Origin of the sequence: Paenibacillus sp. FSL R10-2748 (assembly GCF_038005565.1) — a bacterium.
GTDB classification, from domain to species: domain Bacteria; phylum Bacillota; class Bacilli; order Paenibacillales; family Paenibacillaceae; genus Paenibacillus; species Paenibacillus polymyxa_B.
The window spans coordinates 519,045-634,387 of the sequence record NZ_JBBOTK010000003.1; the positions used below are offsets into that span (position 1 = coordinate 519,045).

Sequence of the window (115,343 nt, forward strand, 5' to 3'; positions counted from 1 at the left end):
CCACAGCCAGCACGGTTACAGCCCAGGCGAGTGCAGAATCCGCATGCTTCAAACCCGATACCCATACGACCTCAATCAGGCCGCCAACAAAAACGTAAATCCAACTGCGATTCATGATGAATGTTCTCCTCAAAAATAGATTTTATAAGTTCGACGGCTTCACGCTTCATGAGGTGAGGTTAACGTAATCCCACGCCAAAAAATAGGCCATGCAGCGTTCAGTCTTCGGTGGTAGTTGATGCTTCCACTGTACAGTAGCTCCACCATGATTCCGTCCACCAGTGTCATGAAGGCTAAAGCCACATCCACTGGCTCCATATGCCCAAAGGGTTCCCGATCCCGTGTATTCCGGAGGCGGCGAGTTAATTTTCGCTCCATTTTATCCAGAAAAGGATTAACAATATCCAGCACCTCGTGATACAACGATACAGGCGGAAAGAAGGAAAAGCGAAGCATAAACTTGGCTGAGTCGTTGCTCTCATATTCCTGTCCCATCCAAAACAAGAAGTCATGCAGGGTATGCTTAAGCGGCTGATCTTTACGTTCCGTAAAGTATTCGAAAATACGTAAATTCTGCTCTTGAAAAGCGTACCTCGCCACCTGTAGAAACAGATCCTCCTTGCCTTGGAAATGCGCGTATATAGACGGTTTTCGGATACCGACCTCAGCGGCAATACTGCTCAAGGAGGCTCCCTCATACCCATTGGTGGCAAACTGAAAAAGAGCGGCCTTTCGAATCTCTTCCATCCCCATTATTTTCACCTACCTAACGTTCGTTAGTTTATTTTTACACGAAAAAAAGTAAGTGTCAACCCAGCATCATTGCGTTTTGTATAAAGCTTTTCTTTGGATTTTTTTATCAACATTTTAATAAAAAAGTGGGAAGAAATAAGGGGCTCATGTACAATATAATGAAGAATACCTGTCAAATGCAGTCCACTGGAAGTGAGGTTAGTTATGAGGCGAAGCTTACTGGCCGTATTGATCGCGGCTATGGTGTTTATTATTTATTATTTTGGCTTGTTTAATTACATCGGCAAAAATGAAGGAACTGTCATCAGTATTTTTTCCACTCTGACAGTGATCTCCATCAGTCTGATTATTTTTACGGAGAATCGTAATCCCTCCACCACGATGTCCTGGATTTTGCTGCTGGCATTGCTGCCAGTCGTTGGACTTCCTCTTTATTTTTTGTTTGGGCAAAATGTATTCAAGCGTCGCAAGTATGACAAAAAGGCATTGCGTGACCAACAGGCTTACGACCGCATTGAAAAGGATGCTTTGCGAGTCAAACGGGATCTGACCTGCTTTACAGATGAGCAGCAGCAGTTGATGCGTTTGGCCCGCAGACTGGCCCGCTCCCCGATTTATTTTGCGACAGAAACTCAAATTCTGAACAATGGAGATGAAACCTTCTCCACTTTGCTGGAAGAACTGCGCAAGGCGCAGCATCATATCCATATGGAATATTACATTTTCCGGTCGGATGATATCGGTACCAGCATTCAGAAGATTTTGATCGAAAAGGCCAAAGCGGGTATTAAGGTTCGGTTTATGTACGATGCGGTGGGCAGTATTCAGTTGTCGAAGTCATTTTTGAAGGAAATGAGAGATGCAGGAGTAGAGGTTGTTGCGTACGGCGGCGCTCGGATCTTGTTCTTCTCCAGTCGGGTAAACTATCGTAATCACCGTAAAATTGTAGTCATCGACGGTAATATCGGATTAATTGGTGGACTAAATGTAGGGGATGAGTATCTCAGCCGCAACAAAGCCTACGGCTTTTGGCGTGATACGCATATGATTGTGAAGGGCGAAGCTGTGCGGACGTTGCAGCTTATATTTTTACAGGATTGGCTTCACATGACGGGCGAGTCGGTGCTCGATAGCGAATATCTGTCTCCCAATATTGAACCCATTACGGATGGAGGCGTGCAGATTATTGCCAGCGGCCCGGATAATGAGCGGAGAGTACTTAAAAATCTCTTTTTCTCCATGATCACATCTGCCCGAAAATCAGTCTGGATTGCCACTCCTTATTTTATCCCGGATGAAGATATCCTGACTGCCTTACGGATGGCTGCCTTGTCCGGGTTGGACGTGCGTATTCTGTTTCCCGCAAAACCGGATAAATGGCTACCGTTTCTCGCGTCTCATTCGTACTTCCAGTCGTTGCTGGAGGTTGGAGTCAAGGTATATGAATATGAAAAAGGGTTCCTCCACTCCAAGCTCCTCATCATTGACGGGGAAGTTGCGACCATCGGGACAGCCAATATGGATATGCGTAGCTTTCATTTGAATTTTGAAGTTAACGCTCTGTTAATTCAAACGCACAGTGTGCAGCAGATGGTAACAGACTACGAACGAGATTTGCACTCTGCCAGTCTGATCGTACGCGAAGAATTCATGAAAAAACGTCTGTTCAAACGTTTGATGGAATCACTCGCGCGGCTGCTTTCACCGCTGCTGTAACATAAACGAATTCGCTACAGCAGTATCCCGTAGTTAAAATGTAGTAAAGCCTAAAATATCCTGTAGACGGTATATAATATCTTTCCAAAATGTTGAATGATCCTCGTAAGCTGTTAGATCCAAACTGTATTCAGCCCCCTGATTATTCCATAGCTTATCAAAATAGGCCGCAACCTGTCGGGTCAGCTTGCTGTCCGCCGGAGCGGCCACCCACAATTCATTTTCCAGATTCAAATCATCCAGATTACGGGGGGTCAGATTGGTAGAGCCACCCCAAATGATATGCTCTCCTTGTGCCTTGGCGATATAAATCAGTTTGGTATGGAACTGCTCATGGGTGGTATGATACCAGCGAATTTGAATGTTCCCGCCCGATTTATCGGACAACTCCTGGGCAACCGGACGATTGGGGATGCCGATTTTTTCCTGACCAAACGCGTTTTCATTGGGGTCCAGCAGCAATTGGATGTTTACACCGCGCGCAGAGGCATCCAGCAGGCTGTTCAATACTTTGCGGTCAGCCAAATAAAACATGCCCATATGAATGCTGTCACCTTTTTTCGTCTGCGCAATGCCATCCAGAACTGAGGTGTACACCTTGCCCTCAGTTAGATATTTGATCCGGTAGCTGTCCTTACTCGATGGAACTTTGGGTTCGGCTTGTGGTGTATAGGCAGGAAGCTGCCCACCGCCCGAAAAGTCCAACACCGCCTGCTCTGTTTGTAAAATGTCTCCGATGATAGGCCCCTTCACCTCCAGCGCTACATTGGAGTGATAGGCGCTCGCGTCGTGCACGTTGCCTGTAGAAATGAGCGCTGTCTGTTCGTTGGCAACCAATTTTCGGTGATTGGCCTTGACGTTTAACAGCTTAAGATAGGAGCGAGCCGTTACATCAGGTCCGTCACTGGCCATCAGGTTGGGAATCCAGCCTGTGCCCTGCTGCCCGAACCATTGGAAAAAGGTACGCCACACTGCCGAATATATGGGGGTGGAGTCCCGCAACGGGTCTACATCGGTCTGCACCACTTGAATCCCTGCTCGCTTCATATTCTCCAACAAAGGATTGGGGGCAGAATTATAGTTGGTATTGACTTCATCTGTAATGAAAAAGATAGGCATATCCGGATGAGCTTTCTTTTTGGCAATAAGATGCTCGGTCATTTGTGCGCTGACTTGGGGGAAGTGCTGACCTTTATGCTTATAGTCATTGAACAGAAACAGGTCGATGACGATAAATTGTTGGGCTTCATCAATGATCCCGAGCATACGATTCAAAATTTGTCCTTCATGCTGTGCAGTGCTTCCATCCCCGGTCGGATAGGTCAAATCCGTCCAGAAGTTTACCTCATGGGTTGAATACTCCTGACTCTCATAAGAGACGAACGGAGGCAATGGTTTATGGGTCTGATACAGCATGACGGCAATCAGCCAGAGGATAAGTACCAGAATGGCGATTTTAAGAGTACGGCCCTTTTTCCCGGTTTTTCTTTGATATTCCGGCACAGAATGCAGCGGATCACGTGTAGTCATATGACGATCAACTCCTCAATTGAATACTGCATTCCATTTTATCGTGCCGGAACATGCAGTTTTATGATGGGATACTGTCAAGTTATTAACGCAAGTGTGCAGGATTGACGCGGATACTGAATGGAATGAAATGGAGTATGTTTTACTATTCATTGAGGACATATGTCCTTTATAGAGAGTCTGCCCTATACTTTAATATATAGAAAAGTCATTTACATGGGGAGAATAACGATTTATGAGAGGAATCTTGTTTGCTTTTCTGGGAGGAGCTTGTATTACGCTACAGGGGGTAGCGAATACACGGATTAGTCAGGATATCGGTACATGGCCGGCGGCCACTGTTACTCAGCTAATAGGCTTTATTTTGGCAGCATTAGTCTGGATGTTTACAAGGGATGGTAATGTAGCTGAAATGAAACAGGTAAAGCCAATGTATCTTTGGGGCGGTGCCTTTGCAGCTATTATTATATTTAGTGAAGTCACGGCAATCCAACATATTGGGGTTACGTTCACGATCTCGGCGTTGTTGATTGCGCAGTTGTGTTTAACCTTCTTGGTAGATATCAAGGGATGGTTCGGTATAGTGAAGCAAAAGATGAAACTGCCACAATTTATAGGTATTGGTATGATGATCGCGGGTGTAATTATTCTGAAGCTCTAAAATAGAATTTTAACTTGTAAAGAAAGCTTAGTATGTAGAAATTGAAGGTGAGCTTAGGAATGAGAGAAATTCAGGATCAAGAGCAGCTAAAATATTTTTTGCAGCTGCATGAGTTGGAATCCATACTCTACGAGCCACTACATCCTTATTTGTCGTTGCATCGTTTGGAGCAAGGGGAAAGGCTCTGTTCACAGGGAGACTCCATCGAACATCTATATATACTGGTGCAGGGCAAGGTCAAGATTTATACCAGTTCTACAGAAGGGAAGACCCTGATCCTTTGCTTCAAAACACCGATCGAGGTCATAGGAGATGTTGAATATATTCGGAGTAGTCACGTTATCAACACAGTAGAGGCAGTGTCTCCGATCTATGTGATCGGTATTCACCACCAATGGATGAACAAATACGGCAGAGACTATGCTCCTTTGCTGCAATTTCTATTGGATATTGTCACGCGAAAGTTTTGCCTGGACTCCGACTTTTCCAGTTTCAATCTCATGTATCCGGTGGAAGTCAGGCTGGCGAGCTACCTGCTATCGGTTTCTTTTGACGAATCGAATACGGCTTTTCATGAGGAATTACGTGCATCTAGTCTGGTAGATGTGGCGAATTTGATCGGAACCAGCTATAGACATCTCAACCGTGTCATTCGCAAAATGATTGAAGATGGATGGGTTGAACGGACCAAAGGTTACATTGTCATTCGGGACAGAAAAGGTTTGAGTGAACTGGCAGGACATAATATTTATGAATCATTGTAATAGGAGCATTTAGGATAAAGGCAGAAGAATATCAGGGATCATCAAGGGAGAGTTAAAATATGTTATTAGGAATTGTATTGGCGATTATCGCAGGTGCCTTGGTCAGTCTGCAAACGATATTCAATAATAAGGTGAATGAACGGACAGGATCGTGGGCCACAACAACATTGGTGCTGGGAACAGGGTTCTTGGCTTCCTTACTCGGGAGTCTTATTTTTGAAGGGAAAAATACATTTGCTTTACAGCATATGCAGCCGTGGTACTGGTTCAGTGGCATGATTGGTGTCGGTGTTGTGTTCTGTCTGGTACAAGGAATGAAGCGACTTGGCCCGACCTATGCGATCTCCATTGTATTGACGGCGCAATTAGGTACCGCCCTGTTGTGGGATTCGTTAGGATGGCTGGGATTAGAAAAGATTCCGTTTACCTTTAATAAGTTGATCGGAGTATTGGTCATTATCGGTGGTATTCTCGTATTCAAATTTGGACATGGGCGTACGAAGGAGCAAGCAGAAAGCATTTCATCTGTACCTGATTCGATGAAGGGATAAAGGAGATTGTAAAGACCTTTATCTTGCTGGGATAGGGATTGTCCTTTCGAATAGGCATTTTGCAGAAAAGCGGCAGCTCAATTAGGAGCGGCTTTTCTGTAGAGTTTCCGAAAGAAAAAATGTTCACGATCGTGTATATGTTTTTCCATCCATGATACAATGAAAGTATCTTAAAATAGCCACATTAAGGGCTACGATATTTGATATAAGAGACGATAAATAGATCGGTTACCGTGTTCGGGAACGGTCTTATTTGTGCTTCTTGAACTTGATACAATAAACAGAGTGACTTTGGATGAGGTGGAACATAAATGAGTAGTACAGAAAATGAAAAAGGAGCACCTGACGGTTTTAATAGATCCGGCTCTTTGTTACCTGCCGCACGGACAGGCGAACGGAAGATTGAGCACGTCCGCCTTTGTTTGCAAGAAGATGTGGCCGGACAAGGCATCACCAGCGGGCTAGAGCGATATGCCTTTAAGCACTGCGCTCTGCCGGAGTTGCATTTTGACGAGGTTCGTCTGGATACTACCTTTTTAGGACAGGCTGTACGAACACCGCTACTTATTAGCTCCATGACAGGCGGCAGCGCCGAGACAGGAGCGATTAATGAGCGATTAGCAGAGACAGCGGAGAGACGCGGCTGGGCGCTGGGCGTCGGTTCGGTACGGGCTGCGGTGGAAAGGGAAGAATTAGCTTCAACCTTTGCGGTTCGCCGTCTAGCACCCAGCATCCCGGTCCTTGCCAATCTGGGCGCGGTGCAGCTGAACTACGGATTTGGCGTGGACGATTGTCGCCGTGCAGTGGAAATTGCCGGAGCAGATATGTTGGTGCTGCATTTGAACGGATTGCAGGAGATTTTCCAGCCCGAAGGGAATTTGGATTTTAGCGGCCTGCTTCAGCGCATCGAGGAGTTGTGTCGTCAGCTTTCAGTGCCTGTAGGAGTGAAGGAAGTAGGCTGGGGCATAGATGGCGAGACGGCATCGAGACTGTATGATGCGGGTGCTGCCTTTATTGATGTCGCTGGCGCAGGTGGGACAAGCTGGAGCCAAGTGGAGAAATTTCGTAATCCTGATCCTGTGCGTCGTGCCGCAGCGGAGGCGTTTGCGGATTGGGGAAATTCAACCGCTGATTGTATCGTGGAAGTTAGAGCTGCTCAGCCACATGGTGCTCTGATCGGTAGCGGTGGACTGAGAGACGGTGTCGATGCAGCGAAGGCGCTCGCTCTGGGGGCTGACATGGCAGGCTTCGGGCGTTCTTTGCTCGGTTCGGCGGTTGCCTCCAGCGAAGCACTGGAAGCACGCCTGGAGCAGGTGGAGCTGGAACTCCGAACGGTCATGTTTGGGATTGGGGTAGATGGAATAGAAGGGCTTAAAGACACGACTCGACTAAGAAAGAAGGTAAACGGATGAGCGGACTTATTACATTGGTTCCGATGAATGCGGAGCAATATGATCGATTTGAACAACGCTCGCTTGCCGACTATGCGGATGAGAAAATCCAAGCAGGTACATGGACGGTAGAAGAAGCACCAGAACGTGCGGCAGAAAGTTTTGCTCGATACCTGCCACAGAGGCTAGACACACCTCATGCTCACCTGTATATGTTGATGTTTTCCGATGCCGGGGGGCAGAGTCAGGAGGAAGCTGGCTATATCTGGTTCAATATTACGGACGGCGCGCAAGGAAAAGAAGCTTTTCTACTGGATATTCTTGTATACGATTCATACCAGGGGAGAGGTCTAGGTACGCTGGCGATGGAGGCTTTGGAAAAGGAGGCTCGCAGACTGGGAGCTGTCCGCATCGGTTTGCATGTATTTGGGCATAATGAGCGAGCTTTGCATGTATATCGCAAATCGGGATACCGGGTTACGGATATCCAGATGAGCAAAGAAATCTAAATAGGGATATAGCAAAATCCTGAATTTCATAACCGTATGCTTGCCGCGTGTATAGGTTCTCATATATAATGTGGGTTGGTAAACTAACGGATGGCATAACGCATATTTTATATAAACGGGAGTTGTTCTGATTATGGCTTTAAAAGCGGGGATTGTGGGCTTGCCGAACGTGGGCAAATCAACACTGTTTAACGCAATAACGCAGGCGGGTGCGGAATCCGCAAACTATCCATTTTGTACGATTGACCCCAATGTAGGCGTTGTTGAAGTACCAGACGAACGGCTGGATAAGCTGACCGAACTGGTTGTGCCGAATAAAACGGTGCCAACGGCATTTGAATTTGTTGATATTGCAGGACTTGTGCGCGGTGCGAGCAAGGGCGAGGGTCTGGGTAACAAGTTTCTGGCTCATATTCGTGAAGTGGATGCGATTGTACATGTGGTACGTTGCTTTGAAGATGAGAACATTACCCATGTGGACGGCAAAATTGACCCGATCAGCGACATTCAGACCATTAATCTGGAACTGATTCTGGCGGATATCGAAAGCGTAGACAAGCGTATTGAACGTTCCCGCAAAAACATGAAGGGTGGCAACAAGCAGTACACCCAAGAGGTTGAAGTGCTGGAGCGGATCAAGGAATCGCTGTATGCTGATAAACCGGCGCGTAGCTTAGAATTGTCGGATGAAGAACGGTTGATTGTACGCGATCTTCATTTGCTTACGATGAAGCCTGTATTGTACGCAGCTAATGTCAGCGAAGATGGCGTAACGGAAGCTGACAGCAATCCATATGTGCAAAAGGTACGCGATTTTGCCATAGATGAAAATGCAGAAGTGGTGCCGATCAGCGCCAAGGTAGAATCTGAAATTGCTGAGCTGGAAGGCGAAGACAAGGCGATGTTCCTTGAGGAGCTGGGATTAGCTGAATCCGGATTGAACCGTCTGATTAAAGCAGCTTATCGCTTGCTGGGCCTGTATACGTATTTCACAGCAGGTGTGCAGGAAGTACGCGCTTGGACTATTCACAAAGGAACGAAAGCACCGGGTGCTGCGGGCGTAATTCATACGGATTTTGAACGCGGATTTATCCGTGCCGAGGTTGTATCCTACAACGATTTGGTCGCTGCTGGTTCGATGAACGGGGCTAAGGAACGTGGTCAGCTTCGTCTGGAAGGTAAGGAATATGTAGTGCAGGACGGAGACGTTATGCATTTCCGTTTTAATGTTTAATATATAATTTCCAGAGTACAATACTCGATTCGGATATATAAAAGACGATGATTCAATGTATGTGTGTTCTGAAATGTGCTAGATTATGTGGTCGCTGCCTATATTAGGGCGGCGACTTTTTATTGTATTGCATGTTGTGTGGATTTTTGCAAAATCCTAAATTAGTCAGTATTTCTTGTAGCTAATTCATGAATTAGTTGGTATAATAAAGAGCTGTAGCCAGTGAAATTGAAGCTGGTTTCATATTAATTTAACTGAAGAGGTGAATCGCTTGTTGGACCGATTGCAATCATTGGCGGACCGCTACGATAAACTGAGCGAACTGCTCTGCGATCCGGATGTAGCGAACGATAGCAAAAAACTTAGAGATTATTCCAAAGAACAGTCTGATTTACAGCCTGCTTATGAAGCATATACCGAATATAAAAATGTCGTTGAAGAGCTGGAAGCTGCAAAAACCATGCAGGGTGAAAAGCTGGACGACGAGATGCGTGAAATGGTCAAAATGGAGATTGATGAACTTAGTGTTCGCAAGCGGGAGCTGGATGAAAAAATCCGTATTTTGCTGCTGCCGAAGGACCCGAATGATGATAAGAACGTTATTATTGAGATTCGTGGTGCAGCGGGTGGTGACGAAGCGGCACTCTTCGCAGCTGACTTGTATCGGATGTATACTCGTTATGCCGATACCCAAGGCTGGCGTGTAGAGCTGATGGACGCGAACATGAATGATCTCGGGGGCTTTAAAGAGGTTATTTTCATGATTAACGGCCGTGGTGCATACAGCAAAATGAAATTCGAAAGCGGCGCACACCGCGTGCAGCGGATTCCGACAACAGAATCAGGTGGACGTATTCATACGTCGACATCTACAGTATCCGTTATGCCTGAGGCAGAAGAAGTGGATATTGAAATTTCCGACAAGGATATTCGCGTGGATACGTTCTGCTCCAGCGGTGCAGGCGGGCAGTCCGTTAATACGACCAAGTCGGCGGTGCGTGTGACACATATGCCTACAGGTATTATGGCAACCTGTCAGGACGGCAAATCCCAGAACTCCAATAAGGAGAAGGCGCTGCAAGTTTTGCGTGCCCGTATTTCGGATATGTTGCGTCAGGAAGAGGAAGCCAAATATGCAGGCGAGCGTAAGAGCAAAGTAGGTACTGGAGACCGCAGTGAGCGTATCCGGACCTACAACTTCCCGCAAAGCCGTGTAACGGATCATCGTATTGGCCTAACTATGCATAAGCTGGACCAGGTGATGAACGGGGAGATCGAAGAAATCGTATCAGCGCTCACGATTGCAGAGCAGGCTGATTTGATGGAACAAGAGGTTTAAGTTTTGGGGAACGAACGCGATTGTGTGTATCGGATGTCGCCGGAACGGAACATGAGTGTCAGAGAAGCCTTAGTTGAGGCTTCTTCTTTTTTAGGAAGCTGTGGTGTTCTGGAGCCGCAGCACAATGCCCGCTTACTGCTGGAGCATGTGCTCGGGTTGGAAGGCACGGCGTTTTACGCTGCTCTGGGTGATTCGTTCCCTTCCTCCGTCAAGGAGGCGTGGGAACGGATTATAGCCCGCAAAGCTGCGGGTGAACCGGCGCAGTATATTATCGGACGGCAGGAATTTTATGGCCGCCCGTTCGCGGTTTCGCCGTCGGTGCTGATTCCGCGCCCCGAGACAGAACTGCTCGTCGAGGCGATACTCCAGCACGGCGATCGGCTGTGGCCAAGCGGCGCTCCGCAGGCGCTCGACATCGGCGCAGGCAGCGGTGCGATTGCCGTGACGCTGGCGGCTGAGCGACCGAGCTGGCGCGTGGCGGCAGGGGATATTTCGGCTGCCGCGTTAAAAGTAGCGACTCATAATGCTGCTGCGAACGGCGCAGCCGTAGAATTCCGCGAGGGCGATCTGCTGGCGCCGTTCGTGGGAACGGCGGTGGACATTCTCGTGTCCAACCCGCCGTACATCCCGGCTGCTGACATCGCTGGCTTACAGCCAGAGGTACGCGACCATGAGCCGCGGATGGCGTTGGATGGTGGTCCTGACGGGCTCGGTCCGTATCGGGCAATGCTGGAACAGCTCGGACTCCTTCAGGCTCCGCCGCGGCTAATCGGGTTTGAGCTGGGGATGGGACAGGCCAGAGACGTGGCTGGTCTGCTGGCACAGGCAGGTCATTGGAAGAACATTATAATCGTTCCTGACCTTGCAGGGATCGAGCGACATGTCCTAGGTGTCTCGGAGTAGTGGTGCATTTTCTTTTTGCGAGTCTTTCCTTTAGAATAAGAGGAGTATGACCGAGAAACGGCTCAGGGGGAAATCATGCTTCAGAAATTGAAAAAAATTGACGGTCCGGTTATCTTTATTCTGGTTTTGCTCATGGCGATTAGTATCATAACGGTATACAGCGCAGGTAGGGGCCCTACGAACTTGGCAGAGCACGGCAATGACTACCAGAAGATGATCGGGTATTATATATTGGGTTTTGTGGCGATCTTGGGTTTAGCGATGGTCGATTTTCGGATATTCATTAAAAAAGCCCTGTATGTATATGGAGGCGGAATATTCTTGTTGGGTCTCGGATTTTTTGGCGGGACGGTTAACAACTCTCAGGGCTTTTTGAAAATTGGTGGCTTGAACCTTCAGCCTGCTGAGGTATTCAAGCTGGTCCTTATCGTTTTTCTGACTTATATGCTGGTCAAGAAGCGCAAGAGCAAGCTGTATTTTATTCAGGATGTTCTTCCAGTCGCTCTGGTGAGCTTTGTCCCGTTTGCCATGGTTATGGCACAAAATGACTTGGGTAATGCGCTCGGTTACATTGTCATCGTCATCGGTATGCTATGGATTGGTAATGTGAAGGCATCCCATGCGTTAATCGGATTCATCGTATTTGCAGTCGCTGTTGGCGGCGGGATTAAAGCTTATATTTCGTTTCACGATGAGATTGACTCCTTTATGAAGGGGATTGGCCGTAGTCACTGGGTTGAGCGTTTGGACCCTTGGTTGGTACCGGAAGAGGCAACCGCGAAGGCGTCTTATCATACCAAAAATGCCAAGCTGGCGATAGCCTCTGGCGGGATGATGGGCAAGGGCTTTTTGCAAGGAACCTCGGTACAGTCCGGGCGTGTTCCTTATACGTACGCGGATTCTATTTTTGTGGTCGTAGCGGAGGAATTTGGCTTTGTAGGCTCTTCAGTGCTGCTATTGTTATATTTTATTTTGATTCACCGCATGATCCTGATTTCGCTGGAATGCCGGGATCGCGCCGGACCGTATATTATTGTCGGGATTGTGTCCATGTTGCTGTACCAGATTTTTGAGAATATTGGTGCGTTTCTGGGCATTATGCCGCTTACGGGGATTACGCTCCCGTTCATAAGTTATGGTGGTACCTCGTTGCTTATTAACATGGCTAGTATCGGCTTGGTTATGAGTATTAAGGTGCACGGCCAAGAGCTGGAGGATGATCTGCCACAGCCTTCCAGACTAAGCTTGACGAAGGCGAAATAAGCCTAGTACAGGTGGAATGTGGCTAGATAATGATTGGTATTTGTGTGAGTTGAAACGGTGCAACGAGAGAGTCCAGATTGTGAAATCTGGGCTTTTTCATATTCCTCGGTGAGGGTCAGAAGCTTGGTGTAGCATGATTTGAGGGTATTTTTGAAAAAAATCTGTAAAGTGGTCCTGAATCTTTTACAAGAATCATAGGTTTAGACTCTCCCAAACCGGACAGACTGATAGACATGATAGAGTTTGGGTTTGGGGGGACGAAAATGAGAAGTTGGGTAAAGCAAGCCGCAATGATACTATTTTGTATTTCGATATTAATGATGTCTTGGGAAGGTCAAAAGACGGATGCTGCTATGACCACTGGAACAAGAGGAACCTTAGCATCAGGAGTGGCAACAGCAGGGCTGAAAGTGATTCCACATGATTCCATTCGACTGCGTATTTTGGCCAATTCGGATCGCCCGGAGGATCAGTTGGTTAAACGCGAAATACGGGACGCTATTGTACAGCAGATGAATGCCTGGGTGGGTGAGCTGGAAAACCCGCAAAGCTTAGACCAAGCGAGATCATTGATTGATGCTCATTTACCTGAAATTGACCGTTTGGTAGGTATGGAACTGGCTCGTCGCGGCATTGCGTATGATCATCAGGTGGAACTGGCGAGCGTACCTTTCCCAACGAAAATGTACGGTGGTCTTGTCTACCCGGCAGGGAATTATGAGGCACTTCGGGTTACGCTGGGGCAAGGAAAAGGTCAAAATTGGTGGTGCGTGCTGTTTCCTCCGCTATGTTTTATTGATGCAGGCAGTGGGGAAGCAACGGCACAAACGGTATCAGCAAAAACGAATCACGGAGATAGTCGGACGAATGCTACTGACAAGGAGCCGGAAGTACGTTTTTTTCTGTGGGATGCACTTACGGGACTGTGTAACTGGGTGAGTGGTTTGTTTGCCTAAACGTTGAGGAGTGTAAGTTTCCCCATATGCTATAATGGAGCTTACGATAGATATACACATGGCAGAGCCAAATGAACTGATCTTTCAAAGTAGCTTTATGGGGATCAAACGAAATCACTGGCCTGTATGACAATAAGATATGGGATGATCTGATATGAGCGATAAATCGAATCAAATGCAAGACTTGCGCGGAGAATTTGTGCAAAAGGAAAAACCTGAGCAAAAGCTAGATGAACAGGGAATTCGCGAGCTGAAGCAGGCATTGAAGTCTTCCCATACACAATGGTGGGATGTAAGATGTTTGGTTCCTTTGAGCAACACTGACGGGGATGTTTCTGACGAAATTTGGGATGAACAGACTCGGATCACGGCGGAAAAGGGCATACGCGAGGCCGCCTTACTCCTCCAAGCTGGAGAGACGGTAGCCTTTCCTACGGAGACCGTGTACGGCCTGGGGGCCGATGCGCGTAGTACAAAAGCGGTGGAGGCGGTATTTGCTGCCAAAGGACGCCCTTCCGATAACCCGCTCATTGTACATATTTCTGATGTTGATCAATTAGAGGGTATGGTAGCAGAAATAAACGATACAGCCCGAGCGCTGATGAATATGTTCTGGCCGGGACCACTGACTCTCGTATTGCCGGTAGTGCCGCAGGCACTGTCATCGCGTGTGACAGCCGGGCTGGACACGGTTGGTGTGCGCATGCCGGATCATCCGATAGCGCTTCGTTTGATCGCTGAAGCGGGTTGTCCACTGGCTGCGCCAAGCGCCAACCGGTCGGGAAGACCCAGTCCCACCCTTGCACAGCATGTGCGGGAGGATCTGGAGGGCCGCATCGGCGGCATTTTGGACGGAGGTCCCACGGGGGTGGGACTGGAGTCCACGGTAGTGCAGGCGGGTGACGACGGAACCGTCACCATCCTGCGCCCCGGCGGCGTGACGGCTGAGCAGCTCGCTGCGGTTGCTCGCGCTGTCGTGCTGGACCCGGCGTTGGCCGCTACGCCCGGGGAAGACGCGGACAGCCCGGCGCCGCGCTCGCCAGGCATGAAGTACACGCACTACGCGCCCCGAGGCCGCTTGAGCGTGGTACAAGGCCCGTCGTCCGTTGAGGTGACGGGCTGGATTCGCGCCGCGCTGGCGGAGGCTTCCGCGCGCGGGGAGCGCACGGCAGTGCTCGCGTTCGACGAGCATGCCGCCGGCTACGCCGGAGAGCGCGTCTACACGTTAGGCAAGCTGGACGCGCTCCATGAGGCAGCGCAGCGCCTGTACGGCGTGCTGCGCCGCTGCGACGAGGACGGCGTCACCTACATTTTGTCGGAATCCTGTCCGCCGAAAGGATTGGGAGACGCCGTCATGAACCGCCTGCTTAAAGCGGCAGGTCACCGAATCGTCCGCTTGTAGCTTCTGTCGAATCAGAGCCTCTTATATTAAATTTCTCCTCTCCTCGTCTTGGTATTGGGCACTTTCAGTGTATGCTTGTACTGATTTGCCCCTTGTCCGCATAACGTGTACAAGAACAGACGGATAATGGAGGGATGGAGTATGCTGGCAGCCTCTGCCCATGCCGGGCAGGTTGTAACGATTCTGATCATGGCGGTAGCGCTAGGAATGGATGCGTTATCGCTGGGCGTAGGGATCGGCATGAAGGGGATACGCCTGCGAGACGTGCTGCGCATCAGTACTGTTATTGGCTTTTTTCACATTCTGATGCCATTGCTGGGAATGTTCACAGGCCATTATATGAGTTCTTTATTAGGTCATGTGACGGCCTACTTCGCAGGGGGGTTACTCATCCTTTTGGGCGGGCATATGGTGTATAATTCCTTTAAAGGGGACGGCGTACAGGTATTGGATCATCGTTCGCCTTTAGGCCTTTTGCTGTTTGCACTTGGGGTGAGCGTTGACTCATTTTCTGTAGGAGTGTCACTGGGTATGTTCCAGAGTGATCTGGTGCTGTCCGTTCTGGCGTTTGGTTTTTGCGGGGGAGCAATGGCGATGTTGGGTCTGCTGTTAGGTCGCAAGGTCAGCCGCAATCTAGGAGATTATGGAGAAGCAGTGGGCGGTGCCATTTTGCTGGCATTCGGCTTTATGTTTATGTTTTGATTTTAGCGTAGACAGTGTAAAATAAATGCAGGATTATAGTAAGGGATTAAAACTATAGTAATCCTCTGTTTATATATTTTTTTAACATACGGGGGGTGAAAACCGTTGAAGAATATCTTATTCGTATGCACAGGGAATACCTGTCGCAGTCCAATGGCTGAAGGGATGCTGCGTAAGTTGGCTGCTGAGCATGGGCTAGAACTGGAAGTACGTTCTGCGGGAGTAGCCGCGATGGAAGGCACGCCGATATCCCGACATGCAGAGGCGGTTCTACGTGATCATGATATATCCGATCAGATCACTTCAACCCCTTTGAGCGACGGGCTTGCCGGGTGGGCGCATCTGATCTTAACCTTGACGCAAGGACATAAACAGCACTTAATTCAGCGCTTTCCCCAAACGGCGGGCAAAGTATTTACGCTTAAGGAATATGTGGAGAACCGGGATGCGGTGTTGAATGATGTACAGGAGTTGGATAGTTTATATGCTTCACAGCAGTTGATGGCTTCACTCGGACAAGAGCTATCGGCGCAGGAGCGTGAACGAATGATTGAATTACACCAACGGATTCCGGGCTTTGATATTTCTGATCCGTTTGGCGGTTCGCGAGAAGATTACGATGTCACAGCTGCGGAAATCCGTACGGCACTGCATAAGCTGCTGGACAAGCTAAAGGCATCTTCCGAATAAAATTGGTATTACTCATCTGTTTTGTACGGAATCTGTTGATTTTCGGCGGTTAATCCGTTAAGATAAGGTGGAAAAATGAGAATCCGATGTAACTGGCGACAAAAGTGGGATTAACCACGATGGAGCATCGGATATACGGCCGGTCGCCTGGGCAAAAGAGCAATTCCACATAGGTGTGGACTGCTCTTTTTTTCATATACAAGTTATGCCAGATTTTTAGCTGAGAGTTGATTCCATTAAAGATTCTTCCATTTTTTCTGCTCGAAATCTGAAACATCGGCTATAATATAGTCAGATTGTGATCAGGAGAGAGTGTGTTGAACTTGGGGCATGAGACCGTGCCTAGTCTCTGAGAGGCTGTTCAACCAAAGGAGGTTCCAATGGTGGAACAATTAGATCATGAGATTCCGCTGGAAGCACAGACCACTTCTGTCGTGCGGGAAATCGCAGAAGCAGCCAGTCTCAAGGCTGGTCGCCTGCTGGTTATCGGCGTTAGCACAAGTGAAGTGGCTGGAAGTCGGATTGGTACGGCGGGAGCGCTCGATGTGGCTCAGCAACTGTTGTCTGGAGTAGAGTCTGTTCGCAGGGAGTATGGCTTTGATGTGGCGTTTCAATGCTGTGAGCATTTGAACCGAGCGCTGGTCGTTGAACGGGCTGTGCTGGAGCGATTGGGACTGATGGAGGTTGCAGCTGTTCCTGTTCGTACAGCAGGAGGCTCTATGGCTACCGTCGCCTATCGTTCTATGAGCGACGCGTGTTTGGCGGCGAACGTGCAGGCTCATGCCGGGATAGACATCGGCGAAACGCTGATTGGCATGCATCTGCGACCCATTGCTGTTCCGTTTCGCCCAAGCCTTCGCTGGATTGGCGAAGCACGTGTGACAGCAGCGTTCACCCGTCCTCCACTTATTGGCGGACAACGGGCGGTGTACAGTCTGGAGCAAGAAGTCGGCGGAAACTGCGATTAGCATTTGGCATGGCGGCATGTTTGTACTAATCTTTTTTGCATTGATGATGAGGTACCCAACAGAGGAGCAGGCGTTTGCTTGTATACCCAACAATTGACTATGGAGAGGGAGTAATCAATCATGATGGAACACCTGCGTAAAAGTGACCCGGCAGTGATGGAAGCAATGGGACTTGAACTGAAACGACAACGCCACAATATCGAGCTAATCGCATCCGAGAACATTGTCAGTGAAGCAGTAATGGAAGCCATGGGCTCCGTGCTGACGAATAAATATGCTGAAGGTTATCCGAACAAACGCTACTATGGTGGCTGTGAGCATGTAGATATCGTTGAAGACATCGCACGTGACCGCGCGAAAGAACTGTTCGGCGCCGAGCATGCTAACGTGCAGCCTCACTCTGGAGCACAAGCCAACATGGCGGTGTATCTGGCAGCTCTCAAACCTGGAGATACTGTACTGGGTATGAATCTGGCGCATGGTGGCCACTTAACACACGGAAGTCCGGTTAACGCTTCCGGCTTGTTGTATAACTTTGCTGCCTATGGTGTACGCGAAGACAACTTCCGCATCGACTACGATGAAGTGCGTAAGGCAGCCTTCAAGCACCGTCCTCGTCTGATTGTAGCTGGCGCGAGTGCATATCCGCGTACTATTGATTTTGAAGCTTTTGCTTCCATTGCCAATGATGTAGGTGCTTTGTTCATGGTGGATATGGCACATATCGCAGGTCTTGTGGCAGCGGGAATTCACCCAAGTCCAGTTCCGCATGCCCAATTTGTAACAACAACGACACACAAAACGCTGCGTGGTCCGCGTGGGGGTCTGATTCTGACTCGCAAAGCATGGGCGCAAGCGATTGATAAAGCTATTTTCCCTGGTACTCAAGGGGGGCCACTGATGCATGTGATCGCGTCCAAAGCGGTTGCTTTGGGTGAAGCGCTCCAGCCATCGTTCAAAACCTATGCGCAAAACGTAGTCCGCAACGCACAGGTTCTGGCTGAAACATTGTTGGCTGAAGGGATTAACATTGTATCCGGTGGTACGGATAACCATCTGATGCTGTTGGATACGCGCAATTTGAATATCACAGGTAAAGAAGCGGAGCATGTATTGGATTCCGTGGGCATCACGGTCAATAAAAATGCGATTCCTTTTGACCCGACCAGTCCATTCGTAACAAGCGGAATTCGTATTGGTACACCTGCTGCAACATCTCGTGGTATGGATGAAGAGGCTATGGTCAAAATCGGTAAAATCATTGCTGAAACCCTTAAAAACTCGAAAGATGATACTGTATTGTCCAAGGCAAGCCAAGCGGTTGGCGAGTTGACAGACAAGTTCCCGATCTATCCAGGAACTCAATACTAATTCATCAACATTCATAATCTTTATGTTATAGGCTGTTTTCCTTCCGTAAGCCGAAGGAGAACAGCCTTTTTTTTGCTTCCGAACGACTCGAAACTTACATTTTTGGGTAATAAGCGATTATAGTAAGGGTTTATGCGCGCTATCCTTCATGATCTACGACAAAGGAGTGATTGCATTGAGTCAAAGAAAATCCGCGCAATTATTGCAGCAACTCGTATTTGTGGGACCGATGGCGTTGTTTTTCGTCTTGATTATGGTCATTCCGTTCCTGCTGGGTCTGTATTATTCCATGACGAACTGGGATGGAGTATCTGAAAACATCCGATGGCTCGGACTAGGAAATTATATTCATATTTTTAGGGATGATCCAGATTTCCGTAATGCGTTCTGGTTTACGGTCCGGTTTACTGTATGTGGTGTCATTCTGACAAACCTGATTGGCTTTTTCCTAGCCTATGCACTTACCAAACCGTTGCGTACCCGTAATGCACTGCGAACTGTATTTTTTATGCCCAATATGATTGGCGGCTTGCTGCTCGGCTTTATCTGGCAATTTATATTTGTACGCGGCTTTTCTGCGGTAGGGGAGGCGACAGGGCTTTCCTTTTTTAAACTGCCGTGGCTGGGTGATGGGCCAACTGCTTTTTGGGGAACTGTCATTGTGTTTGTATGGCAATATGCAGGTTATCTCATGGTTATTTACATATCCTCGTTAAATAATGTCCCGCATGCCCTTATTGAATCGGCCCAAATCGACGGTGCAAGCCGAAGACAGATTTTGCGTCATATCGTAGTGCCACTTATTATGCCAGCGGTGACCGTCTGCTTGTTCCTGGCGATATCCTGGTCCTTTAAAGTATTTGAGTTGAATTTGGCTCTCACGAAGGGGGGACCTTTCAAGTCGACAGAGTCTGTAGCGTTGGACATATATAATGAAGCGTTTACAAATAATCGACTTGGATTAGGGACTGCCAAAGCTATGATTTTCTTTGTGGTCGTTGCGATCATTACCAGCATTCAGGTGCGTCTCACGAAGAAAAAGGAGGTCGAAATGTAATGGGAAAAACGTCAAACTATCGTTTGGGCACATGGGCTGCTGAATTATTGCTTATTGTGATCGGGTTAATCTTTCTGGTTCCGTTCTATTTTTTGCTCGTAAACTCCGTTAAATCCTTTGGCGACATTTTGGCCCATTCCGCTTCGTGGCCGACAACCTTCCGTTTTGAAAACTATGCTAACGCCTGGAATAAAATAAACTTTCCCACAGCACTGGGGAATTCACTGATTGTCACGATCGTCAGTAATGCGCTTTTGCTGCTAATCAGCTCAATGGCCGCTTACCAGATGGTTCGGCATGACACTCTTTTTAATCGTTGCCTATTCGGTTTGCTTGTGGCTGCGATGGTAGTCCCTTTTCAATCAATTATGTTGCCGCTTATGGAAGTGTCCAACGTATTGAGCTTGAACAACAGTATACCGGGACTGATCTTATGTTATCTGGGTTTTGGAGCGCCTTTGTCCGTTTTTCTTTTTCATGGCTTTATTAAAACGGTACCTATTGAGATCGAGCAGGCGGCAAGGGTGGACGGTTCATCCCGGTACGGGGTGTTCTTTCGCATCGTTTGTCCACTGCTGCTGCCTATGTTCGTAACCGTACTTATTTTGAACACCTTATGGATCTGGAATGACTATCTGTTGCCTTCACTCATTTTGAATGATCCTGAGCTGCGCACCATTCCGATTGCAACCTATATGTTGTTTGGTCAGTACACCAAGCAATGGGACTTGGCGCTGCCAGCACTGGTATTGGGGATCGCGCCAGTTGTTGTGTTTTTTCTGGTGATGCAAAAATACATCGTTTCTGGCATTGCAGCCGGTGCGGTCAAAGGCTGATGGGAGGGATAACCGATGAAAAAAACAGCGTTACTTGTCATCTCCTTGATGGTGCTGCTCGCATGTACACTTGCAGGTTGTGGAAATACGAAGGCTCAACAGAGTGAGACGAAAACGATACACATTTATCAATTCAAAGTAGAAATTTCGGAACCGTTAAACAAGCTGAAGGCTGAATATGAAAAGACCCACCCTGGCATCAAGCTGGATATCCAATCTGTCGGTGGTGGTACGGACTATGGTGCTTCGTTGAAGGCTAAATTCGCATCAGGCGATCAGCCGGACATTTTTACAAATGAGGGCTACCAGGACCGCGATACGTGGCTGGAGTACTTGGAGGATTTGTCGGATCAGCCATGGGTGAAGGACCTGGACGATTTTGCTCGTAAGCCGATGACGGTTAACGGTAAGATTTATGGACAGCCTATGAATCTAGAAGGATTTGGCTTTGTTTATAACAAGGATTTGTTCAAAAAAGCGGGCATAACCAAACTGCCTCAGACGATAGATGAACTGGAAGAAGCAGCCAAGCGACTGAAAGCGGCAGGGATTATACCTTTTGCTAACGGGTATGCGGAATGGTGGGTTCTGGGGAACCATTTTATCAATATCCCGTTTGCCAGACAGCCGAACCCGGAAAGTTATGTTGCGGATTTAAACAAAGGAACGGCTCGCATCCCCGGTAACCCCGTGTTCGATCAGTGGGTGAAGTTGCTTGACCTGACTATAAAATATGGAAACCGCAATCCGCTCACGACGGATTACAATACACAAGTGACACTGTTTTCGACAGGTAAGGCTGCTATGATGCACCAGGGGAACTGGACGCAACCGCAAATGGATGGAATTAATCCTAACTTGAATTTGGGTATTCTGCCTGCGCCTATAGACAATGATCCCTCCACAGGAGGTAGACTCGCTGTCGGAGTAGCCTCGAACTGGGTGGTCAACAAAAATTCGCCTGTGAAGCAGGAGGCAAAAGAATTCCTCAATTGGTTGGTCACATCAGAAACAGGCAAGCATTATATCACCAAGGAATTTAAGTTTGTTCCCGCCTTCAAAAGTATCACGTCCAGTGACGAGACGACAGGCGATCTAGGTGCAGAAATATCTCGGCACGTGAGGGAAGGCAAGATATGGAGCTGGAACTTCCAACGCTTCCCGAAGGGGCTGAATCAGGATTTAAGCAGTAGTATGCAAGCCTATATTGCAGGGGTTATCACGAAGGATGAAATGCTTCAGCAATTTCAGGGAGCATGGGACAATTTGAAGTATAGATAAAAGAATAGCGCTGCATGAGGATGCAAAGGGGATAGGTCGGGCAGGAAGCTTAAAGTCCACAGGCTTTGACGGTCAAGTGCCGTCAGGGCCTTTTTGATGTGTTTTTATGTGACGAAAGTCACACGTGAAGTGGTCTTAATAAGTATTTTACATGTCATATCTTTCCCTTGACAAAAGGTTGCGGTGGCAGGTGTTAAATCAATCAAGGGAATGTTATAATAAACAGGATTTACAGGCACGCATTGCATCTGTGCTTATTTGGTTTGTACAAATAGGTTACATAGATCCTTTCGACTCAGGATAGTTCGATATGCTGGCGCGAAAGAACGTGACGATAATACCGGAGGGAATATATTATGGCGAAACTGGTGGTTTGCGATCACCCTTTGATCCAACACAAACTTACATTTATCCGCGATGTGCGGACAAACACCAAGGATTTCCGCGAGCTGGTGGATGAAGTAGCAACATTGATGGCTTATGAAATTACACGGGATATCCCGCTGGAAAGCATTACGGTGCAGACACCGGTTGCTGAGACAGAAGGTAAAGTGATTTCAGGACGTATGCTGGGTCTTATTCCGATTCTGCGTGCAGGCTTGGGTATGCTGGATGGCGTAGTAAAGCTGCTGCCTGCAGCAAAGGTAGGCCATGTGGGACTGTTCCGCGATCCTGAGACGCTGCAACCCGTAGAATACTATACGAAGCTGCCTACAGATGTAACTGAGCGTGAATTGATCGTGATTGATCCGATGCTTGCAACGGGGGGCTCGGCAATTGCGGCGATTGATGTGTTGAAAAAGAGAGGTTGCACTCAAATTAAAATGATGAATCTGATTGCTGCTCCTGAAGGAGTCAAAGCTGTGCAGGATGCGCATCCTGATGTAGACATCTACGTCGCTGCATTGGACGAGCGTCTGGATGATCATGGATACATCATTCCAGGTCTTGGTGACGCGGGAGACCGCTTGTACGGAACCAAGTAGACTGCCTTTGGCGGTTCGGCAAAATCTATGGACGTTATGACAGGTCGTTTTTCTGAATAAGGAAGATCTGTGAAGCGGACATTTATTATGAAAAGGGGTTCAACAGAAAATGTCCAAAATCAAAGTGATGACAATTTTTGGTGTGCGTCCGGAAGCGATTAAGATGGCTCCTCTTATTTTGGAGCTTCAGCGTCACCCGGAGCATATCGAGTCCGTGGTATGCGTTACGGCTCAACATCGCCAGATGCTTGATCAGGTTCTGGAAGTTTTCAATATTCACCCTGACTATGATCTGGACGTAATGAAGGATCGCCAGACACTTAATGAAATCTCCATGCGGGTACTTCAAGGTCTGGAACCTGTATTGCGTGAGGCCAAGCCCGATATCGTGTTGGTTCACGGCGATACGCTGACCACTTTCCTCGCCAGCTATGCAGCCTTTATGCAGCAGATTGAAGTAGGGCATGTGGAAGCAGGCTTGCGGACGTGGAACAAGCTTTCTCCATATCCTGAAGAAATGAACCGTCAGCTCACAGGCGTGCTGTCTGATCTGCATTTCTCGCCTACTTCTTTATCGGCTGGAAATTTGCGGAAGGAAAATAAGCCTGAATCGCGAATATATGTTACAGGCAATACAGTAACTGACGTATTTCAGTATACGGTTCGCCAGGATTACGAGCACCCCGTACTGGACTGGGCTCAGGGCAAACGCCTGATTCTTATGACAGCACATCGCCGGGAATCCCAAGGGGAACCGCATCGTCAGATTTTTAATGCGGTTAAGCGAATTGCGGATGAGTTTGAGGATATCGCTATTGTTTACCCGGTTCATCCGAGCCCGGCTGTGAAGGAACCTGCATTTGAGATTTTAGGCAACCATCCGCGTATTAAGCTGATTGATCCGCTGGATGTTGTGGATCTGCACAATTTTTACCCACATACACATCTGATCCTTACGGATTCCGGTGGGCTTCAGGAAGAAGCGCCTTCGTTCGGAGTACCTGTTCTGGTGCTGCGTGATACGACTGAAAGACCGGAAGGAATTGAAGCGGGCACCTTGGAACTGGTGGGTACGAGTGAAGAGAACGTGTACAATCGGACCAAGGCACTTTTGACAGATTCCGCGTTGTACGAATCTATGAGCCAAGCAGCGAATCCTTACGGCGATGGCCAAGCATCAGTAAGAATTGTCAATGCGATTTTGCACCATTATGGTGTTCAATCCGAACGCCCTGAAGAATTTCACACAATGTTCACAAAAGGTGTTCGTCCGATATAATTATTCTTTACAAGGCAAGCATACAGTTAAACTGTACGGTTACCAAGGGATACAGCAATTTAAGATGCTTTGTCGTTTGATTTTATACTTTAGGGCACTAAAATATCTCAATTGACAAAGTATCTTATATTTAAGTAAAATGGACTGGAATTGCAGGGGTGACATGGAAAAGTGGTCAAACCTTCCAAGCAAAACAACAACCGAAATAACACCGGAAATGCCTTTAAGGCTATAGGACTGGTGAGCGCGATCGGCATTGATTTGGCGATATGCACACTGGGTGGTTTCTATGCAGGAAAATGGCTTGATGCCAAACTTGGTGGCTCCGGAATTTGGATTGGCGTAAGCGTTCTCGCAGGCTTGGTTGTAGGCGCATTAAGTATTGCCCTTGTGATCGGAAAGGTACTGAGGGATAACCATGAATGAGATGACCCGTATGCAAAAAATGTTATGGATCGTAGCGCTTGGTATTATGGCTCTGTGTTTCCTGGTCTCCGCCTTCATGCCCCAACATCGTGACATTGCTCACGGAATCATTCTGGGAACGGGAGTAAGCTGTCTAAATGTGCTGTATATGGCCTACAAAATTCGACAGGTTGCGAGTGCGGCCGCCGGTGAAAGAAAGAAGAGAGTGTTTGGTATTGGCTTTGGCGTTCGATTAGGGACCTCAATTTTGGCAGTGGTGCTGGCGATAGAATTTCCGGCCTATTTCCATGAGATCGCTGTAATGGCAAGCCTGGTGACTGGGCAATTTCTTCTGTTAATTATAGGCATCATATTCGCGCTTCAGGAAAAATGATGGCTCAACTGAGAAAGGGGTGAGAAAACATGTTGCATGAATCACCGATTATCCAATTGGGCGGGTTTAACATTGACTTGTCCGTCATTATTATGCTTATTGTGACTTGTGCGATTGTATTTGGACTGGCATTTGCTGCAACGCGCAATTTGTCTGTGGACAATCCAAGCAAGTTGCAAAATTTTATGGAATGGGTCGTAGAATTCGTTCAAGGACTGATTACCAGCACGATGGATTTGAAAAAAGGGAAGCCATTCCTCTCCTTGGGGATGACGCTGATCATGTTCATTTTCGTGGGGAATATGCTGGGCTTACCGTTCGGGATTGTGACCGAATTCGATAATGCGCAAAGTGCCCAAGTATTTGGACATGAAATCATTCCAGTCAAAGAAGCATTAGAACAAGCACAGGCGTCTCACCCAGGCGAAGCTGCCCATGTAGGCATCAGCTGGTGGAAATCACCTACTGCAGATGCAGGGGTATCTATTGGACTCGCTTTAATGATCTTTGTCCTGGTTCATTTCCTGGGAATCTTCCGCAATACCAAAGCTTACTTCAAGCATTACGTTCAGCCATTTCCATTCTTTTTGCCAATTAACTTGATTGAGCAGTTCTCAAAACTATTGACACATGGTATGCGTCTATTCGGTAATATTTTTGCCGGCGAAGTTTTGATCAGTGTTCTGCTGAAATTGACAGCACTTGGTGTAGGAGGCTGGATTGCTTCCGTATTGGGACTCGTTGTTTGGCAAGGATTTAGTATCTTTGTCGGCAGTATTCAAGCGTTCGTCTTCACGATTCTGACGTTTGTATACATTTCGCAGTCCATTGACACGCATGAAGAAGAGCATTAGACAAGCTCGTTTTCCGGTTTTTAGTTAAGTTCAGGAGTACGCTTCGCTCTTAACTGCAAATACATGTACAATATAAATACACATCACTAAGGAGGATTTTTAAAATGGGAGTTTGGGCATATATCGCAGCTGCAATCGCAGTAGGTTTGGGCGCTTTGGGCGCAGGTATTGGTAACGGTCTGATCGTAAGTAAAACAGTTGAAGGTATCGCTCGTCAGCCTGAAGCAAAAGCAACGTTGCAAACGGTAATGTTTATCGGTGTAGGTCTGGTCGAAGCCCTGCCAATCATCGGGGTCGTTCTGGCATTCATTTTCTATGCAGGTGCTTAATTGAATGGAAGCAAGGTTTGGCGGGGAAGGCACAGCCATCCGCGCCTTCTTTGTTCGTTTGAACATGAAAGATCCAGAACCGACGTTCACCGGAAAGGAGTGACTTCAATTGAGTTTAAATTGGACAAGTATCGTTTTCACAATCATTGCATTTTTGATCTTGTACTGGTTACTGACGCGTTATGCATTCGGCCCTCTCTTTTCCGTTATGGAGAAGCGGCGTCAGCTTGTATTACAGCAAATGAATGAAGCGGCACAGACGCGTGAACAGGCTACTGCTTATGTTGAGGAGCAAAAGCAGGCTCTCCAGCAGGCACGTAAGGAAGCGTACGACATTATCGAGCAGTCAAAACAAACAGGTAACAAACAAGCGGAGCAAATTATTGTTCAGGCTAAAGACGAAGCTGTCCGCCTGAAAGACGAAGCTGTTCGTGAAATCACAAGCGAGCGTAATAAGGCGGTTGCCGAACTGCGCAGCGAAGTGGGTAAAGCTTCGGTACAAATTGCTTCCAAACTGATTCAAAAGGAAATCAAGGAAGACCAAGTCCAGGGAGAGCTTGTCGACCAATACCTTAAAGAGGTAGGAGGCAAAGCATGAGCCGGGATACGGTAGTAGCCAAACGGTATGCGAAAGCTTTGTTTGAAGTGGCAGAGCAGGAACAGACCATTATGGAAACCGAGCAGGAGCTACGTGCTTTTGTAGAGGCTGTATCGGGGGATGCTGAAATCCGTAAATTCATTAATTCTCCTAACATTACGGAAGCGGTCAAGCTTCAAGTTCTGGCTAACAGTTTTGAAGGCAAGCTTTCTGCCTCGCTAATTAACACGATCAAGCTGTTGATTCAGCGTAGTAGAGCAGATTTGTTCGAATCTCTCCTTGCCGGATACCTCGATATTCAGGAATACAAGCTGGGAATTGCTCATGCAAAGGTGTATTCGACTTATGCTTTAAGTGATCAGGAAAAAACAGCGGTAGCCGAGGAATTCGGAGCCCGTGAACATAAAACAATCCGTGTGGAAAATATAGTGGACCCGAGTCTACTGGGCGGATTGAAAGTGGTTATCGGCGATACACTGTACGACGGCAGTCTGGCCGGCAAGCTGGATCGTCTCGAGAAATCCTTTAACAGACGAGTATAGAAGATAGGGGTGAACACACTTGAGTATCAAACCTGAGGAAATCAGTTCATTGATTAAAAGTCAGATTGAACAATATAAAAATGATATCGAGGTCGTTGAAGTCGGCACTGTTGTTGAAGTCGGCGACGGTATTGCCCGCGTCTACGGACTGGAAAAAGTTATGGCCGGTGAATTGGTTGAATTCGACACTGGCGTATTGGGCTTGGCGCTCAACGTGGAAGAAAGCAATGTCGGTGTTGTTATTTTGGGTCAATTCTCCGACATTCGTGAAGGCGGTCAAGTAAAACGTACAGGTCAAATCATGCAGGTCCCTGTAGGGGAAGCATTGATCGGACGTGTAGTTAACCCACTGGGACAACCAGTAGACGGTAAAGGACCGATTGCTACAACAGAATTCCGTCCGGTTGAAAGTCAGGCTCCAGGCGTTATGGCCCGTAAATCGGTACATGAGCCTATGCAGACGGGGATTAAAGCTATTGATGCGATGGTTCCGATTGGTCGTGGTCAACGTGAGTTGATCATCGGTGACCGTCAAACAGGTAAAACTTCTATCGCAATTGATGCAATTTTGAACCAAAAAGGTAACGGCATGAAATGTATTTATGTCGCTATTGGTCAAAAACAATCCACGGTAGCTCAAGTTGTTGAAACATTGCGTCGTCACGGTGCGCTGGAATACACGATTGTCGTTACGGCATCTGCTTCCGAACCATCACCATTGCTGTACATTGCTCCTTACTCTGGCTGCGCCATGGGTGAGTATTTCATGTACAAAGGCGAGCATGTCCTTGTAGTTTATGATGACTTGACTAAACAAGCATCAGCTTACCGGGAACTGTCCCTGTTGCTGCGTCGTCCACCGGGTCGTGAAGCATATCCGGGTGACGTTTTCTATCTTCACTCTCGTTTGCTGGAACGTGCAGCGAAGCTAAATGATGAGTTGGGCGGCGGATCACTTACCGCATTGCCGTTCATCGAGACACAGGCTTCCGACGTTTCTGCATATATTCCAACCAACGTTATTTCCATCACGGATGGACAGATCTTCTTGGAAGCTGACTTGTTCTATGCAGGGCAACGTCCGGCGATCAACGTAGGTATTTCTGTATCCCGTGTAGGTGGTTCAGCTCAGATTAAAGCGATGAAAAAGGTAGCAGGTTCCCTGCGTCTGGATCTTGCTCAATATCGTGAGCTTCAAGCGTTCTCCCAATTCGGGTCCGACTTGGATAAATCCACAAAAGCCCGTCTGGATCGCGGCGCACGCATGATGGAAATTTTGAAACAAGGTGTTAACCAACCGCTTGCTGTAGAGCAACAAGTAGTGAGCTTGTATACTGCTGTAAAAGGCTTCCTTGATGATATCCCTGTAGCGGATGTAAAACGTTTTGAAAAAGACTTCCTGTCTTTCATGGTGTCTGACCATCAAGACGTGCTTCAATCTATCCGCGACACGAAAGACCTGGTTGCTGATAACGAAGCGGCTTTGAAGGCGGCTATCGAGAAATTCAAAAAATCATTCGCCACGTCGGTTTAATACATTGGAATTTGCCTGTTTATGATGAAAGATGTACTAAGGAAGCGTGCCCTCCGGGTTTTGGCTTCCTTGGCATGTTTTACCCTCAATAACAGGCCCTTTAACATATGTCCGGCTGGATTTGAATCTTACGAAGTGCTTGGACTTGGCCCAAGCTAAGGGATTGCTTACGAAGTTAGCTTTGGCTTTGCTGGAGCTTAAAGGTGGTGAAATCATGGCAAAAGGTATGCGCGAGATTAAACGTCAGATTAAAAGTGTGCAGAGTACGAAGCAGATCACGAAAGCGATGGAAATGGTCGCTGCATCCAAGCTGAGAAAAGCTCAGGAGAAAGCGGAGTCGGCTCGTCCTTACTCGGAAAAGCTTAAGGAAGTTGTGAGTAGTATTGCTTCTGGAGCGAATAACATCAAGCATCCAATGCTGGAAACGCGTCCGGTTAAAAAGACTGCTTATCTCATCATTACATCTGATCGTGGTCTGGCTGGTGGTTATAACGCCAATATTTTACGACAGGTTACGCAGACGATTTCTGAACGTCACCGTTCACAGGATGAATTTGTGATTTTCATCATTGGACGAAAAGGACGGGATTATTTCAGACGTCGTGAATTTCCTATCGCTGAATCGGTAACAGATCTGTCGGATACACCTGCTTTTGCAGATATCAAAACAATTGCAAGCAAGGCTGTACAAGGCTTTGAACTTAAAGAATTTGATGAGCTTTATCTATGCTATAACCGCTTTGTCAACGCATTGACTCAAATTCCAACAGTTGACCGTCTGTTACCAATGGCAACACCGGATTCAGCTACAGCTTCATCCTCAATTAACTATGAGTATGAGCCTTCACCAGAAGGAGTGCTGGAAGTATTGCTGCCGCGTTACGCGGAAACGCTCATTTACGGCGCTTTGCTGGATGGTAAAGCTAGTGAACTGGGAGCGAAGATGACGGCGATGGGATCTGCTACGAAGAATGCTTCCAAGCTAATTGGTGAGCTTTCCTTGACCTATAACCGTGCTCGTCAAGCGGCTATTACCCAGGAAATTACGGAAATCGTTGCAGGGGCAAGCGCTCAGTCTTAATCAGGCTTGTTGCGACTGTTTTATAACAGGGTCTACACTATTATGATAAATTGCGGGCGCAAAACAAATCAGAGTGGTTCGGATTTGCGGCTGTGCAAGCTTGTAGGAGGGAAACCAAAAGATGAACAAAGGACGCGTAGTGAGCATCATGGGTCCGGTTGTCGACGTTGAGTTCGAACGTGGACAACTTCCGGAAATCCTGAATGCCATTCATATTGGGACTGTGCTGGAGAGCGGAGTCAAAATTGATCTGACGCTCGAAGCTTCAAAACATCTAGGTGACAACCGTGTGCGTTGTATTGCCATGTCTTCCACAGATGGTTTGGTTCGTGGGGCTGAAGCCATAGATCTGGGAGCACCTATTTCAGTACCTGTCGGCGAAGCTACTCTTGGACGCGTATTTAACGTGCTTGGAACGCCAATTGATAATGGTGCTGATATGAGTGAAACGGCTAGAAATCCGATTCACCGTCAAGCTCCTTCTTTCGATGAGCTGACAACTCAAGCAGAGATGCTCGAAACCGGTATTAAAGTTATCGACTTGCTGGCTCCTTATGCTAAGGGTGGTAAAGTCGGATTGTTTGGTGGTGCTGGTGTAGGTAAAACCGTAACCATTCAAGAATTGATTAACAATATCGCTCAGGAGCATGGTGGTATTTCTGTATTTGCGGGTGTAGGTGAACGCACACGTGAAGGAAATGACTTGTACCATGAAATGAGAGATTCCGGCGTTATCAACAAAACAGCGATGGTGTTCGGACAAATGAACGAGCCTCCGGGTGCACGTTTGCGTGTAGCTCTCACAGGTCTGACGATGGCGGAATACTTCCGTGACCAAGAAGGCCGTGACGTGTTGCTCTTTATTGATAACATTTTCCGCTTTACTCAAGCAGGTTCTGAGGTTTCGGCCCTGTTGGGACGTATGCCTTCAGCAGTAGGTTACCAGCCTACGCTGGCTACTGAGATGGGTCAATTGCAAGAACGGATTACTTCTACTAAAAAAGGTTCTGTTACTTCCATTCAGGCGATCTATGTGCCTGCGGATGACTACACTGACCCGGCTCCTGCTACAACGTTTGCCCATTTGGATGCTACAACGAATCTGGAACGTAAAATTTCCGAAATGGGTATTTACCCGGCGGTTGATCCACTCGCATCAAGCTCCCGTATTTTGGCTCCAGACGTTGTGGGTGAAGAGCATTACAATGTAGCACAAGGGGTAAAACAAATTTTGGCCCGCTACAATGAGCTTCAGGATATCATTGCCATCCTGGGTATGGACGAGCTGAGTGAAGAAGATAAAATGTTGGTGGCACGTGCACGTAAAATCCAGCGTTTCCTTTCTCAACCTTTCCACGTTGCCGAAGCATTTAACGGCTTCCCAGGTAAATATGTGCCGGTTAAAGAAACTGTACGAAGCTTCAAAGAAATTTTGGAAGGCAAGTATGACCATCTTCCAGAAGCGGCTTTCCTTTTTGTAGGAGCCATCGAAGAAGCAGTTGAAAAAGCTAAAACGTTGTAAACAACAGGCAAAGAATAGCCGAGCCTTACGAAGTGAGCTGTCTGCGGACAGCTTCCAGGAGGGATTCAAGTGAGCACGTATTTACTAGAGATTGTGACGCCGGAGCGCCTGGTTTATACAGAACAGGTAAACAGCATCAGTGTTCGCGGCTCGGAAGGCGATCTTGGGATTTTACCTGGACACCTTCCCTTGGTCACTCCCTTGAAGATTGCACCGATACGCATTAAAATCGGTGGTCAAACCGAAGTGATCGCGGTCAATGGGGGCTTTCTTGAAGTCCGCAAGGATAAAGTGGTCATTTTGGCTGAGAGTGCGGAACGTTCCGAAGAAATTGATGTGGAGCGTGCCCGTGCGGCAAGGGAGCGGGCAGAACTGCGGCTCCAGAGCAAGCAGGAACAGATAGATCATCATCGGGCGGAAGTAGCTCTGCAACGGGCGCTTAACCGTTTAAATGCTACAAGCATCAGAACCAATAAGAATTAATATTGGATTTTAAGTGGAATTTTAAAAGGGTTCGGCATAGTATACGGATGGAACGACAAGGAGACCACTTCATAATTTCTGCCAAAGAATGTCCGGTAGAAGGTGAGGGAGAACCTTGCTTCCTTCGATCACTGTGATCGGGCCCTTTTTTAGCTGTTATTACCAAATGTACAGTCCTATTTCTTGCCCGGCTGCTAGGTATTTAGTACCTTTTAAATTCACGAAACAGAAGTGATTAATCACATTTTGTCGAAATAAATGTCCTGAAAACAGAAATAGCACTGGCATATTAGGCGTTCGCCGAGTATTATAAAGAAGTCTGTGACGCAGATGGGAGGAATTATGGTTGAACGGGAAACAGCAATTGGCTGAACAGCTAAGTCAATCGGCGAGTATGACCGCGCTGATCTCCATGATCGTGTCGCTCATCTGTATAGCGTTAGCTTGGTGGGCTTTACAGAGTTTTAAGCTGGATTTGTTAATCCGGCAACCCAAAGGACCGCAAGGCAGATTGCTACACTTGTTTCTTGCTATAATTTTGGGACAGTTGGTTTCTGGGTTCCTGTTGAGCTACATTTCTTGGAGTCAGATGCTCTAGAATTTGTTTTAACATGAAGTGGGCGGGTTATATGACCTTATGACTGTGTCTCTGCGGGAATTGTCGAATAACATCGCGTCATATTGTTAACAATGGTAAACAAAAGAACCATACATGTATAGCTGGCTGAATCAGTCAGAGTACAATGGTCGTCAAGTACAAAAAACGCTTGTATACTTGTTTTAATCAGTGGTATGATGGCAGTTAGGGTATTAGTAAAATCTTGTTTTTTTATGTAATGAAAAAGCAAGGCATGAAAATAGCGGAATATGTTCTTTTTTTCCAGAATGGAAAAGGGAAATGACGCGCGGAGGGAACCATAGATGAGCAAATTTATCGTCCGCGGTGGCAACAGATTGACCGGGAGTGTCAAAGTCAGCGGAGCCAAAAACTCAGTTCTGCCGATCATCGCCGCTTCTCTGCTAGGAGAAGAAGGAGAAAGTGTTATTATTGATGCACCTCCTCTAGACGATGTGATGACCATTAACAAAGTGCTGGAGTCCTTAGGAGCAGGCGTTACATACCAAGATGAGGTCATTCGTGTTGACGCGCGGAAGATAATTTCCTGTGAAGCCCCTTACGAGTGGGTTAGGAAAATGCGCGCATCATTCTTGGTTATGGGGCCGCTGCTTACACGTTTGGGACGTACAAGGATCTCGCTTCCAGGCGGATGCGCAATCGGAACGCGACCAATTGATCAGCATTTGAAGGGTTTTGAGGCATTGGGCGCGGAGATTAGCCTGGGCCAAGGTTTTATTGAAGCTAAAAGTAACGGGCGTCTGCGTGGAGCTAAAGTTTATTTGGATGTAGCCAGCGTAGGAGCAACCGAGAATATTATGATGGCCGCTACTCTTGCTGAGGGCGTAACTACCATCGAGAATGCTGCTAAGGAACCTGAGATTGTTGATCTCGCAAATTTCCTGAATGGAATGGGTGCCAAAGTACGCGGTGCGGGCACGGGCGTTATTCGTATTGAAGGCGTTGAGAAGCTGCATGGTGTAAAACATACGGTCATTCCCGACCGGGTAGAAGCAGGTACTTATATGGTTGCTGCTGCGATCACAGGCGGGAACGTATATGTAGAAGGCGCAATATCCGATCATTTAGGACCGGTTATTTCCAAGATGGAAGAAATGGGTGTAACCATTCAACCTGATGAGAACGGAATTCGTGTCATTGCAGATAAGCCGTTAAAGGCCGTTGATGTTAAAACATTGCCTTATCCTGGTTTTCCTACCGATATGCAGTCTCAGATGATGGCACTTCAACTTGCCGCTGAAGGAACGAGCATTATTACGGAAACCGTGTTTGAAAATCGTTTCATGCATGTGGATGAATTTCATCTCATGAATGCGGAAATTAAGGTTGAAGGTCGTTCCGCCATTGTAACTGGTAATGCTAAGCTGACAGGTGCGAAAGTAACCTCTACAGATTTGCGTGCAGGTGCTGCGTTAATTCTGACCGGACTCATTGCGGAAGGTACAACGGAGGTATCCGGCGTACATCACATCGATCGCGGTTACGTTCATTTGGCTGAGAAGCTGACTGGATTGGGAGCGGACATTTACAGAGTGACCGTGGAAGAGTCCAAACTGAATCATTCGCCCAGTACAGAGCGCGTAATGCCAGAAGAGACGTCGGGAAATCTGTTTAAGAAGATCCAGCCTTCCCTCGCCTAAGCTTTAACGTATGTCGCTTCATGTTGCATAAGTATATTCTTGAACAATAAGGAACCAAGTCCGAAAGGGCTTGGTTTTTTTGTTGTTTGCAACCAGTTTTTTTCATTCTTTCAGTTCTCTTAAAACGGTTCTATCAAAGTGGACGACTTCATATGATTGAAAATATCTGCTGGAGTATATCTGTACTTCCAGCCGGACACTTAGCCCTTTGATGGAGGTTTCAGCCTATGAAAGATTCACAGGTTCGCATCCGTATACCCATTCATCATCCTAAGGAACATCGCCAGGCTTCACTTGCGGAGGAAGGTTCTGGCTCTATAGCTACTTCGTTACAAAAAAATAAGCTTATGCAACAGCAGCCGGACACAAGAGGTACATTGCCGATTGGCGTCAAGCCCAATCGGCGTACAACAGCCGTGCCTTCCGCTGTGAACTCCGTTGATACGGCTTTGCCTATTGCTGGAGCAGCGGTCCATGACACACGCGCTGCAAGCCCGCTGCAGGTGCCGCTACCGCACCTGCGTCCTTCCGCCGGGCGTGCCCCGCGCTGGGGCAGCCGCCGCCCATGGCTGCCATTCGCCGCCATGGCAGGGGTGCTGGTGCTTGCCATGGCTGTGCCCGCGCTAATGGCGTGGCCTCGCCAGACGGCGCAGCAGGTGCCACCGAGCAGTCGCACGGCAGCACCGGCTGCACCTAGCGTAACGGCAAAGGGCGGGACGCCCGTCACGCGCCTGCCAGGTGTCCCGCCGATACCGGCGGTGCCCGCTGCTCCAACGCGCAGCGTGCCGGTGGTGGCAGAGCCGGACGTGCGTGTGTACGTCACGTCTACCGGTCGCACGGAGACGTTACCGCTGGAGCAATACATTGTCGGCGTAGTAGCCGCCGAAATGCCGCCCAGCTTCGAGGGCGAGGCACTGAAAGCGCAGGCCATTGCCGCGCGTACCTTCATTGCCCGGCGTTTGCTGGCTGATGACACCAGCGGTGCCCCGGCGGGAGCAGATGTGACGGATACTGTTAAACATCAGGCTTATATCTCTAAAGCTAAACTTACTAGAGAATGGGGGCACTCTGGTAAATCCGCAGAGCTGGCTAAAATTCAGCAGGCCGTACGAGACACCAAGGATACGATCATGGTATATGAAGGCAAGCCCATTACGGCCTCTTTTTTTTCTACTAGCAATGGCTACACCGAAAATTCAGAGGATGTATGGGCGAAGGCAGTGCCCTATTTACGAAGTGTGTCAAGTCCATGGGACAAGCAGTTGGCCCCACGTTATACAGAAACCGTCACACTGAGTCGTCAGAGTGTGTTCGATAGATTGGGGTTGAGTCGTACTGCGATAGCTGCTTCTACTGGAGGAGGGAGAATGCCAGAGATTCGTATACTCTCTAAGACAGAAGGACATCGCATCAAGAAGATTGAGGTTGGTGGTTCAATCTTTACAGGGCCGGAAATCCGTAACAAACTGGGGCTGCGTTCGGCTGAGTTTACGTGGAAGGCTGAAGGGGATCGGATTGCTATAACAACCTATGGTTATGGTCATGGTGTTGGTATGAGTCAGTGGGGAGCCAATGGAATGGCCAAGGAAGGTCATACTGCCACTCAAATTCTCCTTCACTATTATACTGGCATTTCTTTTGCGCAAGCCTCTCGTATTCTAAGTTAGTAAATATTTCGAAACTTTGAAGTATAAAAGAGTTGCACCCGGTAACACTGGTTACTGAGGTGATGAGCAAATGAATGAACAAAATAAAAACCAGAACCAAAACCATGAAGAAACACCCAAAACCTTTCAGGGTGGAAGAGCTTCACGGCCGTCTTCGTGGAAAAAGCTGTTGTCCAAAAGGTGGGCATACCCGGCAGCCTACATTGCCGCAGCAGCCATTATACTAACCTTAGTGTGGGTCTATCAGGATGCCAGCCAGAAGTCTTTCAAACCTGACCCAGCTAGTCCATCGGTACAAAGCACAAGTGCAGTGAACACCGATGTTAACGGACAACAGCCAGAAAGCGTGGAAGTAGTTGCCCAGTCGGAAAATATCGCATGGCCAGTAGCAGATGCTGGCGCAGTACAGGTCGTAAAGCCGTTCTTTGATGAGAACGCGACCGCTGATGAGCAGGCGGCAGCTATGGTAGAGTACGATAAAACATTTACCGCTAACACTGGGATTGATCTTTCCCGGGCCGACGATCAGGCGTTTGAAGTGAGAGCCGCCCTGAGTGGCAAAGTATCTCGTGTGGAACAACATCCGCTGGTAGGTAGTGTCGTAGAAATCACGCATGATAATAATCTCAAAACGGTGTATCAAAGCTTGAGTGATCTGAAAGTAAAAGAAGGCGATCAAGTGAAACAAAACGATGTGATTGCTTCAGCGGGTCGTAACGAGCTTGAAAAGGATTTGAAAACACATCTGCATTTTGAAGTGTATCAGGATGACAAGCCGGTGAATCCAGCAGGTCTGCTTCCTAAAAAATAAATTTGGTCATGGCTTTGCATGCAAAGCGGGGAATCCACATTCCCTGCTTTTTTCTTGTGTAGTTTTTGTGCATAAGGTAAACATAAGCTGCTTTTGCCAAATAAATAGGCCTTCGGAAGCATGTCTTCCCGCCAAACCGCGAATATATAGGCACGCTCCTCATATAATGTACCAAACTATCCACAGTAGGGAGGCGGGAGCGTGCACGATTACATCAAGGAACGGACCATCAAAATCGGTCGCTGTATCGTGGAAACAAGGAATACGGTCCGTACGATTGCCAAGGAATTTGGTGTCTCCAAGAGCACGGTGCATAAAGATCTGACCGAACGGCTGCCTGAAATCAACCCGGATCTTGCCGATCAGGTGAAGCACATTCTCGAATACCATAAATCCATCCGCCATCTGCGGGGAGGAGAAGCGACGAAAATTAAGTACAAAAAAACGAGTGGCAAACGAAGGGAGATTCTCGTTTCTGGCAAGTCCTAAAAATATATAGTGAATTGGCTGGCAAAGCCATTGAATCAACCCCCTGAAGTATGATATGTTAAAAGATGGTACAAGACGAAAAATGACATGTAACCGTAGGTTTATACATATATTTGCCGCTTCTTGTCGAATCTTAGCTTTTTAAAATATCACTTTGGGGGCCTTTTTAATATGTTCAGTAATGATATCGGTATCGACCTCGGTACGGCCAACGTGCTTATCCACGTCAAAGGGAAGGGGGTTGTTCTTGACGAACCTTCCGTTGTCGCGATAGAAAGCGATTCAAAAAGAGTTCTGGCTGTCGGAGAGGAAGCGCGCCGTATGGTGGGACGTACTCCTGGTAATATCATAGCCATCCGTCCATTACGTGATGGTGTCATCGCCGATTTTGAAGTAACAGAAGCGATGTTAAAATATTTTATCAATCGGGTAGGGGGAAAAAGCTGGTACAGCCACCCTCGTATTCTAATTTGTGCGCCGACGAACATTACCTCAGTGGAGCAAAAAGCGATTCGTGAAGCGGCGGAGCGTAGCGGGGCCAAGGAAGTATTTTTGGAGGAAGAGCCAAAAGCGGCTGCCATCGGAGCAGGAATGGATATTTTTGAGCCTAGCGGCAACATGGTAGTGGATATTGGTGGCGGAACGACTGACGTTGCAGTCCTCTCTATGGGGGATGTCGTAACAGCTTCTTCCATTAAAATGGCAGGGGACAAATTTGATACAGCCATCATGAAATATGTAAAAACGAAGTACAAGCTTCTGATCGGGGAACGTACGGCTGAGGATATCAAGATTGCTATCGGAACCGTGCATCCGAGCGGACGTCGTGCAGAGATGGACATCCGTGGACGGGATATGGTATCCGGATTGCCCAAAACGTTAAGTATTTCTGCGGATGAAGTGCAGGATGCGCTTAGAGATCCTGTATCGGCGATTGTTGCTGCGGCCAAGTTTGTATTGGAGCAGACCCCACCGGAACTGTCAGCTGATATTATTGACCGCGGTGTTATTTTGACTGGTGGCGGTGCCTTGCTTAGCGGATTGGACGAGCTGCTTGCTGAAGAACTGCGTGTTCCAGTACTGGTTGCCGAAGATCCGATGCATTGTGTTGTTAAAGGTACAGGAATTATGCTGGATAATTTGGATCATGTGGTTAAGAAAAAGTTCTAATCTGCCGATAGTGACTATAAGAGACTCGTGTGCGGTCAGACAGGTTACCTAGCATTTTGGCTTTCGTGCCTCCGCGCGAGCATATGATTTTAGCAGAGTATAGGATTGGGGTGCACGATACATGTTGAGAGGTTTATATACTGCGGCCGCCGGATTGATGACACAACAACGACGCCATGACACCGTGACGCAAAATATTGCTAATATGAATACGACGGGATACAAACAGGAGAACAGTGTTCAGCGTTCTTTCCCCGAAATGCTTATTTCCATGACGGGTGGTAACCCTGATAACCCGGACCGTACGGTCGGCAAGCTCAATACTGGCGTTTTTGCTGAGGAAAGCCTCTCCCCTTACATTCAGGGAGCATTAAAGGACAGTGGACAAGCGACGGATTTTGCGATACAGTCCAATATTAATGTGAACGACCCAGCTACTGGTCAACCTATGGCTTTTGATCAGGCAGGGAAATTCATCAATGCTAACGGTGAAGTCACCTACCGTCCAGAAGCGTTTTTTACGGTGCGGGACAGTAATGGTAACGTTCGTTATACACGTGATGGACATTTTCAAGTAAATGGAGCGGGAGCATTGCTTTCATCGACTGGCTCAGCGGTGCTGGATACGAATGGAAACCCGATTCAATTGACGGGGGCTGTCTCAGAGCTTAAAGTAAATGAGCGGGGCGAATTGGTAGATAGCCAGTCCAACCAGACATTGGGGACGACGCTCGGTATTAGTGTCATTGATCGTCCGTACCAGCTCGTTCGTGAGGGCAATGGGAATTTTCGCCTGAATGATACTGACGGTGCTACAGCTAGAATGATGACTGCTAACGATGCTGTATCCGTTCGTCAAGGTTATCTGGAGGTATCTAATGTAGATGCTTCACAGTCCATGGTGGATATGATGGCTGCGTTAAGAGCGTATGAGGCGAATCAGAAGGTAATTCAATTTTATGATAAAAGCTTGGACAAGGCCGTTAATGAAGTAGGCCGTGTATAACAGGGGGTAAGTGATGAACAACTCCATGATTGGCGCAATGGTATCTATGGCCAGTGTGCAGCAGCGTTTGGATTTAATTGCCGATAATATTGCTAATATCAATACAGTGGGTTATAAGAGTAAACAGGGTTCCTTTGAAGATGTATTGGCCAATGTGCAGCAACAGCCTTCAACGTATCTCCAAAATGGACGGGCCATGCCGCTCGGCTATAATTTGGGCTACGGAGTTAAAACGGCCGCAATCATGAAAAATATGGAGCAAGGTCCGCTCAAGGAGACGGGACTTCCTACCGATCTGGCGATTCAAGGTAATGCCATGTTTGAAGTTCAGGGAAATGGGCAAAAAGCTTGGACCCGTGACGGTAGCTTTCATTTTGTTCCTGATCCGAATGATAGTGCGACGATGATGTTGACCACTGCTGAAGGTTATTCCGTGCTGGATAACAATGATGTTCCTGTGACTGCTCCAGCGGGTTCCAAGGTGGCTATTAACTCGGATGGCGAATTGCTGATTCGTGCTAATGGAACTGGGGCTCCGACAGTTGGTCAGAGAATCAAGCTAATGGATGTACAGCGTCCAGAAGGACTGGAACAGCGGGATGATAACCTGTTCGTGTTGTTGAATGGTATAACAGAGGCAAATGTATTCGGAGCTGCAGGTGTGGCAGGTGCTGTTCCAGCGGACGTATCTGTGCGTTCCGGTTATCTTGAGGAATCTAATGTGGATTTAGCGGGCGAAATGACGGATATGATGCAAGTTCAGCGGATGTATCAAATGGCGGCACGGGCATTAACTTCTAGTGATACGATGATGAACCTGGCCAACAATCTGAGGGCTTAAGGATTTGGTGATGAAAGAAGAACAATCTGATTCCCGTCCGGTGCCTGAAAAGACGAAGTCCCGCTGGCGTACTGCTCGTTATTTCGTAGTTCCGTTGCTGCTCCTGTTCTCGCTGTTAGGCGGCTTAATTGCAGGATATGTAATTGTAGGTAAGCAAGGGTTGTCAGGTGTATTCGAATGGAAAACCTGGCAGCATGTGATTGATCTTATATTTGCGCCTTAGTTTACTTTAAATGAGTGGGGGCGGGAAAAGGTCGCTCCGCGAATGATTTGATCATACGATCGCTGTTGCAGCGGGATTTTCTTATTTGATAAATTATTCAGATGTAAAAATCCCTTTGCAAAGGCGAACGCTCGCGCTTCTCCAGATTCAAATCCTTCGCTCCGCTGCTACCCGCCATCAGGGCCACTTTTATTAAAATAACCCCCCCGCAATTTGTGTGGGGAGTATAGAATAACAAAACCCTGTGCCAGTGGCGCAGGGTTTTGTTATGCCTTCAGGCAGGAGCCTTCAAATGCAGTGACGGGCAGCTTGCAGCCATTGGACACAATCGCAGAGGCCTTCGGTTGTTTCACTGCCCTTCACGGCAAGCGAGTATTATTGAAGCGAGGCTTTCCTTTTGAGCCAAAAGTAACTCGGCGGAGGGGTTTATTTGAATCTGGAGAAGCGATAGCGTTCGCCTTTGCCCCTAAATTTTAACCTTGCAGGTATTATAAAATGAAAAAATTTAGGGGCAACAGCGATCGGAAGATCAAATAAATCACGTAGCCCTTCCCCCCCTTGGCTCAAATGAAACTTCGCTTCACCCCCATAATAGGAGCACCCAATATGGTACTTCCGCGTAATTTTCTTTTTGTATCTGATAACTGTATAATGATGGGGAAGTTTATAACACTGCGGGGTAAAACCAAGCACGGGCAAAAGGGCTTCTTCGCGCCTCGGGTTGCATAACCGGCGGAAAAAGCCCCTTATCTCAACCTCCACTTCTGCAGTAGGTGAAGGATATCTAACATTGTTGCCGCCAAGAGCTGTTTTTATGCAGCGCAGGCGGGGTAATATTATGCTTGCAGTAACTCATGACTGATACAGAGTCAAACCTGCAAGCGGGAGGAGTTATTAAGGTAAATGGACAAATTGCAATTGGATGTTAATCAAATTCAGGAGATTATCCCACATCGAGCGCCATTTTTATTGGTAGATCGTATTATTGAGCTGGAGGAAGGGAAAAGAGCAGTGGGCATTAAAAATGTAACGATGAATGAGCCTCATTTCATTGGACATTTTCCGGGGTATCCCGTTATGCCTGGTGTGTTGATCACCGAAGCACTGGCTCAAGTTGGGGCTGTCGCATTACTGCATCTAGAGAGCAATCGTGGCAAAATCGGGTTCTTGGCAGGGTTGGATGGTTTCCGTTTCCGTGGACAGGTGGTTCCTGGGGATACGCTTACGCTTGAAGTGGAAATCACTCGTTCCAAAGGCGCATTTGGCAAAGGGAAAGCTACGGCTAAAGTAGGCGATACGGTAGTAGCTGAGGGCGAAATTATGTTTGCTTTATCTGACCCTCCCCAATAAATAAAGCTCTGCCGACATAAGTACGACGTCTGAACTGAGTGCATGTGTACATAGAAATCCTGTTTTGACAACCCAAAAATGGAGAGGGGAAATTCCGTATGACGCAGTTGAGTAAAAAAGCATTAGAAGGCATTGAGAGCTGGCTGCAAGACCCTTATATTGATGAAGAGACTAAACAGGAGTTGCGCGCATTGGAAGGCAACGAGCAGGAACTGGAGGATCGCTTTTACAAAGAGCTGGAATTTGGTACAGGCGGTCTGCGTGGAGTGATCGGGGCAGGAAGTAACCGGATGAACCGTTACGTCATTGGACGTGCGACTCAAGGGCTGGCTCGCTATATTTTAGAACAGCATGCTGGTAAAGAAGGCAAACCTTCGGTTGTCATTGCACATGATTCGCGTCATTTTTCACCAGAATTTGCTCTGGATGCAGCTTTGGTGCTGGCAGGCAATGGTATCGTGGCTAAGTTGTTCCCTTCCTTGCGTCCAACGCCACAGCTTTCGTTTAGTGTACGTCATTTGGGAGCCAGTGGAGGGATCGTTGTGACAGCGAGTCACAATCCTCCTGAGTATAATGGATACAAGGTATACAACGATGAAGGGGGTCAGCTTGTTCCAGATCAGGCTGAACAGGTAATTAGTTATATCCGTGAGGTTCCTTCTTTTGCCGACATTCGCAGTTTGACACGTGAGGAAGCAGAGGCACAGGGATTGTTGGTTTGGCTTGGAGAAGAGGAAGATGAAGCGTTTGTAGATACGGTAGCCAGTGTGAGTGTGAACCGTGAGCTGATTGCAGCCGGACCAGGCAAAAACTTCAAAGTTGTGTTTACACCTCTCCATGGTACTGGAAATGAACCGGTTCGTCGTGTGCTGAAGAAGATCGGTTTTGAACAGGTGCATATAGTGCCTGAGCAAGAGCTGCCAGATGCTGAATTTTCGACTGTCAAGTCGCCAAACCCGGAAGAACGTGATGCGTTTAAACTGGCAATCGCGCTGGGTGAGAAAATTGGTGCGGATCTGTTGATCGGAACAGACCCTGATGCTGACCGTATGGGTGCAGTTGTGAAAAACCGTGATGGCGAATATGTGGTATTGTCCGGTAATCAGTCTGGCGCGATCATGGTTTACTACTTGTTGAATCAGCTGAAAGAAACAGGCAAGCTTCCGAATAATGGGGCGGTTATCAAAACCATCGTAACCAGCGAAATGGGCGCAGTCATTGCCGAACATTTTGGAGCAACTGTGTTTAACACGCTAACTGGCTTCAAGTATATTGGCGAGAAAATGAACCAGTTTGACGAAACTGGCGAGTACACCTACCTGTTTGGCTATGAAGAGAGCTATGGTTATTTGGCAGGGAATTATGCTCGCGATAAGGATGCTGTCTTGGCGGCTATGCTGATCGCTGAAGCTGCTGCTTATTACAGCACACAAGGTAAGACGCTCTATGATGTTTTACAAGAGCTGTATGAGCAGTTTGGCTACTTCCTTGAGAAGCTGGAGTCTCGTACCCTTAAGGGTAAGGATGGAGTGGCACAAATTCAGGGCAAAATGACCGATTGGCGTAGCAACGCGCCTCAAGAGATTGCAGGCGTGAAGGTAGACAAGGTACTGGACTACTCACAAGGTCTGGACGGACTTCCACAGGAAAATGTACTCAAATTTTTACTGGAGGACGGTTCGTGGTTTTGCCTGCGCCCTTCGGGAACGGAGCCAAAAATCAAAGTATACTTCGCGGTACGCGGTTCCTCGCTGTCAGACGCGGAGCAAAGAATCAGCCACCTGGTCGATGCTGTTATGGCTCGCGTAGACGCTTGAGAAAAATCCCTTTATAATAGAATAGGTTAAGGTAATTGGATAAGATATAGTAATCGGTGACCTCTCACGGCAAAGGGCAGTACGCCGTGGAGGTCATTTCTGTATTGCAGAATAACCTGGAAGAGGCTTTGGGAAAATAGGCTTATTCCGGCAACGGAGGATTTTGCAAAATTCAATGAGTGACCTACCAAAAGGCTGAGTACGGCAAGGTGGGCAGCATTGAATTTTGCAAAATCCCGAATATTAAGGAGGTTCTTTGGTGTATCAGAAATGGCAGTATTGGAATACGGCTTCTCGAAAATGGTTATGGATTTTGGTGGCTGTCGGCTTGCTGGCTTCCATTCCGGTCATCGCCGATCGTGTGAAGACAGAATCCTCGAGTAAAAAAGTAGAGATTGTATTCGATTATCGGGATTTGACGGAGGCAGCCTCGTATCAGGCTCACCCGCAGGACTATCTGAATGAGCAACTTGACCGCTTACAGCAAGCGGGTGTGAACAGCATGGCTATGTATGAAAGTACGTTGGATGATTTCCGTAAAGCGGGTCGCGTCGTAACCTATACGACTCAGAACGTTGCCGATATGGAAAAACGGCTTTCACCTGCAAATGAGAATTTTACGTATATTGTTTTCGCTGATAAAGAAAATGCCGAGGCATTAAAGCCGTTAATTTTACGTACGTTTACAAGCCTGGACATCAATGTAAAACCTTGGACTTATCAGGGACAGGAAGGGTTAGTTGTGGAAACATCTCCAGAGGATGCGTATCTCAAGCCCATGCAGCCTGACCCGATTGCGATGAAGCAGCTTCGGAGCAAAGGATTTTTTATTGTTCCACGGATGAGCGACAGTCTTCCTTACAACCAGGAGTTGACGGAAGAGATGCTTGCTTCCTTTCAGCAGAATGGTGTAAAACGCATTTTGTTTGAAGGTGATTCAGTCAAAGGCTTCACTGATAACGAGAAAGAGCATAGCTTGGCGGCATTTGCTAAATTGCTGAACAAATACGATATTGGCCTAGCTGCTATCGAAAACTTAAAAAAACCGCAAGCAGGCTTCAATAAGCTCGCTTACGATATCCACTATAACGTTGTGCGTTTATACTCATTGAGCGATAAAGATTCAACGCTCGATGTGGAAACGTTGGCCGATCGTTTTGCATTGGCTACCAAGGATCGTAATATTCGCATGTTGTATCTGAATACCGCGCCTAGCCGTAGTATTGCTGAAGCCAAGGTGAAGGATTCGGTAGATAACCTAATCCACAGCTTGGACAAGCCGGGTAACGCTGTACAACGGATGGAGAAAAAGGGGTTTGAACTTGGACAGGCTGAACCGTTCCAAGTCGTCGATTCGTCCATTCAGCGCTATCTGAAAATGATTGTCGTACTGGGTGCACTGGCATTCTTCTCCATTATGGTGTCCTATTTCGTCCCGGCATTGACTTTGCTGGCATTTTCACTCGGTTTGGTAGGTTCAGCAGGACTTTATGTTTTGAACTCCAGCTTGATGGAGCAAGGTCTAGCCCTACTCGCGGCGATTAGCGGACCTACGGTTGCAATGATTATCGCCGTGCGTACGATTAGAATTAAACGTGAACAGGGGTCCGAACTTTCTGTAGGTCAGCGTTTGATTCAAACGCTTATACTGTACGTACAGACAGCGATTTTGTCGCTGGCTGCAGTGCCTTTTGTTATTGCTCTGTTGAATAGTATTGCTTACAGCCTTGTGCTGAACCAATTTAGAGGTGTAAGCTTGCTTCACATTCTGCCGATCTTCTTAGCAGCGATATATATTTTCTTTTATCGTGGTGTTTCTATACGGGAGGAAATTTCCAAGCTGCTACGTACGCCGATTACTGTATTGTGGGTGATCGCACTGGCTGTTATCGCAGCCGCAGGCTATTACTATTTGACTCGTACCGGAAATGCGGGTACGGTGTCGAACACGGAGCTGGTTTTCCGGAACTTCCTTGAAAATGCGTTTGGTGTACGTCCGCGCAATAAGGAATTTTTGATGGCTCACCCACTGTTTATTGCAGGGGCGTTCCTGGCTTTGAAATATCGCAAAGCAATCTATTTACTGATTATAGCTGCTATTGGCCAAGCCTCTATGGTGGATACCTTTGCTCACATTCACTCTCCAGCGGCACTGTCGCTTAGTCGCGGGCTGTTAGGATTGGGCTTCGGTCTGGTGCTGGGAATCATCGCAATTGTCGTGTGGCAAGTGCTGGAAGGGTGTTGGAAGAAATGGTCACCACAGCTCAAACGATAATCATCTCGGGTTATTACGGCTTTCGCAATAGTGGAGATGAGGCGGTGCTCAAGTCGATTTTGACAGCTTTAGAGGAGGAGAGTCGTCAGGCGGGGATTACAATCAAGCCTGTTGTTCTGTCTTCTGACCCCGCCTGGACACAGAAAATGTACGGGGTAGAAGCTGTAGAGCGGATGAGTCTGGGGGAAGTTCGTAGAGCGATTAAAAACAGCGATGGGCTAATAAGTGGCGGCGGGAGTTTGCTCCAGGATGCAACAAGCCCTAAAAGCATTCCGTATTATCTGGCGATTCTGAAACTGGCCCAATGGGCTGGAAAGCCGACGTTTGTATATGCTCAGGGCATTGGTCCGGTACAACGGAAGATATTTTATCCTATGATCCGTTCTGTGTTTCAGCGCTGTGAATATGTTTCTGTAAGAGATGAGCAATCTGCCGCACTGCTGGGTACTATGAAACTGAAGCGCCCGGTTGTCGAAGTTGTTCCTGATCCGGTAATGGGGCTTCCATTGCCCCCGGGTTCCGAGCTGCATAAAGCAGCATTTGAGACTGATATGGATAAACTTCCGATCGTTGGCGTATCTGTACGTTATTGGGATAAGGAACGTCGCGATTTAACGGCTATTGCGGACGGCTTAAAAAGATTAGCTGCTGAGCGCCGTGTACACTTACGCTTTTTACCTTTCCATCTGCCTGATGACGAGCAGGCTTCAAGGATGGTAATGGATTTGTTGGGGGATATTAGGGGGACGGGGAGCCTTGTCAGCATGTGTGATCAAGTCACCGATCCTCAACAGATGCTTTTGGAAGTCAGCCGTTGCAGTTTGATGATCGGGATGCGATTACACAGCTTGATCTATGCAGCATCCCACCAGGTGCCTCCGTTGGGGATATCCTACGATCCTAAAATTGACCATTTCCTCAGCCGTGTCGGTAGCCAGCCTGTAGGCACTACAGAGGCACTGGATGGACAAAAACTGGCTAATGAGTCTATGCGGTTGCTAGATCAGCGAAGTCAATGGATCGAGAGCCAGGGAGCGGCCATTGCTTTGTTAAAAAGTGAGGCTCGCTTACCGGCACAGCATATCGTTAATTACTTGTGTCGCAAAGGATGATGGATACAGTGACAGTTGATAAGGTTACGAATGTGCCTACCGTCCCGATTTTCGGTGTTCCGGTATCAAGGCTTAATATGAAAGATACATTAAATATATTAATTCAAGCAGTGGAGTCTCGCCAGCCCCATCAAGTGATCACTGCCAATCCGATTATGGTAATGGCTGCATTGGAAGATCCAGTGTACATGAACGTGATGAAACAGGCAGAGTTGATTGTTCCGGATGGGACTGGCGTGGTCTGGGCTGCAAACTATGTAGGACATCCTGTACCTGAGCGGGTAGCGGGCTTTGACTTGTTACATGAATTACTTGCAGCTGGAGAAAACTATCATTGGAAGGTTTATTTACTGGGATCAACATCTGAGGTGATTCAAGCGACCGCAAAGCGGGTACATGAGCTTTATCCCGCAATTACGGTTTGTGGCAAGCGTGATGGTTTTTTTGGACCTAAAGAGGATGAAGCCGTGATTGCAGCCATTCGTGAAGCAAATCCTGATTTGTTGTTTGTAGCACGTGGAGCGGACACGCAGGAACCCTGGATTGGTAAATATAAGGAACAGCTGGGTGTACCGGTGATGATGGGGGTTGGCGGTAGCTTCGATGTTATATCAGGCAGAACCAAACGCGCACCTAAATTGTTTCAAAAGCTACGGGCTGAATGGTTATATAGACTCCTCAAAGAGCCAAGCCGTTACAAAAGAATGCTTGCGCTGCCGAAATTCGCCGCGAAAGTGATGCGCGAAAAAGAAAACGTCACAAAAGTGTGATAAATAGCTTGAATCTGCCTACAAAACCCGCTAATTTGCCAGAATATGAAGCTTGGTATTTATTTTTGATCAGAGTATAATTCAATGCGGTTACATCTGAAAAGGGATTGCTTTAAAATTGGGGGTCGAATGATCAAATGTTATTGATCTATATTATTGGGTTCATCATGGCACTGGGACTTGCGCTGTTACTGACACCGCTCGTCAAGAAATTCGCTGTGAAGGTTGGAGCCGTCGATGTACCGAATGCCCGAAAAGTACATACCCGAATTATGCCGCGTCTTGGCGGACTGGGGATTTTCTTGGCATTTCTGTTGTCCTTATTGGCGGTGTTACCTTTTGTGCCTGACGGAATGCTGTCCTCTCGGGATATTAACTTTATTGCAGCCTTTCTGATTGGTGGTACGCTGATTACACTGATTGGTGCTCTCGATGATCGTTTTGATCTCAATGCAAAATTGAAATTTTTGGCTCAAATTGCCGTTGCGTGTATGGTCGTGTTTGCTTTTGATATTCGTGTAGATTTTGTAAATGTACCTTTTCAGGATGCATACTCATCTTTGGAAAGCTGGATTTCCATTCCGCTTACGATTTTTTGGATCGTAGGTGTAACGAATGCCATCAATTTGATTGACGGTCTGGATGGACTGGCTGCAGGTGTCTCAGGAATTGCGATTGGAACTATCTTTGTGATGTCGGTACTGATGGGCAATTACATGGTAGCTATGCTTTGTCTTGTGCTGCTGGGCAGTATTATCGGATTCTTATTTTTTAACTTTCATCCTGCGAAGATATTCATGGGTGATACAGGGTCATTATTTTTAGGTTTCTCTCTGGCCATGCTATCCATGCTTGGTTTCAAGCAAATTGCTATCGTATCTTTTATTACGCCATTGATTATTATCGGTGTACCTTTGTCAGATACATTCTTTGCTATCATTCGTCGCAAGTTGCAGAAAAAACCGATTTTCTCTCCGGATAAAGGTCATTTGCATCACTGCTTACGCGAACTAGGTTTCAGTCACAGACAGACGGTGTTGATTATCTACGGTATTGCTGCATTTTTCGGTGTATTGGCGGTGATTCAATCGTCTGCTGCGCTTAATGAAGCGAACTGGGTCACCTTTGTCGTGATTTGTATTATGATGTTCTTCCTACAGATCGGTGCAGAGGTTATTGGTCTTGTTGGCAAAACCAAACGCCCAGTTATTAATACACTGATTCGGTTGCTGGCTAAGCCAGATTCCCAAACACGTTCGAAATTATAATTTTAATTTAAAAGTAAGCCTTCAAGCTTGGCGGTATACCGCGGGTTTGAAGGCTTTTTTGATGTTTGCTGTAAAAAAACTCCCTCCTTTTTTGAGAATTTACTAATTTTTTGTATGTTTACTACCGATAAAAAAAGTATTGAATGATTACGTACCCCAAGGTGCGACAGAATCAAAGGAGGACAATGATTTGAAACGATTGCTATCCATGTTGCTGACGGTTGGTCTCATCATTGGCTTGGTGCCGGCGGCCCTGGTAGGTACGGCTCATGCTGCGACGGGAACTTATTTTATTTTTCCAAGTGAAAAATATGATGTGGATTCGGCTAGAATGGTAAACACTGACCGAGTTACAGTTAACGGTACGATTAACGGAGTGAACGGAAGTACTATATCTTATAGTGTATTCCAACTCTCTAAAAATGGAACAAACCTTAACGTGGTTAATAAGAACGAGAGTCAAAAAGGCGGAATTACGGTCAGTGGCTCTACGCTTAAAGTTACAGACATTAAACTGTTTCCTGGTTTGAACCGGATTACATTTCAAAGCAGCCAAAATTCGGCTGATATGAAGGACTCCATTTACATTGAGTATCAAGATGGGCCTAAGCTTTATGATCTATCTGCTACGCTGAATGGTGCAACCGAGCAGTTGCTAGAGAATCAGACAGCAGTGCTGACAGACGCACGCAATAGCGGTACGGATGATGTAAAAGTAGTCATTCAAGGTACGGCTCCTAATGCTGACAGTGTAACGCTCACGTCTGCAAAAAGCAGTAATACGTATACAGTTAACTCTTATACCGCATATAAATTAACAGGTAGTGTGGTACTCAGTCCAGGTAAAAATATAGTGACTATTAAAGTGGGCAACGGGACTCAGGCCCTCACAGTTACACGTGAAATTACGATTTATACGGGTAAACCGGAATTCTCTGATTTGACCTTGAACAAGGATGGGAATGTTTCTGCCGATCTGACCACTTCGCCTGACTTTACTGTATCGTCTACAAGTGGTGTGGTTTTAAAAGGTAACGTTTTGGTACCAGCTGGTGCGACCGATCCAGGAGTGGCCACAATCAATGCACGTTTTACCGATGTGAGTAACAATGGTAGTGCTGTGGGTAGTGCGACTGGGGTTGATGCTACAATTGATACTGCAAATATAGTTACATCAAATGGCTATAAAGTATATCCATTTCAGGTGACTGTACCTTCGGAAGCTGTACTTGATCATTTGACCAGGGCATCCCTGGGCATAACTTATACGGATAGCAGTACACCTCCAGCTCCATCGGCTGTCCAATTTACATTGCGCAGTAGCACTCAGCCGTATATTGATGATGTTAACTATCTTCCTGATTTTAATACTCAATTGTTGAACAGAATTAATGGAAGCGGGTCTGATCAGGCAGCTGCTCTAGATGAAGCTATGAAATTAACAGGTAGCTCTATGAAGAACAAGACTACAGATGCTGCATCTGTACCTGTAGGTATGGAGTTTATCGTTGTTAATGGTGCACCTTCTTCAATTAGTGAGCTTTCCGGAGTAGCGGTTCATACTGTAGGGCAGCCTCAAGATGTAATTCGTACAATTAATGGTAAGTCAACGCAAGTGAAGAAAATTGTTGCTTATGTAGACACTTTGCCTAAAGAAGGACAAAATGTACTGAATTTTTATCTGAATGGTGACTCGACTAAGTTAATTAAAGCAACAGTGAATCTGTTGCAGGGTCCGTTCATGAAATACGATACGATTTATGATGGGCAACAAATTCCGTTGAATACATCCAGCTCAAACTTGAATACCTATAAATTGACTCAGCTGGGCAACTTTAAAGGTAAATTACTTGATGTGAGTAACGCAGCAGATATTCATTACACTGGAAGTAACCGAAATGTATTCCTGTATGTTAATAATGTATTGGTTGATTTGGATGGTTCAGGAGCGGACTTCAAGCTTGCTGCTTCCTCAGAGACAGCCGCAGCCAATGCCTTGGCGAACGGGAATAATGAAATCAAGTTTGTATACAAGCCAGGTATTGAGTATAGCAATACGGTAAAAGTAAACTTTACACAGACGAATATTCCAGTAATTCCTGTTCCAAACACACAAGGAATCATCCCTTTTACGCCAGTTAGCGGCTTGAGCAATACGCCGAAATATAGCGAAATTGCTCCGAAATCAAAAGATGCTAATTTCACCAAAGTGGATGACACCAACTACAATACATCCCTGAAAAATATCAATGTATTTGGTACTTTCAGTATTGCTGATTTGGGTAAAGCAGATCAGGTAAATGGTTCGTTAAGTGATATTGCTAATAAAGATCAATATATTTTGGAGATTAAGGGATCGGATGACAGTGAAGTCAACTGGACGCTGAGTAACGAGTTTTTCTCAGCAGAAGATGCTAAGACAACATACAATTCCGGTTCTACTACAGATAAATTTACAAATAAAGATTTAAAAGACCTGCTTGTGTACTACCATCCGGACAAAAAGTATTTCAGCTTTGTGTTGAAAAACCAAACTATTTCGCAAGATGGAACACCAGTAGCTTATAACATTACCTTGTACAATAGCGGCAAGAGCGGACCATTTGCTACTTTCCGACTGCAAGTATCCGGTCAATCCACATCTTTTGATATTTTGCGTCCGCTCCCTGAAAAGAGAATCGTGAATCAAAACTTTGTGCAAGTTGTTGTAAACGCAGGTAATGCAGATAGTGTTACGGTAGGTAAAGAAACAGCAGTTCAAGAGGGATTCGACTCTGATTATGATGGTACCATTGATTATCCATCTACTTACAAAGCCATCGTTACAGGTCTAAAAGCCAACAAAGATAATAAAATTGACGTAGTGGTTACTGTAGGCAAAGAAAAATTGAAACAGACCATTACTGTTAAATATGTGCCTACTAATATTCCTGGTGAGCAGTACATGGAAGCGATGAAAACATCGCACAAAGTGTTCGATGGCAATCTTACACTTGCTTTTGCAAAGGGAACGAGTCTGATTCGTCGGGATTACGATCAACCGCAACAGTTCAAAAACCAGGTTTTCTCTGGTCACACTTTGTACTTTGCAATAGCAAATAGCGAAGATGGTGTGGTCGATCGTCATGAATTTGAAACCGAAAAAGCATTGTCGGATATGCAGAGCTTGATTGCAGATGGAAGTAGATACTTTAACAGAGAATTCCCAAATCGTTTTACCAAGTCAAGTCCAGTATTCTGGATTGACCCAGGTACAGCAGATGACATTAAAACAGATGATTACGATCCGGTAACTTATGGTGCCGATCCTTATCAATTGGCTAACAAGTCGCAAAATGACAGTAGCAAGATTAAAAACTTCTACTGGCGTGATCCTTCTAATGAATTAGTACCATCCAAGCGTGCAACATTAACTTTGACGTATGATAACAGTATCGCTCAGGATGCAGGGAAACAAATGACGGTGTTCTATTTTGATTCTGATCTTAAAGATTGGCAGAACATTGGTGGTGTGGTGGATCCGAAAAAACATACCATTAAGGTACCGTTTGATCGTTTCGGTTACTATGTAGTTGCTAAAGTTGGAGAAACGTATAGTGATGTCATTAAGCATAAATACGCCAGAGATTACATCGAAGCCATCTTGGCTAAAGGTGTTATGAACCCAATGGATCCGATTAATAGCTTTGGACCAGACAGCTACATTAAAAGAGGCGAATTTACGTCTATGATCGTCAAAGGTCTGCAAATTCCGCTTAATTTCAGCGGAGCGAAGCATTTCGACGACGTGTCTATTCCAAATACGATATCAGCAGATGCGCTCTATGATTATCGTTATATTGAAACAGCTGCACGCGCCGGTATTGTCAAAGGTTCGCAACCAAGAATCTTTATGCCGGAAGATGTAATCACACGCCAAGATGCAGCAGTCATTATTGCCAAGGCATTGAATTTGAAGCTGGAAACAGATCATGACAAGATCATGAAGAACCTGTCTAAGACCTTTAAAGATGCGGACAAGATTGATTACTATGCGCAAGCATCTATATTGGCTATTGCCAAAAAAGGCTTTATCACAGGGTCACCTGTGGATGCAAGCGATCTGAAAAAGGGATATATGTTTAATCCTACTTCCTTGACCTTGCGCGGAGATGCAGCGATTATTGTAGCTAAAGTTATGGCTGATAAAAAGCTGCTTCCTAAAATCTAATCAACAAAACACCTGAAATTATTAAACATCCCTCCATGCGAAATGGTAATTCCCTTTCATATACATGAGAGGGATGTTTTTTATAAATCAGCTATTTGACTGGGATTAAGGGCCTATGCCATAATATCAATGAGGTAAAAATTGTGGATTAGCCTTACAATGTTTTTGGTTTTGGATTTGGCTTAAACGTCTGTAATTAATTGCTTTTTTTTAAGTATTTATCTCAAAATGTGTTTATTATTTTTCTATATGTTTTTTTTGCACATTTATCTGAAACTTTACGCCTATTTCATCGTAGTAGAGGATGTGTGTGTTTTAATATTACATAGAGAAGTGAGTGGGGAGTGATGAGATGTCTCAGTTTTCAATACGCCGTCCTGTAACAGTATTTATGTTAATTATTGCTTTGTTAATCGGGGGCGGTATTTTTGCGTTAAGACTTCCTGTAGAGCAAATGCCGGATATGAAGCTGCCATTCGCTGCAGTGGTGACTAGTATTCCAAATGCAACGCCTACAGAAGTTGAGGAATTGGTTACTAAACCTATTGAGAAAAGTCTGGCTTCTATTGAGAACGTGGACACAATCATGTCCGAGTCTTCAGAAGGAACATCTATGGTCATGATTCAATTTAACTGGGGAGTAGATATCAATCAAGCAACCCTCGACATGCGAGATAAAGTTGATGGGGTTAAAGGGTCTCTTCCCAAGGCGGCTAATTCGCCGCGTGTCCTTAAGGTGGATCTCAACGCAACGCCGGTTATTACGCTCTCTCTTACAGGAGACCAGGATATTAACAAGTTGAAGCCTATTGCTGAAGATATTATTGAGCCGCGGCTTGAAAGAATTGCGGGAGTAGCTGCAGCCAACATGTCAGGTGGGCAAGCTCGGCTTGTGAAGATTACTGTAGACCAAGCCAAACTTCAAAGCTATGGCATTACGCTAGATCAAATCAGCCAAGCGCTATCGTCTAATAACGTAGCGGGTTCTGCTGGTTCGGTGTACCGAGGTAATACAGAAATCCAACTTCGGGTTCAAGGTGAATACAAAGCTGTTTCAGAAATGGGTGAAACGCCAATTCCAGTAGGGAAGGGAAGCATTAAGCTAAAGGACATCGCGACAGTTGAAGATTCCTTGGATGATGTTACAACCATTTCTACCTATAACGGAAAGCCAAGTATCAATATTTCTGTTACTAAAGCCACAGGGGGGAATACCCTTTCAATCGCCGATTCTGTAAAGGATAGTTTAGATTCGATACGGAAGGAATTGCCTCCGGGAACTCAATTGGAGATGGTAACAGATGCATCCAAACCGATTAGCGACTCCGTACACTCACTAGTAGAGCATGCTATATTGGGACTTATTATCGCAGCTATTGTGTTGCTGTTATTTTTGAATAGTATACGTTCTACCATTATTGCTACTATCGTTATTCCAATTTCCTTCGTAGCTACGTTTATGATGATGTATTTCACCGGACAAACCATTAATATTATTTCACTGAGCGGTTTGCTTCTGGGGTTAGGATCCTTTGTCGATTTTGCGGTTGTTATTATTGAGAATATTTTTAGACAGCGACATGAAGGGAAAAGCATGCTACAAGGGGCTATTGATGGCTCCAAGCAGGTGGGTAATGCCGTTATGGCATCTGCACTTGCGCAGATCGTAGTATTTTTACCAGTTGTTTTTGTTGACGGAATTGCGGGAGTTCTATTTAAACCGTTGGCGTTAACAGTTATTTTCTCTCACATTGCAGCCTTGCTTGTATCCCTTATGATTGTGCCGATGCTGGGATCACGTTGGCTACCTACCGTGCCAGATGAATCCATTTATTCTTCAGGTACTTATAAGGGTGTTAACCCTATTGTGTGGTTTAATATTGGTTTCGAGAAATTTAAGAGTGGGTATCGCCGTATACTGAAGTGGGGAATTAACCATAGAAAATCTGTGTTAATTATTACTTTATTAATGTTTGTGGCAGCTGGGGCTCTAGTTCCTTTCGTTAAGGCTGAATTTATCCCAGCATCCGATACTGGGGAATTCACAATTAATGTGAAACTTCCTAATGGAACGGTCTTGGAAGAAACGGAAAAGGTTGTTCAAGATATAGAAAAAGAAATTTTGAAAGTTCCGGATCTAGATAAAATGACAGTGACTGTTGGTTCTGGTGGCAATTCTGGTTATTCAGGGGCAGCTCCAACCAACTCAGCAGATCTAAGTGTAACACTGAAGGATGGACATCAGGCAACAGATGTTATAGTTGATGGCCTTCGTAAAAAATTTGATAGCATTCCAGATGCAGAGATTACAATGGCGTCTACAACAGGCCTTTCAAGCGGAGCGGCTGTTAATATTAACTTAAAAGGTGACGATATTGACGTCCTGAGAGAACTCTCGGACAATCTCGTTGCGGACGTAAAAAACATACCGGGTACGGTCAATGTGAAAAGTACCTTGAGTGCTGTTCGCGAAGAATATGAGATTACCGTTAATCGTGAACTTGCAAGTCGATATGGCTTATCAGCGACCCAAATCTTATCTGCAGTGAATACTTCTTTTAATGGATCAGTCGCCACAAGCTATCGTACAGGTGAAGATCAGATTGATGTGAAGATATCGTTGCCAGAGAAAAACCGCCATGATTTGTCAAATCTAAAAGCCTTACGGATCACCACTTCGCAAGGTATTGATGTACCTTTGTCTTCCGTAGTAAGTATTGATAAACGGACTGTACCCGATACTGTTACTCGTGAAGACCAAACGCGTCAAGTGCAGATTACAGCTGATATTGATGGAACAGGGGATATTCTTACTATTAATCAAAAAATAGATGCTCTATTGAAGACTACTCACTTCCCAGAGGGCTACAGTGCAGATACGGGTGGCGGCCAAAATGAACAAATGATGGAGTCTTTCATGAACTTAGCGATAGCTATTTTGCTATCTGTCGTGCTCATTTATATGGTTATGGCAGGACAGTTCGAATCGTTGCTCACACCGTTTGTTATTATGTTTTCCGTTCCACCTACGGTAATTGGTGTGCTTATCGGTTTAGCTGTAACCGGGGCGAGTCTCAGCGTTTCAGCTTTGACAGGTTACATCATGCTCGTCGGTTTGGTCGTCAACAATGCCATTGTTATGATTGACTTTATAATTCAGCTCCGAAAAGACGGCCAAGATCGGGATGAAGCTATTATTCATGGAGCGTCTGAGCGGTTGCGTCCGATTTTGATGACCACGCTGGCTACTGTACTAGCTTTGCTCCCAATGGCATTTGCTACAGGCAGTGGTAACGAGACACAAGCACCGATGGCAGTTGTTGTTGTGTTCGGGTTATCCTTCGCAGCTGTTATTACATTGATTCTTATTCCGGTAGTCTACGTCATCATGGATAATATGATAGAAAAACGTAAGAATCGGAAATTAAAAAGACAAGCGAAGAGAGAATTAAAAAAAGAAGCGAAACTACAAAAAAGTGTTCATATATAAGGTGAGGTGGAGAAACATAATGAATAAAAAAAGTGCTCTGATTGCTACAACTTTGCTTTTATCAGTTGCATTAGCGGGTTGCGGTGGGGGGGAGGCCCCCGCCGCTCCAACTGCGGCGCAGCAGGCCATTCCGGTCCAAGTGGCAAAAGTGACCAAAGGTAGTATTAACGATTCAACAGGTATTATTGGAAGCTTTGCTCCTAAAGAGACGGCTCAGGTGTCTCCGAAAATTAGTGGCAAAATTCAAAGCATTAACCTTACAGTGGGGCAAAAAGTAAATAAGGGCGACACATTGTTTACTATAGACCAAAAGGACTTGCGGGACTCGATTAAGCAATCCCAGGAATCGTACCAGGTTGCCCTGGCCAATTTAAAGCAGGCTGAGTCTGGCGCAGCGCAATCGGTGCAACAGGCAGAGTCCAGCGTGGATCAAGCGAAAAGTGCGCTTGTACAGCAAGACAACACTATCACCCAAGCTCAGACCAGTCTGGTCGATGCTCAGAGTTCCGTGCGTGATGCTCAAAATACGCTCAATCGCAACCAACAGTTGTTTAGTGCGGGCGCTCTATCTCAATCCGAGTTAGAGCAGTCTCAAATAGCGCATAGAAGAGCTTTGACTGCGGTGGAGAATGCACAGATCACACTTCACAATGCGCAAACGTCCAAGGAAAGTGCACAAACAACATATAGCAATGCTCAAAAATCATTACGTCTTGCACAACAGAAAACCGGCATTGACGTAGCTCGTGCTTCTGTCAATCAAGCTAAGTCCAGTTTAGACACAGCACGTAGTCAACTGGTGGATGCTGTAGTCAAAGCTCCGATTTCCGGCACGATATCGGTAGTAACAGGAACCCAGGGGCAAATGGTTAGTGCACAATCCGCGGTTGCTACAATAGCGAATACCAATCCTATTATTGCTAAAGTTAACGTTTCTGAATCTGAGCTTCTTAAGTTGCAGGTGGGTTCATCTGTGACTGTAGGTGTGGACTCCTTAGATAAGCGAATTGAGGCCAGAGTATCGGCCGTCAATCCGGTAATGGATAATGATCTCAAGGCATATCCTGTCGAGATTTCGGTTCCTAATGGTTCAGGTGAATTAAAATCAGGGATGGTTGTAACTGTATACATGAAATCAGAAGCTCCTAAAAACATTTTGGTATCGCAGGATGCCATTACGGAGCAGGCAGGAAAAAAGTATGCTTATGTAGTGGAAGGAACAGTGGCTAAGCGGGTAGAGGTGCAGACAGGCCAGGAAAGTGCCAAACAGATTGAGGTAACCAAGGGGCTTGCTGAAGGACAAAATGTTGTCGTTAAGGGCGTTAGTCTGCTTACGGATGGCGCGAAGATTAATGTAGTGAAGTAATTTGTCTCGGTTATATTTACCGTAAATCACTGTTACTCCGTCATTCCTACTACTTAAAGTGTATTAGAGTATTAGATTTCAAGGGAATCTATAGACTTTATGTGCTTTATATATTCTATGGATAATTCTTAGCGAATATACTCCATTAAAGACCGACTTAAATGTACGAAAATAATCCTTGTACATTTAAGGTTGATAAGGTAAAAGTTGTAGGATGACGGAGGAACAGGTTCAATAGTATAATTATTACTGTGGGAAGCGGAATACATAATCAAAAAAAATAAAAAAATTTTTTTTGAAACAGACGCAACTTTTTGAACCCATGCTACGTCTAATTGGGTGAGTATGAAACAAAGGGGTACAAAAGCGTAAAGACAAAATTCGCTAAAAAAAATCTTTACTGCATTGTTATCACATTGTATAATACTGGAGTACGTCATAAATGGACGCTTTCTTTCAACTAGATTCCAAGCTTCTGTGATATTGTCACAGATATCATTTTATAAGGGTTCTCATAAAGCTCGGAAAGGAGGTGTAACGACTGATGAGTGACAAGATCCGACAAAAAGACAAAAATAATATTTCTGGTTATATTCAAGGAGGAGAAAAAAAGGTTATGACAAAGTTTAACAAAAAAATGATCAACGTGCTGGCAACAGCAACATTGGTTGCTGGTGTTGCAGCTCCAATCGCAGCATTGACTGCACCAACTGCAATCCATGCAGCTTCTAGCTATTCTGCTGTTAATACTCCTAGTATTGGTTCGAGCCAAACTACTAACACTACTCTGGGTAGAGTGAAAGTTAACGTAAGCCAAGCTTCTGTTGGCAAAAATGAATCTTTCACAGTTACATTGCCTAAAGGTTTTGAATTCGCTACTGCTCCTGGTGTTGTCCCTACTGCTATTGATTCTACTTATGGTTTGGGTGTTTACATTGATCCAGGCGATAACAATGATGATGCTGCAGCTCGTGCAGAAACTGGATACGTTCCGGGTGAAGGTTTGACTGTAGAGAAGCTCACTAATAACTCTGCAAGAGTGACTTTCAACTTTACTAACTCTAAAGATAGCGTTGATCTTTACCTGAACTTTGGTAAAATTAATGTTAACGGACCTAGCAATGGACCTGTAAAAGCTACTTTTGATGCAGCTTCTGCAAGTGGTTTCACTAGCGGTGAAGCAACAATTGCAAACGTAGTTTCTTCCGGTCAAGTATCTTTGTCTGCTGCTGATACAGTATCCAGTGAAGAAAACTTTACTGCAACTTTGAAAGTTAAAGAAGAAACAGCTGGTTCTTTGGGTAATAGCAACATTAAGTTGAAATTGCCTAGTGGTTTCAAATGGGATTCCGCTCCTAAAAGCCCAGCCACTATTTTGTTTACTTCTAAGACAGACAAAGCAATTCAACCATCAGATGTGAACTACTCTACTGATGGCGATACGCTTACTTTGTCTTTGAAAAAAGTAAGTGACGACCAAACATCTTTCCAATTGCCTGTAGGATTCTATGTTGATGATGAAAACAGTGCAAAAGAAGGCGACGTTACAGTTAGTATCTCTGGTAATGCAACAACTGATGTTAGCTCCCTCGTAGTTGGTAGCTATGGTCAAATCGGTGGTGGCGTTTCCGTTGCTACTCCATCAACAATTCTTGCTGGTCATGATGAGCAAAAAATTGGTGATGTTACAATTAAAGAAACTGTTGCTGGTTCTTTCGTAAAAGGACGTACTGTAACTTTGCGTCTGCCTGAAGGTGCTCGTTGGCAGTCAACTTTTGAAAGCAATAACCCAGGAAGCAACTTCTCCGGTTCTATGGAGAACACTAACGGTTTGGGTGGAGCAGAGGTTTCCTATACTGACTCTGACAAACGTACTTTGAAATTGACTTTCAACAACGCTAACAGCACAACTGATGCTGGTAGTCTGAAATTGAAAAACGTTGAAGTTGCTACGCAACCAGGTTTCTCTGGCGATCTGAACGTTGATGTTGCTGGTAGCCAAGGTCTGAGCGGTACTGTTAAGGTTGCAACTGTGAAACAAGCAGTTACTCTGGCTGCTGCTTCCAAACCAACCCTGACAATCGGTCTGGGCGACCAACAAGTTGGCGATATCACAATCACTGAAGCTGCTAAAGAAGCTTTCGTTAAGAAAGACGGTAGCCGTGAAGTAATCTTGGAATTGCCAACAGGCGTACGTTTTGCTTCTACTCCAGAAGTAAAAGTTACAGCTGGTGACGTTAAAGTGAAGAGCGTATCTACTGATACTTACGGCGAAAGCAACAAAGGCCGTCTGAGCTTCTACATCGATAGCGAAAGTGCTACTCCAAGTACAATCACAATCTCGGCTCCTAAGCTGACTGTTGACCGTACTGTAGCTCAAGGCGACATCGTTGCTAAGCTGAAAGGTAGCGCAGTTTCTTACACTGCTTACAAAGGCGCAACTGACAACACTCAAAACTGGAAAGACAACAACACTGCAGCTGCTGAAGTAGCAATCGCAACTGTTGGAACTCCAGCTCCAGGTGCTACTAAAACTAAAGCTGTCTTCACACTGGGAAGCACTTCCTACACTGTGAACGGCGAAAGTAAAACTTCTGATGTAGCTGCTTATGCTGAAAACGGACGCACTTACTTGCCAGTACGTTATGCAGCTGAAGCTTTGGGTGTATCCCCACAAAACATCCTGTTTGACAAAGCAACTTCCACAGTTACCCTGATTAAAGGTGACCGCGTTGCTCAAATCAAACTGAACACTAACCTGTTGACTGTTAACGGTTCTGTGATTCGTATGGACGTTAAAGCTGTAACTAACAAAAACCGTACTGTACTGCCTATCTTCTGGGTGAGCAGAGCGTTGGATGCATCCATCAACTATGATGCAACTGCTAAAACAGTAACTGTTGAAAACAACAACTAATTTAAGAGCAACTCTTTTGAGTTAACTGAATTAGATGAGAAGAGGGTTCCTTTTGGAGCCCTTTTCTTTTATTAGTCATATTGACAAAGGAGAGAAATTATGAAACGTTTTGGAGTGGCAGCACTTTCTACATTAGTTCTTTCTTCTGCATTTGCCAATTTTGCAGGAGCTCAAGCAGGTGATATAAAGGTTATTATTAACGGTGTAACTCAGCAATATACCCAGTCCCCAGTTGTTAGCCAAAATACAACCTTGGTGCCTCTTCGTGGTGTTTTTGAAAGCTTGGGTGCGAAAGTCGATTGGGACAGCAAAGCTAAAAAAGTAACTGCTTCTAAAAATGAAGATACATTGGCTTTGAATGTTGGTTCCAAGCTTGCTTATAAGAATAGTGCTCCTGTACAACTCGATGCGGCAACTCAAATTCAAAAGGGTCAAGTACTTGTTCCTTTACGTTTTGTGAGCCAATCATTAGGCGCCAAAGTAAATTGGGATCAAAGTACACGTACAATTACTATTTCAAACCAAGCAGATGGAATTACAACTGGCGAAGCCAATAGCTTGTCCAGTAAGCCTCTCGCAGCTCCTGTGACTCAAGTTACTTATGATACCTACTATAATGATTCTTTGACCTATAAGGATGCAGTTAAACTGGCCGTAGCTGATAGTACTTCAGTTAAAACAGCAGCAACGAATATCGATCAGGCTGGAAAAATCATGAAAGAAGCGGGCAAGGATATTAACTTTGTTCCAGCAGAAGCAGGTGATGAGGCTTCTGATAAAGCTTTCAAAGGTTATGCTCAAACGAACCTTAACTACGAGGCTGCTAAAAAGAACTTGGATATGACCAAAGAAGGTATTGAATATAACGTAAAGGATCTTTATAACAAGCTCCTTCAAAAGCAGAATGCCGTCAAGCTAGCTGCATTGAATATCGAAGATGCGGAGCGCAAGCTAAAAGTCGCACAAATTAAAAGAGATAATCAAATGTCGAGTGATTATGAGGTTACACAAGCAACCAATCAGTTGACTCAAAATCAAGCTGCTTTAGAGAAGGCTAAAAAGGACCTTGATAGTGCTTATGTGTCTTTGAACCAAGTGATTGGCTACAAACCAGAGCAACGTTATGAATTGAAGGATAAGCCTGTTTATTCTGAATTTAAAGATAATGTAGAGACAAAAGTAAGCCAAGTACTTACTAGTAGCACGGCCATTTGGCTGAGCGAGCAAAAAGTGGATTTAGCTGAATTGAGCCTGAAGCTCTACAATTTTAGTACGCCAGGAAACACACCTTACGAAGCTGAGCAACTTAATGTTGAAAAAGCTCAGTATGCAACAGAAGGCACAAAGAGACAACTCGAAGAAGCAGTAAGAACAATCTATAACAACATCAAAGCATTAGAAAGCCAGTACTCACAGATTCAAGCTGGTTTGGTGAGTGCAAGAAGTGCAGCTGATATGGCTAAGAAGCAGTTTGATGTTGGGTTGGCTACAGAGCTTCAGGTTTATGAAGCTAATTTGAAAGTGACTACTGCTGAGCAACAGGCTGAAGATATAGTTACAAATATTGATACTTTGAAGTTGGCTTTTGATAAGCCTTGGGCTATGCAGGGTTCTTCTGGAGCTAGCGCACAATAATTAAAGCTTAACCTATACTTGCTATAACCTGCTGTAGGAGGACTTCATGAAATCACGCTATAAAGTATCGTTGGCTGCTGTTTTACTTGGAGGAGGAATTGTTGCTGGCTCCTTAATGAACAATTCAGTTAATGGTGCCTCCAGTTCTGGACAACCTGGTACAGCTGATGATCCAGTCGTAACCAAAAGCTATGTCGACCAAAAAATTGCTCAGGCAATTAAAGGTGGAGTACCAGCAAGTAACACGAGTAGTAAAACGACTATTTCGAATGCTCCAGCAACAAATACTACTTCTAACACAACGGCGTCAGGAACTTCTAGTGCAGGAAAAACTTTCACACCAGAGCAGACAGAGGCTTTAAAGGTTGTTGATGTAAAGCCTGGTCAAAAACTGATTGCCAAAGCAGGCTCGGAATTTATTTTACGTAATGGTTATGCCGTTGTGTATAGTATGGATGCCAGTGGTGCTATTGATATTACTTCTGGAACGGAAATTGTTCATAATCAGGCTGTCGAGAAAAATCATTTATTATCGTTTCCTAGAGAAGGAAGAGGTATTCAAGTAAAAGAAGGTCAGAAGTTTGGTCTGGTCGTTATGGTACGAGGCGGTTATACTGTTCAGTAAACTGTTTTGTATATAAGCTGCTTTCGGTGGCTCTTTTTCTTAAATACTGCTTGGGATAGCAAATTGTTCTTGGCTAAGTTGAACCTAATCGCTGCACACTACCCCCATGAAAGACAATACGTTTAGTGGAGGGTGTATACGATGGCATCAAGAGGTCAAAGACGATTAATTCCTGAAAGCCGTGCCAGGTTAGATGATTTGAAGTATGAGATCGCTGCTGAATTTGGGCTGCCTGTTTATAATCCCCAATATGCACATATACAACCTAAGGCTGACAGTGAATTTGCTGCAGAATTGGGGGAGTTTGCGGGGAGCGAAAATGTAGCATGGCGTGATTTAACTTCAAGACAGAACGGTTCAGTTGGTGGTGAAATTACTAAGCGATTGATACAATCTGCTGAACGTAGCTTATCTGAATATGGTACATTGTAAATTGCAATAATTTTTACAGTTTTTGATTATATAGTAGCGTATAAACTGGGGTTATTTACATGTGAATCGAAAATGGTTTGCATGTAAACTTACCTCAATTTCGAAAGTTGTAATTGGGCTGTATGAATTGACACCTTGTTTTAAATAGGATATCATGGCATTTGAGGCTTGTACGCAACCTTTTCCTACCGGAAAAGGTTCATTTTTTATTAATCAGGTGTAACAAGATATCTCCCGCCATTTGTTGGCTTGAAGGTATCTGAATAATACCATTGCCATGTCAGGATTTTTTTATAAATCCTCATGTATTTTAATTGTGGGAGGTTGAAATTCATGTCTGTAAAAGGCCGTCATTTGTTCACGTCCGAGTCTGTAACAGAAGGCCATCCGGATAAAATCTGTGATCAGATATCCGATGCTGTATTGGACGCCTTTCTGGCTAATGACCCTAATGCACGGGTAGCATGTGAAGTATCGGTAGCTACTGGTCTCGTTCTTGTCATTGGTGAAATCAGCTCCAAATCGGAATACGTGGATATTCCATCCATTGTACGTAATACGATTAAGGAAATTGGCTATACACGTGCGAAATACGGTTTCGACTATAATACTTGCGCTGTATTGACTTCTTTGAATGAACAGTCGCCGGACATTGCTCAAGGGGTTAATGCTGCCTTGGAAAGCCGTGATCCTGCTGAAGTAGATAAAGAAACGGAAAACATTGGGGCTGGGGATCAAGGCTTGATGTTTGGTTTTGCTACGAACGAGACACCTGAGTTGATGCCTTTGCCTATCGCTATGTCTCACCGTATTGCACGACGCTTGTCTGAAGTACGTAAGGATGGAACACTGAATTACCTTCGTCCAGACGGTAAAACCCAAGTAACGGTAGAGTATGAAAATGGTAAACCTGTTCGTATTGATGCTATTGTGGTTTCTACGCAGCATGCTGAGGATACTACTTTGGAGCAAATTCAAGCAGACATCAAAGAAAAGGTTATTTTGCCAGTTGTCCCTGCCGAATTATTGGATGAGCAAACCAAGTATTACATTAATCCGACAGGACGCTTTGTTATCGGTGGCCCTCAAGGAGATGCAGGTCTGACAGGCCGTAAAATTATTGTGGATACGTATGGTGGTTATGCACGTCATGGCGGGGGAGCATTCTCCGGTAAAGATCCGACCAAAGTGGACCGTTCCGCTGCTTACGCTGCTCGTTATGTAGCGAAAAACCTCGTAGCAGCAGGATTGGCAGACAAAGTGGAAATTCAGCTTGCTTATGCCATCGGTGTAGCTACGCCTGTTTCGATTAACGTCGATACATACGGTACGGGTAAAGTGAGTGATGAGAAGCTGGTTGAATTGATCCGAAATAACTTTGATCTGCGCCCAACAGGCATTATTCGCATGTTGGATCTGCGTCGTCCAATTTATAAGCAAACTGCTGCCTACGGTCACTTTGGCCGTACAGATTTGGATGTACCATGGGAGAGCGTAGATAAAGCTGAAATTCTAAAAGAACAAGCGGGGCTGTAACTCCTCGTATGTTATCAAAATAAAAGTAATAACCCAAAAAGACTGTTTCATGCTTTGCATGAACAGTCTTTTTTTGATGTGTTTCACTGTTAAGTATGAATTTGCTTAGATGTACCGAATGCTGAGTGACTACTCGGATATCGGTGCATGGTCCAATAAATTTTTAAGTAAACGACAAACCTTTTGCAGTTCCTTGTACTGCTCCAAATACGCAAAAAGGGCTTTCAGGAGGCCTTTCTGAGGGTTCGATTTCAGAGCCTCTTCCTTTAAATGAGCGTAGATTTGCTGACACTCCTGTTTCTCCTCTGAACTCCACGAAGACAGCAGTATACTGTCTTCCAAGGAGTGGAGAAGGCTGTTAATTTGACGGCCTTGGTCAAAGGGATTACTTAGAGCACTTTCAGGCAACCAGCCTTGCTTGCTCCAGAACAAATGTGGAGCTGAATCAGCATTGTTCAGGCTGGTTGCCAAGGAACTGGATAAGAAGATGATAAACTGCGTTAGATGTTCAATCGTTTCATCATTCATCCGATCGGCAAAGAAGCGAATATATTCAAACACAATGCTTTTAAGTACAAAGGTCATATCCCATGCATGATCTTCAATGCTCGGTCCAAAAATATCAATCAGGCAGTCGCGAACCCATTTGTACAATTTGTATTCATGATTCTCGAACGCGTAATTGAGATGTTCATTCTGAAAAATAAGCATGGAAGGCTCAGGAAGATCCATCATGAGATACACTTTGTTTTCAACGAGATTTTTCAAGTAAAGTACAATAAAACCATGTAGTTTATCGTGCTTAGAAAGATCAGGTTTACTGTAGAGAGCCCGGATGTCTTGTTCAATGTTATTTTCCAGAATGATACACATTTCTAGAGGGAGTTCTTCTTTTCCTTGAAAATATTTATAGAAGGATGCCTTCGCCATCCCACTTTCTTTGGCGATTTCTTCAACAGATGTTGAATAATAGCCTTTTCTGGAGAACAGCCGAATGGCCGCCTGTAAAATATCATTTTTTTTACTTTCCATACATACTTCCCCCTAGGGACCGACCAACTCGACAGCATGCGAATTCACTTCATACCTCACAAAGGTTGGTCACGTGTGATAACTGTGTGCTGCTGTTTTTTGAGTTGACGGCGCATCTTGTACTTGGCCATGATCATATACAAGGACGGCACGACAAACAAGGTTAACAAGGTCGAGAATAACAATCCGAAAATGACGGTAAACGCCAGTGGCTTAAAGAGCAGGCTTCCCAATAGTGCTAACGGAATCATACCTACAATAGCTGCCAAAGATGTCAATAAAATCGGTCTGAAGCGAGCGGCGGCTGCCTGTATCACGGCTTCCTTTAATTCCATTCCTTCATGGCGTGCATCCTCGATAAATTCAATTAACACAATCCCATTCCGCACAACAATGCCCGCGAGTGCAATAATTCCCATGATGCTCATAAAACCGATAGGCATACCGGTCAAGAAAATACCAATAATCCCGCCGGCTGCTGCCAGGTACACGGTCGTCATAATAATAATAGGAATGGAGAGAGAATAAAATTGCATAGTAATCAAGAGTAAAATGAGCAAGACTACAACGATCGCCAGCTGTCCTAAGTCCTTGAATATGGTCGATTGGTCAGAGGTTTCCCCACCAACCTCCCATTTGTAGCCTTCTGGGAACTTCATTTGCGCCAGCTTACTTTCAACATCAACCATCGCTTCGCTTGCAGTTCGTCCGTTCAAATCGGCTTCCACCGTAATCGTCCGCTCCATATTGTAATGCTTGATTTGCTGAATAGCAAATGACGGCTTAATCTGGACGAGCTGGTTTAATGGAATTTGCTTACCAGCTGCATTAACTACACTTAATTGTTGGAAAAGCTTACTTGGCTCCTCGTCACTGTGATTCAAATACATTTTAATATCTACCAGACTGTTTCCAGTATCAAATTGGCTGACTTGGGCTCCTTCTTTTAATAGAAGCAGGGTGCGAGTCAAATCTGTGTAGCTTACCAGGTACTGATCCATCGTTTGTTTGTTGACCTCAAGCTCCAGTGCATATCGTTCAATTCCTATATCATCCACGATGCCTGTTGTGCCCTCTACTGTCGCGATCTGCTCCTTTGCTTTTTGGGCAAGGATTTGCAGTTCATTCAGGTTCTGACCTGAGATACGAATGGAAACGGGCTTGCCCACTGGAATCCCGAGACGAGGAACATACATCGTAACTGTAACTCCAGGGTAGGATTTCTTAACATGTTGTTCCCAAGCATCAACTGTCGTATTGAGATCGAATACGTTTTCTTTGCCGACGACAGCAATCTGCCCCACCGTTTCGTTATAACTAATATTTCCACCCATACTATTAATGTCACTAAACAGTTGTGGGGCAGTCCCTCCAGCGCTGTAGACGACCTTGGAAGTTTCAGGTTGCTTTTTCACCCAGCCTGCAAGGTCTTTAACGACCTGGTCGGTTTCCGCAATTGAAGTGCCTACAGGCATTTTTACATTTAGTGCAACATGAGGATCTTCCGACTCAGGAAAAAGTTCAACTGAGGTAAAGGGAACTAATCCATAGGCGGCTGTTCCAAGCATGAGTCCGACCATGGCTGTCAACAAGGGACGCTGAATGACCTTAGGCATCAGTTTTTGTGAATAGAGCTTATTTAAAGAATGAATCTGCTGGCCGAGCAAGCCTGCTGGTTTAGACTTACCCTGAGGGTGACGAGCCTGTCTGCGCTTCTCATACCATTCTCGAAAAATAGGGATGATGGTGAGCGACATAATCATAGAGGCAAGCATGGTCAGGGAGACAATAGCAGGAATGGGTTTAATAAAGGCACCTACATTTCCAGGAAGAAACAACAATGGCGCGAAAGCTGAGATGGTGGCCAGAGTTGCAACCAAAATAGAAAGCATGACCTCTTTGGTACCTTTTACAGCTGCGACTGAGGGCGATTCTCCTAATTCCGTAAGTCTACGCTCAATATTATCATTTACAACCACGGCATCATCCACGAGTATGCCCAGTACGATGATCAGACCGACAACGGATATCTGATTTAGAGTAATGCCGAACATAGGCAAAAAGATAATGGCAATCGAAACCGAAATAGGAATGGCCAGTGCGACAAATGCAGAGGTGAGCAAATTCAGCCCCAACATACAAACGAGAATAACGGCCGCAATCGCAAGAATCGTTTCACGCTTTAAGTCGTCAAAGATATGGCTTACCTGATCCTTTTGTGCAAAAAGAGTTTGAAAGTGAACACCTGCGGGGAGTGTTTTCTCCAGCTCTTTGAGCTTGGTATTGACCTTTTCACTCATAGAAGGGATGTCTGTGCCTGTTTCTGCTCCAATACTTAGCGTAATGGCCGGTTTACCCTCTACATAGGCAAAGTATTCTGTATTAGGATGTGCCAGCTCCGTTGTGCCGACATCTCTCAAATATACAGGATTACCTTCTTTGGTGCGTGTCAAAAGGACCTGATTCAATTCATCAGCTTTTTCGGTTTCGCGAACAATAAGTTGATAGGTACGTCCGTTGTATTCAATATTACCAGTAGGAACCCGATCAATTTGAGACTGGATCGCTTGAGCTACTTGTCCCCATGACAGCTGGTATTGCTGAAGCTTCTGATTGTCAATATGGACACGTACTTCTTGATCAGGGAGACCATTGAATTTGACGCTAGATACGCCAGAAATGGTATTAAGCTGGTCTTTCCAAGTTGTTGTTAAATCATTTAGTTTATACAGTGGTGCGGAAGAGTCAGCTGTTAGGGCATAGGAGCCAATAAAAGAGCTGGTTAGTTTGTCATTTACAACAGGCACTTCAGCGCCTTGAGGAAGATCAGCTTGTGCATCTTGCACTTTTTTACGCATATCATCCCAAACCGTTTGAGGATCAACTCCGTTTTTGGATTCGATTAAAATTGAGGAGAATCCGTTACCAGAAGTCGAACTAATCGTTTTAACACCTTCAACTTCCTTAATGCGTTTCTCCAGCTCTTTAGTTACGGTTTGTTCTACTTTTTGTGGTGAAGCACCAGGGTAGACTGTTGTTACCATAGCATTCTGTATGGTGACATCCGGCATTTCCTGCTGTGGTAACTGGAAAAAGCCGAAGATTCCGACCAAAATCAGCATGACAAAAAACAGCAATGTAATTTTGCGTTTTTTTACGATGTACTCAATCATGGGCGTCCGCCTTCTTCCGACTGAATCGCATTTCCATCAAATAGGTTTTCTGCCCCTTTAACGATAATACGTTCGCCTTCACGAAGTCCCGATACGATTTGCAACTGATTATCTACAACCTGATTACCAAGCTCCACAGGGGTTTTAACAGCTTTTCCTTGAATGTCTTTGAAAATAAAAGGCTTGCTTCCCGTGTTAATGACTGCTTCGGCAGGAACGAGAATCCCATTCTTGTCGGTCACCTGTTGAGCAGCTTTAATGACCTGACCGGGTAACCAGTCTCGCTGTGGATTGTTTATAACAATCTCTACGTTAACCCTTCCCGTGTCGGTGCTGGTTGAAGGATAGACGTTAGACACCGTACCTTGACGAGTCTCTTCATAGAGCGCCAATTCTACTTGTTGACCCTTTTTCCAATCCTTAATTTCACTGTCTGGTACAGGAAGCATTACTTTGAGGCGGTCGATGGAGCCTATGCGATAGACGGCTTGCCCTGACGCGACCAAATCACCTGTATTCACGATTTTGTCTAAGATTACACCGTTCACAGGAGAGATTAGACGTGTGCGTGAAAGTGCCAGTTCTGCCTGCCCCTTGGCAACAAGGGCTTTTTCGTAGTTGGCATGGGCTTGTTTTTGGGAAGCTGCAGCCTGTTCACTGGCCGCAAGGGCTTTGCTTTTACCTGCAAGCGCATCTTGAAAGGAAGCTTGGGCGGATTGATGATCTTCGGCTGTGGCTCCTTCCAGCAAAAGGGACAGGGATTCCTTGGCTTGTTCCAGGTCTTTCAGGGCTGCGGTAGCATTCAGGCGAGCATTTTCATTATCTGATGCGGTAGCAGCGCCTGCCTCAAACAGCTTCTGTGTACGCTCGCTATCCGTCTTGGCCTTGTTATAAGCGCTTTGTGCCTTATCTACAGTAGCTTGCGCTTGTTGTTTCTCTTGAGCACGTGCGCCTTTATTGACCTTGTTAACATTCGCGCGAGCTCCTGTAATGCCGGCATCGGCGGATTGAATCGCGGAGGTAGCAGCCTGTAAATTAGCCTGTGCGTTATCAATACCAGCCTGTGCCTCCAAGATGGAGGCTGTCGCCTGTGCCACCTGAAGCTTGTAGTCAGCGTCATCCAGACTAGCAATAACGGCGCCCTTCTGTACAGCAGTACCGACAGTGAGATATGCACTGGCTACAGTGCCTCCATTTTGGAAAGCCAGTGTGTTCTCCTCATAAGCCTGAAGAGTGCCTGACAAGTTATAGGCCGTATGAAGTGGCGTGGATTTGACGATTGCGGTGCGCACAACGGTTGGCTGTGCAGATGAACCTAGAGCGGCATCTTTTTTTTCTGTAGAACATCCGGTGAGTGCGATGCTCAGGGATAAAGTGAATATGATGATGGCCCGTTGTTTATTCATGATTATCAATCCTTCCGATAGGGTCATAATTGGAGTTGTGAACTAACCAGTATTATTTGAACTAATAAGTTCAAATGTATTATAGTGCGCCGATATTGCATTCGTCAATTCATCGTTTTAGATTTTATGAATTAGTTGACGGGATTTTCGTAACTTTTGCCTATATAATAAGTCTATTAACATAAGAGGATTTTTTTGTTTATTGATAGAGTACACGCGCGGAACAAAACCGTTTGAATACATTGAAGATGGGAGCTATTATCCAAATGTTTTTAAGTAATAAGAAACAGAGTGAAGTGAAAGTTAATGGCAGAGGAATGGCTAGAAGATGGGCCGTGTTAACACTGGCAGGGGTATTATGGGTCGGTCCGGTTGCTGGAACTGGGGCTCTAATCCCCTTGAATGGTTGGATGTCTGCTCCAATCGCAAGTGCAGCCTCTGGTTCAACTGTAAAATTGGGCGAAGAGATCATTACTTCGGGTGCAACATTATTGAAATATCGTTTTAAAGGTTCCAAAGGAACAGCGCTGGCTGATATCATTCGAGTGGACTTGCAAAATCCGTACGTTAAGCTGGATGTCATGACGGGGAAGAATGGACAGTTTACGACCCGTCAGAGCACAGGTGGCATGGCAAAAGAGACCGGGGCGGTTGCTGGTGTAAACGGGGATTATTTTAATACTTCCAGCGAGGGAGCGCCAATCGGTGGACAAGTATCCAAGGGTGTGTTGATGTCTACTCCGTCTGATTTAACGGGTATGTATGCCTTTGCTGTAACCAAGGATGGTTCTCCGATGGTGGAGCAGTTTACTTTTGAAGGTACAGTGAAAGCTGGAGATGGGTCGTCCTTCTCTTTGGCGGGGATGAACAAGGCTTCGTATTCCCCTGAGACGAGTGGGGGCAACTATAGTCACTCTAATGCTATGTATATTTATACATCTGCTTGGAAAGCAATTGAGCGCCCCAAAAACAGTTCGACAACGCCCACCGAGATATTGGTACAAAATGGTGTAGTTACACAAGTCTCCGACAATGCTACGTTGAATATGACCGTTCCGCAGGATGGCTATATTTTACGTACTCATGGTAAAGCCGCTGATTATGCCAAAGCGCATCTGACCGTGGGACAAACCGTAGAAACGAGCTATCATCTTCGTGTTAAATCGACAGGGAGTGAAGTAGATCCTTCTAACCTTCAGATGATGATTGGTGGACATACCATATTAGTAAATGACGGCCAGAAAACCTCTTTTTCCCGGAGCACAACAAGCATAGGCGGGACGCGTGCGCGTACAGCTCTGGGATATTCTCGTGACAAGCGTTACGCTTATGTCATTGCTGTTGAGAAGAATGGGAACAGCGTTGGTGTATCCCTGAGCGAGCTGCAAACGCTGATGAAGGATATTGGCGTCTGGAAGGGGATGAACCTTGACGGGGGCGGCTCTACCACTATGGTGACACGTGATTTGGGAGATACGACAGCGGGGCTTACGTTCAATACAGAATATGGTACAGAGCAACGTAGTATTGTAAATGGAGTAGGGGTATATACCAATGCTCCTAAAGGAACGCTCAAAGGCTTCACCATCAAGGGCAATAAAACGCTGCTGATTGGACAGACCGGAAGCTATTCCTTCAAAGGCTATGACAACTACTACAATCCATTTGATACCTCGAAAGTACAAGTGACGTGGAAATCCAGCAATCCGGCTGTTGTATCAGTGAGCGGCGGCGTTGTAAAGGGAGCCAAACCAGGAACGGCTACTTTAACGGCATCCAGTGGCTCAGCCAGCGCTACAACCAAGGTCACGGTGCTTGGAGCAGATGAAATTTCATCACTTACCGCAGGCACTGGAACTGGCTCGCTTACCGCTGGAGCTAAAATCGCTGTACCGGTAACGGCAAAGACAAAAGATGGACAGAGTGTCAGCATTACGTCCGATGCGCTCAAATGGGAGTTCATCGGCTTTAAGGGAAGTGTCAAGGACAATCAGCTTACGGTAAATACGGTGGATGCAGGCGTAAAAACGGGCTATGCCATCGGTCGCTATGATGGTTTCAGCGCTGTCGTCTTCCTGTCTGCTGGTGGAGCAAGTACAAACAACTGGGAGAACTTCGAAAATGTTTCGTATCCGGTTGATTTTACTTCGAATGTGGAAGGTGTTACTGGCACAGCGGCTGTTGTACAAGGAGATGGTGACCATGCCAATTCCAAAGTGCTAGAGCTGAACTACGATATGACGAACGGCAGTGGTAAAATGTATGCTTACGCTCAATTGAACGGCACATCCGGGAAAACGCTTGAACAGGCGGCTACTTCCATCTCGATTGATGTCAGAGGGGATAAGAGTCTGAACTGGCTGCGTGCAGAGCTAGAGGATGCTCAAGGCAAAACAGCATATATTGATCTCGCTAAAGTGATCGACTGGAACGGCTGGAAAACCATTAATGCAGATATGAGCGGTTTGAATATTTCGTATCCGGCGAAGCTGAAGCGTCTTTATGTGGTCAATGTGGCAGAGGGTCAGGACGAGCGCGCTAAAACAGGCAAAATTGCTTTTGATAATATTTCTTTTAATACACCGGGAACGGTCGGTACAGAAGGACTCAAAAAGGGAACAGCTCAGATGACGATCGGACAAAAATCAATGACGGTGAACGGAACGCCTACAACAATTGATGCAGCTCCGATGACCCGCAATGGCTCAACGTATGTTCCGATTAAGTATGTGCTGGACGCATTTGGCGGACAAGCCAAATGGAATGCGGGCGATCAGCGGATCACCATTATGCGCGGCGGTGTGCTGATGGATTTGACCGTAGGGAAAAAAGAAGTTGTTCTGAACGGGAAGCGTCAAAGCACTGATGTTGCACCCGTTGTGCTAGGAGGTAGGACTTTAGTCCCGTTAAGACTCGTGTCTGAGCAGTTAGGAATGACTGTAAAATGGGAACAAGAAACGAAGACCATCACCCTTCAGTCATGATATGGTATGATATATACTTGAAATGCTAGGATTGGAGTAGAACATTTGTGGACTTTCAAGCCGATATCATAGACCGAGTCATTAAAAATGCCATCCAGGTGATGGAGAACAGCAAATATCAGATGTTCGAAATATTGGACACGGCCCGGACCGAGCTGGTCACGTTAAATCAGGAGCTCCAGAGCGTCTTGAAAGAAACGGCAGAAACGATCGAAAAGGTGGACCAGCTGGAAATGAACTATCGGCGGTCCCGCATTCGGTTGACTGAGGTCAGCCGTGACTTCGTTCGCTATTCGGAAGAGGATATCAAGCAGGCTTATGAGAAGGCAACACAGCTTCAACTCGATGTGATGATTTTCCGTGAGAAGGAAATGTATCTCAAAGCCAGAAGAGATGATCTTCAAAAGCGAGCCAAAAGTGTTGAGGCTTCTGTCGAGCGTGCCGAAACCATCGGTTCGCAGATGGGGGTCGTGCTGGAATATTTGTCGGGCGAATTGGGACAAGTGACGCGGATCATCGAATCGGCCAAAAACCGGCAGTTTATTGGTCTGAAAATTATTTTAGCTCAGGAAGAGGAGCGCAAACGCATATCCCGTGAAATTCACGATGGACCTGCGCAGCTCCTTGCGCATCTAGTGCTTAGGACGGAAATTGTGGAAAGAATGATCGCCAAGCAGGAATTTAAGATGGTTCAGGACGAAATAGTAGACTTGAAGAAACAGGTTCGCTCCAGTCTTGAGGAAATGCGAAAGGTCATTTTCAATTTGCGTCCTATGGCCCTGGATGACCTGGGACTTATTCCGACGCTCCGGAAATATGTGCAGGATTTTGAAGAAAAAACGAAGATTAGATCGCTTTTTGAAACAAGGGGCAAGGAACACCGTCTCTCTTCCGCGATGGAAGCAGCCATTTACCGTCTGATCCAGGAAGCTTTGACCAACGCTGCCAAGCATGCTTATCCTACCTATGTGCTTGTTGAGATTACCTATCAGGCGCAGCTTGTAAAAATCGTGGTGCAGGATAATGGTTTGGGCTTCAAGCCAGAGCTTTTTCAGCAAAAAAGCAAAGATCATGGGCATTTTGGTCTGATTGGTATGCGGGAAAGGGTTGAACTGCTCGAGGGGAGAATGGAGATCGAATCAGCTGAGAATCAAGGCACCAAGATAGTGATTCATATCCCAACCAACGTGGAAAAGGGAAAGGAGTAACAACATGGAAAATCAGGAAATTAGTAATGCACCCATTAAAGTTCTCTTAGCGGACGATCATCAGTTGTTCCGTGAAGGGCTTAAACGTATTTTGAATATGGAGGACGACATTGAGGTCATCGGAGAATGTGGCGACGGTATTCAAGTGTTGGAATTCTGTAACGTAGAGAAACCGGATATTGTTCTGATGGACATTAATATGCCAATTGAAAATGGTGTAGAGGCAACCGAAAAACTGCGTGAGATGTTCCCGGATGTCAAAGTTATCATTTTATCCATTCATGATGATGAAAGCTATGTATTCGAGACATTGCGCAAGGGAGCCAATGGTTATTTGTTAAAAGATATGGAGGCCGAGTCCCTCATTAATGCAATTCGTTCGGTTCATGAAGGATATGCATTTATCCATCCGAAGGTAACGGGTAAACTCATTCAGCAGCTTCGCCGGATGACCTACTTGAACGAAACAGGGGCTATGGCTGAAGGTCATACGAAGGAAGCCGGCGTGAAGTTTGTCGCAGGTGAAAATAATCCATTGACCCGTCGTGAAGCTGAAGTGCTGCGTTTGATGGCTGAAGGTAAGAGCAACAAGATGATCGGTGAATATTTATTCATTAGTGAGAAAACGGTCAAAAACCATGTCAGCAGTATTCTGCAAAAAATGGAGGTTGATGACCGTACACAAGCAGTTATTAACTCAATCAAATATGGATGGGTTACGCTGTAAAGTGTAGTTTTTCCATGCATTAGACGATGCAGCTGCTAATAGATATGAATGCTGTATCGCCTTTCTTTTGGAGCGATATGTCCGCTCATACGGAAACCCAGTACATAACCGTGACACCTCTTCCTGTTATACGGCATATATTGTCGCTATAGGAGGAGGTGGAACCCTCGTGACGGCTCACTTGGTTTGGATATTGCTTATATACGGTGTGGGAGCCGCAGTCGTTCATCTTATGTATATACGACAGGCGGTTCAGGCTTATCACAATGGTGAAGATTCACGCGCAATATCTCCGGGTCATCGTGCGACTCGCTATATTGTGATTACGTCCAATGACGGAGATCGTGTGGAATGGGTGATGCGTTCGCTGAACATACTTGCCTGGCTACACCGGAGGCCGCTACATGTGACAGTACTGGATGATGAATCTATGGACGATACGCTACCGATTCTGACACGGTTAGTGCGCTATAGTCATATGGATGTTTCAGTCATTTCAAGTCGTTTTTCACCGGGGAACCCGGTCTTACCGAAGTCAGGCGGTGAAAAGCAGGTTGTTATTGATCTTAGAACGGTCAAGTCGTTGGCGGACACCCCACTTGTTCCTTAGCGACAGGGGATTGTGGACATTGTGGTCAAAATCGGATATAAATGTTTATAAACAGTTGCATAGGCAAGATGACAGGGATTTCATTGAGATCTACTTGATGTGAAGCACACTTCAGGCTATTAGCCATAGGAGTGTGCTTTTTTGCTGTTCTCTGGGGTGACAAGAACCGCAAAAATCATGAATGGGAGGAGAAGGGGAAGGTGAAAATTGCAGTATATGCAGTGAGGTATAAAGGGAATTGGACTCTCCGATTATCTGTGGATATTCGAGTAGATATGACATGGTGGATGAATCAAGATGAGGGGCAAGAGAATGTTGTCGAAAGATGGGTGTTATTAGGAGATGAGCTTCCCTTGTCCTGGGGGACAAAGCTGTGCGAAACATTTAAGGAATTAGCAGATATGGAGCGATGGGGAAAACGGCAGTGGTGGGCTTATATTCTCGCACAGCTAAAAAGTGAACTGGCTCCTGAGCCTTTCAACGGAGAACGGATTTTATCTGGAGGAGTAGAAAATATATGCATTTGGGATGGTGGACAAGAGTGGACTTCTCGCACAGAAAGTAGGAATGAGGGACGAGAAACAAACGGAGGTTTACGTTCTATTCAAAAAAGGAGCCTTGTCACGGGAATTGATGGATTGGATAGGGAGTGTTTAACACGACAAGCGAATGAGCTGGTTAATTTGTTGTCAGGACGCCAGTTACTCGTTCCGGAAGCCGAAGCGCTACTGGCAGAGGCAGCGTCAGGTTTGGAGCGTACTTGGCGATCCGCTGCACAGCTTGCATATCTGCAAGGCCGACTCAGCTTTGCTGCTGGCCTCGCTCCAGCACCACGTACGCGATGGTCTGCCGCGCGTACGCATGAACTCCGCTGCAACCGTTGTGGCAGCGGGATAGTGCACCGCACGAGCTGTGCGTCGTGCGGACGTAAGGCGTGCGCTTACTGCGAGACATGTCTCGCGCTGGGGCGCAGCCGTGAATGCTCGCTGCTGCTGCGCGGTGCAGCGAAACCCGCCCTGCCACACACAGCAGGCACAGCCCCGGCGACGGAACTCGACCGCTGGGGGCTGAGCCCTGCACAGCGTGCCGCCGCGGAAGCGGCGCTGCGCTTTTTGGCCGCACCGCACGGCGAAGTGCGGGGGCGTTTCCACCCGGAAGGCCGTGGGCTCCGGGCGTTGTTCCGGCGCGTCATGGTTGCGTGCCGGGGATCAGATGCTGCCTCTTCGCAGGGCAGCAACCTTGCCCGTAGCAGGCATTCTTCGCCAAAAACTGGCGAAGGTGTAAGATATAGCGCTGATCGGCAGGTGCCCAGTACCACGGTAGAACGTTTTCTGCTCTGGGCTGTAACAGGCGCAGGCAAGACGGAAATGATGTTTCCGCTCTTGCAATATGTGTTGGACCACGGAGGGACGGCACTTGTGGCAACACCACGCCGCGATGTGGTACTTGAGTTAGCGCCTCGTTTGGCCATTGCTTTTCCCAATGTGAGCATGGTGACGCTCTATGGGGGGAGCGTAGAACGCTGGCAAAGGGGACAGCTGACACTGGCAACGACACACCAGCTATTGCGTTATCGTCAAGCCTTTGACTTGGTTGTGATTGACGAGATTGACGCGTTCCCTTATCACAATGATCCTATGCTTGCCTTTGCTGCACGAGCAGTATGTAAGCCGAAGGGAAAGTTTATCTATTTGTCTGCTACACCACCCCATGCTTTGCAGAAAGAGGCTGCACGCGGTCTACTGCCACACGCCAAGGTTCCCGTTCGTTTTCATCGTCATCCCCTACCTGTCCCATTTCGCCTGGGGACTGCTTCAGTGCAACATTGGCTGCAAAAAGGTCGGCTTCCCGCATCCTTTATTCAACGCCTACGCGTATCCATACAACGTGGAGCACAGGTTTTCCTGTTTGTGACACGAATCTCACATATTCAGGGACTTGTGGAGCTGCTGATTAAACAATTGCCTGATGTACCTATTGCTGGAACCTCCTCACAGGATGAAGAAAGAACCGCTAAAGTGCGCTTATTTCGAGCTACTGAAATACGAGTTCTGGTCACAACGACTATTTTGGAGCGAGGGGTGACTGTTCCACGGAGTGATGTGTATGTGTTAGACGCAGACAGCAGTCTTTTTGATGAAGCCTCTCTTGTCCAAATGGCTGGTCGCGCGGGAAGGTCCAAGGATGATCCATGCGGAGGTGTTATTTTTACATCGCCCCAATGGACTCGAGGCCAAAAGAGAGCGATTAGACAAATTAAACGAATGAATGCACTGGCTCGGAAAAAAGGGTACCTGAAGGAGGTGAAGCACTAAATGTATTAAATAAAAAAAGTTTTTTTGGAAATGTGAAACCTGAAACAATGTCAGTACGTAAACTACCAAGAAAGGTGCATTCTGGTATGGGGATGATTCCAAGAACCCGTCTATTTTTGAATTGGTTATTCCAACGTCAGTCCCAAACATGTATCGCTTGCGGCACTTTCACAGGACGTTTTTCTGAATTCTCTGGGATATGTACTTCTTGTTCGCTTCAAATTCCTTGGGTTTACAACATTCGTTGTGTTCATTGCGGACGTCCGACGTTTTGCCCGGATTGCGTAAAATTTGACCGATTAGTACGTTACTTTGTATGCAATCGGAGTGCAACCAGCTATACGCCGATGATGAGAGAATGGATTGGACAGTTCAAATATCGCGGGAATGAAAAGTATGGTTCCCTGCTGGGTGAGATCATGAATCGAGCCTATCAGGCGATGAGGTATGAGTTTGCAAGTCTTAAACATTCTCGTTTCAAGCGTTCTTTGTGGAGTGTGGATATAGTGACCTGTGTCCCGGTAAGTAAGAAGAGGCTGACAGAGCGAGGCTTCAATCAGGCTCGGATCTTGGCAGAAGAGATCGCTAGGCGGAATAATCTCCCCTTCCTATCATTACTTGCTCGTCCACAAGATACAGGCAAACAAAGCTTTAAATCAAAAAAGGAACGCATGAACACAATGAATAATGCGTTTTCTGTCCACCCCAATATGACAAATTTGCTGAAGTCTTTTATTTTAAAAGCTGAATCTCAATGTGTTACGAAGGATAAGCTTTCCGTTACCGTTTTGCTTGTAGATGATATTTATACAACGGGGAGCACATTGCAGGCGTGTGCACGTGTATTGAGAGAAAAGGCATTAGAGCAAGGAATACATTTGACTATTTTTTGCCTGACTTTAGCCAGATCATAAGTCCAAATCTCCAGTATTTCTCATGATTATTTTGCTTGAAACTATGAAAAAAGGGTATAATTCCCTTAATGGAAGAATTAGATGATAGAGCAGAAGCCATTTAAACCATACAATCAGCAGGATTTGACAACGAGCTAGAGAGAGGTATATAATAAAAGTATAGAGACAAACAAAAAGTAAGGAAGTGAGGGATGAAAACAGAATATTTCAATTTAGAGGTTGATTTTTTTGGAAAAGAGGAGTACAATTTCTATCTGTTGATAGCTAACATGATTGGTAATAAGTGATTAGCTAATGACTAAAGAGCGGACATTGGGAGTGTCTCGCTCAGTAGTAAAGCAGTTAATTAAAATTTAAAGCTAAAAAGAGGAGAGAAAAAATCATGAAAAACGTAATGAAAAAAGTAGCAGTATCTAGCATGTTGGCAGTTAGTTTAGGTGCAGTATCTTTGTTGAGTCCACTTGCAACAGGTCAAGTAATGGCAAAATCGAACTCTGACCAAATTAAGGATCAAGCTGAAGAACAACTGATCATCAAACAACAAGAAGAAGCCCAAAAAGCATTTGAAGCAAAACTTTTTGGAACTGAAACTACTGAAAATGCAGCAACTACAACACCAGCTCAACCAGCTACTGAGAACAATAATCAAGCAACAACCACAAAACCAACAACGACTACAACTGAAACACCAGCAGCTGTAAATACAATCACAGTAAATGTTCAAGAAGGCGACACACTGGCTTCTATTGCTGAAAAATACGGTGTAACTGTTGAAGAACTGGTTAAAATCAACAACCTGGTTAAAGTAGGGCAAGAACTGCAAGTACCGCAAACAAACACAAATAAATAATTATCATTATAACTGTACAATAAAATGTGTTTTTTAAACCAAGCGTTTGACTATAGTATACGGGAAGGCCTCTATTAAAACAATGCTTTTTTGAATAATTATTTGTGAAATAGCTTGTTTTTTTGGGCTGCAAATTTCCACTGGTGCATCTAGCTTGATTTAAGATAGGTTATAAGTTGAGATGATGTTAGGTCCATGAGATTTATGAATACCCACACTCCATGTGCGGAGCATTCGTATGGGCGCCGTTCCCCCGGATTTACAGGGCTTTCTTGATGTCATTCGGGGCACAGGTGAACATGAATTCTTCTGAGGATTGTTTCGCCCGGTTTTTCCCTCATCTTGATATTTAATTTCTACATTTACTCATATTCATATATAGCTATTTTAATTGTATAATGAAGCGCTATTCCCGAAAATAACTGGAATGGCGCTTATTTTATTTCTATCTAAAGTATGGAGCAATGTTTGACGATAAATAAACACATGCAATAGGCTGAACTATTAGCTTCCATGAGCTTTCTTTATTTTATGTCATTGCATATTGATGCATATAGATGTAGACAAACTTTTACTGATGGATCATTCTCTCTTATACTTTTTATATGATAGCTTATAAGATGTGCAATTGTGTAAAATCTGAAAATCTTTTTTGAAATATTTGCTAGACGAGGCTCTTCATTATAAGTTAATGTAAGGATAAAAGTAATTAAAGATCGGAAATTGGAAAGGGGCGCTACAGAGGATGAATTTGGATAACTGTCCTCGCTGTGGAAAGCTGTTTATTAAGAACGTCAGGGGAATCTGTCAGAACTGTATTAAAGAAATTGAATTTGAATACGAACGCTGTGTCAAACATATACGTGAAAATAAGGGCATTCATATGCATGAGCTTTCAGAGGCTACTGAGGTATCCGTAAAGCAAATCACGACATTTATACGTGAGGGACGTATTTCCATTGCTAATGCGCCCAATATGACGTATCCTTGCGAGGTATGCGGGATACCGATTCGTGAAGGGCATATGTGCGATTCTTGTCGAACACGTCTGACTAAAGACCTGCATCAGGCTGTACGCGAAAGTAGTAATCAGGATCAAAGTAATAATATGGGCTCAGGTACCTACAGCGCGATTGATAAACTTCGTGGAAAGTAGTACAGGGGAATTAAAAACGCATTCAGCTATTCAAAAAGTTTCAAATACCGCCGATAATCTTTATAGAGCTTATCGGTTTTTTTATTTTTAGCAACCATGCACAAAATAAAGAAGTGAGGCATAATACGAACCATGTTCGACGCTATGTCGTCTGATACATTCTGACCATATCAAATAACTAAGGAAGGTGGAAGTTATGAAAATTAACGAGACCAACCGCATCGGAGCTATTAATCCATATCAGCGCAATATTGAAACAGGACGTCAAGAGGAACAAAAGAAATCCCGCCGCAAGGACGAGGTTTCCATTTCTCCGGAAGCAATGGAAATGCTGAACCGCAGCAGTGATGCAGACCGTGTTAAGAAAATTCAGGAGCTTAAGCAGCAAGTAGCTTCTGGTACTTATCGTGTGGATGCCGATAAAATTGCAGAGAAGCTGTTACCTTACTTCAAGCAGTCTTCTGAAAGCTAGGTGAAGGAATATGCCTTTAGATCGATTGATTGATGTGCTGGAGCAGCTTAGAGAGGCTCACGAGCAGTTGATTGCATTAGGAAATCAAAAAAAAGAAGCACTGATATCAAATAAGGTAGATCAGCTCATTCTAGTCATGAACCAGGAATCGAAGATGTCCAGACACATTGAACAGCTGGATGAGCGACGCCTGCAGGCAGCATATGAATTTTTGCAGGAACGTGGTATTAAGTCCAAGTTGAATCTTAATATTACGGAGTTGTCTCGTCTTGTGTTTGATGTAGAAGACAAGCAGCGCCTCCTTCACATTCAAAAAAATCTAGCGGATACGCTTGTAGAATTGAAAAAATTAAATGAGTTGAATCAACAGCTTATACAACAGGCGCTTTCCTATATTGATTTTTCTATTGAGAGTATGTCATATTATGCGGAATCTGAAGCGGTTTATCAGCGTCCAGCTGACAAAAGTACCTCTACTGTACGAGCGGGACTATTTGATACACGCGCCTAATTGAAGGAGGAAAATATGGTCTCAACATTTCATGGTATAGAAACAGCGAAAAGAAGCTTAAACACACAAACGGCAGCACTTAATACAACCGGACACAATATCTCAAATGCCAACACAGCGGGTTACTCCAGACAAGTGGTTAGTATGAAGGCCTCGGACTCTATGGAAGCCTACGGTTTGAATCGTTCCGTTGTACGAGGTCAAATGGGTACAGGGGTTGAATTCACTGCTATTGAGCGCGTCCGTCAGACGTTTTTGGACGATCAGTATCGTAATGAAAGTTCTTCTCAAGGTGGATGGGACATTCGCTATGACACACTGAACAAGCTTGAGACCATTATGAATGAGCCTTCGGATACAGGTATACGTAAGGTCATGGATAATTTCTGGGATGCATGGTCCGATCTGAGCCAAGATCCTCAGGATGTCACGAATCGTAAAATTGTAAAAGAGACTACGCTTGCTCTGACAGATGCGATGAACCAGGCTAGCAAGCAACTGGATGCACTCAGTTCTGATTTGACTAATAACGTTACATTAAAAACATCTGAGATGAATTCGTTATTGCAGTCTATAGCGGACCTGAATGGTAATATTTACAAGTTGGAACAACTTGGGGATAATCCAAATGACTTGCGTGATCAGCGGGATTATGCAGTTGATAAGTTGTCCAAGCTTGCAAATGTGCAGGTAACTCAGCTGGATAACGGTTATCAGGTAACGGTGGCAGGACAGATAGCTGTAGCGGGTACAGAGGTAACTGCTATTACGGCGGCTGGCCTTGAGGCTGCATATCAAGGTGGAACGTTAACTGGTGGCGAAGTGTACGGTATGGTTTTATCCAGAGATAAATATGTAGCAGATTACAAAACTCAGATGGATCAGCTAGCTAATACGCTGGCGAATGGTAACATTGAAATTACTTTACCTGCAGGTACAGTTCTGCCTGAGGGAACGGTACTAAATTCAGGTGTCAACAATGCAGCAGTGACTTACTCGAATGCGAATAACAACAGAACCTTGACCGCGGATTTGAAAGTAACTGTACAAGGGATTAATGGACTCCATCAGTTGGGATACACCCTTAGTGGTACGACACCACAAAAGGGCGGAGCGTTCTTTACCTCCAAAGATGGAGCTGCTATTACAGCAGGTAACATTACGCTGAATAAGGATATTCAAGATGATCCCAATAAAATTGCCAGCTCTTTGCGTGTAGATGGAACGGGGACGGCCAATGAGAAGGTAACCGTGGGTAACAATGCTTTGGCATTGTCTATGGCGAGCCTGAAAAATGTGAAATTTGGTTTTAATACGACTCAAGCTCAATCTACTACGGTAGATGACTTCTTCAGTGCAATTGTTGGGCAATTAGGTGTCCAAACCCAGGAAGCAGAGCGTCAATCGCAAAATGCGCAGCTGTTGACTGAGCAAGTGGACTTGAATCGCCAATCCGTCAGCGGGGTGTCACTGGATGAAGAAATGTCGAACATGATTAAGTTTCAACATGCTTACAGTGCAGCTTCCCGGTTCATGACAACTTTTGATCAACTGTTGGACAAACTGATTAATGGTACAGGCCGCGTAGGTCTCTAGTATAATGAGAAGGTGGAGTAAGCCATGCCAATTCGAGTGACTTCAGGGATGACCAGTATGCAACTGCTCAGTAACCTGAATCGAAATAATAATAATATGGGTAAAATGGAGAATCAGATTTCGACTGGTCGTAAGTTGAATAAGCCTTCAGATGATCCAGTAGGGGTGACTTATGCGCTACGTTACAGAGCCGAGTTGGCTTCTAATGAACAATACAAGACAAACTCAGATGCGGCTGTTAGCTGGTTAGATTTCACTGATACAACCATGCAACAAGCCAGTGATGTAATGAAGCGTCTTAAAGAGCTGACAGTACAGGCTTCAAGTGAAACACTTCCTCAATCGGGCTTGGATTCAATTAAACTGGAAGTTGATCAGTTAAAAGAACAAATGATGAATATTGGTAACAGCCAGCTTCGTGGGAAGTATGTTTTTAATGGACAAAATTATGATCAGATGCCGTATCAGCTATCTGCTACGGTAACAAGTTATGATCAGATTAATCCGGATCAAGCCGCGGTCAGCTATGCAGTTGGAGACCAAGATGCATTTCGGGTAAATACGTCCGGTAGCGATTTTTTTGGGAAATCGACAGATGCTGATAATGTTTTTAAGGTTATGGATGCTATATCTTCTGCACTAAGCAGCGGAAATAGTACGGCAATATCGAGCCAACTTTCAAGTATTGAATCCCGCTTTACTAAAATGCAGACCAGTTTGTCTGAAGTGGGAGCACGTACGAATCGGGTTGAACTGATACAATCCCGTTTGGAAGAGCGAAATTTGAATTTGACGACACTTCAAGCTAAAACGGAAGATGCGGATGTTGCTAGTCTGATGATTCAAGCTACATCTGCCCAAACCATTTATGAAGCCGCCCTGAAATCATCAGCTAAGATCATGCAGCCATCCCTGATGGACTTTATGAGCTGATCTCTATCTTTGACATTTATAATTTGAAGCTATGGACGAGTGGTCCGTAGCTTTTTTGTTACTATATATAGGAGGAGTTACTTATGACCCCAGAACAGAAATTAGATGAAGAGAACCAAGATACAAATACTAGTCTTTATGTGTTTCCGAAAGGAATACCAGGATTTGAACAACTTCGGGAATTTCAGCTACAGGAGCATAATGAATTATTTAGTCTTTTCAGTGCAGTTGAGCAGCCTGCTACTATTTTTATTACTGTAAATCCATTTGATTTCTTTAAAGATTATGAATTTGAATTATCTGATGATGCCCTAGAGGATATTGGAATTACCAGTCAAGAACAGATAGCAGTACGATGTATCTGCACATGGAACAGCGATCAATCCAAAACGACGGTTAATTTGCTTGCGCCATTAATCTTTAACATTGAGCAGCGAACGGGGAAGCAAATTGTTTTGCAGAATACGAAATATACTATCAAGCATCTCTTATGGAATGAAATAGAGTTCAGCAAAGGCGGTGAGTCCTAATGCTGGTATTAACACGTAAAAAGGGTGAATCCATTGTAATTCAGAATGATATTGTCGTCACGGTTCTTTCTGTCGATGGCGATACTGTGAAAATTGGTATTTCTGCTCCTAAGGATATTGATATCTATCGAAAAGAAGTCTTTGAGGCTATTCAGCAAAATAATCAATTTGCAGTTATGGATTCCAATGCCATTCAAAGTGCTATGTTGGAGATGGAGAAGAGAAAATCCTGATCCACCAATGATAGTAGTGCATATTCATTGAGAAAGGCCGACACGAGTAAAGTGTCGGCCTTTGTTTGACTAGATTTTATGCTTATTTATCTGGAACAGTAATTGATATAATTATGTATTACCGCGTTTATCGTAATACCGAAAATCTACATCTGGGTATTGTTTGATGGCTTAAGTTAGGTAGGACAGGTTGGATTTGGGCAAGGTCATCACTATATAAAATGGTGATTTTAAACGAAATAACCGAGTCGTAAACTTCTAAGAAAATATTTCAAAAAAAAGCTTGAATGCTATAAACAATTCTAGCTTAAGGGTCGATATATAGTTTAGAGCGGTAATTCTTCAGGGCGGCCGACCTGTGAAGACGCTTATACCACAAGGATGTGGGAATCAAACCATTTCAGGGAGGAAATTTAAAATGATTATCAATCACAACTTACCTGCAGTAAATACACACCGTAACATGCAATTGAACAACACGGCAGCAAGCAAAAACATGGAAAAATTGTCTTCAGGTCTGCGTATCAACCGTGCAGCTGATGATGCTGCGGGTCTCTCCATTTCCGAAAAAATGCGCGGTCAAATCCGTGGTCTGGAACAAGCACAACGTAACGTTCAAGACGGTATCTCTTTCGCACAAACAGCTGAGGGTGCAATGAACGAAGTATCCTCCATGCTGACTCGTATGAAAGAACTGAGCGTTCAACAACTCAATGATACTTACAGCGCTGGCGATAAATCTAACATCAAAGCTGAGCTTGGTCAATTGGGCGGTCAAATTGATGCAATCCTGTCCAACACTAAATTCAACGGTATTGCGATTTCCGGTGGAAGCGTTAAAATCCAAGCTGATGATAACGCGTTCGTTCTCACTGTTAAAGGTATCGATTCCACTCAAATTCGTGGTCTTACTTCTGGAGTAACTTTGTCTGCTACAACAAATGCAATTGAAAAAGTTGCTAAGCAACGTGCTAACTTGGGTGCTATGCAAAATCGTATGGAATACACTTCCAACAACTTGGGCACAACTGTAGAAAACCTGACAGCTTCCGAATCCCGTATTCGTGACACTGACATGGCAAAAGAAATGGTTGCTCTGTCCAAAAACAACATCTTGCTGCAAGCTTCCCAATCCATGCTGTCACAAGCAAACTCTGCGCCACAAGGCGTACTGTCGTTGCTTCGTTAATTTTAAACGACAGCCGTTACAAAAAAAGATCCTGCTTATCGCAGGATCTTTTTTTGTTTTATTTTAGTTTTTTCGTAAATAATTGCACTCATTTACCGATATATAATGTATTAGCTTTTCAAATATAGAACGGTTTTATTGTGTCTAAAAACTACTAATGGAGGTTATTCTATGGACTCGATGATCCCCCCTAGCACTGGGAATCTGTTGCCGGTTCAGCCATCAACAGGAATAAAACGTGAAGCCCTTTCAGATGCCGAAACAAATTATGTTGCTACACAAGATGCTGTCCGAACAACCAATAGAGGTGATACCGGTCAGAAGCAACCGACACATGAGGAAGCAGTTTTGGAGCTACAGAAAGTAATTGATGCTATACAAGGTCCACAGAAGACGTTTGAAATATCTGTGCATGAAAAGACGCATGCAATCATGATAAAAGTGATGAACAAGGAAACGGGTGATTTGATTCGTGAAGTACCTCCAGAAAAAATTTTGGATATAGCGGCTAGAATGATGGAGATTGCAGGAATCATTATCGATAAAAAAGTATAGGGGGATATACAATTATGGTAACTAGAATAAGCGGTCTTGCCTCTGGCATGGATATTGATGCAGTAGTAAAAAAGCTGATGACTGCTGAGCGTGTACCGCTCGATAAGCTGACTCAACAAAAGCAGCTAATGGAATGGAAACGAGAAAACTATCGTGAGTCCAGTACTAAAATTGTTTCATTTCTACAAGATAAACTGACGACATTAAGCCGTACTGCTTCAATGAATCCGCAGAAAGTAACAGTATCGGGAAATAGTGACGCGTTGACTGCATCAGCTTCATCGTCTGCCAGTGGAGTATTGGATATCTCAGTAACCAATCTCGCTACTGCCGCAAGATCTGTCTCAGATAGCTCATGGTCTGAAAAGGCAAGCACCGAGCTTGCCTTTGCCGATGGGGCAGCTCGTACGGTTCAGGTTGGTGGGGACACTATTGATGTGGATGCAAACGAAACCATTGAATCGTTTGTCAAAAAAATTAATGATAACAGTAAGACAGGAGTAACTGCCCTGTACGATCCGAAATCTGGTTTGTCATTAACTAGTAAGACTACGGGTTCGCAAACATTCAATATTGATTCTCAAATTAGTAGTGAATTTAAATTGTCTTCAACAAACGGAACCGATGCTGTGCTCAAGGTAAATGGACTTGAAGTCAAAAAGTCATCAAATAATTTTACCATTAATGGCATTGATATTACACTGAAGACAGCCGGTGGTGCTGCGACAAGAATTGAAGCTACCAAAGATACCGATAAGATTGTCGAAAATATTCAAAGCTTTGTCGATGCATATAATGATGTTCTTGCTACACTCAATGGTAAGGTTGGTGAAGAGAGATATAAAAAATACACTCCGCTTACGACGGAACAAAAAGCCGCTATGAGCGATGATGAAGTCAAGCTCTGGACAACCAAGGCCAAGAGTGGCATGCTTAGAAACGATCCCATCCTGCAGGATACATTATCTGAGATGCGTAGTGCCATGATTCAAGGTGTAGATATCGGCAGAGTTGATGCAAATGGTAAGAATAAACCCTTAATGATGTCTGAGCTTGGGATCACTACGGGTACGTATGATACCAAAGGCAAGCTTATTTTGGATGCAGACAAGTTGCGTGCAGCGGTTGAAAAGGATCCAGATGTTGTCGCGAATTTTTTCGGGAGACAGGACCCAAGTACCCTATTAACAAATAAATATACACAACAAGATGGTGTTCTTGCTAAACTTAAAAAGATTTCGAATACCTCACTTCAAAGAATGGCAGATACAGCTGGTACTTCAAAAGTAAGTAAGGACCTAACTGCTTCATTTCTTTCTACGAGCACAATGGGAGAGCAATTGTCGAGCCTGGACCGTCGAATTAGTGACATGACTAGCCGTCTAACGATGATTGAAACTAACTATTACAAAAAATTCACCGCGATGGAGACGGCAATCAGCAAGTATAATAGCACATCTTCGAGTCTTACTGGCATGTCGTCATAAAGGAGGTTTTACAATTGATCAATACACCCTATCAGAAATACCGGCAGACTCAAGCGCAAACTGCTTCCAAGCCTAAACTGCTAATTATGCTGTACGATGGGGCTATTCGTTTCCTTCGTGCGGGAATTGAGGGGATAGAGAATAAGGATAACGAGAAAGCAAATAATAATTTGTGTAAAGCGCAAGCGATTGTACACGAGTTGATATCTGCGTTGAATTTTGAGTATCCAATATCCCATGACTTATTGCGAGTGTATGAATATATGCTGCATGAGCTGATTGAGGCGAATGTTCACAAAATAGCCGCTCCGGCACAAGAGGTGCTGGAACATTTGACTGACCTACGGGAAGCTTGGTTGGAAGCCATGAAAATGCCTGGTGTAGTTGGTAGTGTGTGATGGCAGATCCTAATATGCAAGTACTCCTTGAAGAGCTGCAACATAGGACAGAAGCAGTGTTATCTAACCTTCTGAATATAAGTGAGGAAGAGTTTGAACAGTTTGCAGATCAAAGGCAGCGCATTGTAGAACAGATGCAGCCCTATCAACCATCGTTAACGGAAAATGATAAGCAGAAAATTCGTGATATACTAAGTAACGATTCTGTAATTTTGCAGCGTATGCAGGTACTAAAGGATGAGGCTGGTCAATGGATGGAGAAACGCGGAGCCATTCGTGTGCAGCAGCATGCATACCAGCAAGCTTATTCTGTAGACAGTTTGTTTATTGATCATCGCAAATAAAAAATGCTTTATGGAGCGTACCCCCTATTCGATTTAGAATGGGGGTATTTTTGTGAAAAGGTTCATTCCATTAAGAGTAAATCCGATATACTAATTAACAAATATTAATGTGAAACGGTGGTAATACCTTGTCTCAACTACAAATAAACCATACAATTCTAGAGCAAAGGTTTCCTCATGTTGCAACCAAAATAAATAGTTTGCCGAATGATGACTTATCTATACCTTTGTTTACTGAGTCCTTCGAAAAGGATACTGCTTGGCTCAATGCTGTTGATGGAGCTATTGGAAATGGAAAGATCATTTTTGTATATGGGTTTGAAAGGGGACTCAGTATTGCTGACCTCCTCGAATTGTATCCGAACCACTGGTTGTTTGTATACGAGCCAGATGAGCAGCTGTTTCGGAAGGCTGTGACAGAGTATGACCTCAGTCTTTTGCTGGGGCATCCCAATTTGTACTGGCTATCCGTTGGTGATTCTCAGCTCGATATGATGTTTCATATGCTGAGTAGTTACATGATGGAAGATTTAGTGTTTATTGCGCTGCGTAAGTATCTATCAGATGATATGAGTACGCTACGTGAAATAAAGGGAAAATTTCAGGAGTACCGTCAGAGCTTTATGATAGATAAACATACAGAGCACTTTTTTCGAGAAGATTGGACGAGAAATTTTCTATATCATCTATCTGATGTACTATACACTCCTTCCATTGAGCGACTTTTTTATGCTTTTGAAGGTGCAACAGTAGTTGTTGTATCATCAGGTCCATCTTTACAAGAAGATATCGAATGGCTGAAAAAAATACGTCCTCATGTACTGATTATTTCAGCAGGCTCCAGCATTCAGGCTTTAATAAAGCATGGAATACAGCCTCACCTTGCTGTCATTATGGATGGCCATCCAGTCAATAAGAAGATCTTTGCTTCATCTGTAACAAGGGAGCAGCCTTTATTGTTTACCTCCTCATCTTATTATGAAATCTCTGATCAGAACTGCGCAGAGAAAATTCATAGTATTATGAAAAGTGATGCTGTATCTCAGTATTTTTTTGGACTCAGTAAAGAGGAACTCTTTATATCTCCTACAGAAACAGTTGCAGGAACGGCTATTCAAGCAGCAGCATGTCTAGGGGCCAAACGGATCATACTTGCAGGCCAGGATTTGTCGTTCCCTGATAACAAATTTTACGCAGATGGGATTGAACATTTTGCAGCTGAAACTACAGATAAGAAAGTGCAGGAAGCACCTAAAAAAGTGCTAAATGTAAAGGGGACATACAACACTACAGACGAGAGTTTCTCTTTGATGAAGGATGGACTCGAAAATCTCATTACGGCACTTCCGAGAATCGAATTCGTTAATTCAAGCCGCAATGGTGCAGTGATTGAGGGTGCTCCTTTCAAGCCCATAGAAGAGATGTATAAATTGTTAGCATCAGAATCTGTTGATCCTGATGCAATTGCCGATTTGATAAATGAAAAAAATATTGCTGTTGATATGAATAAGGTGCAGGATGTCAGAGATAAGCTGATAGCGACACGTGAGGATCTTTCCAATGTACGCTCTGAGATTGCAGCAATTCACAAGCTTATGAATAAATTACGCGAGTTTAGCCGGACTAAACCAGCAAAGGCTCAAAATATGATGGAATCCATAGAGCAGATGTGGGGATTGATTGCCAACAGGGAATGGTTCTCACCTATATTTGAGTCCATTATGCCTATCGAAATTGCGCGTTTTGATCAGTTGCTCCCTGTGATTGTTACAGAACATCAGTTGACTCGTAAGTCTGATCTAATCTATGAGCATCTAGGTAAGCTGCTACAGGATATCACAGCACAAATCCCAATACTTGAAGAAATGTTTTCGGAATCGATTCGCCGTTTAGATAAAAAAACAGATAGTGATGCAGTGGTCCAAAAAGATATATAAATTAATCGTTTTACACTCCGGAGGTCATTATGTTTACCAACAAGATCGTACTGGTTACAGGCGGCACAGGTTCAATTGGAAGCGAGATTGTACGTAATATTTTATCGTATAACCCTAAAGCCTTACGGATTTTTAGCAGGGATGAGAGCAAGCAGTTTGATCTACAGCAGGAATTAAAAGAATATACGAATATCCGTTATCTGATCGGTGATATCAGGGACAAGCAAAGACTGAGTTATGCTATGGAGGATGTGGATTATATCTTTCATGCTGCTGCTCTCAAACATGTGCCAGCATGCGAGTATAACCCTATGGAAGCAGTGAAAACGAATGTTATTGGCGTACAAAATCTGATAGAGACGGCTATTGAGCATAATGTAGAAAAAGTAGTAGCCATCAGCACAGATAAAGTGGTAAACCCAACGAATACGATGGGGGCCACGAAGCTGCTATCAGAACGTTTAATTTCTGCCGCCAACTTGTATAAAGGGAGCAAACGTACCATTTTCTCTTGTGTCCGCTTTGGAAATGTTATGGGATCCAGGGGCTCTGTTATTCCATTATTCCGTGATCAGATTGCTAAAGGGAAACCAGTGACGGTCACACATGCAGAGATGACTCGGTTTATGATGTCTATTCCTCAAGCCGCTCAATTGGTCATAGATGCGGCGCATTATTCGCAAGGTGGAGAAGTATTTGTACTGAAAATGCCGATTCTCAAAATTACGGATTTGGCCCAATGCTTGGTTGATTCATATGAAGAGGCGGTTGGTAAACCCTATCGTGGAGAAATCATTGAGACTGGAATCCGGCCGGGTGAGAAGCTATATGAGGAACTCATGACGCTTGAGGAATCTGAAAGAGCGTTGGAGAATGGACAGATGTATATCATTCCTTCGTTATTTCATACCGCAGAGCAAGAATATGAAGGTTTTCAAAGGGCAATTCGTCAAGAATATTCTTCGATGACTGCACCACAGATTTTCCCGAAAGCCATTCGGGAGCTTATTGAACAGAACGGATTAGGCTTCACAAAAGGTATTGTATGATGAGCTATCACCAATGTTTGGCGATTATTCCTGCGCGGGGTGGATCAAAAGGTTTACCCGGTAAAAACATAAGATTGTTACATGATAAACCGCTCATTCAATATAGCATTGAAGCTGCACTAAATAGTGGTTGTGTGGACGAAGTTGTAGTTTCAACGGATTGTAAAGAGATTGCTCGTGTGTCGGGCCAAGCCGGAGCGGCTGTTCCGTTTATAAGGCCCGATGAACTGGCTACCGATGAGGCCAAAAGCATTGATGTATTGAAGCATGCAGTTGAATTTTATGAGCAGACGCAAAATCAATTTTTTGATGTTATTATGCTGCTACAGCCCACATCTCCACTGCGAAATGCTATGGACATTAAAGAAGCATATAAAATATTTTTAGATCATCAGGCTGATTCACTTCAAAGTGTCACTTTGTCTGGAGTGCAACCCTATTTACTAAGGGAAATGGATAACGGACGGCTTACGCCCTACCTGAAAGGTGAAAGGGAGCATTTGAGGAGACAAGATCTCAAAGAACTACATGCTTTAAATGGAGCCATCTATATCGTGAAAAGAGATCTGTTGATAAATGGTGACACTCTGATTGGTCCTATTAATTGTGGCTACATTATGCCTAAAGAACGATCTGTTGACATAGATGACGAGTTTGATTTAAAAATGGCAGAGCTTTTTTGGAGACAATCCAATCACAAGGAATCCTTGCAGTAGGAGGGAGGAATATAACATGAAAAACCTCTTATCAAATAATGAAAACCACCCTATCTATATTATCGCGGAGGTAGGAGTCAATCATAATGGATCATTGGAGCTGGCATTCGAGTGTATTGACCAAGCGATTTTATGTGGTGCAGATGCGGTGAAATTCCAAACCTTTAAAAGCGAAAAGCTGGTAACCAAGTATGCCCAGAAGGCTAATTACCAGACGGAAAATACCAATTCAGCTGAAAGCCAACTAGATATGTTAAAACAGCTGGAATTGAGCTTTGAGGATTTTGTTCTATTGAAAAAGTACTGTGAGGATAAAGGGATAGATTTCCTTTCCACACCCTTCGATGAAGAAAGTGCTGAGTTTCTGAATTCAATTCATATTGACGCATTCAAGGTTGGATCAGGAGATATGAACAATATCCCCTTTCTTCAGAAACTTGATAGCTATGGGCGTCCGATTATTCTATCGACCGGGATGTCTAATTTGGATGAAATTGGAGAATCGTTACAAGCATTTAAAAAAAGTGAAGTACTATTGCTACACTGTACTTCCGACTATCCGGCACCTTTGGAAGATGTAAATCTGCTGGCCATGAAGACAATATCTACAGCTTTTAATAAGGTCACAGGTTACTCAGATCATACGGCTGGGATTGAGATCGCTATAGCGGCTTCAGCACTGGGAGCTAGAATTATTGAAAAGCATTTTACATTGGATCGAAATCTTCCAGGTCCTGACCATAAGGCTTCACTGGAGCCTGCTGATTTCTCAAAAATGGTTCTCGCGATTCGTAATGTGGAGCAGGCCCTAGGGGATGGTGTTAAAAGGTGTATGCCTTCTGAGGAAAGCACCAGATCCGTTGCAAGAAAAAGTATTGTGGTGGCAACATCTAAAAAAACAGGCCAGTTGCTAACACTAGAAGATCTAGTTATCAAGCGTCCGGGCACTGGAATAGAGCCTAAATATTTTGATGACTTGGTTGGTAAGCAGCTTTTAAAGGATGTACATGAAGACTATTTGTTATCATGGGATGATGTGCAATGAAAAAAGTATTGGTGATTACCGGAACACGAGCTGATTATGGGATATATTACCCGGTTTTGCGGGCTCTTGAGGAAGAACATGCTCTGGAGCTCCACCTGTTGGTTACAGGCATGCATTTGTCTCCACAGCATGGGTATACATTGGACGCTATCCAAAAGGACGGATTTCGTGTATCTGCTAAGGTAGACTGTCTGCTTCAGGGATCTACCCATGCTAATATGTCTCGCTCTATTGGAATAGCAATCATGGGCATGACACAAGCCGTAGAGGCTTTGGAACCAGATTTCGTTGTTGTATTAGGAGATCGGGGAGAAATGCTTGCAGCTGCGATTGTATCCTCTCACATGAACATTCCGCTTGTTCATTTGCATGGTGGAGAGGTATCCGGCACGATTGATGAGTCTGTTCGGCATGCGATTAGTAAGTTGGCCCACATTCACTTTGTGGCTACAAATGGAAGCAGAGAGCGCCTAATTAGGCTTGGCGAAGAACCTTGGAGAATTCATGTAGTCGGTGCTCCGAGAATTGAAACGATGATGAACACATCCCTGCCTGAGCTAGAGAGGACGAAACGTAAATACGATCTGAATATAGATAACGATTATGTGCTGTTTGCTTATCATCCTGTCACTACGGAAGAAGCGGATATGCACATCCTTGGTAAGATGATGGAAGTTCTCTTGGCTGGGGAGAATGAGGTAATTTGTGTGATGCCCAATTCGGATGCTGGAGCTGATGCGATCGTTGATGTATATAATCGTTTTTCTGCAAGAAAAGGGATGCATCTTGTAACCAGTTTTGAGCAACTTGATTATCTGACGATGTTGAAAAATGCAAAAATATTAATTGGAAATTCTTCATCGGGGATTATTGAGGCTGCCTCCTTTCATGTTCCAGTCATTAATATCGGAACTCGTCAGACAGGCAGAGAGCGTTCTGTGAACACAATAGATATTGCAGATGACGAGCTCGAATTGACTTCTGCAATAGAGTACGCAATGTCTGAGCCTTTCCAACAAATTGTTAAAGCAGCCGACAATATTTACAGTAGAGATAACACAAGCTCTCGCATCGTAGATATATTGAACCGAACATCCAAGTCAGAGCAGCTTATTCAAAAGACAATTACCTATTAAGGAGGATCGGCCTTGAGCTATATTGTTTTTGGAGCAGGAGGGCATGCCAAGGTTATCGTGGATATTTTACGGTCCTGTGGTGAAGAAATCATTGGCATTATGGATGACTTCTGTAAAGAAGAAAAATGGAACGGCTTGCCGATCTTGGGGGGACGTAATCAGATTGCTCAACTATTATCTCTGTATCCAGAGGCGCTGTTCGTTGTGGCAATCGGAGATAATACAACCAGAAGGAAGATTGTAAGTCAATTAAAAGTTGCTTCAGTCCAATTTGGTACTGCTGTTCACCCAAGCGCTGTAGTCGCACCCAGCGCATTCATTGGGGAGGGGACGGTTGTCATGCCTAATACTGTAATTAACGCTGACGCGTTTGTTGGAGAGCATGTCATTGTTAATACGGCGGCTACTATAGATCATGATTGCCGAATAGAAGACTTCGTGCATATTTCCCCAGGTGTACATATGGCAGGTGGAGTTCAGATCGGGTGCTGTGCTCATATCGGAATAGGTACAAGTCTTATACCTGGTGTTCGTGTAGGGTGCGATACCATCGTTGGTGCCGGTTCATGTGTCATCCGCGATTTGCCAGAGAACGTCATAGCTGTGGGTTGTCCGGCCAAAGTAATAAAAAACCTATAAGGATAAGGGATGAAACAAAATGTCCAATAGAGATAGAATTTATTTATCTTCACCGCATATGGGCGGGCTTGAACAACAATATATCGCAGAGGCCTTTGAAACGAATTGGATTGCTCCACTAGGTAAAAATGTAGACGCTTTTGAATCAGAGGTGGCAAATTACTTAGGATGTGGAGGCGCAGTTGCCCTAAGTTCTGGAACAGCAGCAATTCACTTGTCTTTGATATTGCTTGGTGTGGAAAAGGATGATATTGTTTTTTGTTCTTCTCTTACCTTTGTTGCCAGTGCTAATCCGATCTTATATCAAGGTGCAATTCCTGTCTTTATCGATTCGGAACCAGACAGCTGGAATATGTCCCCTGAGGCACTAGAGCGAGCATTCAAGACTTATAAAGATAAGGGAAAGAAACCTAAAGCTGTAGTTATAGTCAATTTGTATGGGCAGAGTGCAGACTACGATCGCTTGAAAAAAATATGTGATTATTACGAGGTGCCAATTGTAGAAGATGCTGCGGAATCACTCGGAGCAACTTACGGCAAGCAAATGAGTGGAACGCTTGGGAAATTCGGCATTCTTTCATTTAATGGAAATAAAATTATTACTACTTCAGGTGGGGGCATGCTGGTTTCAGATGATTTAGAAGCACTAAGTAGAGCGCGACATTATGCAACACAAGCAAGAGATAAGGCGATTTTCTATCAACATAGTATGTTGGGTTATAATTATCGTTTAAGCAATGTACTTGCAGGGATTGGAAGAGGGCAATTAAAAGTTCTAGAAGATAGAATTTCGCAAAAAAGAGATATTTTTGGATTGTATCATAAAATGTTGTCAGAATTAGATGGCGTATATTTTATGCCTGAAAAGGGTTTTGGTAAATCCACACGTTGGTTAACTGCTATGCAGATTGATTCCACGAAAGTAGGAATTGAGGCTCATGAATTAGTTCATTATTTGGAAAAGTTTAATGTTGAGTCCCGCCCAGTATGGAAACCATTGCACCTACAGCCATTGTTCAATGAAGCAGACTATTTTACACATGAAGTGGGAAGGGATATCAGCCGAGAGTTGTTTTTAAACGGAATTTGTCTTCCTTCAGATACGAATATGACTCAAGAAAATCAAGAGTTTGTTATTGAACAGTTGAAAATAAATTTCTAAGGTGTGCTTCAGGAAACTATATTACTAAATAAAATATAGAAATTTTAGGGGATTTTTTTAATGAGAAGAAAGCCGATTCAGCAACGTATAGAGAAATTGAAAAATTTAAACCATACTATTAGAGTTTCTTTTGATAACAATAATCCATCAACATTGGAGGAAGGCATTAATAAATATATTGAGATCACAGAAGATGCGAATCTAATCTCGCTTAAGAGCAACTACTTTTTCCAAAAAGGCGATTATGAGCAAGCTACGAAAACTTTAGAAGAAGGAATTAAGCTATATCCATTTAATTTTGATATTAACTTAAATCTTGGTATTGTTTATGAAATGCAGAGCCTTTTTACCGACAGTTTTCATAGGTATCTCAGTGCATTTAAATATGCTAGTACGGTAGAAAAACAGGAATTAGCTGAAACGTATATTAATCGAATGAATCTTTTATTGATAGAAACTTATCAGACTCATCAGGCTGAATTGTTTCAAATTATTGAGGAGGGCAAGAGATTTTTAGGAGAAACAGACTATCGATTATTTCCCATTGACCATAACCGTCTAAGCACGATTCGTCGACCTCAGGCAACCGGAACCTCAGATGAATATATGACCAATTTTTACAAATCATATAATAATGCTGATATTGACGAAATTAATAGACACTATCATATGACAGAAACTTTAAAGGGCCGGATATGTAACTCTGAACAACAAATAGCATTAGAAGGTCAAACATTACTGCCTGTTTCCCCGCTAGAGGAAGACACGATGCTTAACTTTAATTTGAACGGCAAGGATTATCCTTTTTCAAGTAAAGATCTTCCTTATAATCAATATAATTATTTACGGTTTAATGAAAGTGGCTTATTAAAGATAACGATGAATAAACCTATATTTATAGGAACACCGATCCCGTTACAAAAAGTAGCGAAGAAAAAACGATTAATCTTCAACATTTTTGTTGATGGGCTTTCGTTTGATTTTATACAAAAACATGATTTTAAATCGATTATGCCCTATACACATGCCTATTTTCAAAAGGGGTTCACTTCTACCAGTTGCTATGCAACAAGTGAATGGACATTTCCAAGTGTAGCTAGTATGTTTACTGGGAAGTATACAACCAGTCACGGCTTATTCCACCCTGACTTTAATCATGCATTTGCCGAAAATAATAAAATGATGCAAGAGCACTTTAAAGAGGCTGGATATCTTACCTCACAAATCGGAGGAGATTGGAGAGTGACACCTGCACACGGGTATCATAAAGGTTTTGATCGTATTCTATATCAAAATTTTATGGGCGGGATGGATTGCAAACAGGTTATTACAGAATCAATAGAGCATTTGGAGACGTTTAAGGAAAGAAATAACTTTGTATGGATATCTTTGGCGGATGTACATCACGTGCCAGATGAGATAGATTGTAATCTCATGACACAAGCACAAACTGACATCAGTAAGCGTGTCAAGATAAATAAAAAGGGTAGTACTACCGTTCTGACTCCTTATGATATCAACAAACATGAGAAGTATATTCTTGAAATTAAACGAATCGATTTTTACTTGAACCTTCTTTATACCTATTTTGATCAGCATTTTCAGAATGAAGAGATCCTGGTTCTGTTTCATTCCGATCATGGTCAATCATTCTTAGAAGATGAACCTTTTCTCCTTCATGAAAGTAGACGTAAAGTTCCTTTTATGATCAGAGGTGGGGATGTCCCAGTGGGAGAATCTGACGAATTTATGGAACTGATTGATATACTGCCGACGCTACTTCACTACAGTGATCTGTCTGCTCCTGAAGATATTGATGGTCACCTCCCTGCATCTTTAGGGGGCGAGGAAGCCCGCAAGTTTGCGTTTACAGAAGCTATACATCCTAATCAAACTTATAAAGCTGCAATCACGGATGAAACTCATATTTTTAGGTTTGAAAACGGACAACCTATTCAGAATGATGGGCTGGTAGATTTAAATGAGTATAAGGTTCAATTGATCAATAAAGAAACTAGTAGCAATGAGACTGATGTGTTCCCGGACAAAGTTGATCACTATGAGGAAGTTGTATGGAAACATATTCGTAAACACATAATAATTAGTTAATAGATTTTAAAATACAAACTTATAACAAGTAAAAGGATGAAAGATTATAATGAAAAAAACAAAGTTGCTCAAACAAATGATTACAAGCTCCAAACTTGATTTCATTATGGAAGCTCATAATGGGATATCAGCAAAAATTGTGGAGGAAGCAGGTTTTCAAGGAATCTGGGGTAGTGGACTTACGATCTCTGCTTCACTGGGTGTTCGTGATAATAACGAAGCATCTTGGACACAAATCCTCGATGTTATGGAATTTATGAACGATGCGACGAGGCTGCCTATACTGCTAGATGGAGATACCGGTTACGGTAACTTCAACAATATGAGAAGATTGGTCAGAAAACTTGAACAGCGTGGTGTGGCTGGTGTATGCATTGAGGATAAACTGTTTCCTAAGACAAATTCTTTCATATCTGGAGAAACACAACCGCTTGCGGATATGGATGAATTCTGCGGTAAGATACAAGCTGCCAAGGAAACGCAAAGTGACGATGACTTCTGTGTAGTTGCGCGTTTGGAATCCTTTATTGCTGGATGGGGGCTGGACGAAGCTTTACGCCGAGCGGAAGCATACAGATTGGCGGGAGCAGACGCCATCCTGGTTCATAGTAAAAAAGCTGACAGTTCTGATATCGAGGCTTTCATGCGAGAGTGGGGTAATCGTCATCCAGTTGTGATTGTGCCTACTAAATATTATTCTACGCCTTCCGATCGGTTCAGGGAACTTGGAATTAACATGGTTATTTGGGCGAATCATACTTTACGGTCAGCTATCCATTCTATGCAACAGACAGTGCGACAGATTTACAAAGATCAATCTTTGATTAACGTAGAAGGTAAAATTACAACTGTGTCTGAAATTTTTAAGTTACAGGGTGCGGATGAACTGAAAGAAGCGGAGAAAAAATACCTGCCTACATCCGGAAAAAATGTAAATGCGATCATTCTTGCGGCGAGTCAAGGAAACTTGGGAGAACTCACAAGAGAAATTCCTAAAACACTGCTGAAAGTTAGCGGGAAGCCGATCCTGAGCATGCAAGTGGATGATCTAAACAAGGTTGGTATAAAGGATATTTCAGTCGTACGCGGATTTGCAAAAGAGAACGTGAAGCTGAATAATATTTCGACTATTGACAATGATCAATTTGCTTCAACCCAAGAACTGTACTCTCTTTATCTGGCCAAAGATAAGATTGGTAGTGATACTACGGTGATTAGCTATGGAGATATTATTTATAAGAATTACATACTTAATGATCTTCTTAACGATACAAACGATATTACAATTGTGGTCGATGCGGATGCTGAAGTTTCTGAAAACAATCAAGATCTTGTTGTGACTGAAAAACCTTATTCCAAAAACTTGTACTCTAGCGCTGTTAAGCTAGTAAGTGTAAGTAAATCCGGTGTTGAACAAAAATTCAATGGTGAGTTTATCGGGCTTTGGAAGGTATCCGCACAAGGAGCAGATATAGTAAAAACAGTGCTGGAACGCTTATCTAAAGAAAAAGACTTTCATACTCTTACTCTGACCGATCTATTTAATGAACTAGTTAAGATACATTCTGTTGCAGTGAGATTTATTAAAGGAGATTGGCTGGACGTGGACACGATTGTCGATCTTCAAAAAGCAGGTGAAATGCTGTGATAGATACAAAGTTGTTCGGGAAAGAGATGAAATCATTGGGGTACGACTTCTTTACTGGAGTACCGTGCTCTTTTTTGAAGGATCTGATTAACTATTCAATTAATGAGTGTGATTATGTAGGGGCTGCCAATGAAGGAGATGCAGTTGCAATAGCTAGTGGAGCCTATCTGGGGGGGCGTAAGTCTGTTGTTTTGATGCAGAACTCGGGTCTTACGAATGCCGTTTCTCCACTAACCTCCTTAAATTATACTTTCAAGTTGCCTGTTCTAGGGTTTGTCAGTTTGCGTGGTGAAGCAGGTGTCGCTGATGAACCTCAGCATGAGTTGATGGGACAGATAACAACACAACTTTTGGATTTGATGCAAGTGAAGTGGAGCTATCTTTCGAAAGATTTTGAAGAAGCTAGCAAACAATTGCATGAAGCTGATCGTTGGATTTCAAAAAATCAGCCCTTCTTTTTCGTAGTTAAGAAGGGAACCTTCAGTAAAGAGGTACTTCAAGTATCTGATGTAACAACGATCCGACACAATGTCTTGGAGGTGCAGGGGAGCATTAAGAAGCACCCTGAAAACAGGGCATCCAGATATCAAGCGTTAGAAGCCTTGAAACGCTGCAATGATCCAAAAACAGTATATCTGGCTACTACTGGATATACTGGAAGGGAACTGTACGAGGTTGAGGATTCCGAGCAAAATCTATATATGGTAGGTTCTATGGGGTGTGTGAGCTCGTTAGGGCTTGGGCTTGCTTTAAGTAGCTCCGAGTTGAACGTAATTGCTATTGATGGTGATGGTGCTTTAATCATGAGAATGGGGAATCTAGCTACTAATGGGCGTTATGGTCCAGGTAATCTGCTCCATTTGCTTTTGGATAACCAGTGTCATGATTCGACCGGTGGACAAGAAACAGTTTCAGCAAATATTGATTTTCCAGCTTTAGCAGCGGGTTGTGGCTATAAAAGAGTAAAGCGTGTAGAGGATACGGATCAACTTATTGAATTTATAGAAGAATGGAAGTCACAACCTGAACTCACATTTTTGTACATGCCGATCTTAGGGGGGGCAAAAGATGATCTCAGCCGTCCCAATGTTAAACCTCATGAAGTCAAAGAGAGATTGGTGGAGTTCATCCATGGATAATTGGAGAAATATTTGGTCACGTACTCGGCAGCTTCCGAATGCTGATCCAAACCTGCAGTTTTTAATCGATGCGGACGGTTTTAATTCCGGAGCGGGAAAAATCAGTGAGGAAGCTTGGTTTACTTACGTGAGGCATGCGGCTAGCCTTATGAAGATTCAGCCAGATGACTCATTGTTTGAAATAGGCTGTGGTAGCGGTGCTTTTTTGTATCCATTCTATAAGAATGGACACCGAGTAAGTGGTGTTGATTATTCTCCTTCTCTCATTGGAATTGCAGGTTTTGTTATGCCGGAGATGGACTTTAGTGTACAGGAAGCTGCTCATGTAGATTCCACACGTCGATTTGACATTGTCTTGGCTAATAGTGTTTTTCAATACTTTCCAAACCTAGAATATGCGGAAGAAGTGCTTCGGATCATGTGGGAGAAAACAAATAAAATGCTAGTTCTACTTGATTTGAATGATATCCAGTTCGCAGATGAAGCGTTAAGAATTCGGAAAGGATCGCTATCTTTAGGTGAGTATGAGAAGAAATATGCCGGTTTGGAACATCTTTTTTATGAACGGAACTTCGCTGAGAAAGCACTTAAGGGCAAAAGGTTTACAATAAATACTTCTAATCAGCAAATCAATAACTATGGTAACAACAAATTCCGGTTTAACGTGGTGATCGAAAAATGGTAAATACAGCAGTTATTCTGGCAGCTGGACTGGGTAGCCGATTAAAAGAACGTACGGCACATAAGCCAAAGGGCTTCCTAGAGATCGACGATTTGTCTATTATAGAACGCTCGATTCTTCAATTAATTAAGAGTGGTATTGAACATATCTGGATTGGAACCGGTTATTTAGCACAGGAGTATGAACGATTAGCAAGGAAGTACCCTGAAGTGCAATGCGTGCATAACAATCGCTATAAAGACAGTGGGAGCATGTACACCCTGTATAACATGCGGGATTCTGTACATGAGGACTTTCTACTATTAGAGTCTGATCTACTCTACGACATAGCGGGTCTGAAAAATCTGCTGGCGGATACGCGTAGTGATGTAATTCTATCGAGCGGCGCGACTCACTCTAATGATGAAGTTTATATAGAGATGGATGGAGAAGGTCACCTCATTGCGATGTCCAAGCAGATTGAACTTTTAGGCCGAGTGGATGCTGAACTTGTAGGGATATCCAAGGTGTCTTTGGATACGTATCAGCGAATGTGCCGACTGGTAGAAGCTGACTTTCATAATCACTTGAAATGGGATTATGAACAGGCATTGGTTGAGGTAGGTAAAGGAAAACTAATTTCTGTAAAAAAAATCGAAAAATTTATTTGGTGCGAAATTGATACAGAAGAACATTTACAGCGTGCCAAAGAAGTGATCTATCCGAAATTAAAGCAACCAGCAGCACATTTATTATTACCCATCAAAAGAAATATTCTACTTAATCCTGGACCAGCAACAACAACCGATACTGTAAAGCTAGCGCAAATTGTGCCAGATATTTGTCCGAGAGAACAGGAATTTGGAGATCTAATGGAGTGGATAGCTGAACAGCTTACTTTATTCGTTGCGCCAAAGAGTGAGTATGATACTGCTCTATTTTCAGGGTCGGGCACGGCTGCAGTAGAGTCGGTTATTAGTTCAGTGATCGGGGAAGGCAAATTGCTAATTCTCAGTAATGGAGCTTATGGAGAGCGAATGGCTGAGATTGCACAAGTCTATCATGTTGATCACGAAGTTTTGGAGAGCTCATCTATGCTACCGTTATCCCTGGATGCTGTTGAAACAGCGATTATAAGGAATAAAAATAAGCTTACTCATGTAGCGGTTGTTCATAATGAAACGACTAGCGGTATTTTAAACGATATTGATGCTATCGGAAAGTTGTGCGCTCTGCATGAAGTAGATCTGATTGTCGACGCGATGAGTTCGTATGGGGCAATACCGATTAATATGAAAGCGAGTAAGGTTTCTTTTCTTATATCGAGTTCAAATAAGAACTTGCAGGGAATGGCAGGAATTAGCTTTATCGTCGCATATAAAGAAAAACTCCAAAAGATTAAAGATTATAGTCCAAAATCATATTATCTGGATTTGTATAAGCAATATGAGCATTTCCAGCGTACCCGTCAGCTGCGATTTACGCCACCAGTTCAAACGTTTTATGCACTAGAACAAGCAATTATTGAGACGCAAAATGAGGGGATTGAACAGCGTTATAAACGCTATACAGAGTCGTGGCAGACCTTGATTAAAGGATTGGATCGCCTTCAGCTTCAGTATTTGGTACCAATACAGCATCATTCTAGAATTATTACCTCCATTAAGGAGCCAGCATCTAGGAACTACGAATTCGGTGCTATGCACGACTATTTGTACAACAATGGTTTTACAATTTATCCGGGTAAAATCGGTCAAACTACTTCTTTCAGAGTGGCTAATATAGGGGCAATTACTTACCAAGATATCGAACGATTCTTGAAGTCCATGGAAGAGTATCTGTCTTTGTAACAAATTAAACCTATTTAAAAAACTTAAGTTTGTAACTTTTTGGAAATATATCAATTATTTATTAATGGTGTTGCTGCAATCAGTCCAAATAGTGTAAACAGAGCCTATCTCAATTTTATTGGGACAAGGTTCTGCTTTTATTGTGAGATAAAGTTACAGTTGTAGTAACAGTTAATCGCCAAATATCAGACTATATAGACTGATTTTCGATTTTCCAGTGTCCAGATAACGTATTTTTTTGATTTTAAACCTTTTCTGTTTATGGACGCTATACTTCAAGAAGTTGTAATGAATTAGAGGTTCGTATAAAAAAATCTCTGAAAACAATTAGATTTCAATGACATAGATGGAGACCGGAGTCTTTTATATGATCTAGATGAAAAGAGAGTAAAAAAGAAACAACAAAAATTTTCAATGTTTTTTCCCTAGGAGTTTCAAACATTCACAAAGAGTTTACTATACTTGTATAGTAAACTCTTTGCTTAATATACCATTTCAATCTATAGAAATAGATTGCTTTGTAAAATTGGAATAACTATGAATGAAAACATTATCAATTCCAATTGACAATGGATAACTTTGGGTGGTATAGTCGGAAATGTGGGCGAGAGCTTCACTTCATTTGATGACGAAGGGAATGTTAGTGCATGCAAGGTAAAGTAAAATGGTTTAACGCAGAAAAAGGTTATGGTTTCATTGAAACGTCTGACGGCGGCGACGTATTTGTACATTTTTCCGCAATTCAAACAGAAGGCTTCAAAACACTTGAAGAAGGACAAGACGTGGAGTTCGACATTGTCGAAGGCGCACGTGGACCACAAGCCGCTAACGTAACCAAATTATAATCATCCCCGGCATAGCCGACCTACATAATTGGTAAGATGGTTAGCAATGGATAACGCGCTAGCAACTGCCCTGGAAAATATTCCAGGGCTTTTTTATGTTTTCTAATTACATAAAAAAGCCCCTTACCCAGTGGTAAGGAGCTCGACACAATAGAACATTTACTCTAGAGAACCATCAAAGTCAGCCATCTCCACAAAAATGGTATTGGAGGAGGCAGATTGATTCTCTATGCTTCCGTTTGGATAGCGGAATTGATAGCGCAGGATGACCTGTGCGATCAGATACGCGCGGAGCGCAGATTCGATGTCGAAAGAAAAGACGATGACGGCTTTGTGGTCTGGGTCAAGCCGACCTAACGGAATACCTTGGAGCAGATTAGGATGCGGAAGCGGCACAGAATTCACGGTAACAGTTCGTAGCAAAATGAAATCTTCGGCTGCGAATGGTGCAGTGAGCAAGAGCTCTTCCAGCGGAGTATTGCCGATGTTTTCCACATGGACGGTGAAGGACAGGGTATCTTCTTGCCCGACACGCAAAGCGCTGGAGCTAAGTGTAAGTTTAGGAATGGCTGCAATAACGGTCACGCCGACGGTGTTGGTTTGGGTTGTTTCCTGGATGGTCTCTCCTCCACTACGACGTGAGGTATATTCGATGGTGGCTTGGTTGCTGAATGTTCCCTCTGTTGGTGCTTCACGGATTTGTGCCTGGAGCGTAAGGGTGAGCGTCTCCCCTGGTGCAATATCCGGGAGCGTGATACCTGCAGCGGGATTAGCCCCTGGCTGTGCTTTTTCTTGGATAGTTAGGCTGTTGGGTACATAAATGAGTCCATGCGGCAACGGGTCTGTGAACAGCGGATACTGTGCTGGAATTCCTCCTTTGTTTGTAATCTGAATGGTGAAGGTGAGTATGTCTCCTACAGAGGCATCCGTGGTATTCACTTTTTTAACTAATTCGAGCAGTGGGAATACAACTGGGATGGTAACGGTATTCGTAGTCAATGTCCCTGATACGACTCTTCCTCCAGGTAACGTAAACGAGTAGGCAAAGGCAGCTTGATTTACGATGTAGCCAGATGGAGGCGTCTCCGATACGGTCACTTGATAAGTCAGTGTCAATGACTGTCCAGGTTCCACAGACCCCAGACTAACACCGACAGCAGGATCGGTTCCCAACAGTGATTGACCGTTCAACTGTATGCTGTCAGGAATCAATAGAGTCCCGGCAGGAATGAAATTTTGCAGTGTAACTTCGGATGTTACGTTGCCAAAGTTGTTGAGCAGTACCGCATAAGTAAGGCTTTCTCCTGCGATGGCCTCCGTATTTTCCGTAGAGATACTTGCGGCAAGCTGTGGATCAAAAACAGTTATAGTCACGGTGTTGCTGGTAACCTCGCTCGCACCCTCATTGCCAGCATATTGGAGCCGTACGCTATTGTTTAGACGTCCTCCGAGAGGCAGAGACTGAACGTTCACGCTGTAGGATACATCAATTGTCTGTCCCGCCTGTAAGCTGCCGATAAATAATGGTTCACCCGGCTTGCTAGAAGCAGGTGGAGAACCGTTAATTTTCAAGCTGTCCGGGTTTATGATGGTTCCAATCGGTACGTAATCGGCTAACACTACATCGGTAATGACTGAGCCTCCATCGTTAACAAGAGTCAGCTGATAAGGCACAGCATCGCTTAATGCGACAGTAGATACTGTTGTGCGTAGCACAGCTGACAAGGCTCCTTTACCAGTAGGGGCCACTTTAACTGAGACAGAAGGTGAAGCAGTTACCAAATTCATGCTTCGTCCGTCCGGCAGCTGGTAGGAGTAAGCCAGCGAAGCTTGATTCACCAGTGTGCCTGACTCGGAGGCACGAACGACAAGGGCGGAGAAGGCGGAAGTCGTTTTTTCTCCTGGTGCGATGGTACCTAGGGCAATGCCTTGCCCTGGACTGACCCCATAATGAGGGGTTCCATTAACCGAAACAGAGCCAGCAACAAAAGAAAGCTCCGATGGTAATGAGTCCGTCAACAAGCCAAAGGCACCGATATTTCCAGTATTTTCTGCAATGATGGAATAGGTGATGCTTTGGCCTGGCTGCACGCTCTCCGTGCTGGCTATTTTCGTCAGCTTCACCACAGGCTGGAGTACGGCAATGGTGACAGCATTGGACAAAACGGCACTCGCTTCTTCACTTTTCGTGAGTAACAAGCGCGCCTGATTCGTACGCGGTCCTGGCTGTTCTGTTGCTGTGATACGGACATCAAAGGATATGACAGTCTTGGTATTCGCTTCTAACGGTGGCAAAGGTATGCCGGTGCCGGGATCGCTTTCTGCCACCGTAGATCCATTAATCTGAACTGAACCTGTAATAAACTCGATGCCCTCTGGCAAAGTATCCAGCAAACGGGCATCTTGCACGGTATTCGTATCCTCGTTGAGGATCACGAGTTCATACGTCAAGGTATCGCCAGTAGTGGCGAAAGGTGAGCTTACGCTTTTACTTAGTGTGATGTCTAGCGGTGACACGGCAACCTCAACAATGTTGGATAAATGGAAACCGCCTGCCTCTCGCCCATCTGGTGCATTAAAGCGATAGTCTACCTCAGCCTGATCGACCAGTAATACGGTTGCAGGGATGGAAGATACCAGCACTTGGAAAGTGACGGTTGCCGATTGTCCTGGTGGTATGGCTGGAGTCGGGATGCCGGAAACTGGGCTTGCACCGGGAGCTGCAATGCCGTTAATCGAGACTGTGTTCGGAAGGAATACAGAGCCGTCCGGAATATTGTCACTTACAGTAGTTGAGGCTGCAATGTTACCCGTGTTGGATACGACAATCGTGTAAGTGATGATGTCTCCGACTGTGGCATTATTGGTATTGCTTGTTTTGACTGCTGTCAGGATCGGCTGGAAGACCGGAATGGTTATTACATTAGATGTTGAGCTACCAGCAAATGCCCCGCTGGTAAAGCTAACGGATGCCTGATTGTTTAATTGTGCCGGTGTGGGCAAGAAATCGACTCGAACCTGGAACGTAACAGTAGTAACAGCTCCTGGAGCGAGCGTACCGATGGCAATACCAAATCCAGGATTTCCATCAGGGAAGGAAGTTCCGTTTATGGTAACACTGCCATTTACAAAGGAGCTTCCCGCCGCAATCATATCTGAAACCACTATATTATTGGCTGTACTGATCCCATTGTTGGAGACAGCCAGTGTGTAGGTGATGATATCGCCAATAATGGCGTCGGTAGCCGCCGTTCCTTTGACAATGCTAACGTCTGGTGAGGATACAGAGATACTAACTGAATTGGATACCGCAGATCCGGATACAGTTCTGCCATCTGGTGGTTGGAAAGTGAATGAGCCTGATGCCTGATCGACCAGTACCTGTGGATTAGGCAGTGTATTGATAATGGTTTGGAACGTTACGGATACCGTTCCGCCTGGCAACACGGATCCAACTGGAACGCCAGCTTCGATGGACAATCCAGGTTGCGGACTGCCAGCAATGCTGACACTGTTGGCAAGGAAAGTCGATCCGGCCGGGATGTTATCGCTGATGGTAAGCGCTGCTGCAATATTGCCGCTATTCACGGCTGTAATCGTGTAGGTCAGTGTATCGCCGACGGAGGCGTTAAGAGTGCTGGATGCTTTAGTAATTGCAATTAACGGTTGGAACACAGGTACGATGAGTGGATCGGAAAAGGCAGTGCCAGTGAACGTTCCGCTAGTAAACGTGACGGCTGCAATATCTGTGAGCAGTGGTGGCTGCGGCAAAGACTGGACAGTTGTCTGGAAACTGACAACGAATGTATTTCCAGGTGCGACGTTTCCGATGGCAATTCCAGCAACCGGAGAGGCATTAGGGAAGGCTACTCCGTCGATTAGGACACTGCCCGGAACGAAGGAGGTACCTGCAGGAATTGTATCGGTTACAACAGTATCTGTGACTGAATCCACGCCACTATTCGTGATGCTCAGTGTATATCTGATCGTATCTCCGACTACAGCGGCTGCCAGGCTGGATGTTTTAATCACCTGAATATTAGGTGCAGACACAGCAACGTTGACTGTATTCGATGTGACAGAACCGCTCAGTACTCTACCGTCAGGTGGTGAGTAGGTAAAGTCCGCTTGCCCTTGGTCGGTCAATATAGGCGGAGTTGGCAGAGACGAGACGATGGTTTGGAAACTCACCGTAATACTGCCTGAAGGGGCCAGTGATCCGAGCGTTATGCCTGTAACTGGCGAAGCTCCCGGGACAAGGATGCCGTTAACGACTACGCTGTTAGGCAGTAGTTCAGAACCTGCGGGGATGTTATCTGACAGCACAGGTATAACGGCAATATTTCCGGTATTAGTTAGCGTCAGGGTATAGACCAATGTTGATCCGATCTGTGTGTTGACGGTATTGACGGTTTTGGTCAGGCCGATGATCGGCTGATAAACAGGCAAGGTAACCGGATCGGATTGCGAAGACGTGGTCAACGCGCCTGAAGTAAAGCTGACGGTCGCTTGATTGGTTATTTGCGGCGGCTGCGGCAGACTAACGACGGAGACCTGGAATGTAACTGCTGCCGAACCACCTACTGCAATGGTGCCTACAGGGATACCGGAGCTTGGTGACGCAGCAGGTACAGAAGTTCCATTTACGGTTACGCTACCCGGAACAAAGCTGGTGCTGGGCGGCAGCTGATCAGATACAACGGCATTGACGACTTGACTGATTCCGTTATTCGTAGCAATCACAGTATACGTAATGGTATCTCCGACTACGGCATCTGTAGCGGATGCTGTTTTGATAACGTCCACATCTGGCGAAGAGACCGAGACGGTCACGGACGGAGATACTGCACTTCCAGTCAGGACACGACCATCTGGAGGTTGATAGCTGTAAGCTGCGATCGCCTGATTGACCAATGTACCTGATGCGGGCAGTGAGGTAATGACTGCCTGAAAGGTCAGAGTGACGGTCGTAGCTGCACCTATGATACCTAATGGAATCCCAACACTTGGATCTGAGCCAGGTGCGGCGGTGCCATTGATCACTACACTATTAGGGATAAAGGCAGCCCCAGCCGGGATGGGATCACTAAGGACGGTATCTGCACCGATGTTTCCAGAGTTTGTAACGGAGAATGTATAGGTTACAGTATCTCCAACCGTAGCTCTTCCCGTTCCCGCGCTTTTAGTTACAGTGACGATCGGTTGATACACAGGGATGGTAACGGGATTGGATACCGAAAATCCATTAAATGCACCTGAAGTAAAGCTTACGGTCGCCTCATTGGTAATGGACGCTGGCGACGGCAGAGATTGTACGTTAAGCAAAAAGCGAATGGTAGCTCCGCCACCAGCTCCAAGCGTTCCGACAGGAATACCGTTTTGTGGGTTGGCTGTAACAACAGGCGTACCATTAATTGTAACGCTGCCCGGGACAAAGGCGGTTCCAAAAGGAATGGTATCCGTGACGATTACGCTAGTAACAGGATCGAGTCCGTTATTAAACGCAGTTATGACATAGGGGACAGAATCACCCACGACAGCGACAGCCACATCAGCTGCCTTCGTGACTGTTACATTCGGTGACGAGATCGGAATGGATACAGGCAGGGCCGCTCCGCTTCCGCTCAGCGTTCGTCCATCGGGCAATTGGAACGTGTAGCTCACAGTTGCCTGGTTGGTTAGTATGGAGCCAGGTGGTACTGATATGACCACGGCGCTAAACGAGACGGTTACCGTCGCACCTGGGGCGACCGAACCGATATTAATGCCTGTAATCGGGTCTGCTCCGGGAATGGGCGAACCGTTGACCAGTACGCTATTTTGATTCAGACTAAGCGAGCTGGACAACAGATCAAGCACGACCGTTTCTGCGGGCGCGTTGCCGGTATTGGTTACAGTGATGAAAAAGCCAAGTGTATTCCCTACGGTTGCACGATCTGCACTGAGGGTATTGGTCACATTCAAGATTGGCTGAAATACAGGCAGGCTGACCTGATTCGAGGCGGATTGACCTGCGAAAGCCCCGGAATTAAAGGAGACCGTTGCCTGATCCGTTGACAAACCTGACGCTGGCAAGGATGTTACCGTTGCCTGGAAGGTGACCGTTACTGAGCTGGCAGCAGGGATAGTGCCTACGGATACGCCTGTGGCGATGTTGGCTCCCGGTATAGTGACACCATTGACTTGTACGGAGTTAGGTATAAAAGTAGTGCCATCCGCAATCGGGTCGATAAAGACCGTCCCTGTTACGGGTGTAATGCCGCTATTTGCTGCGTTAATGGTATACGTAATGGTATCGCCGAAGGCTACAGAGGTCTGATTGACCGTTTTGGTCACGGTGACATTCGGATTGGATACGGGAATGAACACCGGATTCGATTGTGCACTTCCATTTAATGTGCGACCGTCAGGTGGCTGGAAGGTGAATGTGGCCGAACCTTGATTTAACAGACCCAGGCCAGCAGGGACAGCGTTAATGACCACTTGAAAGGTAAGAGCGACAGAAGCCCCCGCTGCAATGTTTCCGACCAGTACCCCTGATTGGGGATTGGCTCCAGCAACAGGCTGACCGTTCACGGTGACGCTATTCGGTATAAAGGAGGAACCAGATGGAATGGCATCGGTGAAGGTGGCGGTCGCTGCTAGATTACCTGTATTTTGAGCAGTGAGTGTATAGACTACGGTGTCGCCTACCGTTGCTTGACTCGTATTTGCAGTTTTAACAAGACTGACAATAGGCTGGTAAACAGGGATGACAACAGTGTTGGAGAGTGATGTGAAATTCAGTGTACCGCTGGTAAAAGAAACTGTAGCCTGATCACTCAGCTGAGGTGGGTCAGGCAGGCTGTTGACAGACACGGAAAAGGTGACGGTTGTTGACGCACCAGCAGCGATGGAACCGATTGGAATCCCCGTTAAGGGGCTGGCTGACGGCAATGTCGTTCCATTTACAATAACCGAGCCAGGAACAAAAGTGGAGCTTGTAGGAATGGTATCGTTTACCCGAACATCCGTCACGGTTTGGACTCCGCTATTGGTAGCTGTAATGGTATAGGTTATCGTATCCCCAGGAACGGCGTCAGCTACCGAAGCGCTTTTGCTTACTTGCACATTGGGTGACGATACAGGGATTGTGACAATATTGGACGAAACATTGCCGTTAACAATCCGGCCATCCGGCGGTTGAAAGGAAAAGCTGATATTCGCCTGGTCGGTGAGTTGGGGAGGTAAAGGCACGGAAGTAATCACCACCTGAAAAGTTGTTTGAGTCGCGGCTCCAGGTACAATGGAGCCAATAGACAGACCTGCTTCGGGACTGGCACCGGGAATAGGAACACCGTTGACGACCACACTGTTCGGTACCAGTGCTGAGCCTGCGGGGATATTGTCTGTCAATGTGGCAGCAGCTGCAATATTACCGCTGTTGGTTACTGCCACAGAATACGTTACGATGTTCCCGACTGTGGCTGATATAGGTTCTGCGGTTTTGCTTACGCTTAATACCGGAGCGTTCAAAGCCACTGTCACTGGGTTAGATACTGATACGCCTGAAAAAGCACCGCTGGTGTAACTGGCACGCGATTGATTGGTGAGCTGCGGAGAACTTGTTAATGGAGAGGATACCGTTACCCTGAAAGTGATTGTAGCTCCCCCTCCAGCGGCAATGCTCCCAATTACGATACCTAAAGACGGATCTCCACTGGCTATTGTGGAGCCATTCAGCGTTACGCTACCGGCAGTGAATTGAGAGCCGGCCGGGATAGGATCGGAAACGACCACATTGCTCACGGTCTGGATTCCGTTGTTGAGTAAGGTCAGGGTGTATAACACCGAATCACCCGGAATGGCGGTGGAACGGTCTGCAGTCTTCGAAATGGACACATTCGGCGCAGACACAGGAATGGATAACACGTTGGACGATGTGCTATCTGTTCGCACTCGCCCATCGGGCAACGTAAAGGAAATGGCGGCGGTGGCCTGGTCTGTCAGTTGGGATGGTGTTGGAAGGGTAGCCACTACAGTTTGGAATGTCAGTGTGATAGGGCTTTGCGGCGACACGGTTCCGATGAAAATACCTGCTGCTGGACTGGCTCCAGGCTGACTAACGCCATTGATTACCACGCTGTTCTCCATAAATGTGGACCCGGCAGGAATAGCATCTGTCAGCGTTACAGAAGCATTATAGTTGCCGCTGTTCGTGACTAACAATGTGTACAGAATCGTGTCGCCTATCGTAGCTGCTGTTGTATTTGCAGATTTGACCACACTGATACGAGGCTGATAAACCGGCACAGAGACGGTATTTGTCTGGGATGTTCCGGTAAAAGCACCACTGGTGAAGCTGACACTGGCTGTGTTTTGCAGCGGCTGCACGGATGGAACGGCATTGACCAGCACAGCATAGGACACCTGCACGGATGCGCCTGCGCCAATGGTGCCGACTGGAATGCCACTTCTTGGGTCGGCTGTGCTCACAGGTGAACCACCGACGGTTACGCTTCCGGGTACAAATGACACGCTGCCGGGGAGTGGATCGGTAATTACGGTGTTTGTGATGGGGTCAATTCCGTTATTAACGGCGTTCACGCTGTAGGTCAGCGTTTCGCCAACACTAACGGATGTGAATCCCGCAGACTTGGTTACTGCTACGTTGGGAAGAGAAATCGATACGGAAACAATATTGGAGAGAAGCGAGCCCGACAGGGTTCTTCCGTCTTGCAACTGATATGAGTATTGGAGCAGGCCCTGATCGTTTAATCCACCCCCGGGTGGTAGCGAATCCACTGTCGTCCGGAATGAGACTGTAATTTGTGCACCAGGGTTTACGGTGCCTACTGAAATTCCCGTATTAGGATTGGCGCCTGGCACTGAGGACCCGCCGACAATGACGCTTCCGGGAATAAAGGTGGAGCCTGTCGGTACAGTTTCCGTCAAGGTCGTGTTTAATACGGCTGTTCCGGTATTAGCGATGAGAAATGAATAAGTAATCGTCCCGCCAACGCTGGCACGGTTGGAGCTGGCGCTTTTGGTAATCGTCGGCGCTGCAATAACGACAGGTATGGTTACAAGATTGGACAAAGATGATCCGGTAAAGGCCCCGGAAGTGAAGCTGACAGTTGCACGATTGTTGATTTGTGCAGGAGAAGGTAGAGAATTAATGGCTGCCCGAAATACAACCGTAACCGATGCGCCTGGAGCTAAAGTGCCGATCGGAATACCGTTCACAGGTGTAGCAGTCGCAGAAGCAGTTCCGTTCACGGTGACGCTACCAGGTACAAAGGCAACTCCGCTTGGCAGCGGATCGGTAACGACTACATTGGTCACATTGGCGATTCCGTTGTTTGTGGCGGTTATGGTAAATTGAACAGTCTCTCCGACTGCGGCTGCCGCCAGGGAAGAGGCTTTTGTCACGGTCACATTTGGTGAGGATACGGGAATGGTGAGCGTGTTGGACGTCCCGCTTCCGTTCAATATACGTCCGTCAGGCGGTGTGAAGGTATACGTGTAAGCCGCCTGATCGGTCAAATTACCAGAGGCGGGAACCGCGTTGACGAGGGCCTGGAAGGTCACGGGTATAGTAGCACCTGTATTAATCGTTCCTACTGAAAAACCA

General features: G+C 45.1%; 93 protein-coding genes and 1 riboswitch (2 of these 94 cut by a window edge). Of the genes, 86 read left to right on the plus strand and 7 right to left on the minus strand.

All coding sequences use genetic code 11. The annotated features are described in order from the left end of the window. Together NSS66_RS12305 and NSS66_RS12310 are read right to left on the minus strand one after the other, a co-directional pair. Positions 1–115, minus strand: the 5' end (the start) of a protein-coding gene (locus NSS66_RS12305) for a DMT family transporter (RefSeq protein WP_023990733.1). It extends 227 nt beyond the left edge of the window; only the first 115 of its 342 coding nucleotides appear in the window; the start codon lies at positions 113–115; its stop codon lies off the left edge, out of view. Positions 116–159: 44 nt separating this feature from the next. After that, entirely contained in the window at positions 160–753 is a 594-nt protein-coding gene (locus NSS66_RS12310; RefSeq protein WP_023990732.1) for a TetR/AcrR family transcriptional regulator, read from the minus strand. Positions 754–957: 204 nt separating this feature from the next. Between NSS66_RS12310 and cls the strand changes: the two genes are divergently transcribed. Then, positions 958–2,469 (plus strand): cardiolipin synthase, encoded by a 1,512-nt coding sequence (gene cls, locus NSS66_RS12315; protein ID WP_340959028.1) that lies wholly within the window; start codon positions 958–960, stop codon positions 2,467–2,469. 33 nt (positions 2,470–2,502) lie between these two features. On the opposite strand, the gene NSS66_RS12320 is transcribed toward cls, so the two are convergent. Continuing rightward, positions 2,503–3,999 carry a phospholipase D family protein gene (locus tag NSS66_RS12320; protein WP_340959029.1) on the minus strand — a complete coding sequence of 499 codons (1,497 nt, stop codon included), beginning with the start codon at positions 3,997–3,999 and terminating at the stop codon, positions 2,503–2,505. Between the two features lie 235 nt (positions 4,000–4,234). Here NSS66_RS12320 and NSS66_RS12325 point away from each other — a divergent pair, with 235 nt between their 5' ends. From NSS66_RS12325 to metK, 53 genes are all read left to right on the plus strand, one after another. Beyond that, positions 4,235–4,660: a DMT family transporter gene (locus NSS66_RS12325; RefSeq protein WP_023990729.1), complete on the plus strand. Its 426-nt coding sequence runs from the start codon at positions 4,235–4,237 to the stop codon at positions 4,658–4,660. 59 nt (positions 4,661–4,719) lie between these two features. After that, a complete protein-coding gene (locus NSS66_RS12330) occupies positions 4,720–5,424 on the plus strand; it encodes a Crp/Fnr family transcriptional regulator (RefSeq protein ID WP_053326275.1) in 705 nt (234 codons plus the stop codon). A 59-nt stretch (positions 5,425–5,483) separates the two neighbouring features. After that, positions 5,484–5,975: a DMT family transporter gene (locus tag NSS66_RS12335; RefSeq protein ID WP_023990727.1), complete on the plus strand. Its 492-nt coding sequence runs from the start codon at positions 5,484–5,486 to the stop codon at positions 5,973–5,975. Between the two features lie 311 nt (positions 5,976–6,286). Next, entirely contained in the window at positions 6,287–7,387 is a 1,101-nt protein-coding gene (fni, locus tag NSS66_RS12340; protein ID WP_053326274.1) for a type 2 isopentenyl-diphosphate Delta-isomerase, read from the plus strand. Continuing rightward, the gene (locus tag NSS66_RS12345; protein ID WP_053326273.1) at positions 7,384–7,875 is read left to right on the plus strand and encodes a GNAT family N-acetyltransferase; all 492 of its coding nucleotides are present in this window, start codon (positions 7,384–7,386) and stop codon (positions 7,873–7,875) included. Before fni ends, NSS66_RS12345 begins: the two co-directional genes overlap by 4 nt. A gap of 133 nt (positions 7,876–8,008) precedes the next feature. Further along, entirely contained in the window at positions 8,009–9,109 is a 1,101-nt protein-coding gene (gene ychF, locus NSS66_RS12350; protein WP_023990724.1) for a redox-regulated ATPase YchF, read from the plus strand. A 271-nt stretch (positions 9,110–9,380) separates the two neighbouring features. Then, positions 9,381–10,448 carry a peptide chain release factor 1 gene (gene prfA, locus NSS66_RS12355; protein WP_023990723.1) on the plus strand — a complete coding sequence of 356 codons (1,068 nt, stop codon included), beginning with the start codon at positions 9,381–9,383 and terminating at the stop codon, positions 10,446–10,448. 3 nt (positions 10,449–10,451) lie between these two features. Continuing rightward, positions 10,452–11,351, plus strand: coding sequence for a peptide chain release factor N(5)-glutamine methyltransferase (gene prmC, locus NSS66_RS12360; RefSeq protein ID WP_023990722.1), 900 nt, complete (start codon positions 10,452–10,454; stop codon positions 11,349–11,351). A gap of 75 nt (positions 11,352–11,426) precedes the next feature. Then, positions 11,427–12,614, plus strand: a complete 1,188-nt coding sequence (locus tag NSS66_RS12365; RefSeq protein ID WP_069080905.1) for an FtsW/RodA/SpoVE family cell cycle protein — start codon at positions 11,427–11,429, stop codon at positions 12,612–12,614. A 263-nt stretch (positions 12,615–12,877) separates the two neighbouring features. Further along, entirely contained in the window at positions 12,878–13,570 is a 693-nt protein-coding gene (gene spoIIR / locus NSS66_RS12370) for a stage II sporulation protein R (protein ID WP_069080906.1), read from the plus strand. 154 nt (positions 13,571–13,724) lie between these two features. Continuing rightward, entirely contained in the window at positions 13,725–14,972 is a 1,248-nt protein-coding gene (locus NSS66_RS12375) for an L-threonylcarbamoyladenylate synthase (RefSeq protein WP_069080907.1), read from the plus strand. A 141-nt stretch (positions 14,973–15,113) separates the two neighbouring features. Next, positions 15,114–15,674, plus strand: coding sequence for a manganese efflux pump MntP (locus tag NSS66_RS12380; RefSeq protein WP_023990719.1), 561 nt, complete (start codon positions 15,114–15,116; stop codon positions 15,672–15,674). Between the two features lie 105 nt (positions 15,675–15,779). After that, entirely contained in the window at positions 15,780–16,364 is a 585-nt protein-coding gene (locus tag NSS66_RS12385; protein WP_069080908.1) for a low molecular weight protein arginine phosphatase, read from the plus strand. A gap of 78 nt (positions 16,365–16,442) precedes the next feature. Further along, positions 16,443–16,524, plus strand: a riboswitch (ZMP/ZTP riboswitch). A 220-nt stretch (positions 16,525–16,744) separates the two neighbouring features. Continuing rightward, positions 16,745–17,332, plus strand: coding sequence for a TIGR01440 family protein (locus NSS66_RS12390; RefSeq protein WP_023990717.1), 588 nt, complete (start codon positions 16,745–16,747; stop codon positions 17,330–17,332). A 120-nt stretch (positions 17,333–17,452) separates the two neighbouring features. Beyond that, a complete protein-coding gene (glyA, locus tag NSS66_RS12395) occupies positions 17,453–18,703 on the plus strand; it encodes a serine hydroxymethyltransferase (RefSeq protein ID WP_069080909.1) in 1,251 nt (416 codons plus the stop codon). 148 nt (positions 18,704–18,851) lie between these two features. Continuing rightward, positions 18,852–19,760, plus strand: a complete 909-nt coding sequence (locus NSS66_RS12400; RefSeq protein WP_370671144.1) for a carbohydrate ABC transporter permease — start codon at positions 18,852–18,854, stop codon at positions 19,758–19,760. Next, a complete protein-coding gene (locus NSS66_RS12405) occupies positions 19,760–20,596 on the plus strand; it encodes a carbohydrate ABC transporter permease (protein WP_069080911.1) in 837 nt (278 codons plus the stop codon). The genes NSS66_RS12400 and NSS66_RS12405 overlap by 1 nt, the downstream gene beginning before the upstream one ends. A 15-nt stretch (positions 20,597–20,611) precedes the next feature. Next, positions 20,612–21,877 (plus strand): ABC transporter substrate-binding protein, encoded by a 1,266-nt coding sequence (locus NSS66_RS12410; RefSeq protein WP_023990713.1) that lies wholly within the window; start codon positions 20,612–20,614, stop codon positions 21,875–21,877. A 356-nt stretch (positions 21,878–22,233) separates the two neighbouring features. Further along, entirely contained in the window at positions 22,234–22,863 is a 630-nt protein-coding gene (upp, locus tag NSS66_RS12415) for a uracil phosphoribosyltransferase (protein ID WP_013312332.1), read from the plus strand. Positions 22,864–22,972: 109 nt separating this feature from the next. Then, positions 22,973–24,142 (plus strand): non-hydrolyzing UDP-N-acetylglucosamine 2-epimerase, encoded by a 1,170-nt coding sequence (gene wecB / locus NSS66_RS12420; RefSeq protein WP_023990712.1) that lies wholly within the window; start codon positions 22,973–22,975, stop codon positions 24,140–24,142. A 171-nt stretch (positions 24,143–24,313) separates the two neighbouring features. Continuing rightward, positions 24,314–24,568: an AtpZ/AtpI family protein gene (locus tag NSS66_RS12425; protein ID WP_023990711.1), complete on the plus strand. Its 255-nt coding sequence runs from the start codon at positions 24,314–24,316 to the stop codon at positions 24,566–24,568. Continuing rightward, positions 24,561–24,941: an ATP synthase subunit I gene (locus tag NSS66_RS12430; protein ID WP_013312329.1), complete on the plus strand. Its 381-nt coding sequence runs from the start codon at positions 24,561–24,563 to the stop codon at positions 24,939–24,941. Before NSS66_RS12425 ends, NSS66_RS12430 begins: the two co-directional genes overlap by 8 nt. A gap of 29 nt (positions 24,942–24,970) precedes the next feature. Continuing rightward, positions 24,971–25,795 (plus strand): F0F1 ATP synthase subunit A, encoded by an 825-nt coding sequence (gene atpB, locus NSS66_RS12435; RefSeq protein ID WP_028542178.1) that lies wholly within the window; start codon positions 24,971–24,973, stop codon positions 25,793–25,795. 104 nt (positions 25,796–25,899) lie between these two features. Continuing rightward, positions 25,900–26,124: a F0F1 ATP synthase subunit C gene (gene atpE, locus NSS66_RS12440; RefSeq protein ID WP_007432750.1), complete on the plus strand. Its 225-nt coding sequence runs from the start codon at positions 25,900–25,902 to the stop codon at positions 26,122–26,124. A gap of 109 nt (positions 26,125–26,233) precedes the next feature. Then, the gene (gene atpF / locus NSS66_RS12445) at positions 26,234–26,722 is read left to right on the plus strand and encodes a F0F1 ATP synthase subunit B (RefSeq protein WP_340959033.1); all 489 of its coding nucleotides are present in this window, start codon (positions 26,234–26,236) and stop codon (positions 26,720–26,722) included. Next, the gene (locus NSS66_RS12450) at positions 26,719–27,264 is read left to right on the plus strand and encodes a F0F1 ATP synthase subunit delta (protein WP_013312326.1); all 546 of its coding nucleotides are present in this window, start codon (positions 26,719–26,721) and stop codon (positions 27,262–27,264) included. Before atpF ends, NSS66_RS12450 begins: the two co-directional genes overlap by 4 nt. Positions 27,265–27,283: 19 nt before the next feature. Then, positions 27,284–28,798, plus strand: coding sequence for a F0F1 ATP synthase subunit alpha (atpA, locus tag NSS66_RS12455; protein WP_013312325.1), 1,515 nt, complete (start codon positions 27,284–27,286; stop codon positions 28,796–28,798). Between the two features lie 214 nt (positions 28,799–29,012). Beyond that, positions 29,013–29,879, plus strand: coding sequence for an ATP synthase F1 subunit gamma (gene atpG / locus NSS66_RS12460; protein WP_023990707.1), 867 nt, complete (start codon positions 29,013–29,015; stop codon positions 29,877–29,879). A gap of 121 nt (positions 29,880–30,000) precedes the next feature. Then, positions 30,001–31,401 carry a F0F1 ATP synthase subunit beta gene (gene atpD / locus NSS66_RS12465; protein ID WP_013312323.1) on the plus strand — a complete coding sequence of 467 codons (1,401 nt, stop codon included), beginning with the start codon at positions 30,001–30,003 and terminating at the stop codon, positions 31,399–31,401. A gap of 69 nt (positions 31,402–31,470) precedes the next feature. Further along, positions 31,471–31,884, plus strand: coding sequence for a F0F1 ATP synthase subunit epsilon (locus tag NSS66_RS12470; protein ID WP_013312322.1), 414 nt, complete (start codon positions 31,471–31,473; stop codon positions 31,882–31,884). 346 nt (positions 31,885–32,230) lie between these two features. Further along, on the plus strand, positions 32,231–32,482 hold the full coding sequence (locus tag NSS66_RS12475) for a DUF1146 family protein (protein ID WP_013312321.1): 252 nt from the start codon (positions 32,231–32,233) through the stop codon (positions 32,480–32,482). Positions 32,483–32,805: 323 nt separating this feature from the next. After that, positions 32,806–34,161: a UDP-N-acetylglucosamine 1-carboxyvinyltransferase gene (murA, locus tag NSS66_RS12480; protein ID WP_028542175.1), complete on the plus strand. Its 1,356-nt coding sequence runs from the start codon at positions 32,806–32,808 to the stop codon at positions 34,159–34,161. A 227-nt stretch (positions 34,162–34,388) separates the two neighbouring features. Continuing rightward, positions 34,389–35,828, plus strand: coding sequence for a stage II sporulation protein D (spoIID, locus tag NSS66_RS12485; RefSeq protein WP_023990705.1), 1,440 nt, complete (start codon positions 34,389–34,391; stop codon positions 35,826–35,828). Positions 35,829–35,898: 70 nt separating this feature from the next. Continuing rightward, on the plus strand, positions 35,899–36,639 hold the full coding sequence (locus NSS66_RS12490) for a M23 family metallopeptidase (RefSeq protein WP_013312318.1): 741 nt from the start codon (positions 35,899–35,901) through the stop codon (positions 36,637–36,639). Positions 36,640–36,840: 201 nt separating this feature from the next. After that, positions 36,841–37,128: a sporulation transcriptional regulator SpoIIID gene (spoIIID, locus tag NSS66_RS12495; RefSeq protein WP_007432737.1), complete on the plus strand. Its 288-nt coding sequence runs from the start codon at positions 36,841–36,843 to the stop codon at positions 37,126–37,128. Between the two features lie 171 nt (positions 37,129–37,299). Further along, positions 37,300–38,298 carry a rod shape-determining protein gene (locus NSS66_RS12500; protein ID WP_013312317.1) on the plus strand — a complete coding sequence of 333 codons (999 nt, stop codon included), beginning with the start codon at positions 37,300–37,302 and terminating at the stop codon, positions 38,296–38,298. A 121-nt stretch (positions 38,299–38,419) separates the two neighbouring features. Next, on the plus strand, positions 38,420–39,304 hold the full coding sequence (locus NSS66_RS12505; RefSeq protein ID WP_023990702.1) for a flagellar hook-basal body protein: 885 nt from the start codon (positions 38,420–38,422) through the stop codon (positions 39,302–39,304). 13 nt (positions 39,305–39,317) lie between these two features. Next, positions 39,318–40,145, plus strand: coding sequence for a flagellar hook-basal body protein (locus tag NSS66_RS12510; RefSeq protein ID WP_023990701.1), 828 nt, complete (start codon positions 39,318–39,320; stop codon positions 40,143–40,145). 10 nt (positions 40,146–40,155) lie between these two features. Then, positions 40,156–40,368: a DNA-directed RNA polymerase subunit beta gene (locus NSS66_RS12515; RefSeq protein WP_028542171.1), complete on the plus strand. Its 213-nt coding sequence runs from the start codon at positions 40,156–40,158 to the stop codon at positions 40,366–40,368. Positions 40,369–41,271: 903 nt separating this feature from the next. Further along, the gene (fabZ, locus tag NSS66_RS12520; RefSeq protein ID WP_013312312.1) at positions 41,272–41,718 is read left to right on the plus strand and encodes a 3-hydroxyacyl-ACP dehydratase FabZ; all 447 of its coding nucleotides are present in this window, start codon (positions 41,272–41,274) and stop codon (positions 41,716–41,718) included. A 98-nt stretch (positions 41,719–41,816) separates the two neighbouring features. Then, positions 41,817–43,535: a phospho-sugar mutase gene (locus NSS66_RS12525; RefSeq protein WP_160788471.1), complete on the plus strand. Its 1,719-nt coding sequence runs from the start codon at positions 41,817–41,819 to the stop codon at positions 43,533–43,535. A 259-nt stretch (positions 43,536–43,794) separates the two neighbouring features. Next, entirely contained in the window at positions 43,795–45,810 is a 2,016-nt protein-coding gene (locus tag NSS66_RS12530) for a DUF5693 family protein (RefSeq protein ID WP_025724240.1), read from the plus strand. Next, entirely contained in the window at positions 45,786–46,922 is a 1,137-nt protein-coding gene (gene csaB, locus NSS66_RS12535) for a polysaccharide pyruvyl transferase CsaB (protein ID WP_340959038.1), read from the plus strand. Before NSS66_RS12530 ends, csaB begins: the two co-directional genes overlap by 25 nt. A gap of 8 nt (positions 46,923–46,930) precedes the next feature. Then, positions 46,931–47,692 (plus strand): WecB/TagA/CpsF family glycosyltransferase, encoded by a 762-nt coding sequence (locus NSS66_RS12540; protein WP_023990693.1) that lies wholly within the window; start codon positions 46,931–46,933, stop codon positions 47,690–47,692. 137 nt (positions 47,693–47,829) lie between these two features. Continuing rightward, positions 47,830–48,960, plus strand: a complete 1,131-nt coding sequence (locus NSS66_RS12545; protein ID WP_028542169.1) for a glycosyltransferase family 4 protein — start codon at positions 47,830–47,832, stop codon at positions 48,958–48,960. 190 nt (positions 48,961–49,150) lie between these two features. After that, positions 49,151–53,170, plus strand: a complete 4,020-nt coding sequence (locus tag NSS66_RS12550) for an S-layer homology domain-containing protein (protein WP_071558134.1) — start codon at positions 49,151–49,153, stop codon at positions 53,168–53,170. 352 nt (positions 53,171–53,522) lie between these two features. Then, positions 53,523–56,660 (plus strand): efflux RND transporter permease subunit, encoded by a 3,138-nt coding sequence (locus tag NSS66_RS12555; protein ID WP_023990691.1) that lies wholly within the window; start codon positions 53,523–53,525, stop codon positions 56,658–56,660. A gap of 19 nt (positions 56,661–56,679) precedes the next feature. Continuing rightward, complete coding sequence (locus tag NSS66_RS12560) at positions 56,680–58,026, plus strand: efflux RND transporter periplasmic adaptor subunit (protein ID WP_279835465.1); 1,347 nt, start codon at positions 56,680–56,682, stop codon at positions 58,024–58,026. Positions 58,027–58,570: 544 nt separating this feature from the next. Further along, entirely contained in the window at positions 58,571–60,943 is a 2,373-nt protein-coding gene (locus tag NSS66_RS12565) for a copper amine oxidase N-terminal domain-containing protein (protein WP_279835463.1), read from the plus strand. A gap of 99 nt (positions 60,944–61,042) precedes the next feature. Further along, positions 61,043–62,578, plus strand: a complete 1,536-nt coding sequence (locus NSS66_RS12570; RefSeq protein WP_340959042.1) for a stalk domain-containing protein — start codon at positions 61,043–61,045, stop codon at positions 62,576–62,578. Positions 62,579–62,624: 46 nt separating this feature from the next. Further along, positions 62,625–63,203 carry a hypothetical protein gene (locus NSS66_RS12575; protein WP_023990687.1) on the plus strand — a complete coding sequence of 193 codons (579 nt, stop codon included), beginning with the start codon at positions 62,625–62,627 and terminating at the stop codon, positions 63,201–63,203. A 141-nt stretch (positions 63,204–63,344) separates the two neighbouring features. Beyond that, entirely contained in the window at positions 63,345–63,635 is a 291-nt protein-coding gene (locus tag NSS66_RS12580; RefSeq protein WP_023990686.1) for an alpha/beta-type small acid-soluble spore protein, read from the plus strand. 333 nt (positions 63,636–63,968) lie between these two features. Then, complete coding sequence (metK, locus tag NSS66_RS12585) at positions 63,969–65,171, plus strand: methionine adenosyltransferase (RefSeq protein ID WP_013312298.1); 1,203 nt, start codon at positions 63,969–63,971, stop codon at positions 65,169–65,171. Between the two features lie 129 nt (positions 65,172–65,300). Here metK and NSS66_RS12590 read toward each other — a convergent pair whose 3' ends face one another. The 3 genes from NSS66_RS12590 to NSS66_RS12600 are packed head-to-tail and all read right to left on the minus strand — an operon-like array spanning position 65,301 to position 70,782. Further along, positions 65,301–66,203, minus strand: coding sequence for a TetR/AcrR family transcriptional regulator (locus tag NSS66_RS12590; RefSeq protein WP_028542162.1), 903 nt, complete (start codon positions 66,201–66,203; stop codon positions 65,301–65,303). 56 nt (positions 66,204–66,259) lie between these two features. Next, positions 66,260–69,376, minus strand: coding sequence for an efflux RND transporter permease subunit (locus tag NSS66_RS12595; RefSeq protein WP_340959045.1), 3,117 nt, complete (start codon positions 69,374–69,376; stop codon positions 66,260–66,262). Then, a complete protein-coding gene (locus tag NSS66_RS12600) occupies positions 69,373–70,782 on the minus strand; it encodes an efflux RND transporter periplasmic adaptor subunit (RefSeq protein WP_340959047.1) in 1,410 nt (469 codons plus the stop codon). Before NSS66_RS12600 ends, NSS66_RS12595 begins: the two co-directional genes overlap by 4 nt. Before the next feature lie 266 nt (positions 70,783–71,048). Here NSS66_RS12600 and NSS66_RS12605 point away from each other — a divergent pair, with 266 nt between their 5' ends. The 32 genes from NSS66_RS12605 to NSS66_RS12760 all read left to right on the plus strand — a co-directional run bounded on the left by NSS66_RS12605 (position 71,049) and on the right by NSS66_RS12760 (position 105,730). Further along, positions 71,049–73,766, plus strand: coding sequence for a stalk domain-containing protein (locus tag NSS66_RS12605; protein WP_340959048.1), 2,718 nt, complete (start codon positions 71,049–71,051; stop codon positions 73,764–73,766). Positions 73,767–73,813: 47 nt separating this feature from the next. Then, a complete protein-coding gene (locus NSS66_RS12610) occupies positions 73,814–74,974 on the plus strand; it encodes a sensor histidine kinase (RefSeq protein ID WP_013312293.1) in 1,161 nt (386 codons plus the stop codon). A gap of 4 nt (positions 74,975–74,978) precedes the next feature. Next, complete coding sequence (locus NSS66_RS12615) at positions 74,979–75,701, plus strand: response regulator (RefSeq protein WP_007432713.1); 723 nt, start codon at positions 74,979–74,981, stop codon at positions 75,699–75,701. A gap of 169 nt (positions 75,702–75,870) precedes the next feature. Continuing rightward, positions 75,871–76,311 carry a hypothetical protein gene (locus NSS66_RS12620; protein ID WP_340959049.1) on the plus strand — a complete coding sequence of 147 codons (441 nt, stop codon included), beginning with the start codon at positions 75,871–75,873 and terminating at the stop codon, positions 76,309–76,311. Positions 76,312–76,511: 200 nt separating this feature from the next. Continuing rightward, positions 76,512–78,626, plus strand: a complete 2,115-nt coding sequence (locus NSS66_RS12625) for a helicase-related protein (protein WP_340959050.1) — start codon at positions 76,512–76,514, stop codon at positions 78,624–78,626. Between the two features lie 86 nt (positions 78,627–78,712). Beyond that, entirely contained in the window at positions 78,713–79,540 is an 828-nt protein-coding gene (locus NSS66_RS12630; RefSeq protein ID WP_256704526.1) for a ComF family protein, read from the plus strand. A 382-nt stretch (positions 79,541–79,922) separates the two neighbouring features. Next, on the plus strand, positions 79,923–80,390 hold the full coding sequence (locus NSS66_RS12635; RefSeq protein WP_028542157.1) for a LysM peptidoglycan-binding domain-containing protein: 468 nt from the start codon (positions 79,923–79,925) through the stop codon (positions 80,388–80,390). A 745-nt stretch (positions 80,391–81,135) separates the two neighbouring features. Then, positions 81,136–81,546, plus strand: a complete 411-nt coding sequence (locus NSS66_RS12640) for a TIGR03826 family flagellar region protein (RefSeq protein ID WP_023990675.1) — start codon at positions 81,136–81,138, stop codon at positions 81,544–81,546. Between the two features lie 196 nt (positions 81,547–81,742). Further along, positions 81,743–82,018 (plus strand): flagellar biosynthesis anti-sigma factor FlgM, encoded by a 276-nt coding sequence (gene flgM, locus NSS66_RS12645; RefSeq protein WP_013312286.1) that lies wholly within the window; start codon positions 81,743–81,745, stop codon positions 82,016–82,018. 10 nt (positions 82,019–82,028) lie between these two features. After that, positions 82,029–82,529 carry a flagellar protein FlgN gene (locus NSS66_RS12650; protein ID WP_068938901.1) on the plus strand — a complete coding sequence of 167 codons (501 nt, stop codon included), beginning with the start codon at positions 82,029–82,031 and terminating at the stop codon, positions 82,527–82,529. 15 nt (positions 82,530–82,544) lie between these two features. Further along, positions 82,545–84,125 (plus strand): flagellar hook-associated protein FlgK, encoded by a 1,581-nt coding sequence (gene flgK / locus NSS66_RS12655; protein WP_340959052.1) that lies wholly within the window; start codon positions 82,545–82,547, stop codon positions 84,123–84,125. A 24-nt stretch (positions 84,126–84,149) separates the two neighbouring features. Further along, positions 84,150–85,058 carry a flagellar hook-associated protein FlgL gene (gene flgL, locus NSS66_RS12660; protein ID WP_075154850.1) on the plus strand — a complete coding sequence of 303 codons (909 nt, stop codon included), beginning with the start codon at positions 84,150–84,152 and terminating at the stop codon, positions 85,056–85,058. Positions 85,059–85,141: 83 nt separating this feature from the next. Further along, entirely contained in the window at positions 85,142–85,588 is a 447-nt protein-coding gene (locus NSS66_RS12665; protein WP_340959053.1) for a flagellar assembly protein FliW, read from the plus strand. Further along, entirely contained in the window at positions 85,588–85,821 is a 234-nt protein-coding gene (csrA, locus tag NSS66_RS12670; RefSeq protein WP_209940550.1) for a carbon storage regulator CsrA, read from the plus strand. The genes NSS66_RS12665 and csrA overlap by 1 nt, the downstream gene beginning before the upstream one ends. 418 nt (positions 85,822–86,239) lie before the next feature. Continuing rightward, a complete protein-coding gene (locus NSS66_RS12675) occupies positions 86,240–87,010 on the plus strand; it encodes a flagellin N-terminal helical domain-containing protein (protein WP_061829919.1) in 771 nt (256 codons plus the stop codon). Positions 87,011–87,181: 171 nt separating this feature from the next. Next, positions 87,182–87,565 (plus strand): flagellar protein FlaG, encoded by a 384-nt coding sequence (locus NSS66_RS12680; protein ID WP_279835432.1) that lies wholly within the window; start codon positions 87,182–87,184, stop codon positions 87,563–87,565. Positions 87,566–87,579: 14 nt separating this feature from the next. Then, the gene (gene fliD / locus NSS66_RS12685; protein ID WP_279835431.1) at positions 87,580–89,052 is read left to right on the plus strand and encodes a flagellar filament capping protein FliD; all 1,473 of its coding nucleotides are present in this window, start codon (positions 87,580–87,582) and stop codon (positions 89,050–89,052) included. 14 nt (positions 89,053–89,066) lie between these two features. Further along, on the plus strand, positions 89,067–89,450 hold the full coding sequence (fliS, locus tag NSS66_RS12690; protein ID WP_039271489.1) for a flagellar export chaperone FliS: 384 nt from the start codon (positions 89,067–89,069) through the stop codon (positions 89,448–89,450). Then, positions 89,450–89,794: a hypothetical protein gene (locus NSS66_RS12695; protein WP_279835427.1), complete on the plus strand. Its 345-nt coding sequence runs from the start codon at positions 89,450–89,452 to the stop codon at positions 89,792–89,794. The genes fliS and NSS66_RS12695 overlap by 1 nt, the downstream gene beginning before the upstream one ends. 128 nt (positions 89,795–89,922) lie before the next feature. Next, positions 89,923–91,731: a motility associated factor glycosyltransferase family protein gene (locus NSS66_RS12700; RefSeq protein WP_279835425.1), complete on the plus strand. Its 1,809-nt coding sequence runs from the start codon at positions 89,923–89,925 to the stop codon at positions 91,729–91,731. Positions 91,732–91,760: 29 nt separating this feature from the next. Continuing rightward, positions 91,761–92,780, plus strand: coding sequence for a UDP-N-acetylglucosamine 4,6-dehydratase family protein (locus NSS66_RS12705; protein WP_209940545.1), 1,020 nt, complete (start codon positions 91,761–91,763; stop codon positions 92,778–92,780). A 17-nt stretch (positions 92,781–92,797) separates the two neighbouring features. Beyond that, positions 92,798–93,496: an acylneuraminate cytidylyltransferase family protein gene (locus NSS66_RS12710; RefSeq protein ID WP_340959056.1), complete on the plus strand. Its 699-nt coding sequence runs from the start codon at positions 92,798–92,800 to the stop codon at positions 93,494–93,496. A gap of 16 nt (positions 93,497–93,512) precedes the next feature. After that, the gene (gene neuB, locus NSS66_RS12715; protein ID WP_340959057.1) at positions 93,513–94,541 is read left to right on the plus strand and encodes an N-acetylneuraminate synthase; all 1,029 of its coding nucleotides are present in this window, start codon (positions 93,513–93,515) and stop codon (positions 94,539–94,541) included. Further along, the gene (neuC, locus tag NSS66_RS12720; protein WP_340959058.1) at positions 94,538–95,677 is read left to right on the plus strand and encodes a UDP-N-acetylglucosamine 2-epimerase; all 1,140 of its coding nucleotides are present in this window, start codon (positions 94,538–94,540) and stop codon (positions 95,675–95,677) included. Before neuB ends, neuC begins: the two co-directional genes overlap by 4 nt. 12 nt (positions 95,678–95,689) lie before the next feature. Then, complete coding sequence (locus tag NSS66_RS12725; protein ID WP_340959060.1) at positions 95,690–96,316, plus strand: acetyltransferase; 627 nt, start codon at positions 95,690–95,692, stop codon at positions 96,314–96,316. Between the two features lie 19 nt (positions 96,317–96,335). Then, positions 96,336–97,478, plus strand: a complete 1,143-nt coding sequence (locus NSS66_RS12730; protein WP_279835404.1) for an aminotransferase class I/II-fold pyridoxal phosphate-dependent enzyme — start codon at positions 96,336–96,338, stop codon at positions 97,476–97,478. Between the two features lie 60 nt (positions 97,479–97,538). Further along, on the plus strand, positions 97,539–99,587 hold the full coding sequence (locus tag NSS66_RS12735; RefSeq protein ID WP_340959061.1) for a sulfatase-like hydrolase/transferase: 2,049 nt from the start codon (positions 97,539–97,541) through the stop codon (positions 99,585–99,587). A gap of 49 nt (positions 99,588–99,636) precedes the next feature. Then, positions 99,637–101,235, plus strand: coding sequence for a phosphoenolpyruvate mutase (gene aepX, locus NSS66_RS12740; RefSeq protein ID WP_340959062.1), 1,599 nt, complete (start codon positions 99,637–99,639; stop codon positions 101,233–101,235). Continuing rightward, entirely contained in the window at positions 101,232–102,374 is a 1,143-nt protein-coding gene (gene aepY / locus NSS66_RS12745; protein ID WP_340959063.1) for a phosphonopyruvate decarboxylase, read from the plus strand. Before aepX ends, aepY begins: the two co-directional genes overlap by 4 nt. Then, entirely contained in the window at positions 102,367–103,059 is a 693-nt protein-coding gene (locus NSS66_RS12750; RefSeq protein WP_340959064.1) for a class I SAM-dependent methyltransferase, read from the plus strand. Before aepY ends, NSS66_RS12750 begins: the two co-directional genes overlap by 8 nt. Continuing rightward, positions 103,053–104,885, plus strand: a complete 1,833-nt coding sequence (locus tag NSS66_RS12755) for a 2-aminoethylphosphonate aminotransferase (protein ID WP_340959065.1) — start codon at positions 103,053–103,055, stop codon at positions 104,883–104,885. The genes NSS66_RS12750 and NSS66_RS12755 overlap by 7 nt, the downstream gene beginning before the upstream one ends. 647 nt (positions 104,886–105,532) lie before the next feature. Then, the gene (locus tag NSS66_RS12760) at positions 105,533–105,730 is read left to right on the plus strand and encodes a cold shock domain-containing protein (RefSeq protein WP_013312263.1); all 198 of its coding nucleotides are present in this window, start codon (positions 105,533–105,535) and stop codon (positions 105,728–105,730) included. A gap of 159 nt (positions 105,731–105,889) precedes the next feature. On the opposite strand, the gene NSS66_RS12765 is transcribed toward NSS66_RS12760, so the two are convergent. Further along, positions 105,890–115,343: the 3' portion of a DUF7507 domain-containing protein gene (locus NSS66_RS12765; protein WP_340959066.1), read on the minus strand. 1,622 nt of this gene lie beyond the right edge of the window; the window shows 9,454 of its 11,076 coding nt (coding positions 1,623–11,076); its start codon lies off the right edge, out of view; it ends in the stop codon at positions 105,890–105,892.

Bases quoted from the DNA above. Each gene is read 5' to 3' on its own strand.
- NSS66_RS12310 (WP_023990732.1), bottom strand. From the start codon at position 753: ATGGGGATGGAAGAGATTCGAAAGGCCGCTCTTTTTCAGTTTGCCACC.
- cls (WP_340959028.1), top strand. From the start codon at position 958: ATGAGGCGAAGCTTACTGGCCGTATTGATCGCGGCTATGGTGTTTATT.
- NSS66_RS12320 (WP_340959029.1), bottom strand. From the start codon at position 3,999: ATGACTACACGTGATCCGCTGCATTCTGTGCCGGAATATCAAAGAAAA.
- NSS66_RS12325 (WP_023990729.1), top strand. From the start codon at position 4,235: ATGAGAGGAATCTTGTTTGCTTTTCTGGGAGGAGCTTGTATTACGCTA.
- NSS66_RS12330 (WP_053326275.1), top strand. From the start codon at position 4,720: ATGAGAGAAATTCAGGATCAAGAGCAGCTAAAATATTTTTTGCAGCTG.
- NSS66_RS12335 (WP_023990727.1), top strand. From the start codon at position 5,484: ATGTTATTAGGAATTGTATTGGCGATTATCGCAGGTGCCTTGGTCAGT.
- fni (WP_053326274.1), top strand. From the start codon at position 6,287: ATGAGTAGTACAGAAAATGAAAAAGGAGCACCTGACGGTTTTAATAGA.
- NSS66_RS12345 (WP_053326273.1), top strand. From the start codon at position 7,384: ATGAGCGGACTTATTACATTGGTTCCGATGAATGCGGAGCAATATGAT.
- ychF (WP_023990724.1), top strand. From the start codon at position 8,009: ATGGCTTTAAAAGCGGGGATTGTGGGCTTGCCGAACGTGGGCAAATCA.
- NSS66_RS12365 (WP_069080905.1), top strand. From the start codon at position 11,427: ATGCTTCAGAAATTGAAAAAAATTGACGGTCCGGTTATCTTTATTCTG.
- spoIIR (WP_069080906.1), top strand. From the start codon at position 12,878: ATGAGAAGTTGGGTAAAGCAAGCCGCAATGATACTATTTTGTATTTCG.
- NSS66_RS12375 (WP_069080907.1), top strand. From the start codon at position 13,725: ATGAGCGATAAATCGAATCAAATGCAAGACTTGCGCGGAGAATTTGTG.
- NSS66_RS12380 (WP_023990719.1), top strand. From the start codon at position 15,114: ATGCTGGCAGCCTCTGCCCATGCCGGGCAGGTTGTAACGATTCTGATC.
- NSS66_RS12390 (WP_023990717.1), top strand. From the start codon at position 16,745: ATGGTGGAACAATTAGATCATGAGATTCCGCTGGAAGCACAGACCACT.
- glyA (WP_069080909.1), top strand. From the start codon at position 17,453: ATGATGGAACACCTGCGTAAAAGTGACCCGGCAGTGATGGAAGCAATG.
- NSS66_RS12400 (WP_370671144.1), top strand. From the start codon at position 18,852: ATGATCTACGACAAAGGAGTGATTGCATTGAGTCAAAGAAAATCCGCG.
- NSS66_RS12405 (WP_069080911.1), top strand. From the start codon at position 19,760: ATGGGAAAAACGTCAAACTATCGTTTGGGCACATGGGCTGCTGAATTA.
- NSS66_RS12410 (WP_023990713.1), top strand. From the start codon at position 20,612: ATGAAAAAAACAGCGTTACTTGTCATCTCCTTGATGGTGCTGCTCGCA.
- upp (WP_013312332.1), top strand. From the start codon at position 22,234: ATGGCGAAACTGGTGGTTTGCGATCACCCTTTGATCCAACACAAACTT.
- wecB (WP_023990712.1), top strand. From the start codon at position 22,973: ATGTCCAAAATCAAAGTGATGACAATTTTTGGTGTGCGTCCGGAAGCG.
- NSS66_RS12430 (WP_013312329.1), top strand. From the start codon at position 24,561: ATGAATGAGATGACCCGTATGCAAAAAATGTTATGGATCGTAGCGCTT.
- atpB (WP_028542178.1), top strand. From the start codon at position 24,971: ATGTTGCATGAATCACCGATTATCCAATTGGGCGGGTTTAACATTGAC.
- atpE (WP_007432750.1), top strand. From the start codon at position 25,900: ATGGGAGTTTGGGCATATATCGCAGCTGCAATCGCAGTAGGTTTGGGC.
- NSS66_RS12450 (WP_013312326.1), top strand. From the start codon at position 26,719: ATGAGCCGGGATACGGTAGTAGCCAAACGGTATGCGAAAGCTTTGTTT.
- atpG (WP_023990707.1), top strand. From the start codon at position 29,013: ATGGCAAAAGGTATGCGCGAGATTAAACGTCAGATTAAAAGTGTGCAG.
- atpD (WP_013312323.1), top strand. From the start codon at position 30,001: ATGAACAAAGGACGCGTAGTGAGCATCATGGGTCCGGTTGTCGACGTT.
- murA (WP_028542175.1), top strand. From the start codon at position 32,806: ATGAGCAAATTTATCGTCCGCGGTGGCAACAGATTGACCGGGAGTGTC.
- spoIID (WP_023990705.1), top strand. From the start codon at position 34,389: ATGAAAGATTCACAGGTTCGCATCCGTATACCCATTCATCATCCTAAG.
- NSS66_RS12490 (WP_013312318.1), top strand. From the start codon at position 35,899: ATGAATGAACAAAATAAAAACCAGAACCAAAACCATGAAGAAACACCC.
- NSS66_RS12500 (WP_013312317.1), top strand. From the start codon at position 37,300: ATGTTCAGTAATGATATCGGTATCGACCTCGGTACGGCCAACGTGCTT.
- NSS66_RS12505 (WP_023990702.1), top strand. From the start codon at position 38,420: ATGTTGAGAGGTTTATATACTGCGGCCGCCGGATTGATGACACAACAA.
- NSS66_RS12510 (WP_023990701.1), top strand. From the start codon at position 39,318: ATGAACAACTCCATGATTGGCGCAATGGTATCTATGGCCAGTGTGCAG.
- NSS66_RS12515 (WP_028542171.1), top strand. From the start codon at position 40,156: ATGAAAGAAGAACAATCTGATTCCCGTCCGGTGCCTGAAAAGACGAAG.
- fabZ (WP_013312312.1), top strand. From the start codon at position 41,272: ATGGACAAATTGCAATTGGATGTTAATCAAATTCAGGAGATTATCCCA.
- NSS66_RS12525 (WP_160788471.1), top strand. From the start codon at position 41,817: ATGACGCAGTTGAGTAAAAAAGCATTAGAAGGCATTGAGAGCTGGCTG.
- csaB (WP_340959038.1), top strand. From the start codon at position 45,786: ATGGTCACCACAGCTCAAACGATAATCATCTCGGGTTATTACGGCTTT.
- NSS66_RS12545 (WP_028542169.1), top strand. From the start codon at position 47,830: ATGTTATTGATCTATATTATTGGGTTCATCATGGCACTGGGACTTGCG.
- NSS66_RS12555 (WP_023990691.1), top strand. From the start codon at position 53,523: ATGTCTCAGTTTTCAATACGCCGTCCTGTAACAGTATTTATGTTAATT.
- NSS66_RS12560 (WP_279835465.1), top strand. From the start codon at position 56,680: ATGAATAAAAAAAGTGCTCTGATTGCTACAACTTTGCTTTTATCAGTT.
- NSS66_RS12565 (WP_279835463.1), top strand. From the start codon at position 58,571: ATGAGTGACAAGATCCGACAAAAAGACAAAAATAATATTTCTGGTTAT.
- NSS66_RS12570 (WP_340959042.1), top strand. From the start codon at position 61,043: ATGAAACGTTTTGGAGTGGCAGCACTTTCTACATTAGTTCTTTCTTCT.
- NSS66_RS12575 (WP_023990687.1), top strand. From the start codon at position 62,625: ATGAAATCACGCTATAAAGTATCGTTGGCTGCTGTTTTACTTGGAGGA.
- NSS66_RS12580 (WP_023990686.1), top strand. From the start codon at position 63,345: ATGGCATCAAGAGGTCAAAGACGATTAATTCCTGAAAGCCGTGCCAGG.
- metK (WP_013312298.1), top strand. From the start codon at position 63,969: ATGTCTGTAAAAGGCCGTCATTTGTTCACGTCCGAGTCTGTAACAGAA.
- NSS66_RS12590 (WP_028542162.1), bottom strand. From the start codon at position 66,203: ATGGAAAGTAAAAAAAATGATATTTTACAGGCGGCCATTCGGCTGTTC.
- NSS66_RS12595 (WP_340959045.1), bottom strand. From the start codon at position 69,376: ATGATTGAGTACATCGTAAAAAAACGCAAAATTACATTGCTGTTTTTT.
- NSS66_RS12600 (WP_340959047.1), bottom strand. From the start codon at position 70,782: ATGAATAAACAACGGGCCATCATCATATTCACTTTATCCCTGAGCATC.
- NSS66_RS12605 (WP_340959048.1), top strand. From the start codon at position 71,049: ATGTTTTTAAGTAATAAGAAACAGAGTGAAGTGAAAGTTAATGGCAGA.
- NSS66_RS12615 (WP_007432713.1), top strand. From the start codon at position 74,979: ATGGAAAATCAGGAAATTAGTAATGCACCCATTAAAGTTCTCTTAGCG.
- NSS66_RS12630 (WP_256704526.1), top strand. From the start codon at position 78,713: ATGGGGATGATTCCAAGAACCCGTCTATTTTTGAATTGGTTATTCCAA.
- NSS66_RS12635 (WP_028542157.1), top strand. From the start codon at position 79,923: ATGAAAAACGTAATGAAAAAAGTAGCAGTATCTAGCATGTTGGCAGTT.
- NSS66_RS12640 (WP_023990675.1), top strand. From the start codon at position 81,136: ATGAATTTGGATAACTGTCCTCGCTGTGGAAAGCTGTTTATTAAGAAC.
- flgM (WP_013312286.1), top strand. From the start codon at position 81,743: ATGAAAATTAACGAGACCAACCGCATCGGAGCTATTAATCCATATCAG.
- NSS66_RS12650 (WP_068938901.1), top strand. From the start codon at position 82,029: ATGCCTTTAGATCGATTGATTGATGTGCTGGAGCAGCTTAGAGAGGCT.
- flgK (WP_340959052.1), top strand. From the start codon at position 82,545: ATGGTCTCAACATTTCATGGTATAGAAACAGCGAAAAGAAGCTTAAAC.
- flgL (WP_075154850.1), top strand. From the start codon at position 84,150: ATGCCAATTCGAGTGACTTCAGGGATGACCAGTATGCAACTGCTCAGT.
- NSS66_RS12665 (WP_340959053.1), top strand. From the start codon at position 85,142: ATGACCCCAGAACAGAAATTAGATGAAGAGAACCAAGATACAAATACT.
- csrA (WP_209940550.1), top strand. From the start codon at position 85,588: ATGCTGGTATTAACACGTAAAAAGGGTGAATCCATTGTAATTCAGAAT.
- NSS66_RS12675 (WP_061829919.1), top strand. From the start codon at position 86,240: ATGATTATCAATCACAACTTACCTGCAGTAAATACACACCGTAACATG.
- NSS66_RS12680 (WP_279835432.1), top strand. From the start codon at position 87,182: ATGGACTCGATGATCCCCCCTAGCACTGGGAATCTGTTGCCGGTTCAG.
- fliD (WP_279835431.1), top strand. From the start codon at position 87,580: ATGGTAACTAGAATAAGCGGTCTTGCCTCTGGCATGGATATTGATGCA.
- NSS66_RS12695 (WP_279835427.1), top strand. From the start codon at position 89,450: ATGGCAGATCCTAATATGCAAGTACTCCTTGAAGAGCTGCAACATAGG.
- NSS66_RS12705 (WP_209940545.1), top strand. From the start codon at position 91,761: ATGTTTACCAACAAGATCGTACTGGTTACAGGCGGCACAGGTTCAATT.
- neuB (WP_340959057.1), top strand. From the start codon at position 93,513: ATGAAAAACCTCTTATCAAATAATGAAAACCACCCTATCTATATTATC.
- neuC (WP_340959058.1), top strand. From the start codon at position 94,538: ATGAAAAAAGTATTGGTGATTACCGGAACACGAGCTGATTATGGGATA.
- NSS66_RS12730 (WP_279835404.1), top strand. From the start codon at position 96,336: ATGTCCAATAGAGATAGAATTTATTTATCTTCACCGCATATGGGCGGG.
- NSS66_RS12735 (WP_340959061.1), top strand. From the start codon at position 97,539: ATGAGAAGAAAGCCGATTCAGCAACGTATAGAGAAATTGAAAAATTTA.
- aepX (WP_340959062.1), top strand. From the start codon at position 99,637: ATGAAAAAAACAAAGTTGCTCAAACAAATGATTACAAGCTCCAAACTT.
- NSS66_RS12750 (WP_340959064.1), top strand. From the start codon at position 102,367: ATGGATAATTGGAGAAATATTTGGTCACGTACTCGGCAGCTTCCGAAT.
- NSS66_RS12755 (WP_340959065.1), top strand. From the start codon at position 103,053: ATGGTAAATACAGCAGTTATTCTGGCAGCTGGACTGGGTAGCCGATTA.
- NSS66_RS12760 (WP_013312263.1), top strand. From the start codon at position 105,533: ATGCAAGGTAAAGTAAAATGGTTTAACGCAGAAAAAGGTTATGGTTTC.